Origin of the sequence: Paenibacillus sp. IHBB 3054 (genome assembly GCF_051594305.1) — a bacterium.
In the GTDB taxonomy this organism is placed as follows: Bacteria; Bacillota; Bacilli; order Paenibacillales; family Paenibacillaceae; genus Paenibacillus_AQ.
The window spans coordinates 230,687-342,565 of record NZ_JBOFBG010000001.1 but is presented as its reverse complement, the minus strand read 5'-3'; the positions used below and the strand labels follow the sequence as shown (position 1 = coordinate 342,565).

The 111,879-nt window shown below is 49.8% G+C and carries 137 protein-coding genes (2 of these 137 only partly in view); 127 read left to right on the top strand and 10 right to left on the bottom strand.

What is annotated here, in order from left to right; all coding sequences use genetic code 11:
• Positions 1 to 127, top strand: the final stretch of a protein-coding gene (locus ACQ76X_RS01825) for a metallophosphoesterase (RefSeq protein ID WP_438491109.1). The gene continues 728 nt to the left of window position 1, outside the view; the window shows 127 of its 855 coding nt (coding positions 729-855); its start codon lies beyond the left edge, outside the window; the stop codon is at positions 125 to 127.
• A gap of 132 nt (positions 128 to 259) precedes the next feature.
• On the opposite strand, the gene ACQ76X_RS01820 is transcribed toward ACQ76X_RS01825, so the two are convergent.
• Positions 260 to 1,225, bottom strand: coding sequence for a polysaccharide deacetylase family protein (locus tag ACQ76X_RS01820; protein WP_438491591.1), 966 nt, complete (start codon positions 1,223 to 1,225; stop codon positions 260 to 262).
• A 94-nt stretch (positions 1,226 to 1,319) separates the two neighbouring features.
• Here ACQ76X_RS01820 and ACQ76X_RS01815 point away from each other — a divergent pair, with 94 nt between their 5' ends.
• The 53 genes from ACQ76X_RS01815 (at position 1,320) to ACQ76X_RS01555 (ending at position 45,855) form a co-directional block, all read left to right on the top strand.
• On the top strand, positions 1,320 to 1,691 hold the full coding sequence (locus ACQ76X_RS01815) for a hypothetical protein (protein ID WP_342436244.1): 372 nt from the start codon (positions 1,320 to 1,322) through the stop codon (positions 1,689 to 1,691).
• Between the two features lie 221 nt (positions 1,692 to 1,912).
• A complete protein-coding gene (locus tag ACQ76X_RS01810; RefSeq protein ID WP_038594550.1) occupies positions 1,913 to 2,527 on the top strand; it encodes a genetic competence negative regulator in 615 nt (204 codons plus the stop codon).
• A gap of 99 nt (positions 2,528 to 2,626) precedes the next feature.
• Positions 2,627 to 3,322: a glutamic-type intramembrane protease PrsW gene (gene prsW, locus ACQ76X_RS01805; RefSeq protein ID WP_038594548.1), complete on the top strand. Its 696-nt coding sequence runs from the start codon at positions 2,627 to 2,629 to the stop codon at positions 3,320 to 3,322.
• A gap of 77 nt (positions 3,323 to 3,399) precedes the next feature.
• Positions 3,400 to 3,546 carry a hypothetical protein gene (locus tag ACQ76X_RS01800; RefSeq protein WP_179091702.1) on the top strand — a complete coding sequence of 49 codons (147 nt, stop codon included), beginning with the start codon at positions 3,400 to 3,402 and terminating at the stop codon, positions 3,544 to 3,546.
• Positions 3,547 to 3,657: 111 nt separating this feature from the next.
• Positions 3,658 to 5,016, top strand: coding sequence for a germination protein YpeB (gene ypeB, locus ACQ76X_RS01795; protein WP_438491108.1), 1,359 nt, complete (start codon positions 3,658 to 3,660; stop codon positions 5,014 to 5,016).
• Between the two features lie 161 nt (positions 5,017 to 5,177).
• The gene (locus ACQ76X_RS01790) at positions 5,178 to 5,831 is read left to right on the top strand and encodes a flagellar brake protein (RefSeq protein WP_438491107.1); all 654 of its coding nucleotides are present in this window, start codon (positions 5,178 to 5,180) and stop codon (positions 5,829 to 5,831) included.
• A gap of 213 nt (positions 5,832 to 6,044) precedes the next feature.
• The gene (gene cmk / locus ACQ76X_RS01785; protein ID WP_438491106.1) at positions 6,045 to 6,755 is read left to right on the top strand and encodes a (d)CMP kinase; all 711 of its coding nucleotides are present in this window, start codon (positions 6,045 to 6,047) and stop codon (positions 6,753 to 6,755) included.
• The gene (locus tag ACQ76X_RS01780) at positions 6,752 to 7,339 is read left to right on the top strand and encodes a lysophospholipid acyltransferase family protein (RefSeq protein ID WP_438491105.1); all 588 of its coding nucleotides are present in this window, start codon (positions 6,752 to 6,754) and stop codon (positions 7,337 to 7,339) included. The genes cmk and ACQ76X_RS01780 overlap by 4 nt, the downstream gene beginning before the upstream one ends.
• A 168-nt stretch (positions 7,340 to 7,507) precedes the next feature.
• A complete protein-coding gene (gene rpsA, locus ACQ76X_RS01775) occupies positions 7,508 to 8,812 on the top strand; it encodes a 30S ribosomal protein S1 (protein ID WP_076109867.1) in 1,305 nt (434 codons plus the stop codon).
• Positions 8,813 to 8,983: 171 nt separating this feature from the next.
• Positions 8,984 to 10,309: a ribosome biogenesis GTPase Der gene (der, locus tag ACQ76X_RS01770; RefSeq protein ID WP_438491104.1), complete on the top strand. Its 1,326-nt coding sequence runs from the start codon at positions 8,984 to 8,986 to the stop codon at positions 10,307 to 10,309.
• A gap of 12 nt (positions 10,310 to 10,321) precedes the next feature.
• Positions 10,322 to 10,939: a glycerol-3-phosphate 1-O-acyltransferase PlsY gene (gene plsY / locus ACQ76X_RS01765; protein ID WP_438491103.1), complete on the top strand. Its 618-nt coding sequence runs from the start codon at positions 10,322 to 10,324 to the stop codon at positions 10,937 to 10,939.
• Positions 10,932 to 11,972, top strand: coding sequence for an NAD(P)H-dependent glycerol-3-phosphate dehydrogenase (locus tag ACQ76X_RS01760; RefSeq protein WP_038594532.1), 1,041 nt, complete (start codon positions 10,932 to 10,934; stop codon positions 11,970 to 11,972). Before plsY ends, ACQ76X_RS01760 begins: the two co-directional genes overlap by 8 nt.
• 66 nt (positions 11,973 to 12,038) lie before the next feature.
• Entirely contained in the window at positions 12,039 to 12,314 is a 276-nt protein-coding gene (locus tag ACQ76X_RS01755; RefSeq protein WP_038594530.1) for a stage VI sporulation protein F, read from the top strand.
• 161 nt (positions 12,315 to 12,475) lie between these two features.
• On the top strand, positions 12,476 to 12,655 hold the full coding sequence (locus tag ACQ76X_RS01750; RefSeq protein ID WP_038594528.1) for a DUF2768 family protein: 180 nt from the start codon (positions 12,476 to 12,478) through the stop codon (positions 12,653 to 12,655).
• Between the two features lie 76 nt (positions 12,656 to 12,731).
• Complete coding sequence (locus ACQ76X_RS01745; RefSeq protein WP_438491102.1) at positions 12,732 to 13,352, top strand: hypothetical protein; 621 nt, start codon at positions 12,732 to 12,734, stop codon at positions 13,350 to 13,352.
• 27 nt (positions 13,353 to 13,379) lie between these two features.
• Complete coding sequence (locus ACQ76X_RS01740) at positions 13,380 to 13,748, top strand: 2Fe-2S iron-sulfur cluster-binding protein (RefSeq protein ID WP_438491101.1); 369 nt, start codon at positions 13,380 to 13,382, stop codon at positions 13,746 to 13,748.
• Positions 13,749 to 13,771: 23 nt separating this feature from the next.
• A complete protein-coding gene (locus ACQ76X_RS01735; RefSeq protein WP_438491100.1) occupies positions 13,772 to 14,551 on the top strand; it encodes a hypothetical protein in 780 nt (259 codons plus the stop codon).
• Between the two features lie 445 nt (positions 14,552 to 14,996).
• Entirely contained in the window at positions 14,997 to 16,475 is a 1,479-nt protein-coding gene (gene spoIVA / locus ACQ76X_RS01730; protein ID WP_038594524.1) for a stage IV sporulation protein A, read from the top strand.
• 376 nt (positions 16,476 to 16,851) lie between these two features.
• A complete protein-coding gene (locus ACQ76X_RS01725) occupies positions 16,852 to 17,124 on the top strand; it encodes an HU family DNA-binding protein (protein ID WP_019909963.1) in 273 nt (90 codons plus the stop codon).
• A 202-nt stretch (positions 17,125 to 17,326) separates the two neighbouring features.
• Positions 17,327 to 17,575, top strand: coding sequence for a trp RNA-binding attenuation protein MtrB (gene mtrB / locus ACQ76X_RS01720; protein WP_038594522.1), 249 nt, complete (start codon positions 17,327 to 17,329; stop codon positions 17,573 to 17,575).
• A gap of 107 nt (positions 17,576 to 17,682) precedes the next feature.
• A complete protein-coding gene (locus ACQ76X_RS01715; protein WP_438491099.1) occupies positions 17,683 to 18,222 on the top strand; it encodes a hypothetical protein in 540 nt (179 codons plus the stop codon).
• Positions 18,223 to 18,336: 114 nt separating this feature from the next.
• Positions 18,337 to 19,206: a heptaprenyl diphosphate synthase component 1 gene (locus ACQ76X_RS01710; protein WP_076109860.1), complete on the top strand. Its 870-nt coding sequence runs from the start codon at positions 18,337 to 18,339 to the stop codon at positions 19,204 to 19,206.
• A gap of 3 nt (positions 19,207 to 19,209) precedes the next feature.
• On the top strand, positions 19,210 to 19,962 hold the full coding sequence (locus tag ACQ76X_RS01705; RefSeq protein WP_438491098.1) for a demethylmenaquinone methyltransferase: 753 nt from the start codon (positions 19,210 to 19,212) through the stop codon (positions 19,960 to 19,962).
• On the top strand, positions 19,955 to 20,830 hold the full coding sequence (locus ACQ76X_RS01700) for a UbiA-like polyprenyltransferase (RefSeq protein ID WP_038594514.1): 876 nt from the start codon (positions 19,955 to 19,957) through the stop codon (positions 20,828 to 20,830). Before ACQ76X_RS01705 ends, ACQ76X_RS01700 begins: the two co-directional genes overlap by 8 nt.
• Positions 20,827 to 21,429: a UbiX family flavin prenyltransferase gene (locus ACQ76X_RS01695; protein ID WP_341094518.1), complete on the top strand. Its 603-nt coding sequence runs from the start codon at positions 20,827 to 20,829 to the stop codon at positions 21,427 to 21,429. Before ACQ76X_RS01700 ends, ACQ76X_RS01695 begins: the two co-directional genes overlap by 4 nt.
• A 3-nt stretch (positions 21,430 to 21,432) precedes the next feature.
• Positions 21,433 to 22,293: a menaquinone biosynthetic enzyme MqnA/MqnD family protein gene (locus tag ACQ76X_RS01690; protein ID WP_438491097.1), complete on the top strand. Its 861-nt coding sequence runs from the start codon at positions 21,433 to 21,435 to the stop codon at positions 22,291 to 22,293.
• The gene (locus ACQ76X_RS01685) at positions 22,290 to 23,258 is read left to right on the top strand and encodes a polyprenyl synthetase family protein (protein WP_076109859.1); all 969 of its coding nucleotides are present in this window, start codon (positions 22,290 to 22,292) and stop codon (positions 23,256 to 23,258) included. Before ACQ76X_RS01690 ends, ACQ76X_RS01685 begins: the two co-directional genes overlap by 4 nt.
• 123 nt (positions 23,259 to 23,381) lie before the next feature.
• Positions 23,382 to 23,825, top strand: a complete 444-nt coding sequence (gene ndk / locus ACQ76X_RS01680; RefSeq protein WP_438491096.1) for a nucleoside-diphosphate kinase — start codon at positions 23,382 to 23,384, stop codon at positions 23,823 to 23,825.
• 27 nt (positions 23,826 to 23,852) lie between these two features.
• Complete coding sequence (locus ACQ76X_RS01675) at positions 23,853 to 24,653, top strand: CheR family methyltransferase (RefSeq protein WP_438491095.1); 801 nt, start codon at positions 23,853 to 23,855, stop codon at positions 24,651 to 24,653.
• A gap of 98 nt (positions 24,654 to 24,751) precedes the next feature.
• Entirely contained in the window at positions 24,752 to 24,913 is a 162-nt protein-coding gene (locus tag ACQ76X_RS01670) for a hypothetical protein (RefSeq protein ID WP_179091700.1), read from the top strand.
• A gap of 199 nt (positions 24,914 to 25,112) precedes the next feature.
• On the top strand, positions 25,113 to 26,282 hold the full coding sequence (gene aroC, locus ACQ76X_RS01665; RefSeq protein WP_038594501.1) for a chorismate synthase: 1,170 nt from the start codon (positions 25,113 to 25,115) through the stop codon (positions 26,280 to 26,282).
• Between the two features lie 2 nt (positions 26,283 to 26,284).
• Complete coding sequence (gene aroB, locus ACQ76X_RS01660) at positions 26,285 to 27,388, top strand: 3-dehydroquinate synthase (protein WP_076109856.1); 1,104 nt, start codon at positions 26,285 to 26,287, stop codon at positions 27,386 to 27,388.
• Entirely contained in the window at positions 27,382 to 27,753 is a 372-nt protein-coding gene (gene aroH, locus ACQ76X_RS01655; protein ID WP_076109855.1) for a chorismate mutase, read from the top strand. The genes aroB and aroH overlap by 7 nt, the downstream gene beginning before the upstream one ends.
• 342 nt (positions 27,754 to 28,095) lie before the next feature.
• Positions 28,096 to 29,649, top strand: coding sequence for an anthranilate synthase component I (gene trpE, locus ACQ76X_RS01650; RefSeq protein ID WP_341379140.1), 1,554 nt, complete (start codon positions 28,096 to 28,098; stop codon positions 29,647 to 29,649).
• A 197-nt stretch (positions 29,650 to 29,846) separates the two neighbouring features.
• The gene (gene trpD, locus ACQ76X_RS01645) at positions 29,847 to 30,887 is read left to right on the top strand and encodes an anthranilate phosphoribosyltransferase (protein WP_379140481.1); all 1,041 of its coding nucleotides are present in this window, start codon (positions 29,847 to 29,849) and stop codon (positions 30,885 to 30,887) included.
• Positions 30,877 to 31,707: an indole-3-glycerol phosphate synthase TrpC gene (gene trpC / locus ACQ76X_RS01640; RefSeq protein WP_438491094.1), complete on the top strand. Its 831-nt coding sequence runs from the start codon at positions 30,877 to 30,879 to the stop codon at positions 31,705 to 31,707. The genes trpD and trpC overlap by 11 nt, the downstream gene beginning before the upstream one ends.
• Positions 31,700 to 32,377, top strand: a complete 678-nt coding sequence (locus ACQ76X_RS01635) for a phosphoribosylanthranilate isomerase (RefSeq protein ID WP_438491093.1) — start codon at positions 31,700 to 31,702, stop codon at positions 32,375 to 32,377. Before trpC ends, ACQ76X_RS01635 begins: the two co-directional genes overlap by 8 nt.
• Complete coding sequence (trpB, locus tag ACQ76X_RS01630) at positions 32,374 to 33,573, top strand: tryptophan synthase subunit beta (RefSeq protein ID WP_438491092.1); 1,200 nt, start codon at positions 32,374 to 32,376, stop codon at positions 33,571 to 33,573. Before ACQ76X_RS01635 ends, trpB begins: the two co-directional genes overlap by 4 nt.
• Entirely contained in the window at positions 33,570 to 34,391 is an 822-nt protein-coding gene (gene trpA / locus ACQ76X_RS01625; RefSeq protein ID WP_438491091.1) for a tryptophan synthase subunit alpha, read from the top strand. The genes trpB and trpA overlap by 4 nt, the downstream gene beginning before the upstream one ends.
• Before the next feature lie 57 nt (positions 34,392 to 34,448).
• Positions 34,449 to 35,546 carry a histidinol-phosphate transaminase gene (gene hisC, locus ACQ76X_RS01620; RefSeq protein ID WP_438491090.1) on the top strand — a complete coding sequence of 366 codons (1,098 nt, stop codon included), beginning with the start codon at positions 34,449 to 34,451 and terminating at the stop codon, positions 35,544 to 35,546.
• Between the two features lie 49 nt (positions 35,547 to 35,595).
• Positions 35,596 to 36,690, top strand: coding sequence for a prephenate dehydrogenase (locus ACQ76X_RS01615; RefSeq protein ID WP_438491089.1), 1,095 nt, complete (start codon positions 35,596 to 35,598; stop codon positions 36,688 to 36,690).
• A 729-nt stretch (positions 36,691 to 37,419) separates the two neighbouring features.
• On the top strand, positions 37,420 to 38,007 hold the full coding sequence (locus ACQ76X_RS01610; RefSeq protein ID WP_038594474.1) for an RNA polymerase sigma factor: 588 nt from the start codon (positions 37,420 to 37,422) through the stop codon (positions 38,005 to 38,007).
• 5 nt (positions 38,008 to 38,012) lie between these two features.
• Complete coding sequence (locus tag ACQ76X_RS01605) at positions 38,013 to 38,606, top strand: anti-sigma factor (RefSeq protein ID WP_038594472.1); 594 nt, start codon at positions 38,013 to 38,015, stop codon at positions 38,604 to 38,606.
• A gap of 157 nt (positions 38,607 to 38,763) precedes the next feature.
• A complete protein-coding gene (locus ACQ76X_RS01600; protein ID WP_438491589.1) occupies positions 38,764 to 39,351 on the top strand; it encodes a histidine phosphatase family protein in 588 nt (195 codons plus the stop codon).
• Between the two features lie 90 nt (positions 39,352 to 39,441).
• Entirely contained in the window at positions 39,442 to 40,530 is a 1,089-nt protein-coding gene (locus ACQ76X_RS01595) for a hypothetical protein (protein WP_340897440.1), read from the top strand.
• Positions 40,531 to 40,541: 11 nt separating this feature from the next.
• The gene (locus tag ACQ76X_RS01590) at positions 40,542 to 41,048 is read left to right on the top strand and encodes a gamma carbonic anhydrase family protein (RefSeq protein WP_038594465.1); all 507 of its coding nucleotides are present in this window, start codon (positions 40,542 to 40,544) and stop codon (positions 41,046 to 41,048) included.
• An 18-nt stretch (positions 41,049 to 41,066) separates the two neighbouring features.
• Positions 41,067 to 41,246, top strand: coding sequence for an IDEAL domain-containing protein (locus tag ACQ76X_RS01585; protein WP_038594463.1), 180 nt, complete (start codon positions 41,067 to 41,069; stop codon positions 41,244 to 41,246).
• A 130-nt stretch (positions 41,247 to 41,376) separates the two neighbouring features.
• Entirely contained in the window at positions 41,377 to 41,802 is a 426-nt protein-coding gene (locus ACQ76X_RS01580) for a DUF2487 family protein (protein ID WP_438491088.1), read from the top strand.
• Between the two features lie 221 nt (positions 41,803 to 42,023).
• Positions 42,024 to 42,578 carry a ubiquinol-cytochrome c reductase iron-sulfur subunit gene (locus tag ACQ76X_RS01575; protein ID WP_076109842.1) on the top strand — a complete coding sequence of 185 codons (555 nt, stop codon included), beginning with the start codon at positions 42,024 to 42,026 and terminating at the stop codon, positions 42,576 to 42,578.
• A 5-nt stretch (positions 42,579 to 42,583) separates the two neighbouring features.
• The gene (qcrB, locus tag ACQ76X_RS01570) at positions 42,584 to 43,255 is read left to right on the top strand and encodes a menaquinol-cytochrome c reductase cytochrome b subunit (RefSeq protein ID WP_038594453.1); all 672 of its coding nucleotides are present in this window, start codon (positions 42,584 to 42,586) and stop codon (positions 43,253 to 43,255) included.
• A 28-nt stretch (positions 43,256 to 43,283) separates the two neighbouring features.
• Entirely contained in the window at positions 43,284 to 44,165 is an 882-nt protein-coding gene (locus ACQ76X_RS01565; protein WP_438491087.1) for a c-type cytochrome, read from the top strand.
• 95 nt (positions 44,166 to 44,260) lie between these two features.
• Positions 44,261 to 44,899 carry a DUF1405 domain-containing protein gene (locus ACQ76X_RS01560; RefSeq protein ID WP_438491086.1) on the top strand — a complete coding sequence of 213 codons (639 nt, stop codon included), beginning with the start codon at positions 44,261 to 44,263 and terminating at the stop codon, positions 44,897 to 44,899.
• A 56-nt stretch (positions 44,900 to 44,955) separates the two neighbouring features.
• Positions 44,956 to 45,855 carry a sporulation protein YpjB gene (locus tag ACQ76X_RS01555; protein ID WP_438491085.1) on the top strand — a complete coding sequence of 300 codons (900 nt, stop codon included), beginning with the start codon at positions 44,956 to 44,958 and terminating at the stop codon, positions 45,853 to 45,855.
• 181 nt (positions 45,856 to 46,036) lie between these two features.
• Here the strand turns inward: ACQ76X_RS01555 and ACQ76X_RS01550 are convergent, their stop codons facing one another.
• Positions 46,037 to 46,906: a YitT family protein gene (locus ACQ76X_RS01550; protein WP_438491084.1), complete on the bottom strand. Its 870-nt coding sequence runs from the start codon at positions 46,904 to 46,906 to the stop codon at positions 46,037 to 46,039.
• Between the two features lie 159 nt (positions 46,907 to 47,065).
• On the opposite strand from ACQ76X_RS01550, the gene ACQ76X_RS01545 reads away from it, so the two are divergent.
• The 23 genes from ACQ76X_RS01545 (at position 47,066) to ACQ76X_RS01435 (ending at position 70,594) form a co-directional block, all read left to right on the top strand.
• Entirely contained in the window at positions 47,066 to 47,395 is a 330-nt protein-coding gene (locus ACQ76X_RS01545) for a nucleotide pyrophosphohydrolase (RefSeq protein WP_038594447.1), read from the top strand.
• A gap of 59 nt (positions 47,396 to 47,454) precedes the next feature.
• Positions 47,455 to 47,976 (top strand): tetratricopeptide repeat protein, encoded by a 522-nt coding sequence (locus ACQ76X_RS01540; protein WP_340897447.1) that lies wholly within the window; start codon positions 47,455 to 47,457, stop codon positions 47,974 to 47,976.
• Positions 47,977 to 48,010: 34 nt separating this feature from the next.
• Complete coding sequence (gene dapB, locus ACQ76X_RS01535) at positions 48,011 to 48,814, top strand: 4-hydroxy-tetrahydrodipicolinate reductase (protein ID WP_438491083.1); 804 nt, start codon at positions 48,011 to 48,013, stop codon at positions 48,812 to 48,814.
• Between the two features lie 17 nt (positions 48,815 to 48,831).
• Positions 48,832 to 49,254, top strand: coding sequence for a methylglyoxal synthase (gene mgsA, locus ACQ76X_RS01530; RefSeq protein WP_038594440.1), 423 nt, complete (start codon positions 48,832 to 48,834; stop codon positions 49,252 to 49,254).
• Positions 49,254 to 49,958: a bacillithiol biosynthesis deacetylase BshB1 gene (bshB1, locus tag ACQ76X_RS01525; protein WP_438491082.1), complete on the top strand. Its 705-nt coding sequence runs from the start codon at positions 49,254 to 49,256 to the stop codon at positions 49,956 to 49,958. Before mgsA ends, bshB1 begins: the two co-directional genes overlap by 1 nt.
• A gap of 92 nt (positions 49,959 to 50,050) precedes the next feature.
• Positions 50,051 to 51,208, top strand: a complete 1,158-nt coding sequence (gene bshA / locus ACQ76X_RS01520) for an N-acetyl-alpha-D-glucosaminyl L-malate synthase BshA (protein WP_438491081.1) — start codon at positions 50,051 to 50,053, stop codon at positions 51,206 to 51,208.
• Positions 51,144 to 52,658 carry a CCA tRNA nucleotidyltransferase gene (locus ACQ76X_RS01515; RefSeq protein ID WP_438491080.1) on the top strand — a complete coding sequence of 505 codons (1,515 nt, stop codon included), beginning with the start codon at positions 51,144 to 51,146 and terminating at the stop codon, positions 52,656 to 52,658. The genes bshA and ACQ76X_RS01515 overlap by 65 nt, the downstream gene beginning before the upstream one ends.
• The gene (locus ACQ76X_RS01510) at positions 52,645 to 53,448 is read left to right on the top strand and encodes a biotin--[acetyl-CoA-carboxylase] ligase (protein ID WP_438491079.1); all 804 of its coding nucleotides are present in this window, start codon (positions 52,645 to 52,647) and stop codon (positions 53,446 to 53,448) included. Before ACQ76X_RS01515 ends, ACQ76X_RS01510 begins: the two co-directional genes overlap by 14 nt.
• Positions 53,449 to 53,770: 322 nt before the next feature.
• On the top strand, positions 53,771 to 54,637 hold the full coding sequence (gene panB, locus ACQ76X_RS01505; protein WP_438491078.1) for a 3-methyl-2-oxobutanoate hydroxymethyltransferase: 867 nt from the start codon (positions 53,771 to 53,773) through the stop codon (positions 54,635 to 54,637).
• A gap of 1 nt (position 54,638) precedes the next feature.
• The gene (gene panC / locus ACQ76X_RS01500; RefSeq protein ID WP_438491077.1) at positions 54,639 to 55,529 is read left to right on the top strand and encodes a pantoate--beta-alanine ligase; all 891 of its coding nucleotides are present in this window, start codon (positions 54,639 to 54,641) and stop codon (positions 55,527 to 55,529) included.
• Positions 55,522 to 55,905, top strand: coding sequence for an aspartate 1-decarboxylase (panD, locus tag ACQ76X_RS01495; RefSeq protein WP_038594422.1), 384 nt, complete (start codon positions 55,522 to 55,524; stop codon positions 55,903 to 55,905). Before panC ends, panD begins: the two co-directional genes overlap by 8 nt.
• A gap of 113 nt (positions 55,906 to 56,018) precedes the next feature.
• Positions 56,019 to 56,660, top strand: a complete 642-nt coding sequence (locus tag ACQ76X_RS01490; protein WP_438491076.1) for a hypothetical protein — start codon at positions 56,019 to 56,021, stop codon at positions 56,658 to 56,660.
• Positions 56,661 to 56,777: 117 nt separating this feature from the next.
• Positions 56,778 to 59,639 carry an ATP-dependent DNA helicase DinG gene (gene dinG, locus ACQ76X_RS01485; RefSeq protein ID WP_438491075.1) on the top strand — a complete coding sequence of 954 codons (2,862 nt, stop codon included), beginning with the start codon at positions 56,778 to 56,780 and terminating at the stop codon, positions 59,637 to 59,639.
• A gap of 89 nt (positions 59,640 to 59,728) precedes the next feature.
• Positions 59,729 to 60,421: a redox-sensing transcriptional repressor Rex gene (locus ACQ76X_RS01480; protein WP_438491588.1), complete on the top strand. Its 693-nt coding sequence runs from the start codon at positions 59,729 to 59,731 to the stop codon at positions 60,419 to 60,421.
• Positions 60,408 to 61,709 (top strand): amidohydrolase, encoded by a 1,302-nt coding sequence (locus ACQ76X_RS01475; RefSeq protein ID WP_438491074.1) that lies wholly within the window; start codon positions 60,408 to 60,410, stop codon positions 61,707 to 61,709. The genes ACQ76X_RS01480 and ACQ76X_RS01475 overlap by 14 nt, the downstream gene beginning before the upstream one ends.
• A gap of 58 nt (positions 61,710 to 61,767) precedes the next feature.
• Positions 61,768 to 62,286 carry a cell wall elongation regulator TseB-like domain-containing protein gene (locus ACQ76X_RS01470; RefSeq protein ID WP_076109825.1) on the top strand — a complete coding sequence of 173 codons (519 nt, stop codon included), beginning with the start codon at positions 61,768 to 61,770 and terminating at the stop codon, positions 62,284 to 62,286.
• 422 nt (positions 62,287 to 62,708) lie between these two features.
• Positions 62,709 to 63,779 carry a hypothetical protein gene (locus ACQ76X_RS01465; protein ID WP_438491073.1) on the top strand — a complete coding sequence of 357 codons (1,071 nt, stop codon included), beginning with the start codon at positions 62,709 to 62,711 and terminating at the stop codon, positions 63,777 to 63,779.
• A gap of 464 nt (positions 63,780 to 64,243) precedes the next feature.
• Positions 64,244 to 64,786, top strand: coding sequence for a hypothetical protein (locus ACQ76X_RS01460; RefSeq protein ID WP_438491072.1), 543 nt, complete (start codon positions 64,244 to 64,246; stop codon positions 64,784 to 64,786).
• Positions 64,779 to 66,281: an AAA family ATPase gene (locus ACQ76X_RS01455; protein ID WP_438491071.1), complete on the top strand. Its 1,503-nt coding sequence runs from the start codon at positions 64,779 to 64,781 to the stop codon at positions 66,279 to 66,281. Before ACQ76X_RS01460 ends, ACQ76X_RS01455 begins: the two co-directional genes overlap by 8 nt.
• Before the next feature lie 132 nt (positions 66,282 to 66,413).
• Complete coding sequence (locus tag ACQ76X_RS01450) at positions 66,414 to 67,286, top strand: 3-hydroxyacyl-CoA dehydrogenase family protein (protein WP_438491070.1); 873 nt, start codon at positions 66,414 to 66,416, stop codon at positions 67,284 to 67,286.
• The gene (locus ACQ76X_RS01445; RefSeq protein WP_438491069.1) at positions 67,283 to 68,491 is read left to right on the top strand and encodes an acetate/propionate family kinase; all 1,209 of its coding nucleotides are present in this window, start codon (positions 67,283 to 67,285) and stop codon (positions 68,489 to 68,491) included. Before ACQ76X_RS01450 ends, ACQ76X_RS01445 begins: the two co-directional genes overlap by 4 nt.
• A gap of 21 nt (positions 68,492 to 68,512) precedes the next feature.
• Complete coding sequence (asnS, locus tag ACQ76X_RS01440; RefSeq protein WP_438491068.1) at positions 68,513 to 69,808, top strand: asparagine--tRNA ligase; 1,296 nt, start codon at positions 68,513 to 68,515, stop codon at positions 69,806 to 69,808.
• A gap of 21 nt (positions 69,809 to 69,829) precedes the next feature.
• Positions 69,830 to 70,594 carry a DnaD domain protein gene (locus tag ACQ76X_RS01435; RefSeq protein WP_438491067.1) on the top strand — a complete coding sequence of 255 codons (765 nt, stop codon included), beginning with the start codon at positions 69,830 to 69,832 and terminating at the stop codon, positions 70,592 to 70,594.
• Positions 70,595 to 70,769: 175 nt separating this feature from the next.
• Here ACQ76X_RS01435 and proC read toward each other — a convergent pair whose 3' ends face one another.
• The 7 genes from proC to ACQ76X_RS01400 all read right to left on the bottom strand — a co-directional run bounded on the left by proC (position 70,770) and on the right by ACQ76X_RS01400 (position 78,725).
• Positions 70,770 to 71,636, bottom strand: coding sequence for a pyrroline-5-carboxylate reductase (gene proC / locus ACQ76X_RS01430; RefSeq protein WP_038594385.1), 867 nt, complete (start codon positions 71,634 to 71,636; stop codon positions 70,770 to 70,772).
• A gap of 27 nt (positions 71,637 to 71,663) precedes the next feature.
• On the bottom strand, positions 71,664 to 72,911 hold the full coding sequence (locus tag ACQ76X_RS01425; protein ID WP_438491066.1) for a glutamate-5-semialdehyde dehydrogenase: 1,248 nt from the start codon (positions 72,909 to 72,911) through the stop codon (positions 71,664 to 71,666).
• 106 nt (positions 72,912 to 73,017) lie between these two features.
• Positions 73,018 to 74,121, bottom strand: coding sequence for a glutamate 5-kinase (gene proB, locus ACQ76X_RS01420; RefSeq protein ID WP_438491065.1), 1,104 nt, complete (start codon positions 74,119 to 74,121; stop codon positions 73,018 to 73,020).
• Between the two features lie 677 nt (positions 74,122 to 74,798).
• Complete coding sequence (locus ACQ76X_RS01415; protein WP_076109819.1) at positions 74,799 to 75,710, bottom strand: LysR family transcriptional regulator; 912 nt, start codon at positions 75,708 to 75,710, stop codon at positions 74,799 to 74,801.
• Between the two features lie 265 nt (positions 75,711 to 75,975).
• Positions 75,976 to 77,169 (bottom strand): site-specific integrase, encoded by a 1,194-nt coding sequence (locus tag ACQ76X_RS01410; RefSeq protein ID WP_438491064.1) that lies wholly within the window; start codon positions 77,167 to 77,169, stop codon positions 75,976 to 75,978.
• Between the two features lie 88 nt (positions 77,170 to 77,257).
• Positions 77,258 to 78,385: an ImmA/IrrE family metallo-endopeptidase gene (locus tag ACQ76X_RS01405; protein WP_438491063.1), complete on the bottom strand. Its 1,128-nt coding sequence runs from the start codon at positions 78,383 to 78,385 to the stop codon at positions 77,258 to 77,260.
• A complete protein-coding gene (locus tag ACQ76X_RS01400) occupies positions 78,363 to 78,725 on the bottom strand; it encodes a helix-turn-helix domain-containing protein (protein ID WP_438491062.1) in 363 nt (120 codons plus the stop codon). Before ACQ76X_RS01400 ends, ACQ76X_RS01405 begins: the two co-directional genes overlap by 23 nt.
• Positions 78,726 to 78,872: 147 nt before the next feature.
• Here ACQ76X_RS01400 and ACQ76X_RS01395 point away from each other — a divergent pair, with 147 nt between their 5' ends.
• From ACQ76X_RS01395 to ACQ76X_RS01165, 47 genes are all read left to right on the top strand, one after another.
• Positions 78,873 to 79,064, top strand: coding sequence for a helix-turn-helix transcriptional regulator (locus tag ACQ76X_RS01395; protein ID WP_438491061.1), 192 nt, complete (start codon positions 78,873 to 78,875; stop codon positions 79,062 to 79,064).
• A gap of 41 nt (positions 79,065 to 79,105) precedes the next feature.
• Complete coding sequence (locus ACQ76X_RS01390; RefSeq protein WP_438491060.1) at positions 79,106 to 79,336, top strand: helix-turn-helix domain-containing protein; 231 nt, start codon at positions 79,106 to 79,108, stop codon at positions 79,334 to 79,336.
• Between the two features lie 56 nt (positions 79,337 to 79,392).
• Complete coding sequence (locus ACQ76X_RS01385) at positions 79,393 to 79,548, top strand: hypothetical protein (RefSeq protein WP_438491059.1); 156 nt, start codon at positions 79,393 to 79,395, stop codon at positions 79,546 to 79,548.
• On the top strand, positions 79,529 to 79,810 hold the full coding sequence (locus ACQ76X_RS01380) for a helix-turn-helix domain-containing protein (RefSeq protein ID WP_438491058.1): 282 nt from the start codon (positions 79,529 to 79,531) through the stop codon (positions 79,808 to 79,810). Before ACQ76X_RS01385 ends, ACQ76X_RS01380 begins: the two co-directional genes overlap by 20 nt.
• Entirely contained in the window at positions 79,807 to 80,640 is an 834-nt protein-coding gene (locus ACQ76X_RS01375; RefSeq protein ID WP_438491057.1) for a hypothetical protein, read from the top strand. The genes ACQ76X_RS01380 and ACQ76X_RS01375 overlap by 4 nt, the downstream gene beginning before the upstream one ends.
• 96 nt (positions 80,641 to 80,736) lie before the next feature.
• Positions 80,737 to 81,291 (top strand): hypothetical protein, encoded by a 555-nt coding sequence (locus tag ACQ76X_RS01370; RefSeq protein ID WP_438491056.1) that lies wholly within the window; start codon positions 80,737 to 80,739, stop codon positions 81,289 to 81,291.
• Positions 81,288 to 81,581, top strand: a complete 294-nt coding sequence (locus tag ACQ76X_RS01365) for a hypothetical protein (protein ID WP_438491055.1) — start codon at positions 81,288 to 81,290, stop codon at positions 81,579 to 81,581. Before ACQ76X_RS01370 ends, ACQ76X_RS01365 begins: the two co-directional genes overlap by 4 nt.
• Entirely contained in the window at positions 81,568 to 81,810 is a 243-nt protein-coding gene (locus ACQ76X_RS01360; protein ID WP_438491054.1) for a hypothetical protein, read from the top strand. The genes ACQ76X_RS01365 and ACQ76X_RS01360 overlap by 14 nt, the downstream gene beginning before the upstream one ends.
• A 99-nt stretch (positions 81,811 to 81,909) precedes the next feature.
• Positions 81,910 to 82,209 carry a hypothetical protein gene (locus ACQ76X_RS01355; protein ID WP_438491053.1) on the top strand — a complete coding sequence of 100 codons (300 nt, stop codon included), beginning with the start codon at positions 81,910 to 81,912 and terminating at the stop codon, positions 82,207 to 82,209.
• Complete coding sequence (locus ACQ76X_RS01350) at positions 82,206 to 82,577, top strand: hypothetical protein (protein WP_438491052.1); 372 nt, start codon at positions 82,206 to 82,208, stop codon at positions 82,575 to 82,577. Before ACQ76X_RS01355 ends, ACQ76X_RS01350 begins: the two co-directional genes overlap by 4 nt.
• Positions 82,574 to 82,870, top strand: coding sequence for a hypothetical protein (locus ACQ76X_RS01345; RefSeq protein WP_438491051.1), 297 nt, complete (start codon positions 82,574 to 82,576; stop codon positions 82,868 to 82,870). Before ACQ76X_RS01350 ends, ACQ76X_RS01345 begins: the two co-directional genes overlap by 4 nt.
• 8 nt (positions 82,871 to 82,878) lie before the next feature.
• Positions 82,879 to 83,706 (top strand): hypothetical protein, encoded by an 828-nt coding sequence (locus ACQ76X_RS01340; protein ID WP_438491050.1) that lies wholly within the window; start codon positions 82,879 to 82,881, stop codon positions 83,704 to 83,706.
• Between the two features lie 5 nt (positions 83,707 to 83,711).
• A complete protein-coding gene (locus tag ACQ76X_RS01335) occupies positions 83,712 to 84,008 on the top strand; it encodes a hypothetical protein (RefSeq protein WP_438491049.1) in 297 nt (98 codons plus the stop codon).
• Positions 84,001 to 85,293 (top strand): replicative DNA helicase, encoded by a 1,293-nt coding sequence (locus ACQ76X_RS01330; RefSeq protein WP_438491048.1) that lies wholly within the window; start codon positions 84,001 to 84,003, stop codon positions 85,291 to 85,293. Before ACQ76X_RS01335 ends, ACQ76X_RS01330 begins: the two co-directional genes overlap by 8 nt.
• Positions 85,293 to 85,856: a hypothetical protein gene (locus tag ACQ76X_RS01325; RefSeq protein ID WP_438491047.1), complete on the top strand. Its 564-nt coding sequence runs from the start codon at positions 85,293 to 85,295 to the stop codon at positions 85,854 to 85,856. Before ACQ76X_RS01330 ends, ACQ76X_RS01325 begins: the two co-directional genes overlap by 1 nt.
• A 4-nt stretch (positions 85,857 to 85,860) precedes the next feature.
• Positions 85,861 to 86,322, top strand: coding sequence for a hypothetical protein (locus tag ACQ76X_RS01320; RefSeq protein ID WP_438491046.1), 462 nt, complete (start codon positions 85,861 to 85,863; stop codon positions 86,320 to 86,322).
• Positions 86,300 to 87,442, top strand: a complete 1,143-nt coding sequence (locus ACQ76X_RS01315) for a sigma-70 family RNA polymerase sigma factor (RefSeq protein ID WP_438491045.1) — start codon at positions 86,300 to 86,302, stop codon at positions 87,440 to 87,442. Before ACQ76X_RS01320 ends, ACQ76X_RS01315 begins: the two co-directional genes overlap by 23 nt.
• The gene (locus tag ACQ76X_RS01310) at positions 87,442 to 87,903 is read left to right on the top strand and encodes a hypothetical protein (protein ID WP_438491044.1); all 462 of its coding nucleotides are present in this window, start codon (positions 87,442 to 87,444) and stop codon (positions 87,901 to 87,903) included. Before ACQ76X_RS01315 ends, ACQ76X_RS01310 begins: the two co-directional genes overlap by 1 nt.
• A 381-nt stretch (positions 87,904 to 88,284) precedes the next feature.
• Positions 88,285 to 88,488, top strand: coding sequence for a hypothetical protein (locus tag ACQ76X_RS01305; RefSeq protein WP_438491043.1), 204 nt, complete (start codon positions 88,285 to 88,287; stop codon positions 88,486 to 88,488).
• Between the two features lie 99 nt (positions 88,489 to 88,587).
• On the top strand, positions 88,588 to 89,115 hold the full coding sequence (locus tag ACQ76X_RS01300; RefSeq protein ID WP_438491042.1) for a sigma factor-like helix-turn-helix DNA-binding protein: 528 nt from the start codon (positions 88,588 to 88,590) through the stop codon (positions 89,113 to 89,115).
• Between the two features lie 81 nt (positions 89,116 to 89,196).
• Entirely contained in the window at positions 89,197 to 90,552 is a 1,356-nt protein-coding gene (locus ACQ76X_RS01295) for a hypothetical protein (protein ID WP_438491041.1), read from the top strand.
• 644 nt (positions 90,553 to 91,196) lie between these two features.
• Entirely contained in the window at positions 91,197 to 91,382 is a 186-nt protein-coding gene (locus ACQ76X_RS01290) for a hypothetical protein (RefSeq protein WP_438491040.1), read from the top strand.
• A gap of 169 nt (positions 91,383 to 91,551) precedes the next feature.
• Positions 91,552 to 91,968 carry a hypothetical protein gene (locus ACQ76X_RS01285; protein WP_438491039.1) on the top strand — a complete coding sequence of 139 codons (417 nt, stop codon included), beginning with the start codon at positions 91,552 to 91,554 and terminating at the stop codon, positions 91,966 to 91,968.
• 395 nt (positions 91,969 to 92,363) lie between these two features.
• Positions 92,364 to 92,612 carry a hypothetical protein gene (locus ACQ76X_RS01280; protein ID WP_438491038.1) on the top strand — a complete coding sequence of 83 codons (249 nt, stop codon included), beginning with the start codon at positions 92,364 to 92,366 and terminating at the stop codon, positions 92,610 to 92,612.
• Between the two features lie 35 nt (positions 92,613 to 92,647).
• A complete protein-coding gene (locus ACQ76X_RS01275) occupies positions 92,648 to 93,247 on the top strand; it encodes a tyrosine-type recombinase/integrase (protein WP_438491037.1) in 600 nt (199 codons plus the stop codon).
• 510 nt (positions 93,248 to 93,757) lie between these two features.
• Positions 93,758 to 94,537: a phage terminase small subunit gene (gene terS / locus ACQ76X_RS01270; protein WP_438491036.1), complete on the top strand. Its 780-nt coding sequence runs from the start codon at positions 93,758 to 93,760 to the stop codon at positions 94,535 to 94,537.
• Positions 94,524 to 95,801, top strand: a complete 1,278-nt coding sequence (locus ACQ76X_RS01265; protein WP_438491035.1) for a PBSX family phage terminase large subunit — start codon at positions 94,524 to 94,526, stop codon at positions 95,799 to 95,801. The genes terS and ACQ76X_RS01265 overlap by 14 nt, the downstream gene beginning before the upstream one ends.
• A 19-nt stretch (positions 95,802 to 95,820) precedes the next feature.
• On the top strand, positions 95,821 to 97,266 hold the full coding sequence (locus tag ACQ76X_RS01260; RefSeq protein WP_438491034.1) for a phage portal protein: 1,446 nt from the start codon (positions 95,821 to 95,823) through the stop codon (positions 97,264 to 97,266).
• Positions 97,263 to 99,020 carry a minor capsid protein gene (locus ACQ76X_RS01255; RefSeq protein ID WP_438491033.1) on the top strand — a complete coding sequence of 586 codons (1,758 nt, stop codon included), beginning with the start codon at positions 97,263 to 97,265 and terminating at the stop codon, positions 99,018 to 99,020. Before ACQ76X_RS01260 ends, ACQ76X_RS01255 begins: the two co-directional genes overlap by 4 nt.
• Complete coding sequence (locus ACQ76X_RS01250; RefSeq protein WP_438491032.1) at positions 99,020 to 99,274, top strand: hypothetical protein; 255 nt, start codon at positions 99,020 to 99,022, stop codon at positions 99,272 to 99,274. The genes ACQ76X_RS01255 and ACQ76X_RS01250 overlap by 1 nt, the downstream gene beginning before the upstream one ends.
• Before the next feature lie 9 nt (positions 99,275 to 99,283).
• Positions 99,284 to 99,445: a hypothetical protein gene (locus ACQ76X_RS01245; protein ID WP_438491031.1), complete on the top strand. Its 162-nt coding sequence runs from the start codon at positions 99,284 to 99,286 to the stop codon at positions 99,443 to 99,445.
• Between the two features lie 124 nt (positions 99,446 to 99,569).
• Positions 99,570 to 100,187 carry a phage scaffolding protein gene (locus ACQ76X_RS01240; protein WP_438491030.1) on the top strand — a complete coding sequence of 206 codons (618 nt, stop codon included), beginning with the start codon at positions 99,570 to 99,572 and terminating at the stop codon, positions 100,185 to 100,187.
• 22 nt (positions 100,188 to 100,209) lie between these two features.
• Positions 100,210 to 100,542 carry a hypothetical protein gene (locus ACQ76X_RS01235; protein WP_438491029.1) on the top strand — a complete coding sequence of 111 codons (333 nt, stop codon included), beginning with the start codon at positions 100,210 to 100,212 and terminating at the stop codon, positions 100,540 to 100,542.
• A 21-nt stretch (positions 100,543 to 100,563) separates the two neighbouring features.
• The gene (locus ACQ76X_RS01230) at positions 100,564 to 101,583 is read left to right on the top strand and encodes a major capsid protein (protein WP_438491028.1); all 1,020 of its coding nucleotides are present in this window, start codon (positions 100,564 to 100,566) and stop codon (positions 101,581 to 101,583) included.
• 37 nt (positions 101,584 to 101,620) lie between these two features.
• Positions 101,621 to 101,902, top strand: a complete 282-nt coding sequence (locus ACQ76X_RS01225; protein WP_438491027.1) for a DUF7210 family protein — start codon at positions 101,621 to 101,623, stop codon at positions 101,900 to 101,902.
• A complete protein-coding gene (locus tag ACQ76X_RS01220; RefSeq protein ID WP_438491026.1) occupies positions 101,886 to 102,254 on the top strand; it encodes a hypothetical protein in 369 nt (122 codons plus the stop codon). Before ACQ76X_RS01225 ends, ACQ76X_RS01220 begins: the two co-directional genes overlap by 17 nt.
• Positions 102,255 to 102,256: 2 nt before the next feature.
• Positions 102,257 to 102,631: an ABC transporter ATP-binding protein gene (locus ACQ76X_RS01215; RefSeq protein ID WP_438491025.1), complete on the top strand. Its 375-nt coding sequence runs from the start codon at positions 102,257 to 102,259 to the stop codon at positions 102,629 to 102,631.
• On the top strand, positions 102,628 to 103,035 hold the full coding sequence (locus ACQ76X_RS01210; protein ID WP_438491024.1) for an HK97 gp10 family phage protein: 408 nt from the start codon (positions 102,628 to 102,630) through the stop codon (positions 103,033 to 103,035). Before ACQ76X_RS01215 ends, ACQ76X_RS01210 begins: the two co-directional genes overlap by 4 nt.
• A gap of 2 nt (positions 103,036 to 103,037) precedes the next feature.
• The gene (locus ACQ76X_RS01205) at positions 103,038 to 103,460 is read left to right on the top strand and encodes a phage tail terminator family protein (protein WP_438491023.1); all 423 of its coding nucleotides are present in this window, start codon (positions 103,038 to 103,040) and stop codon (positions 103,458 to 103,460) included.
• The gene (locus tag ACQ76X_RS01200; protein WP_438491022.1) at positions 103,457 to 103,675 is read left to right on the top strand and encodes a hypothetical protein; all 219 of its coding nucleotides are present in this window, start codon (positions 103,457 to 103,459) and stop codon (positions 103,673 to 103,675) included. The genes ACQ76X_RS01205 and ACQ76X_RS01200 overlap by 4 nt, the downstream gene beginning before the upstream one ends.
• Positions 103,676 to 104,992, top strand: a complete 1,317-nt coding sequence (locus ACQ76X_RS01195) for a phage tail sheath family protein (RefSeq protein WP_438491021.1) — start codon at positions 103,676 to 103,678, stop codon at positions 104,990 to 104,992. It begins immediately after the preceding gene.
• 1 nt (position 104,993) lies between these two features.
• Positions 104,994 to 105,455, top strand: coding sequence for a phage tail tube protein (locus tag ACQ76X_RS01190; RefSeq protein WP_438491020.1), 462 nt, complete (start codon positions 104,994 to 104,996; stop codon positions 105,453 to 105,455).
• A gap of 26 nt (positions 105,456 to 105,481) precedes the next feature.
• Positions 105,482 to 105,904, top strand: coding sequence for a phage tail assembly chaperone (locus ACQ76X_RS01185; protein ID WP_438491019.1), 423 nt, complete (start codon positions 105,482 to 105,484; stop codon positions 105,902 to 105,904).
• A gap of 232 nt (positions 105,905 to 106,136) precedes the next feature.
• Positions 106,137 to 106,532 (top strand): hypothetical protein, encoded by a 396-nt coding sequence (locus ACQ76X_RS01180; RefSeq protein ID WP_438491018.1) that lies wholly within the window; start codon positions 106,137 to 106,139, stop codon positions 106,530 to 106,532.
• Between the two features lie 60 nt (positions 106,533 to 106,592).
• A complete protein-coding gene (locus tag ACQ76X_RS01175; RefSeq protein WP_438491017.1) occupies positions 106,593 to 109,274 on the top strand; it encodes a hypothetical protein in 2,682 nt (893 codons plus the stop codon).
• A 15-nt stretch (positions 109,275 to 109,289) separates the two neighbouring features.
• Complete coding sequence (locus ACQ76X_RS01170; protein WP_438491016.1) at positions 109,290 to 109,454, top strand: hypothetical protein; 165 nt, start codon at positions 109,290 to 109,292, stop codon at positions 109,452 to 109,454.
• 15 nt (positions 109,455 to 109,469) lie between these two features.
• A complete protein-coding gene (locus tag ACQ76X_RS01165; protein WP_438491015.1) occupies positions 109,470 to 109,652 on the top strand; it encodes a hypothetical protein in 183 nt (60 codons plus the stop codon).
• Here the strand turns inward: ACQ76X_RS01165 and ACQ76X_RS01160 are convergent.
• On the bottom strand, positions 109,614 to 109,871 hold the full coding sequence (locus ACQ76X_RS01160; protein ID WP_438491014.1) for a YjcQ family protein: 258 nt from the start codon (positions 109,869 to 109,871) through the stop codon (positions 109,614 to 109,616). The genes ACQ76X_RS01165 and ACQ76X_RS01160 overlap by 39 nt on opposite strands.
• A 95-nt stretch (positions 109,872 to 109,966) precedes the next feature.
• Here ACQ76X_RS01160 and ACQ76X_RS01155 point away from each other — a divergent pair, with 95 nt between their 5' ends.
• The 3 genes in view from ACQ76X_RS01155 to ACQ76X_RS01145 are tightly spaced (at most 4 nt apart) and all read left to right on the top strand, a layout consistent with a single transcriptional unit that may run on beyond the window.
• A complete protein-coding gene (locus ACQ76X_RS01155) occupies positions 109,967 to 110,668 on the top strand; it encodes a LysM peptidoglycan-binding domain-containing protein (protein ID WP_438491013.1) in 702 nt (233 codons plus the stop codon).
• 4 nt (positions 110,669 to 110,672) lie between these two features.
• Complete coding sequence (locus tag ACQ76X_RS01150) at positions 110,673 to 111,638, top strand: XkdQ/YqbQ family protein (protein WP_438491012.1); 966 nt, start codon at positions 110,673 to 110,675, stop codon at positions 111,636 to 111,638.
• Positions 111,639 to 111,640: 2 nt separating this feature from the next.
• Positions 111,641 to 111,879 carry the 5' portion of a DUF2577 domain-containing protein gene (locus ACQ76X_RS01145; protein ID WP_438491011.1) on the top strand. It continues 55 nt past the right edge of the window, so 239 of the gene's 294 nt are visible here — the first part of the coding sequence; the start codon lies at positions 111,641 to 111,643; its stop codon lies beyond the right edge, outside the window.

Here is a 111,879-nt window from a genome sequence, read left to right as displayed (position 1 = left end):
ATTCGTCAAAATGCTAATCAGCCGCGGCTTCGGCACCGCTCATCTGCCGCTGCGCTGGGGCAGTCCGGCAGAAATGCATGTACTGACCCTGCGCAAAGGGCGGGAGCAGCTTGAGCAATCTGGCTAAGAGAGCGGATTAGCGGCGCTGGCCTGCACTGGATCGGGTTATGTATGCAGATAAACAAGAGGTATCCTCCGCAACATGCGCTGGATACCTCTTGTTTATTGTCTTCTATATAGAACAGGGCCGCAGCAATACTCAGCGCATCTTCAGCTCAATGCTGCGCGGATCTACGAAGCTGTAACCCTTGGCTTCCAGCTTCGTAAGCAGCGTATCCAATGCTTCCACGGTCCAGGGAAGCTCATGCATCAGGATGTTGCTTCCGGAATGAAGCTGGTCGGTAACATTCGTAATCAGCTTCTCCGTTTTATTGGCATCCTTTTCTTTCATTTCCCAGTCAAGTGATCCTACGGACCAGGTCATATAAAGCAGTCCGTTCTCTGCCGCCACCTTCTTGCCGACATCGCCGCCTGCTCCATGCGGGGGACGGAAGAAATGCGGGGTTTCGCCTACAACTTCCTTGACAATCTTCTGCACATCCTCAATCTGTTTCTTCACTTCGGTATAGGGTTCGTCCTTCAGCTTGATATGATCCCAGCTGTGATTACCGATAATACCGCCCCGGCTATGGATAAGCTCCAGCAGCTTGGGATGTTCTTTGACGCGGTAGCCGTTCACGAAGAAGATCGCTTTAGCCTTGTGTTTGTCCAAGGTATCCATCAGCAGATTGATCATTTCGGCTTCCTTCGGGCCATCATCGAAGGTCAGCAGGATGACTTTCTTGTTGGTGCCTTCTTCATTCGGAACAATGTCGTAATTTTTGTTCATATGGTACAGGAGCGGGATTTCTGCTGGATTTGTCTCTCCGCTTGGCTGAGCGGTACCTGCATCGCCGGAAGTCGTGGCCTGCCCATCCGTGGCTGTGCTTCCGCCCGCAGTCCCTCCGGTGTTTGAAGAGCCGGCTGGTGTCGCCTGAGGTGAGGCGCTTGCCTCCGCAGCATCATTCCCCTGAGCGGCTTGAGCCGTAGCTGATGGCGATGCTGTTTCAGTTGCCGCCGCTGTCGGCTGAGCATTGTTGTTCACTGTCTTGCCGCTGTTGTCGCCGTTGCTGCAGGATGCCAGCAAAATGGCGGTCAGCAGCAGTGCTGATGTCGCTTTAACCACTTTTTTCATCTCGCTTTCTTGTAACTTTGCTGTATGAGTAGGAATCTTTCCGCGAACACTAAGCTTGATTTTACCATACAAGGAGGTTAGAGATATGAATACTTCGTCATTTTTATGCGGAGTGGTGATGGGTGCAGCCGCCAGTATGATTATGTCCAAAAAACGCAGCGCCATGATGTCCTCGCTCGGGTCAAGCGGTTCGATGCAAGGAGCCGGTGAAAAAGCGAAGGACAAAATTCTGGGCATGGCCATGACCGGATTCGGAAACACCGCCGCCGGCGGCAGCTCCCAGGACAAGGGTTCGCATGAGCCGAAGAGCAGTGCCGATCACAAGGGGGAGTCCACGGTTAAATCCAAGGAAGCCAACCTCAATATGCTGAAGGATTTCATCCGCAGCAACCCTGATGTAAAGCATGAAGTAGAGCAGATTCTCAAAGAAACACATACAGCGATACCGGGTTTGTAACCGCAAAGCAAAGTGCTAGAATCATTTTGGGGAGGATTCCATCCGCAAAATGATTCTTTTTTTATCAATAAACCGGCACAATTGGGTGATTAAATATATTTATTTACGTGCATTTATGGCAGCAAAATGATAACATACATACATAGTAACCATTTTTGGCTCATTACTCGGGACTCATCATACATTAATATCAAATGAGCTTGCAAAAGGAGGATCCTGTCATGAGAATAGAGCGATTAAGTCAAGATAAGATACGGATTTTCCTCACTTTTGACGACCTGAGCGAGCGGGGCATCCAGAAGGAAGATATGTGGCAGGAAGTTCCCAAGGTGCATGACCTTTTTACGGAAATGATGGATCAAGCGTATAGTGAACTTGGTTTTGACGCTACCGGTCCGCTTGCCGTAGAAGTGTTCGCAATGCCCGCGCAAGGTATGGTCGTTATTGTGACCCGGGGGAAATATGATCACCATCAGTACGGTGCGCCCGGAGAAGAAGAATTGCCTGAAGAGATTTATGAAATGGAAGTTACTCTTGAACAAAGCGACTCCATTGTGTATGCATTCCGCGATTTTGAGGTTCTGGTTGAAGCGGCACATGTACTCATAGGCAATATTACTTCCCAGGGGAAACTGTATTCTTATAACAATAAATGGTATCTTTACTTCGATCCGAAGGAATTTGAGGAGCCGGCATTATCTGGACTTGTTGCCGTATTGGCAGAGTTCGGCGATTCTTCGCCGGTTACCGAGGCCGTACTGGATGAATACGGAAAGACGGTTATGGCCGAAAATGCGATCCAGTTGTTGTGCACTCACTTTAAGCGCCAGGAATAACAATTGAGGAACGGCAGGACAGCAGGTGCTTTCTGCCTTTCTTCGACCATTGGAAGATAATGCAGGAGAAATGGGTAGAGTTTCAGGGGAGGTTATTCGGTGCTTTGGTTATCGGTCATTTCGTCGGCAGTGGCACCGGGACTTGCCCTGCTGACTTTTTTCTATCTGAAAGACAAGTATGATCAGGAACCGCTGCATATGGTGGTCAAGGTGTTTTTGCTTGGACTGCTGATTGTTTTTCCGGTAATGATCATTCAGAGAGGTCTTACGCTTGGGCTGGACAGTGGACCTTATGTCGATTCTTTTCTGATTTCCTCCGGGGTGGAGGAAGGGTTGAAGTGGTTTGTGCTGTACCATATGATTTACAACCATACCGAATTTGACGAGCCATATGATGGAATACTATACGCCGTGGCGATTTCGCTCGGTTTTGCAACAATAGAAAATGTAATGTACGCCTGGTACAGTCAAGCTTCAATAGGTTCAATGATTATGAGGGCGCTGCTCCCGGTGTCGGGACATGCAATGTTCGGGGTCATTATGGGCTACCACATGGGCAGGGCCAAGTTCTCGAAACCGGGCAAAGGCAGAGGAATATTGCTGGTCTCTCTGCTGCTGCCATGGCTGTGGCACGGAATCTATGATTTTATCCTCAGCACGTCGCCCAATTACTGGATTTGGTATATCGTACCTTTGATGGCCGTACTGTGGTACGGAGGAATGGGCAAGGTGGCGCGGGCCAACAACCGTTCGCCGTTTCGTTTTCTGAAGCGGGAGGAAGAGGTTAACCTGTAATAGAGATGGACACACTTAAACTTGAAGGGTAGTTCCCGTAAGCAAGGAATTCCAGAGAGGAGCGAGGTGTCTTTTTTTTGCGCGTAAAAGTTCGGATTGTCTGTAAGCAGTGCGGCGAGAGCTACATATTAAGAGGAAACAAGGAAGAGGGAGTCATCCAGACCGGCTTCAAGCAATGTCTGTGCAACAGCAGCAGCGGATTTCAGATCGAGGAATGTGGCTGAAATGCTGTTTGGAAGTATTCTCTTGATATTATCGGCCTGCCGGGTGCATAAGACTTCTCAGTTATTGTCAAACTAACGGCAATAAGCTACCGAAAGGAGTCTTGCAGCCCTATGTACAAAAGATTAAGTGCCATAATGTTCCCGCTTACCGCGCTTTTGCTGATTGGCGCACTGGTGTGGGGGTATCAGGAGAACCAGGAGAAAAATTCGATTCTGATTAAAGCGGAGAACCAGTATCAACGGGCTTTTCACGATCTCTCCTATCATGTGGAGCGGCTTCATGGAGAGCTGGGAAACACACTTGCCGTCCATTCGGCCTCTAACGGTGTGCACCGCAAAGGACTAGTCAATGTATGGCGGCTTACCAGCGAGGCGCAGAATGAGATCAACCAACTGCCGCTTATGCTGCTGCCGTTTAGCCAAACGGAGGAGTTCCTCTCCAAGATCTCCAATTTCTCTTACAAAGCGGCTGTCCGGGATTTCACCAAGAAGCCGCTGACCGAAGCTGAGATGGGAAATTTAAAGGCGCTCTATAAGAATTCGGGTGAAATCTCCAAGGATCTGCAGGAGGTACAGAACAAGGTCATCAGCAATAAGCTGCGTTGGATGGATGTTGAGTCAGCCCTTGCTACAGAAGAAAAGGCGGAAGACAATACAATTATTGATGGCTTCAAGACGGTAGACAAGCGTGTGGCGGCCTATCCTGAGCTGGACTGGGGCCCCTCTGTTGCCAGTATTTATGACAAGCGTTCAGTCAAGAAACTCGGGGGTAAACCTGTCACGGCAGAGGATATCAAAGCCAAGGCTGTAAAGTTTGCCGATAGTGGTGCTAATACTAAGGTGGATGTTAGGGAAAATGGCAAAGGAACCGAATGGGCTTCCTATACAGCTACAGTGACACCACCAAATCACAAAGCTCCCATCAGTATGGACTTCACGGTGGAGGGCGGACTGCTGATTTCGTACAATGACAATCGCGAGGTCGGACCAGCCAAGGTATCCATGAAGCAGGCTGTCGCCAAAGCCGGGGAGTTTCTGAAGCAGAAGGGCTATGCCGGCATGACGGCAGTCAGCGCTGACAGATATGATAATTTGGGAAATTTAACTTTTGTAAGCAGCAAAGACGGTGTATTGATTTATCCTGAGAAAATGACGCTGCGCGTCGGGCTGGATACCGGAGAAACCGTTGGCTTTCAAGCCAGCGATTTTGTCCGCGAGCATCAGGAGAAACGTGAAATTCCAAAACCTGAGCTGTCCCTCGCCGAGGCCAGAGAGAAGCTGAATCCGGAATTCAAGGAGCTGTACAACCGGATGGCCTGGATCGAGAATGAGGATGCCGTGGAACTGCTGACCTATGAATTTGGCGGCAAAATCAACGGTTCGCAGTATCGGATTTACCTCAATGCGGCGGATGGAAATGAAGAAGCGGTCGAAGAGATTCGCACCTCTTCGGGGGCTCAGGATAAATAAATGAAGCCTGTCTGCACGGGATAGAGGAGGGAGGGGCGGTTCCTTTAGGGGATGCCGCCTCTTTTTTTCTTTCTGCTGTGCAATAATATTTCTAACCGGAGGGCAAACGGCCATGCTATAATCATGAAGAATTAATTACTAACTCTGTGGCGGTGACATGATTGTATCCCAAAATTAACGAATATCTATACATACAGATTGCTTCCAGCGATGCGGCTGAAGCAGAACTAGAATATAGATCCAGAATTGCAGATATGGAAGATGAGGCCTTGCTGATTGAAATTCCAATGCAGGCCAGCAACGGGCGGCTAAAAAAGCTGTTTATAGGGGACGAGCTCTCTGTATATTTTCTTACCGAAGGCGGAATCAAAAATTATTTCAACACGCATGTACTCGGCTTTAAAGAGGATGTTATCCGGATGGTCCGGGTGCGCAAACCGGAAACGGATGCCATCTTCAAAATACAGCGCCGCAGCTTCTTCCGTGTAAATGCCGAGCTTGAACTGGCGGTGAAGGATTCGCTGGGCAGCCGTTTTTTGGTGCGGACCGATGATATCGGAGGAGGAGGAGCTTCTTTTCTCAGTGATCCCAAAGTAAAGGTGGAGGTGGGAGGCAAGCTGTTCTGTTGGCTGATGGTCCCTTACCGAAATGGCAGCACCGAGCATGTGAACTTTGAAGGTGAGATTGTGCGGATAAAGCAGCTGGAAAGCGGGCGTAATCTAGTCATGTTAAAGTTTGCTGCCATTTCGGATTCCGAGCGTCAAAAAATAATCCGCTACTGCTTCGAACGCCAGTTTGATTTCCGCGACCGTTAATGTTAAGCCGCCTAAACGCCCGAAAAAGGCATCAAAATAGCCTTTTTTATGCTGAATTAATGCTATGCCATTTTGCACTGAGGTATAAACTGTGGTATAATTTTATAGGTCGCAGGCAATGCCTGCTTTTTTCTTGATAAGATCATCAAGTCCCTAGAGATACGTCGGTGGACGTATTTCTTAATGAAAGCGTGTTTGAGGAGGAATGCCCCGTTGGTTAGGCAGGGGACACATACTTACGACAGAATCAACGTCGCCATCGACGGACCTGCCGGGGCAGGTAAGAGCACTGTAGCCCGATTGGTAGCCCAGAAGTTGTCTTACATTTATGTTGATACGGGTGCAATGTACCGGGCCATTACCTGGGATATGCTCCGCAGAGGCATTCCGCCGGAAGATCATGAATCGGTGGATCAAAGTGTCCGCGATATGGTGATTGAGCTTATTCCGGAGCAGGACATCCAGAAGGTGCTGATCAATGGGGAGGACGTAACCCCGCATATCCGCAGTCTTCAGGTTAGCGGCCAGGTGTCGCAGTATTCGAAGATCGAGGGTGTTAGATCCAGACTCAGTCATTTGCAGCGTCAGATGGCGCTTCGCAAGGGGGTCGTAATGGATGGCCGCGATATCGGTACGACCGTACTGCCGGATGCCGAAGTGAAGATTTTCATGACGGCAAGTGTGGAGGAACGGGCTCTCCGCCGTTACAAAGAGCTGAAGGACACGGAAACAATAACTCTCCAGCAGCTTGAACACGATATTGCAGCCCGTGACCGTCTTGATGAAGGACGGGAGATTTCACCGCTGCGCCGTGCAGAAGATGCCATTCTTCTTGACACGACCTTTATGGATATCAGCCAAGCCGTGGAAGCCATTGTCTACCACTGCCGATCTCATGTTGACGGGGAGAGAAATCATTCATGATTTATGTCATTTGCCGTGGGTTGCTTCGCTTGATTTATGCCATCCTGTTCCCGCTGAAGATTGTCGGGAAAGAGAATGTGCCGAAGGAGGGCGGGGTGCTGCTCTGCGCCAACCACATCAGCCTGCTTGATCCAATGACGATCGGCATTAAGCTGAACCGCCAGGTAAAGTATATGGCCAAAGCAGAGCTGTTCAAGGTTCCTGTGCTAGGCTGGCTCATTAATAAGGTGGGCGCTTTTCCGGTGAAACGTGGCGGCGTAAGCAAAGAATCCATCAAAACGGCCCTTAATACGCTTCGCGGCGGACATGTTATGGGCATCTTTCCGGAAGGGACACGAAACTCTGATTCCGGTGTGGCTAAGAAGGGCGCAGCGAGTTTTGCGCTTCGCAGCGGTGCAGCAGTTGTTCCGGCCGCTATCGTCGGATCTTACAAGCCCTTTCGCCGAATGACTGTCATTTATGGGGCTCCCATTGACCTCAGTTCGTTCGATGGAAAGGGAAGCGAGTCTCTTGAAGAAGTCACTGATGTAATTATGGGACGGATTCATGAGATGGCCAAGACCGGCAGGCCCAGTGCAAGATAAACGTTGAATTATGCCGCTTTTTGCAGATGTTGAGGAATAACGGCATAACCGCTATTTTTTGGAACATACTAACTTGAAAATGTAAGTGATATTTAGGTAATGCTTGTTTTGAACTCTGCTCTACGCGGGTTTAAATAAATGGGGTTTTGAATCGAGGAGGGTAATCACATGTCTGAAGAAACTAGAAATCAGGAAGCTGCGGCTAATGTTGAGAACAACGAAGCCGTAGAAGCAACAGAAACAGTGGAATCCGCTGTAGGTAACGAAGAAGAAGTGACAAGCCAAGAAGGTTTGGAAATCATTTCGTTGAAAAAAGGCGATACCGTGAAAGGAACAATCGTCAAAATCGAAGATAACCAAGCTTATGTAAGCATTGGATATAAATACGACGGCGTTATTCCTATTCGCGAATTGTCTTCCGTACAACTGGACAACGCTGCAGCAGCAGTAGAAGTTGGACAAGAAGTGGAATGCAAAGTTGTCAGCATCAACGACAACAAGGAAAGCCTGGTTCTCTCCAAACGTGCAATTGACAGCGAGAAATCATGGGAAGATCTGGAGAAGTATTTTGCTTCCCAGGAAGCGTTCGATGTTACTGTGGCTGACGTTGTCAAAGGCGGCCTCGTAGCTGATGTCGGCGCGCGCGGATTTATTCCGGCTTCCATGGTTGAACGTCACTTTGTAGAAGATTTCAGCGACTACAAAGGTCGCACTCTACGCGTGAAAGTGAAAGAACTGGACCGTGAGAACAGCAAGGTTATTCTTTCCGCCAAAGAAGTGCTGGAAGAAGAATTCGAAGCCAACAAATTGAAGATTATGGCTGAGCTGTCCGAAGGACAAATCATCGAAGGTACTGTGCAACGTCTGACACAATTCGGCGCATTTGTTGATGTGGGCGGCGTTGACGGATTGGTTCACGTATCCGAAATCGCTTGGAACCATGTCGAAAAACCTTCCGATGTTGTTTCCGAAGGCGACAAGGTTCGCGTAAAAGTGCTTAAGGTTGATCCTGAAAAAGGCAAAATCAGCCTCAGCATCAAAGCTGCCGCTCCAGGTCCTTGGGATTCTGCAGCCGGTAAAATCAACATTGGCGATGTAGTTACAGGCGAAGTAAAACGCCTTGTAAACTTCGGCGCCTTTGTTGAACTGCTTCCAGGCGTGGAAGGCCTTGTGCATATCTCGCAAATCTCCCACAAGCACATCGGTACTCCGCATGAAGTGCTCAAAGAAGGACAAGAAGTACAAGTGAAAGTGCTTGACTTCAATCCATCCGAGAAACGCGTCAGCCTGAGCATCAAAGAAACCGAAGAAGCTCCGGCTCCTACAGCAAGACCGGAACGCAGCAACAGCAGAGACAGAGCTCCTAAAGAAGTGCTGAACAATCCTAACGTATCGCTCAGCAACGAAGGACTCAGCTTCACCCTTGCTGAACGCTTCGGCGACAAGCTGGACAAATTCAAGGGTAACAACTAATCCTTTAGATTGTCATACCGGGTAAAGTAATCGGCGAGCCCTCGATAAGAGGGTTCGCCGATTGTGTTTTTACAGGCATGTAAGTCCAAAAGGGGCAAGGTACAAGCTGGTTAGCCAATTTTATTGTTTTTTGCTATGATGAGTTACGTAAGGACGACAGGAGGAATGAATATGGCAAGACCCGTTGTGGCCATCGTAGGAAGGCCTAACGTCGGAAAATCGACGATATTTAACAGGCTGATTGGCGATAGACTGGCCATTGTAGAAGATAAACCGGGGATTACACGCGACCGGATTTATGGCGTTTCAGATTGGAACGGCAAATCCTTCAGTGTAATTGATACCGGAGGGATTGAAATTGACGGTGAAGACGCGATTCTGAAATCAATCCGTGTTCAGGCGGAGCTGGCGATTGAGGAAGCGGATGTCATCGTCTTTATGTGCGAGGCGAAAAGCGGACTGACCAATGCGGATGAAGAAGTGGCACAAATTCTTTTCCGTTCCGGCAAACCGGTCGTACTTGCAATCAATAAAGTGGACAACATGAAGCGCACGGATGATATTTATGAATTTTACACCCTGGGAATCGGCGATCCTATCGGCATCTCCGGCAGCCACGGTACCGGAATCGGCGATTTGCTGGATGCGGTAACCGAGAAGCTTCCAGAGCTAACTGAAGAGGAATACGACGAAGATGTGATTCGTGTGGCCCTGATCGGCCGGCCGAATGTAGGTAAATCTTCTTTGGTCAACGCCATTTTGGGTGAAGAACGTGTAATTGTCAGCGATGTCGCAGGGACTACACGCGATGCCATTGATACTCCTTTTGAACGGGACGGGCAGCGCTATGTTCTGATTGATACTGCGGGTATGCGCAAACGCGGCAAAGTATATGAAACCACGGAAAAATACAGCGTGATGCGCGCAATGCGGGCCATTGAGCGGGCTGATGTCGTTCTGGTGGTAATCAACGGCGAAGAAGGCATTATCGATCAGGATAAGCATATTGCCGGTTATGCTCATGATGCCGGGAAAGCTTCGATTTTTGTGGTCAACAAATGGGATGCCGTCGAGAAGGATGACAAGACGATGCAGAACTTTGAGACCAAAATCCGGGATCACTTCCTGTTCATGAGCTACGCACCTGTAGTGTTCTTGTCCGCATTAACGAAACAGCGTCTGCAGAAGCTGCTGCCGGTGGTGCAGCATGTCGCCCAGCAGCATGCTCTGCGGATTACGACGCATTTGGTCAACGATGTGGTGTCCGATGCTGTGGCCATTAATCCTCCGCCAACGGATAAAGGACGGCGCCTGCGCATCAATTATGTTACTCAGGTTGCTGTCAAGCCGCCGACGATTGTGGTATTCGTCAATGACCCGTCGCTGATGCACTTCTCCTATGAACGATACCTGGAGAACAAAATCCGCGCGGCGTTCAATTTTGAAGGAACACCAATCCGTCTGTTTACACGGCGCAAATCCGAAAACGAAGGTTAGGGGAGAAGAGTAGTGGCGTTTGAACTTCTGGTGATCGTTGTAAGCTATTTGCTTGGCTCTGTCAGCTTCAGTGTATTGCTCGCCCGGCTGCTTAAAGGTATTGATATCCGTCAATACGGAAGCGGCAATGCCGGAGCGACCAATACGCTGCGTGTGATGGGGAAAGGACCGGCAATACTGGTGCTGGTTCTGGACGTACTGAAGGGAATTGCCGCAGTTTGGCTCGGAACCTGGGCTGGCGGCTGGGGAACCTGGATCGCGGTGGCTTGCGGGATCGCAGCCATCATCGGGCATAATTGGCCGCTCTACTTTCACTTTCGCGGGGGGAAGGGCATTGCAACTACAATTGGCGTAATGGCCACGCTTTGTTTTTGGCCTGCGCTGATTGCAGGGATCATTGCCATCCTGGCCATCGTTATTACCCGATTTGTGTCGCTGGGCTCCCTGATTTTTGTCGCGCTTACCCCGGTATTCCTGCTGTTTACCGAATTTACAACACCTGAATTGTGGGGAAGTCTTATCATTGCAGTTTTCGCTTTCTGGCGGCACCGCAGCAATATTGTGAAGATCTCCCAGGGAAGAGAGAATAAAATCGGCGCTAAAGTCAAGGAGGGGAATCGCGTTGTCTGATAAAGTAACCGTGCTGGTCGCGGGCAGTTGGGGAACTGCGCTGGCTACTGTGCTGGCGGCTAACCACTCGGAGGTTTATCTATGGACACGCAGGTCCGAACAGGCTGCCGAGATTAATGAGGCTCACACGAATGAGCATTTCTTGCCCGGGATTTCATTGCCCGCTAATATCATCGCAACTACGGATATGGAGACAGCGGTCACCGGTTCCAAGGCGGTGGTTATTGTTGCCCCGTCCTCCGGAATGCGCCAGGTCGCCCGCAGCCTCAAACCTTTCTGGAAAGAAGATATGCTCTGTGTACATGCTACAAAGGGCTTCGAGACGGAATCTATGAAACGGATGTCCACCGTCATTTCCGAGGAGCTGGGCTGTGATGAAGGCCAGGTGGTTGTTTTGTCCGGACCTAGCCACGCCGAAGAGGTGGTGCGCCTGTGTCCTACAACGGTTGTGGTAGCATCACCGGACGACAGACGCGCTACAGAAGCACAAAGTTTATTTATCAACAATGATTTCCGTGTGTACACCAATCGAGATCAGGTAGGCGTTGAACTGGCCGGAGCACTGAAGAATATCATAGCGCTTGGGGCAGGTCTGTCTGACGGTCTGGGTTTTGGCGATAATGCCAAGGCGGCATTGCTCACCCGGGGTCTTGCCGAGATTTCCCGCGTCGGTGTCGAGCTAGGTGCAAATCCGCTGACCTTTGCCGGGCTGGCTGGACTCGGTGACCTTGTGGTAACAGCAACGAGCCAGCATAGCCGCAACTGGCGGGCAGGTTCTTTGCTTGGCCAAGGGAAACCCCTCTCTGAAGTGCTGGAGTCCATGGGCATGGTAGTTGAAGGGATACGCACCACGGAAGCCGCATACGCTATTTCGCTTAAGCTGGGCGTGCAGATGCCAATCACTGATCAGATCTATCATGTGCTGTTCAAAGGCAAAACGCCGCGCAGCGCCGTCGAGGCCCTGATGGGACGCGACCGCAAGACGGAGATGGAAACGATCTCGCAGGAAACTTGGGAGCAGTGGCATTCTTGATCACGTTCACCTTTTGACGGGGATCCTCATATGTTGTAATGGGGATTGACGGAGGAGGGATGAAAAGTGAGCAAAGATTTTTCCAAGGATGCATTGAACGCCATCAATAAAAAAGCGGGCAAAAACATCACACCAGGTGCCGTCCAAAAGCTGGCCAGTACGGTCAAACCGGGAACAATGCAGAATGAAGCCCAGCTCCGCCAGTTAATTAAGCAGGTGTCATCAATGGCGAAGGTACCGGTCAGCGAGGCTACGGTGCAGGATATCATCAACGCTGTCAAAAAAGGCGGCGCGAATTCGGGCACCATGGAGTCTTTAATGAAAATGATGCTGAAAAAATAGCATTACTCTTCGCGGAGCAAAGAGCAAATGATCCGGAATCAGTCCTGATTCTGTGATCTTTTGCTCTTTTTTTTGAACCCTTAGACTTAGTAGGTTTCATGCCGGAGTCTTCATGCTATAATAGTCGCAATCAAATATTGCCGGATGGAGGCGGTTTGTCCATGGATCCGATGACGAAAATGTGGTTGTCGCTAATAGCGATTCTGGTAATGGGATTGTCCGTATTTCTGATAACCTTTGCGCGCAGCAAGACAAAAGGCCTGCTGAGAGCTATATTATCAATAGTTGCTTTTGTCATTATGCTGATCGGGTTGTTGGGTGGAGCCGCTTCAATTATGTAAGCATTTACAATAAATTCAGGCAGAAGGTTCTTGGGAGAATCGCTGGACTTTTTTTGCAGGAATAGGACGTGAGTAGATGGCAGATTCGGGAATTCCCTACATATTGGAAGCAGCGCTAGCTTCTATATCCGAGGTGTTAAGCCTGAGCTGGCTGGAGAAGCCGCCTGTATGGCTGCTGGGAGGAAGCTGCGGGCTTCTGCTGCACGGAGTGCAGCTGAATGCCCCACCGCGCGACATCGACCTCTACGCCGATCTGGAGGATGCCGAAGTACTTCATTCGGCTCTAAGCAGATATTCGGTGGATGGAGGTCCGGAAGAAGATTATAGCGGAGGCTGCTATTCGCTGCGCAGCCGCTATCGTATCGGAGATGCAAGGGTGGAGCTGGTATGCGGTTTTCAGATCGGCTCCGGCAGGCGCCGGTATGCCGTGGATGTTCAGCAGCTTCTGCCGCATGCACTCATCCAGGATTTTAACGGTATCGGCTTAATGCGCCTGATGCCTGCGGCTCACGAGCTGGTGTTTAACCTGCTGCGGTGCAGGGGGGAGCGGTGCAGTGCTATTGCCAATTTTATGAAAGTCAATCTGGCTGGTCATTTACCACTGCTGCAGCAGCTAGTTCTGGAGAATGAACTGGATGAAGCCTTTGGGCTGCAGCTGGAGAAACTGCTGGGAGTGTCGACGTCGATACAGATTTAACAAGCAGCAAAGGAAGGAAGCTATGTCATGAAGCCACAAAAAGGATGGACTGTCACCTTCCAGCCCGAAGGACGAAAAACAGTAGTGCAGCACGGGGTAACCCTGCTGGAAGCTGCGCGCAAAGCGGGAGTGGTCCTGCCTACCCGCTGCGGCGGCAAAGCCGGTTGCCTGATGTGCAAGGTGACGGTCCCACAGGAAGAGGCTGCTGCCCTTCGGCCGCCGGGGGACGCCGAGCGGCGGAAGCTTGGCGGCTTGCTGGATTCAGGCGTCCGTCTGGCGTGCCAGGCAGCCGTCTGGAACGATTTGAGCGTCTTTGTCCCCGAGGACCCGCTCAAAGCCGCAGTGCGGCGCAGACTGGAAGCAGCGCGTCGTGGAGAAGAGGACGGGCTGTGGTAATCTTGTAAAGTAACTTTCGGAGAATGCTGGAGCAGAAAGGGGCGGACGGAGTGCTTTTCACAGATGGGCTGAAGACATCCGGAATCAGAATGGGCTTGCTGCTGGGAATAAGCTTGCTGCTCTTTGTTCTCACGGGCTGTATGTACCGGGGAGAACAGAACCAGCCTGCGGGCAATTTCCGCGAGAGTGTCAAGCGGGTTCAGGCGGCAGTGGATGATTATCAGCAGGAGGATGGTCTGCTGCCGATCCTAAATAGCGAGGAATCTACTCCACGCTATGAGAAATTCGTAATTGATTTGGAGAAGCTGCGCCAAAAAGGATATTTGGATGAAATTCCGGCTGCTGCCTTTGAGAAGGGTGGCAGCGCCTATTTTCTTATCTTGGATGAAGAAAGTGATCCTACCGTGAAGCTGATGGATCTCGTTACCGTGCAGAAGGTAAATGATGTCTCCCGCCAGGTTAACCGCTACAAATCAGTGCATGGAGGCGCACTCCCGGCAGGGGAGGAACGATATCCGGGCTTATTCAACATTGATTCCAAAAAGGCGGGAACGTCGTCTATAACGCTGAAGAGCGTCTATTCCGGACAGCCGCTGGAGTTTATCATGGACAAGAACGGTGACGTGTATGTCGACTACAGCTTTGATATTATGTCTGCCATTGACAAGGAAGGCGCAACACCTGCGGCCAATCAGGATCTGCGGATTGAGCTGGAGCAGGCTTCTTATTATGTACCGGTGAAGTCGTTGCCGTATTTGTGGATTGAGGGGCAGCCAGTTCCTCAGCCTCCGGACAGTCCATAGACCGTTTCCAACCACCAGCAGTTCCAGAAGTTATTCTGGGGCTGCTTTTTTGTATTTTCCGGTGTTTCTGCGGCAGCGGCCACTTGCAAGGAGAGAGGTAGTTCTACTTGCTACTCCGCGCTCATATGATTGATGAGAAGACTTCCGGGCGTCGTGACGCCCTGCGGGGGTGCAGAACCTCATTTCGCAAATTACTATACAAATTGCGCAGCTGCGGGTCATAAATCCGTTCCGGATACATATGATGATACTAGTCCAAATGCATGTCCGAGCATTCGGAGTTTAGCGCGGGGCAAAAGTGTTCCGCCCTTAAGCAGCAGCTAGGCTTCGGGCGGACATACGAAAGTCCGGTGGATGTCCTGCAAGGGTCAGATTGCCGGCGGAACGCGAAGTCGATGCTCTTCAGGCATTTTTTCTTCGGAGTAATATGAGGAGGGGATCTCTTTTGGAAAAAGTGGATATTTTCAAGGACATTGCCGAGCGTACCGGCGGAGACATTTATCTTGGCGTCGTCGGCGCGGTTCGCACGGGGAAATCGACATTCATCAAACGCTTCATGGAGACGATTGTCTTGCCGAACATCACCAGCGAGGCAGATCGGGTAAGGGCAGTGGATGAACTTCCGCAAAGTGCAGCGGGCAAAACCATTATGACAACTGAGCCGAAATTTGTACCGAACAACGCGGTGCAGATCAAGGTTGCGGAAGGGCTGGAAGTGAATGTCCGGCTGGTCGACTGTGTGGGATATGCTGTGGAGGGTGCAAAAGGGTATGAGGATGAGAATGGCCCTCGCATGATCTCCACTCCTTGGTTTGAGGAACCGATTCCTTTCCAGGAAGCGGCGGAAATTGGCACGCGTAAGGTGATTCAGGAGCATTCCACGCTGGGTGTAGTTGTGACTACAGACGGCACGATTGCTGAAATCCCGCGGAACTCTTATATTGATTCCGAAGAGCGGGTCATTGCGGAGCTGAAGGAAGTAGGCAAGCCGTTTGTGCTTGTGATCAACTCCACCCGGCCGCGCAGTGAAGAGGCACAGCAGCTGCGCAGTGAGCTGGCCCTTAAATATGATATTCCCGTTATGACACTTAGTGCTGCGAATATGACGGAAGACGATGTGACCGGTGTGCTGCGTGAAGTGCTGTATGAATTCCCGGTCCATGAGGTGAATGTGAACCTGCCTAGCTGGGTGATGGTGCTGGGCGAAAATCACTGGCTGCGCAGCAGTTATGAGAACTCCGTCCGCGATACCGTGAAAGACATCCGCCGCCTGCGTGATGTTGACCGGCTGGTCTCCCAGTTTACGGAATATGATTTCATCGATAAAGCAGGGCTTAGCGGAATGAACATGGGCCAAGGTGTGGCCGAGATTGACCTGTATGCGCCGGAAGAACTGTATGATCAGGTTCTGATGGAAGTGGTAGGGGTTGAAATCCGCGGAAAAGATCATCTGCTGCAGCTGATGCAGGACTTCTCCCATGCCAAACGCGAGTATGACCGCTTCTCCGAAGCACTGGAAATGGTCAAAACAACCGGCTACGGGATAGCCGCTCCTTCACTCGCGGAAATGGCTCTCGATGAGCCCGAGCTGATCCGTCAGGGCTCACGTTTCGGGGTTCGCCTGAAGGCGACAGCACCTTCGATTCATATGATCCGCGTGGATGTGGAATCGGAGTTCTCGCCGATCATCGGCACGGAGAAACAGAGCGAAGAGCTGGTGCGCTATCTGATGCAGGACTTTGAGAATGACCCGATCAAGATTTGGGAGTCGGACATTTTTGGCCGCTCGCTGCATTCGATTGTGCGCGAGGGAATTCAAGGCAAAATTGCCATGATGCCGGATAATGCCCGCTACAAGCTGCAGGAAACACTTGGACGGATCATCAACGAGGGTTCAGGCGGCCTGATCGCCATCATTTTGTAAGGCACATTTCATAACAAAAAGAGAGCAGGGATTTCCGGCTCTCTTTTTGTTGTGCCGGAGTGGGGGCATATGACATCCGATGAATTCCCCTCCGTACTCTTTTTACACGGAAATGCTTCTCTACTTTATGGTTAATAGGAATTTCTGCCATTAATAGTCTCTCATTTTCGGCCTTATTGAGGGTTTAGTAGATACTTTCTGCTCCTTTTTTGAGGAACGCCTTGAAATTATGGATGGGCTGTATTACTATAAGTTTGTTGCGCTTCTAGGAAGAAGGGCGCCAGTATCTAGCAATAAACGGGATTATCACGTATATTTTGCGTTGAAACGGAAACAGTGTATGATACCGGAAATTTACCCAGGGAGGTGAGAAGACATGAATAAATCAGATTTGATCAACGTAGTAACAGAAGCAACTGAACTTCCCAAGAAAGATGCTACTAAAGCGGTAGATGCCGTTTTCGAAGCGATCACAGGTGCTCTGCAAAGCGGCGATAAAGTACAACTGGTTGGATTCGGAAACTTTGAAGTGCGCGAACGTTCCGCACGTAAAGGCCGCAACCCGCAAACTGGTGAAGAAATCGAAATTCCTTCAAGCAAAGTACCGGCATTCAAACCCGGTAAGGCGCTTAAAGACGGAATCAAATAGAGATTTCTACATATCGATCCTATAGTCTTCCGAGTTACAACTATGCCGCCCTCCAAGGCGGCATTTGTTTTTGCAATCTTTATCCGTAATTGCTTAGAGAAAGCGTATACTCACACAAAATTAAGCGAAGCTTCCGAAGCCAGTTTTGTACGAAGAGATTTCAAGGAAGTAAATGCTCACAAAACTTTTAGGAGGATCAAAGATGACCGAGAAGAATAATGGCGTTAGCCCTGCACCGTCAGGCAGCGAGTACATCGTGGTGAAGGCCAAAGAGAACGGCGTTCAGGTAATCGGGCTTACCAGAGGACTGGATACGCGCTTTCACCACACGGAGAAGCTGGACAAAGGCGAGGTGCTGATCGCTCAATTCACCGATCATACCTCAGCAATGAAAATCCGCGGCAAGGCGGAAATATGGAGCAAACACGGACAACTGGAGAGCGAAAGCTGAAAAGCAGGCATAGCCTGCTTTTTTTCAAAATATAACTAAGTATAGGCAAGTCTGCAGGATCGTATAAACGCACGGCTAGGCGGAAATTATGGATAAGGGGGCAGGTCATGAACCGGGGCTGGCTAATCGGAACTGTATTGCTCGTGACCACGGCTTCTGCCGTAATTCTGCCGCAGCTGGCGGAGCTCGCACCTTCCTTGCAAAGGCAGCAGGGAGTAGTGGAAACCTTCAGCGGTGCGAATACGATTCTCGATAATGATAATCTTGTAGATATACTGAACGGGATCCCCTTTACCCTGTCCATCGATAGCGTAGACTTTGAACAGAGCGTCTTGTCACTGGATCTGAAGGTGACCGGCAATAACCACGAGCCCAAAGAACTGTATCAGAATATGGCTCAGGCGATCTCCTTTGCTTTCCAAGACACGGAGAATGTCGATCAGCTGCTCCTGCGCATCGTTGCCGAGGACAAATGGCTGGACACCCGCCGTCTTTTGCTTGCCGGGGATATCAGACGCATGGAGTGGTCGCTTCAACTGCAGCAGAAGCTGGAGGCGTCCGGGAATGATCCGCTGCCAGATGCGCTCAAGAAAGGCTTCCGTATTCGTGAAAGCGAGCTGTGGAAAAGGCAGTTCATTTATCCCTGATGTGGGTAAATGAAACTAGAACGCCCCAGAGTGCGTGACAAAAAAACATGTGATATAATAGACAAGATTGTGAACAAAGATATTGTCATAACGTCAATGGCTTCGGAGGCTGAAATGAAACCGTACCGCATACCACAACTTGCTAAACCCTACACCGACTACGATATGATTCAGCGGCATACGGAATTACCGCCGTTTTCCGATGGGCGTGGTCATTTGTTATATATTTTTCTGAATCACGGCACCCCGGACGGTGCGCAAAACGGTGAGCTGTATACTCTGGTAACAGCACTTGTGCAGCTAGGCCTTGATACGCATGAGAACATCGATATATCCCTTGAAGAACCAGGGGGAGACCAGATGCGTTCCCGTCAGCTCAAGGTGCTGGCCGGCGATTACTTCAGCAGCTGGTTTTACCATTTGCTTGCGAAACGTGAACAGATCGAGATGGTGGGTATCTTAAGTACGGCCATTGCCGACTTTAACGTGATGAAAGCCCATCTTTACGGCAAAATGAAGGGGATGCTGCTCTCCGCTGAACAATACCTGCGGCACACGGTACAGCTCAATATGCGGCTGTTCCTTTCTTTTACACCGATGATTGAGGAGTCGCTCACCCAGCTGTGGGAGAAGCTGCTGGCTGAATTCAGCCACTGCGAGACCTTATGTCTGGAACTGCGGCGGTCTGGTAATCCGGCAAGTGCCCGGGAAGGCTATTGTTACTGGAAGGTGATGGAATTAGCCACAGAAGAAGAGCGGCAGCTGCTGGATGAGCAGAATCTCGATCTGAAGGATTGGAAGAAGCTCAAGCTGAAATATAAATGCGATTCCCTGCTGACCGATAAGCTGCATGGGTCGCTCCAGTCCATACAGGGACTGCTGAAAGACATTAAGGACGAGCACCTGATCAGCGAGCTTAGCTCCGCGCTTGACCACTTTCTCCTGCAGACGAAAATTTCCGGACAAGCGGCCGTGGAGGGGTAGAGAATGACTATAGAGAAAACATCAGCTTTGGGTGACCAGGGCGTCAAACCGAAGGAACAATTTGTACACTCCGTATTTGAGAGCATTGCCGGAAAATATGACCTGATGAATGATATTCTAAGCTTCCGCCGCCATAAAGCGTGGCGAAAGTTCACGATGCGCAAGATGGGCATGAAGCGCGGCGATTCTGCTGTAGACTTGTGCTGCGGCACCTGTGACTGGAGTATTGCCTTGGCTGATGCCAGCCAGACCGGAAGTGTTATCGGGCTTGATTTCAGTGCAGGCATGCTGGAGGTAGGCCGCCGCAAGGTGGAAGAGCGCAAACTGCAGGACCGCATTTCACTGGTCCAGGGCAATGCGATGGACTTGCCTTTCGGTGACAACACCTTTGACTATGCGACGATAGGCTTCGGACTTCGCAATGTGCCTGATCTCGTTCAAGTGTTGAACGAAATGAAGCGTGTAGTGAAGCCGGGAGGAATGGTTGTCTGCCTCGAGCTTTCCAAGCCGATGAAACAGCCGTTCAAAGGCATTTATTATTTTTATTTTCAACGTGTACTTCCGCTCCTTGGGAAACTGTTTGCCAAAAGATACGAGCAATATAAATGGCTTCCCGAATCATTGGCCCTATTTCCGGACAGAGAGCAGCTTGCGGTGATTTTCCGTGAAACCGGTCTTGAGCAAGTGGAATCCTATCCCTTGACCGGCGGCATCGCAGCATTACATATTGGGCTCAAGGAGAACTGTAATGTTTAAAAAAGTCGGCGTTTTTCTGCAAATGATCAAGTTTGAACATACTGTTTTTGCATTACCCTTCGCATTTATGGGCGCATTGCTCGGTTCAGTTGTCATGTTCGGCACACTCCCTTCCTGGGCCCAGATCGGCTGGGTTGTTATCGCCATGTTTGGCGCCCGCAGCGCGGCCATGGGCCTGAACCGGCTGATTGACCGGATCAGCGACGCCAAGAATCCGCGGACCGCAGGAAGAGCGATTCCCGCAGGGCTGCTGAAGGTTGGAGAAGTAATAATCTTTATTGCGATCTCATTCTTTTTACTATTCTGGGCTGCTTTCAAGCTTAATCCCTTGTCGGCGAAACTACTGCCTATCGCTGTTTTTCTCCTTGTTTTTTATTCCTTCACGAAGCGATTCACCTGGGCCTGCCATCTGATACTCGGGCTAACCATCGCCTTGGCTCCGCTTGGGGGCTGGGTTGCCGTCACGGGCACTGTGGACTGGACAGCCATGATCTTTTATTTCACGATTGTGTTTTGGACTGCGGGTTTTGATATTATTTATTCCTGCCAGGATGTTGAATTTGATACGAAGGAAGGCCTTTACTCCATTCCAGTCCGCTTTGGTGTTCCGCGGGCGCTGGACATTGCGAAGGTATTTCACTTTCTAACGGGCATCGGATTCGTTTCACTCCTTTTTATCACCGATTTAAGCTGGTGGTATGTAGCAGGGATGCTGATTGCTTACATCATTCTTTTTTATGAGCATCACATTGTGTCTCCAAGTGATTTAAGCCGCTTGCAGACCGCGTTCTTTACCATGAACGGGGTGCTGAGCATCGTGGTGTTCTCGTTTACTTTGATTGACCTGGTGGTGCAGTTTTACAAATGACAGAGCAGAAGCCTAAAAATTTCGTTGTAGGAATTACCGGAGCGAGCGGAGGCATTTATGGCGTTCGTCTGACGGAAACCCTGCTTTCATTGGGGTATACGGTTCATCTCGTCGTGAGCAATGCGGGCTGGCGTGTTTTTAAAGAGGAGCTTGGCTTTGCCGCCTCCGACCGGGAAGGCTTTCTGAACGAAAAGTTCAGCGGCTATCCCGGTTCTCTGCTTTATCATAAAGTACAGGACATCGGGGCATCGATCGCCAGCGGCTCCTTCCGCACGGAAGGGATGATTATTATGCCTTGCTCCATGGGTACATTGTCTGCTGTGGCGCATGGCAGCTCCGATAATTTGATGACAAGGGCTGCCGATGTCATGCTGAAGGAAGGGCGCCCCTTGGTCCTCGTCCCCCGGGAGACACCGCTGCATGCCATCCACCTGGAAAATATGCTGAAGCTGTCCCGGCTGGGCGTCAAGCTGATCCCGGCAATGCCGGCCTTTTATTTTGGCCCGGGCAGCATGGATGATCTGATTAACTTTATGGTGGGCAAGGTGCTGGACAGCTTTAACATTGAGCACACTTTATTTCGCAGATGGGGGGAATGAGGGATGGTCAATTCGCAGCATACCGTTATCGGTAAAATCAGCTATACCAACTCATGGCCGGTATTTCACAATTTTCACCCCTCTTCGTTAAGTTATCCTGCAGAGATGGTGAGTGAAGTGCCTGCCATTCTTAATCAGGGCATGGCTGAGGGCACCATCCACGTAGGTGCATTGTCTTCCTTTGCCTATGCAGCAGCCAGTGACCGTCTGCTGCTGCTTCCGGATCTATCCGTCAGTGCGGAGGGACCGGTCAAATCGATTCTGCTGTTCTCTCGGATGCCTGTTCAGCAGCTTGGAAACGCCAGGGTTGCCGTAACTAATACCTCCGCAACATCGGTGAATCTGCTGAAGATTCTGATGGAGAAGGCCGTTCATGGCAAACCGGAATATATCAGTGCAGAGCCTGATCTGGATCACATGATGGATCAGGCGGACGCCTGTCTCTTAATCGGCGACAATGCGATCAAAGCCTCGTGGCAGAATCAGGGCTACATCGTTACTGATCTGGGTGAACTGTGGAATGAGTGGACTGGACTCAGCATGACCTTTGCCGTCTGGGCGGTAAACCGGGAGGCAGCGAACAGTAAGCCTAAAGCGATTGCCGAGATTGCCGAGGCCTTTGCGGAAAGTAAAAGACGCGGAATCCGCGGACTCGCGCCAATTATTCGGGAGGCGTGCATGGCTATCGGTGGAACGGCTGCCTACTGGGAAGGATATTTCCGTAATTTATGTTATGACTTTGGGGAAAGGCAGCAGGAAGGTCTGAACCTCTATTTCCGCTACGCCTATGAAATGGGCCTGCTGCCGCAGGAAGTGAAGATGGAGCTTTGGAGCCACAATCTGCTGACACGGGTGAAAGAATGAAACGAATGCAAATATTCGGTTTGCTGAACAAGGATATGGATCTGATCGAAAAAGAGCTGTACCGCAGCGTTCAAGGCGATGATGGTCTGCTGACAGAGACTTCCCTGCATCTGCTGAAGGCGGGCGGCAAACGTCTGCGTCCAGTATTTGTGCTGATGGGCGGCAAATTTGGTCAATATGATCTGGAGAAGCTGAAGCGTGTAGCTATCCCGCTTGAGCTCATACATAGTGCTTCGCTCGTTCACGATGATGTGATCGACGATGCAGAGCTGCGGCGTGGAGAGCTTACTGTCAAAGCGAAGTGGGGCGACAAGATCGCCATGTACACCGGGGACTATATTTATGCAAAAGCGCTCGTTATGACTTCGGAGCTGAAAAATCCCCGCATCCACCAAATCCTCTCCAAGGCGATGGTGGAAATGTCCATCGGAGAAATGGAGCAGATCCGTGATTTCTTTAACAGCGAGCAGAGTGTGCGCCACTATTTGCGGCGGATCCGCCGCAAGACAGCCTTGCTCATCGCGATCAGCTGTCAGCTGGGCGCGCTGGCAGCTGACGCGGAGCCGGAGACAGCCCGGCTGCTCTATAATTACGGATACAACGTCGGTATGGCGTTTCAGATCCGTGATGATCTGCTCGATCTTTCCGGAACGGAGAAGCAAATCGGCAAACCTCCGGGCAGTGATATGCGCCAGGGGAACATTACACTTCCCGTGATTTATAGCCTTGAGGACGCCCGGCTTCGCGATTCGCTGCTGGAGGAGCTGAAGCTTATCCGTGAAGGGCAGCGCAGTGTGGGCCGGGCCATTGATCTGATCCTGTCAGGAGAAGGTATTGCCCGCGCAGAAGAGCTGGCTTCACGCTATATAGCCAAAGCACTGGCGGCGCTGGATGAGCTTCCGAACAACAAAACAAAGCGCAATCTGCGGGATATTGCATTTTTTGTAACAGGCAGAGCCTATTAGACTTCGCTCCTCTTTGAAATATAAGCGTTCACAGATGACCGGGTTTCTGATAATATCAGAAAATATACCACTTGAATTTGCAGCGATGTACTAAACTATTCATAAAAAATGGAGAGTGACTCTATGGAAAAAACGTATCTGATGATCAAGCCGGACGGAGTACAACGCGGATTGATCGGGCGTATTGTCGCCCGCCTGGAAGACAAAGGATTTAAGCTGATTGCCGCGAAGCTGGTTACTGTCACAGAGGAACAGGCCAAGAAGCACTACGCAGAACACGAAGGTAAAGATTTCTTTCCTGAACTTGTGGGCTTTATCACCTCCGGTCCTGTGTTTGCCATGGTGTGGGAAGGCGATGATGTAGTGGCGCTGTCCCGTCTGCTGATAGGGAAGACCAAGGTAGGCGAAGCGTTGCCGGGTACAATCCGCGGCGATTTTGCCAGCCATACACCGCTTAACCTTATTCATGGATCGGATTCACCGGAAAGCGCTGAACGTGAAATTGCCAATTTCTTTGCTCCGAATGAACTGGCTCACTACAACAAAGACATCCAGGCATGGATGTAACAACAGGCGGGAGGCAGGAGAAGTCATATGGCAGAACGTGAAGAGATTGAAGCAGCAGATCCGGATTACACCGGGTTTATCCATAACGTCAAGCAAAGTACCGGAATCGATCTCGCCCAGTACAAGGAAGCACAGATGAAACGGCGTTTAACTACGTTGCGGATGAAGAACGGCTATCATTCATTTCAAGATTTTTATGCCGCAATGATGAAGGACAAGGCTTTATTTTATGAATTTCTGGACCGGATGACGATTAATGTCTCGGAGTTCTGGCGCAATCCGAACCGCTGGGAAGTACTGCGGGATGTCATTCTGCCTGATTTGCAGCGCTCGGGACGCCGGTTGAAGCTATGGAGTGCCGCCTGCTCCACCGGGGAAGAGCCATATACGCTGGCGATGATTTTATCCGACAAAAATCTTCTTTCCCAGACCGGTATTCTGGCTACTGACATTGATGATGGCGCTCTGGCCAAAGCAAAGCAGGGCCTCTACTTGGAACGATCCTTAAAGGACGTGCCAAAAGATGTAGCCGCCCGTTATTTCGCGCCGGAGGGACCGGTATTCAAGGTCAGCGATTCACTCAAAAAAAGTATTGATTTCCGCAAGCAGAACCTGCTGCTTGATAAGTTTGACGAAGGGTTTGACCTGATCATTTGCCGGAATGTGATGATCTATTTCACAGAAGAGGCTAAGAATAAGCTCTATCATAAGTTCTCGGCCAGTCTGCGCCCGGGCGGATATTTGTTCGTGGGCAGCACGGAGCAAATCTTTACACCTGCGCAGTATGGCTTTGAATCGACGGAAACGTTCTTCTACCGGAAGAAATAGTGCTGCACCGTCCGATCTGGTAAACGTATACTTTCGCTTCTTTTCAGTGATACTGAATAGTAGATACCCGTACGCTATGCGAAAGGTCGTAAATCCAGATGGACAAAAGCAAGGTCATTGCCGCGTACAGACGCGGCTTCCTTACCGTCCGCGAATGCGGGCAGATTCTCGGCATTGAGGAGCTGCAGCTGCAAAGCCTGCTGCAGCTTGAGGAGAGCAAGACGACATTGCCTCCGTCAAACCGGAGGATCGGGGGCTGATCAGAAGCTCTTGACCCCGGACGCTCAGCAGCGCCGCTTTTACTCGGAAGAGTATGGCGGCGCTGTTCTTTTATGGATGAGGGGCACCTGATTAGAGGCCATCCCTTTCTTGTCAAAGCGGATTCCCTATACTATAATGAGCAAAGACATTTAAGATTTTAGCGGTTTACAGTTTAAAAGTGTGAAGGGGGAACGCAGCATGAGTTTACGCTATTTAACAGCGGGGGAAACGCACGGCCCCCAGCTTACAGCAATTATTGAGGGACTGCCCAGCAATTTGACACTTAATTTTGAAGAGCTCAATTTTCAATTGCAGCGGCGCCAGAAGGGCTACGGCCGTGGCCGCCGGATGCAAATCGAGAAAGATACCGCACAGATTGTCGGCGGTGTACGCCATGGCTCTACGACAGGAGCTCCTGTAGCGCTGGTAGTAGAGAACAAGGACTGGACACACTGGAAGAACATTATGAATATCGAACCGATTCCCGGCAGCGACGAAGAGAAGCGGCGGGTGAACCGGCCGCGTCCAGGGCATGCGGATTTGAACGGCGGACTGAAATATAATCTTACCGATCTGCGGAATGTGCTGGAACGTTCCAGCGCCCGTGAAACGGCAGCAAGAGTAGCCGTAGGCGCTGTGGCCCGGCAGCTGTTGGCCGCTTTCGGAGTGAAGATTGCCGGACAGGTTATCCGGATCGGCGAGATTGAAGCGCCGGCCAACAATCTTCCGATTGATGAACTGATCGAGCTGACCGAAGCCTCCTCTGTGAGAGTTGTTGATAAAGAGACCGAACAGAAGATGGAGGCTTACATAGACAAGATCAAGGAGGAAGGCGACTCCATCGGTGGAATCGTGGAATGCGTCGTTGAAGGATTGCCTACCGGTCTTGGAAGCTATGTGCAATACGACCGTAAGCTGGATGCAGCTATCGCCGGAGCGGTAATGTCGATCAATGCCTTCAAGGGCGTTGAGATTGGTATTGGTTTCGAGGCAGGCGAACTGCGCGGCTCACAGGTCCATGATGAAATTATGTATGAAGCCTCACGAGGTTACTACCGGGCAAGCAACCGACTGGGCGGCTTTGAGGGTGGCATGACGAACGGAATGCCGGTTGTTGTCCGCGGAGTGATGAAGCCGATACCTACACTTTACAAACCGCTGCAAAGCGTTGATATTGATACCAAAGAGCCTTTCACCGCGCAGGTGGAGCGTTCGGATGCCTGCGCTGTTCCGGCAGCTTGTGTCGTGCTGGAGAATGTCGTGGCTTGGGAGATCGCGAAGGCATTCCTGGATAAATTCGGCGGCGATTCCCTGGAAGAAATCAGAGCCAACTATAATAATTACTTGTCCCAACTGGAGAGCTACTGATTATGCGCAGTATTACTGTAGAATTGGGAGAACGTTCTTATCCGATCCATATCGGCAGCGGCTTGCTTCAGGGTATCGGTGAACGCTGCCAGGAAGCCGGATTTCCACTGCGCAGTCCGCTGCTGGTTGTCAGTGACAGTGAAGTTGCCCCACATTTTCTGGCCACGGTGGAAAGCTCCTTGCAGGCTCAGGGGTATACGGTCGTAAGCCATATTATCCCTGCCGGGGAGGCTTCTAAATCTCTGGCCGTATATGAAGAGGTTATCACAACGGCCATTCAGGCTGGTCTGGACCGCAGCTCGGCGGTACTGGCACTCGGTGGCGGTGTGGTCGGTGATCTGGCGGGTTTTGTGGCCGCGTCTTATATGCGCGGTATCGGCTTCCTGCAGATTCCGACAACCATCCTTGCCCATGACAGCAGTGTCGGCGGGAAGGTGGCTGTTAATCATCCGCTAGCCAAAAATATGATCGGCGCCTTCTATCAGCCGTCTATGGTGCTGTATGATCTGGACACGCTCCGCACGCTTCCGCCGCGCCAGATTTCTTCAGGGCTGGCCGAGGTTGTAAAACACGGCCTGATTCTGGACAGGGATTTTGCCTACTGGTGCCGTGATCATGCGGCAGAGCTGCTTGAGTTGAACGTGGAAGCGCTTGGTTATGCGCTGGAGCGGGGCTGTGCGATCAAAGCCGCCGTAATCGGCAATGATGAGCGTGAGCATGGGCAGCGGGCCATACTGAACCTCGGGCATACCATTGGGCATGCGATCGAGGCAGTGGGGGGCTACGGTGTATTCCTGCATGGGGAAGCGATTGCCATCGGAATGGCGGGATCGGCGCTTTTAGCGGCCAAACTGGGCAAAGATAAGTCCATTTATGAAGACACGGTATCTATGCTGTCGGCGCTCGCCTTGCCGGTAAGACTGCCGGCGCAATATGGTGAGGATGAACTGATGGCGGCGATGATGCATGATAAGAAATTCAAAGAAGGAAAAATGACCTTTATCGTGCCAGATGCCATTGGTTCGGTCAGTATTGTCAATGATGTGCAGCAATCATCTGTTCGTGAGGTTATAGCACAGCTTAAGAAGGAGGAAAGCCCATGGTAAACCGGGGGATACGCGGTGCAACAACCGTAACGAAAAACGAGGAAAACGAGATCCTGCGTGAAACGGTTGTACTGTTGCGGGAAATCGTCGAACGCAATGACGTGATTGCAGAGGATATTTGCAGCGTATGGATTACGATGACTGCTGATCTGGATGCTACCTTCCCGGCAAGGGCGATCCGTGAGATTGAAGGCTGGGAGATGGTACCGCTCATGTGTTCCGTCGAGATCCCGGTCAAGGGCAGCCTGCCACAGTGCATCCGCCTCATGGTGCAGGTCAACACCGATAAATCGCAGCGGGATATCCGCCATGTGTATCTGAACGAAGCCCAGAAGCTTCGCCCGGATCTATCACAGAGCAAGTAATAATTTGCAGATGCGGGGTTGTCAATGACCTCCATCATCATGTATAGTGGAGTTAGCCGAGTGAAGCAGAGTTTAGTTTAGATGAGATGAGTATAGCTGAGTTGAGTGCAGGATTTAGTTCGTATAGGCAATCCATTTATTTGTGATTCCCTCCTGGGATTATTTTGGTGTAGAGTTTCACAGCGCTACCCGTCTATTCCCACATAGGAGATATCCGCATATATGGATCATAATGCCGGTCCTGAGCGCTTTTTCACATACTTACACTTATACAAACCTCTACTTCGGTAGAGGTTTTTCTGTATTTCGGACATAATATCAGATCCCAAGGAGGTATTTCATATGACGAACCCAAGAGTCGAAGAAGTAGTGGCGTTGTCCCGGGAGTATAACTTAATTCCGGTCGTAAAGCGGCTGCTTGCCGACATGGAGACGCCGATCCGGCTGTTCCAGCGTTTTGCCGAACAGGATCGTGCATTTTTGCTGGAAAGTGTAGAGGGCGGTATTCAATGGGCCCGTTATTCCTTTATCGGCAGTGATCCGTTCCTCATGATCTCCGGCAAAAAAGGCATCATTCACGTTGAAGTCGGCGGAGAGAAAAAACGGCTCTTGGGCAAGCCGGTCGAGGAGCTTAAAGCGCTGCTCCGCTCTTACCGCAGCCCGAAGCTGGAAGAAATGCCTCCCTTTACAGGCGGAGCCATCGGATTCTTTGGCTATGATCTGCTGCAGTATTACGAGAAGCTGTCGGCACATGCCGTTGATGATCTGAATATGGACGACATCCGCTTTATGTTCTGCGACCGGATCATTGTCTTTGATCATGTGAAGCAGCAAATCCTGCTTGTCGGCAATCTGCACATCAAGGACGGAGATACGGACTCGGACATCCGCGCAGGCTATGAAGAGCTTAGCCGCAAGCTGGAGGTTATGGCCGAAGAGCTGCAGAAGGAAGGACCGAAGGAAAATGTCAACCGGCGCAGCATACCGCAGGATATCGAGCTGGGTCAGATCCACTCTAACCTGACGAAGGAACAATATATCGGCAATGTGGAGCAGGCCAAGGAGTACATCCGGGCCGGGGATATTTTTCAGGTGGTGCTGTCACAGCGGCTGCACATTGAAACGGAAGTATCGCCACTCCATGTATACCGGATGCTGCGCACATTGAACCCTTCGCCATATATGTATTATCTGAAGATGGATGAAGAGATCATTGTCGGCACTTCTCCCGAAGCGCTGGTGAAGGTGGACGGTGACCGGGTCAAGACCCGCCCGATTGCCGGAACCCGTCCGAGAGGCGAAAACGAAGCACAGGATCGGGAGCTGGCTGAGGAACTGCTGCATGATGAGAAGGAACGGGCAGAACATCTGATGCTGGTCGATCTGGGGCGCAATGATTTGGGCCGGGTCTCAAAGTTCGGCACCGTCAAATGCGATTCCTTCATGGAAATTGAAAAATACTCCCATGTGATGCACATGGTTTCGAACGTATCTGGAACGCTTGACGAAAACAAGGATTTCTTCGACGCCTTCCTCTCCTGCCTTCCTGCCGGCACCGTTTCCGGAGCCCCGAAGCTGCGAGCTATGGAAATTATCTCGGAGCTGGAGCGCGAAGCAAGAGGCGCGTATGCCGGAGCCATCGGTTATCTCGGGTTTTCCGGAAATATGGATTCCTGCATTACGATCCGCACCATTATCTTCCGTAAGGGCCGGGCTTATGTGCAGGCCGGGGCAGGAATTGTCTGGGACTCTGTTCCGGAGAAGGAATATGAGGAGACCCTCAACAAGGCAAAAGGGATGCTGAAGGCGATCCGCATGGCGGAAGCGATGTTCCCGGCTGAAGTGAAAGAAAAACAGGTAATCAACCAGGATTACATGTACGAATATACCCCTTAACCAGGGAATAGCAGAGATGAGCTGAGCAGAGAATGCTCCATAAAACTTAGCGAATGCTTACGAAGTGAGTTTTATTACGAAGATGAGCAGAGCAGAGAATGCTCCATAAAACTTTTAGCGTATGCTTCCGGTGTCAGTTTTGTTCGATGCGGGTTCAGGTTGCATATGCTCACAAAACTTTTAGGAGGAAAAGAACTATGGAAGCAAGTCAATTGATGCAATCAGGAATTGCCGGACTGATCGAGGGCAGGGATTTAACCCGCACACAGGCTCGTGAGCTTATGGGAACAATAATGGAGGGATCGGCATCACCGGCGCAAATTGGCGCCTTGCTGACCGCATTGCGGATCAAGGGGGAGACTGTGGAGGAAATTACCGGTTTCGCCGAAGCCATGCGCGGTTTCGGTACTCCTGTGCTTACGGAGCGCACCCGGCTGCTGGATACCTGCGGAACCGGCGGTTCCGGAATCCATAAATTCAACATTTCTACGGCCTCGGCGATCATATCCGCAGCCGCTTCGGTCCGGGTCGCCAAGCACGGCAACCGTTCTGCTTCCGGCAGAGCGGGCAGCGCTGATGTGCTGGAAGCGCTGGGCGTCAACATTCATCTGAATGCGGAGCAGGCCCGCCAGTGTCTGGACAGCATCGGCATCTGCTTCCTGTTCGCACAAATCTATCATCCATCCATGAAGCATGCCGCCGCACCCCGGCGTGAGCTCGGCGTCCGGACCGTATTTAACATGCTTGGACCGCTGACCAATCCAGCGGGAGCCGACCGGCAGCTGATGGGCATTTATGACCGCAGCAAGACGGAAACAGTGGCGAATGTGCTGAAGGAGCTCGGCTCCAAGCGCGCGATGATTGTAAGCAGTCTGGATGGTCTCGATGAAATCAGCATTTCCGCACCTACACAGGTATCCGAGCTGAAAGACGGGGCTGTGTTTACCTATGAAGTGACTCCAGAGGAACTGGGTCTCAGCAGACATCCGCTGGAAGATGTGCTTGGCGGAGATGCAGCTGAAAATGCAGCGATTATCACCGCCGTGTTGGCCGGAGAAGTTAATCCTTACCGTGATATTGTATTGGCCAATGCAGGTGCTTGTATCTATGTCGCCGGATTGGCGGATACATTGAGAGATGGCGTAGAGAAAGCAAGGGAAGTAGTAGATTCAGGCGCGGCACTGCTCAAGCTGGAGCAGCTGAAAGTCATGACGAAGGAGCTTGATTATGTATCTTGAACGGATTGTTGCCACCAAAATCAAAGAGGTAGAGGCGCTGGCCGCGACTTTTTCGCTGGCTCAGGCTGAGCTTGAAATTTCCGGGCTGCCGTCTACAAAAGGATTCCGTGATGCGCTCACGAAGCGGCGGAACAGAGAGATGGGGCTGATTGCGGAAGTGAAGAAGGCTTCCCCGTCCAAAGGTCTGATCCGGGCGGATTTTGACCCGGTTTCCATAGCACAAGGCTATGAGGCGGGAGGTGCTGACTGCTTGTCCGTTCTTACGGACAGCGAGTATTTTCAGGGCAGCGGTTTATACCTGCAGCAGGTTAGAAAGGCGGTAAGTCTTCCACTGCTGCGCAAGGATTTTATTATCGACGAGAAACAGATTTATGAGGCGCGTCTGCTGGGAGCGGATGCCATCCTGCTGATCGCGGCTATTCTGGACCCGAACCGGCTTGCTAACTTCACAGAGTTGGCTTCCTCACTGGGAATGGACGTACTTATTGAGATTCATGACCGCAATGAACTGGAAATGCTACTGGAGACCGGCAAAGCGGCACATCCGAATGTGCTGCTGGGAATCAATAACCGCAACCTGCATACCTTTGAAACCTCGCTTGCGACTACGGCAGAGCTGGCCACGCTTGCACCTAAGGGAGTGCCAGTGATTAGTGAGAGTGGAATTGCCGGGCCCGGCGATATAGATTATCTGAGCACAACCGGCGCCCTTGGCGTGTTAGTGGGAGAATATTTAATGTGTCAGCAGAACGTGGAGCAGGCAGTGAATGAACTGCTGGGTCCGGTGCAGGCAGGGAAAGGCCGTGCCTTGCATGAGTGAGACAATGGTAAAAATCTGTGGACTTCAGGACGTTGAAGTGCTAAAATCTATGAAGCGATTACCACTGGATTATGTCGGTTTTGTCTTTGCTCCCAGCCGCCGCAGAATAACCTCGGAGCAGGCAGCAGTGCTTACCGCACAGCTTGCGGACTGGCAGGCAGATAAGGCTCCGGAAGCCGCAGGTGTGTTTGTGAATCCGGAACTGGCAGAGCTTCGGGAAATCATGACGGCAGTTCCACTGGGTGTGATACAGCTGCATGGGCAGGAAAGTGCGGAATTCTGCCGTGAGGTTAAGCTGGCGTTTCCGCAGGTACAGGTCTGGAAGGCTCTTTCTGTGGTCAGCCGTGACACGGAACAAGCTTTGGATAGCCATAGTAGCCTGGAAAGCTATGCCGGTGTGGTGGATGCATTGCTGCTGGATACTTATGATCCGCAGGGCGGCGGTTCGGGCCGGACATTTGATTGGGCACGTATTCCTCACTTCCAGCAGGCGGCAGCGGCGTATGGGCTGCCTTTATTTATCGCCGGGGGACTGGAGCCGGGCAATGTCAGTGAATTGCTGGCGGGCTACGCCCCGGATGGCGTGGATGTTTCCAGCGGAGTGGAGAGCGGCGGAATTAAGGATATCGTTAAAATGACAGCTTTTGTGGAAAGGGTGAAGCAATCATGATACAAGTACCGGACATCAATGGGCGTTTTGGTTCTTTTGGAGGCCGCTTCGTTCCTGAAACTTTAATGAATGCACTGATTGAGCTGGAGGAAGCCTACCGCAAGTATTCGGGGGAACCGGCTTTTCAGGAAGAAATAGATTATTTGCTGAAGCAGTATTCCGGACGGGAGACTCCGCTGTATTATGCGGAACGTTTCAGCAAGCATATCGGTGAGGCCAAGATCTATCTAAAGCGTGAAGACCTGAATCACACCGGAGCACATAAGATCAACAATGCGATCGGTCAGGGAATATTGGCCAAGATGATGGGCAAAACGAAGGTTATTGCCGAGACAGGTGCAGGCCAGCATGGCGTAGCTACGGCTACGGTGGCAGCGCTCCTTGGGATGGAATGCAAGGTGTTTATGGGGGAGGAGGATACACGCCGCCAAGCGCTTAACGTTTTCCGTATGAAGCTTCTGGGAGCAGAGGTTATACCGGTAACTTCCGGATCACGGACACTCAAGGATGCAGGGAATGAAGCGCTGCGCTACTGGGTCAGCAATGTTGAAGATACCTTTTATATCTTAGGCTCTGCGGTTGGACCGCATCCTTATCCGATGATGGTCCGCAACTTCCAGCGGATTATCGGCGATGAGACCCGCCGCCAGATTCTGGAGGCCGAAGGCAGGCTGCCGGATCTGCTGGTCGCTGCCATAGGCGGAGGAAGCAATGCGATCGGCATGTTCTATCCGTTCATGGAGGATGAGAATGTCGGCATGATCGGAGTAGAGGCTGCAGGCAAGGGGATCGATACCCCTTTTCATGCTGCGACAATGAGCAAGGGAACCCATGGAGTATTTCAAGGCTCCCTGAGCTATCTGCTGCAGGATGAACATGGACAGGTTACAGAGGCGCATTCCATCTCTGCCGGATTGGATTATCCGGGAGTTGGCCCTGAGCATTCCTACCTCAAAGACATAGAGCGTGCCCGATACGTGCCGATTACGGATGAGGAAGCGCTTGAGGCTTTGAAGCTGCTGTGTATGACTGAAGGCATTATTCCAGCTCTGGAGTCGGCCCACGCCTTGGCGCATGTTGCTAAGATCGGACCCACGCTCACCAAGGATGATATTGTAGTCATCTGTTTGTCCGGGCGCGGCGACAAAGACGTGGAATCTATAATGGCCTATACGGAAGGAGCGGGTAAGCAATGACAACGGACACGACAAACCGGATGGATTTGACCTTCGGGCAGCTAAAAGAGGCCGGACGGACGGCCTTGATTCCTTTTCTAACGGTAGGCGATCCCGATCTGGAGACCACGCTTGATATCATTGCCGAACTGGAGGCGGCGGGTGCAGATATTCTGGAGCTGGGCGTTCCTTACTCCGACCCGCTTGCGGATGGTCCGGTGATCCAGCGGGCATCTGCTAGAGCGCTGCGAGGCAGCATTAACCTTCGAACCTGTATGGAAACGGCACTGAAGGCCCGACAGGCGGGAAGTGAGCTTCCGTTCATTTTGTTCACCTATTATAATCCGGTTATGCAGATGGGCTTGGACACCTTTTTTGCAGAGCTTGAGACCCACGAAATCAGCGGCCTGATCATTCCCGATCTGCCTGTGGAGGAGTCCGGGGAGATGCGCCTGCGCAGCCGTGAGGCTGGTGTGAATCTGATACCGCTTGTTGCACCGACCTCCAGTGAGCGGATTGCCAAAATTGTCTCCGGTGCCAGCGGTTTTGTCTATTGTGTCTCCTCCCTTGGTGTGACGGGCGAAAGATCGTCGTTTCATACCGGAGTCGATGACTTTATTGAATCCGTACGCCGGGCAACAGACTTGCCGGTAGCTGTTGGATTTGGCATCTCGACGGGCGAGCAGGTGGCACGGTTTGCCCGCATTTGCGACGGTGTGGTCGTAGGCAGTGCCATTGTCCGCAAGGTGGAGGATGTGATTCCGCTGCTGGACAATCCGGATACCCGCAGCCAAGGACTGTTGCAAATTCGTGAATTTGTGGCACAATTAAGACCATAACGGTCTGCTGACAGACCTGAGAGCAGCTATCTTACCCATGGAGAGCGAGGAACATAAATGAATCCGAAACCAAATATTATCAACCTCCCTGTCTACAAGCCAGGCAAACCTATTGATGAGGTTAAGAAAGAACTGGGCTTAAGCGAGGTCATTAAACTGGCGTCCAATGAGAACCCCTATGGGCCTTCGCCGAGCGCAAAAGCTGCTATTATTGCCGATCTGGACAATCTTTTTCTGTATCCTGATGGCGCGGCCGCTGATTTGACAAGCGCACTGGCAAGCCACCTTGGCGTGGAGAACGACAATATCATATTCGGCTGCGGCTCCGATGAAATCATCGCCTTGATTACACGTGCCTTTTTCCTGCCGGGTGACGAGACAATTATGGCGGATCAGACCTTCTCCGTATACAAGAGCAATGCCGATATCGAAGGTGCTGTTTCGATAGAAGTGCCTCTGGCAAACGGTACACATGATCTTGACGCGATGCTGGCTGCAGTAACGGAACGGACAAAGGTGATCTGGATCTGCAATCCCAATAATCCAACCGGTACGATTGTGCCTGAAGAGGCGCTGGTCACTTTCCTGAACGCGGTTCCTGCGAATGTAATGGTGGTGCTCGATGAAGCATATTCCGAATACGTAACAGACCTTTCCTATTCGGACGGAATTGAGCTGCTCGCTAAGTATCCGAATCTGGTGGTGCTGCGCACCTTCTCCAAGATTTATGGGTTGGCTGCGCTCCGCATCGGCTATGGTGTTGCAAGCCCGCAGATTATCAAGCTGATTAATCAGGTTCGGGAACCTTTCAACACTTCCCGCCTAGCCCAGGCTGGCGCCTTGGCTGCACTGGCTGACCAGGAATATGTGCAGGAATGCCGCCGTCTCAACAGCGCGGGCATCATTCAGCTTCAGGGAGAATTCAAACGCCTGAGTCTGGACTTTTTCCCGGCACACGGTAATTTCATTATGGTAGATGTACGCAAGCCTGCAACCGAAGTATTCGACGCCTTGCTGCGCCAAGGCATTATTGTAAGAGCTGGTCACAGGCTTTACCCGACTTATATCCGTGTTACTGTCGGATCGACAGAGCAGAACAAGGCTTTTATCGCCGCTTTGGAGCGCGTGCTTAAAGATCAGAAGGTACAGGTGTAGCCTGTAACAGACAAGACGATACCTATAGAAGGCAGGTAGTACAAAGAACATGACGACAAAAATAGCCATTTTCGGTGTCGGTCTGATCGGAGGCTCACTGGCCCTTTGCTTCAAAGGCAAGGAGGGCCTGACCGTCGTAGGCCATGCCCACCGTCCTGAATCCGCAATTAAGTATGTCAGCAGAGGTGTTGTCGATCAGGCAACACTTTCTGTTGAAGAAGCGGCGCTGGACGCCGATTTTATTTTTCTATGCGTGCCTGTAGGCATGCTGGAGGATTATTTGCAGCAGTTAAGCAAGCTTCCGCTGAAACCCGGCTGCATCATTACGGATGTCGGCAGCACCAAGGCCAGCATTGCCGCCTGCGCGGTTTCACTGGACTTTCCTGATGTGCATTTCATAGGCGGGCACCCGATGGCCGGTTCCGAACGCTCCGGTGTGGAAGCAGCCTCCTCACTGCTGTTTGAGAATGCCTATTATGTGCTGACGCCTCCGCCGGGAGTGCCGGAAGATGCGTATCATGCACTTGAATCCTTGCTATTACATACCAAAGCGCAGATCGTCCGGCTCGATCCGGAACGCCACGATGAAATTGTCGGTGCGATCAGTCATCTGCCGCATATTATTGCTGTCGCGCTTGTGAATCAGATTCATGCCTATGATAATACGGATTCCCTGTACAGCACTTTGGCTGCAGGCGGCTTCCGCGACATCACACGGATTGCTTCCAGTGATCCGATCATCTGGCGCGATATTCTGCTTAACAACCGTACGGTGATGCTGCGCTTGCTGAAGGATTGGAATCAGGAGGTATCTTCATTTATCCAATTGCTGGAGACGGCGGACGGAGAAGGCATTGAGGAGGCTTTCAGCGAAGCTAACGGCTTCCGCAGCCAGCTGCCGGAGCGCCGCAAAGGAATGATTACGCCATTGTTCGATCTCCATATTGATGTTCCCGATCATCCGGGTATTATCGGGCGAATCGCTACGGAGCTGGGGGATCAGGGTATCAACCTTAGCAATGTGCAGATTATTGAGAGCCGTGAAGACGTTCCCGGCATTATGCGGCTGTCTTTCCGTCAGGAGAATGACATGGAGCGGGCTAAGATTCTCCTGCAGCACAATGATTATACGGTATATGTGTAGAAGCCGGGGCGAATGCCCCGGCTTTTTTAGTTGTTAAGATATATAAGTTATCGGACTCCCCGCAAAATACCTGAGAAAACTTCGAAGTCAAAGCCCTTTTTGGTTTGGGTTACAACGCGACTCAGCCTGAAAATGGACAAAAAAAGACCGCTTACAAAGTAAGCGGCTACAATTCACAATGAATTGGAATTGTGCAGTGTTTGGATAGGAGTGGAGAGAAACCATACTGTACTTTTATTATATGTATCCGTTTACATTTTGTCAACACTTTCTTTAAACTTTATTTTCCAAATCGCAGATCCGGCCATCCGGAATAGATAAGAAAGAGCGTTTCGACTGACTTTTTGGGTGCGCAGATGGCAGGTTTAGGAATGAAGCAGGATTCGACTTAATATGCGGAATGTAAAATAGTGTATTGTTGCCTCGAGTCTATTAATGTCATCCTGTTAGAATCTATGCTATACTGGGTTAAGTATGTTTATAGATTCCTTTCCGTAATCATCAAAAAAGAGCCGTGCGGGATGTAAGGAAACCTGTAAAGATGCGTATTTATTTCTGTATTTACATGTGGCATGCCTTATTTACCGGGTATTTGAATATACATAGGAAGTATTTCATAAAACGGTACAAATTTAGTGTAAAAGCGCAACTTTTTAAGCCCCGACCGGTATAAGTAGTTACAGACCGGCCGGGATTAAACGTGCAAGGGCGAGGAGGGCCGAACTCACCATGACGGATTCCCAGTTGATCCAGCTTATTAAGCAAGGAAACACAGAATTATACTCGGAACTGATGCGAAGATACCAACGAAAAATATTGGCTTTTGTCTATCATATGCTTAAGAATTCCCATATGGAGCTGATTGCCGAAGATCTCTGCTCGGAGACCTTTTATAAGGCGTTCCGCAGCTTGCATTCCTTCCGTGAAGTGGATGCTTCATTCTCGACATGGCTGTATACAATCGCCCGTAATACGGTGCTGAGTGAGCTTCGCAAGAATCGTGCAGGCAATGTATCTCTTGAAGAAAGCGGCTATACTCCTGTAGCTCCGCCAGAGGTAGCGCCGGAGCAAGCGGCACTTCGTAAAGAACGGATGATGCTGGTCCGTGAAGCGATCAATAATCTACCGGAGAAGCAGCGTTCTGCACTCATTCTGCGTGAATATGATCAAATGGATTATCAGGAAATCGCCATTATTTTGGATCAGAGTGTCAGCTCCGTGAAATCATTATTGTTCCGTGCCAGGAGCAGTGTGAAGCTCCAGCTCGAGTCCTATTTCTATGAGCCTGAACTTGAAGAGCAGGCTGAGAGGGTGTAAGGCCAATGAACTGCAGGGAAGCGCAAGATTTCATTCCGCTATTGTGGGACGCTCCCCCCACCGACCCCAAGCGGATTGAACTTGAGAGGCATATTGCAAGTTGCCCGTACTGCGCCTCCGAGTGGGCATTGTGGCAGGAGAGCAGCGAGCTTATGCTTGAGACGAAGGTAGAAGTCAGCGAAGAACGTGCGGAAGCTATAAACCTCAGGGTTATGGAGCGGATTTATCTCGAGAGTCCCTGGCTGATGCCCGGAGACGGGAAATCTGCCGGTAATTCTACAGTTTTCCGCCGCCGGATAAGCCTTTGGATTGCCTGCTTTCTGGCAGTGTTTCTATCGAGCTTCCTATATTTCACTATGTTTAAGACATCCCATAACACAACCACGGCGCAAAGCGGGATTGTGGATACGGGTGTGGCCGGCCTTTCACTAGGATGGTCGCCGGCTTATCCTGTTCTCGAATCAGAAGGCGGCATTATCGAGCCGCTTGTAGTAAGCATGGGGCCAACCCATCCACAATATTGGATGATGCTGTCCATGCTGGGGGTAGGCTTATCGATATTTTTGCTCATCCGGTTGAACCGTTACCGCAGACAATGAGGAGCTCCCTTTACTATCAAGTAAAGCGGGCTTTTTTTGTTGTGTTGTTTCCGTGCAGGAAGAGCGAAAAGGCATAATAATCTTTCAAAAAGAAGACATTTGTTTTCATTCATGATACATTATTAAGCAAACATAAAGGAAGGGAAGGGTGATGGCAATGCTTATCGGCTTAGTACGCCATGGGCTGACCGATTGGAATGCGGAAGGAAAGATACAGGGGCAAAGTGACATTCCTCTTAACGAAGAGGGCCGGAGGCAGGCTGAGATGCTGGGAGACAGGCTTCTGCAGGAACCCTACCGCTGGGACTACTGCATTACCAGCAGTCTTTCCCGTGCAGCGGAGACAGGGAAGATCGTAGCTGCCAAGCTGGACATTCCACTGCTTGAACCCGATCACCGGATCCGTGAGCGTGCCTATGGACAGGTGGAAGGCATGACTGCCATGCAGCGGGAGGAGAAGTGGGGCAAAGAGTGGAACCTGCTGTCGCTGGGTCAAGAAACAGATGAACAGCTGCAGGTACGCGGTCTGGCTTTCCTGGAGGATCTATCGTCCCGTTATCCGCAGAGCAATGTGCTGGTAATTTCCCACGGCGGCTTTCTGGCTCAGCTGTACACCGCGCTTTATAAGGACAAGTACACAGAACGTCTTGGCAATCTGTCGCTGACCATCCTGGAGAAGAAGGAACTGGAATGGAGTCCGCTGTTATACAATTGTACACGTCATATCTTGCAAAATCAGCGTTAACCCGAAGCCTCGGGTTATTTTTTTTGCGTAATAAGGAATAAAAAGGGCTGTATTTCCCATAATGGTAGTAAAACGGTGAGGCGATAAAAGATGAATCTGGCGGATATGCTCACTTACGCAGACATTGGTCAGCTTACCGCCATTGCGGGGCGCTACCAGTGCGATTGCAAACGAAATTCTAAACATGATTTGATTCAGAGTATACTGATCACGCTGGGAAGCCGCGATTTCATGGAGACACATATCCGGGATTGCACCCCGGAGGAACTGCGGTTTCTCAACACGCTGTTGTTCGACGAACGCAGCAAATTCAGTCTTGAAGATTTGCTGGCTGCCGCGAGGCAGGCCTGCTTTGATGCACCTGCCGGCAAAACCGGCGGTTACCGTGAGATGGTCAGCCGGTTCAAAAGCGGCGGATGGCTCTTCAGCGGCGCCTCACAGCAGAGCAGATACCTCTTTCAGGTGCCGGAGGATCTGAAGAACCGTTTCCGCGAGAGGATGGGACAGCATATCAAGGAACATGTGGTCCGGAGCAGCGAACCAGCGGTATACCGCGGGGAAGGTGATCTGCTGGCGGGCGATCTGCTGCTGTTCCTGCGTTATGTGATGGACAATGAGCTGGAGCTGAACCAGGAGGGTGCCCTCTATAAACGTTATCAGCAGGGCGTAATGAACGCGATCCAAGTTCCTGAGCCGCTGCTGGGCAAGGGGGGCTGGAGATTCGGTTACGGCAGAGCATGCGAGCATTATCCGCCAAGAATGGCGCTTCTGTATGATTATGCGAGGCACCGCCGCTATATTTCGGAAGAAGGTTACCGTTTGAAGCTGACCTCGGCAGGTGAGACGCTGCTTGCGGAAGGAAAATCAGAAAGACTGATGCAGTTATTCACCTTTTGGTTAAAACTCTATAAAGGTGCTGTTCCTAATCTTCCATCGCTCGTATACTGGATTAGCGTAAGTGCAGAAGAGTGGGTGAGCGTTTCTTCCTTGGTGGAGGGGTTGGGCTGGCTGATCAAACCGTTTTACTATGATGATGCCGCATCGATCCTGGAACAGCGTATTTTGCGGATGATGCTGCATCTTGGGATGATCCGGCTTGGGGAGACACCTGAAGGCCCGGTAGTCCAAATGACGCCATGGGGGACGGAAGCTGCCACTCCGAAGCGACTGCCGAAGTAAGGGGGAGGAAAATGCGGATTGCTTATGGGAATTACATACCGCAGCTCGATGAATCTGTTTACGTGGCAGAAGGGGCTAAGCTGGTAGGGAATGTGAGTGTAGGACAGCATTCAAGTATTTGGTTCAATGCGGTGCTTCGGGGCGATCTTGCTCCAGTCATTATTGGAAAAAGCTGCAACATTCAGGATGGGGTTGTAGGCCATGTGGCGGAGAATCTGCCGCTGATATTGGGGGATGACATATCGGTAGGGCACTCCGCAATCATTCATGGTTGCAGGATAGGCAGAGGCACATTAATCGGAATGGGTGCGATTGTGTTGAACGGAGCAGAGATTGGTGAATATGCTTTAATAGGAGCCGGATCTCTTGTAACCGAAAACAAAGTGATCCCGCCGTACACCCTTTCCTTGGGTACCCCCGCCAAAGTGGTCCGTGAATTGACCGAGCAGGACTTACTGAGAATGTCACGCACCAGCGAGAGTTATGTGAACAAGGCGAAGGAATATGGAAACTTCTAAACAGCGGAGGTGTATCGAATGGACAAAATGAAGGCTACCTATGAAGTGATGCTAGGGCTTGCGGCAGAAATGGTGTGGGATGAAGCGCTGCGAAAGCGTCGTACCGACATCTTGTACCGGGAGATTGACACAGCGCTGGCGGCCGGAGATAAAGCGGCTTTCCGGTATCTGACTGAAGAACTGAAAAGTTTGGCATAAGAGATGCGCTTGGCGCATTTCTTTTTTTGTTGTCCTGTAAAAGAGGGATTTAACGGTATCTTCGAGAAAGCAAGGAGAAATGTTTGTCAAAAAAATGTTTGAACAATTCAGGTGAGGGGAATGAACAGTAATGAAATTTAGTGATTTTGACAAAAGCAGCTGGGAGGCAAACTGCAAATACTTCGATACCTGCCTGATTCCGTTTACCGGCCTGATGGGTACGGAGAGTCCGCCGGAGGCGGCAGAGGCACTTGAACGGCTGCGTGATTTGCTGGACTGTATTGAACAACCCTTTCAAGGGCGCATTGTAACCTACCCGGCAATTCAGTACAGCTCAGGTGACAATATTCAATACCTAAATGAGATTTGCCGAAAAGTCAAATCCAGTCACTTCCAATACATCATTGTGGCTTCATCCGATTTGGAGCTGTTGTCCAACGAAATTGTTGAAAGCGATTTAGTCCTTTCCCTGACTGGATTTGTCGCGTCCCGGATAATGTCTTTTAAGAGTCAGATAGGGAGAGAAATCGAGCAGATGTGGCAAGGAGATAAATGAGTTAAATGTGACAAAAAATCAACAATTTATAGAAAAGCACCCCAATATGCCTGTCACAATTTAGACAATATTCTTGACGGGTTTTGGACCCTACGCTATGATTAGGTTGAACTTATATGTCGTGTGACTTATATCATTGTAAACGGATTATTTACAGGAAAAACCTCTGGATAACACTGCAGGTGCCTTCTCCAATTTCTGAATAGGGGGTTACACACAGTATGAGCAGCCATGAAGAAGAGCAGGAGCCGCATCCGCAAGGACCGCCCAGCCTAAAAGAGATGTCACGCAGACAGTTTCTAACCTATACCCTTGGCGGAGCTACCGCTTTTATGGGGGCCGGGGCAGTCCTGCCGATGATCCGTTTTGCCGTAGACCCGATATTACATAAAAAAGGCGAGGGTGAATTCATCAAAATTGCGGAAACCTCTAAAATTACCGATGAACCGCAGGAGTTTACGTTTGAGCTGAAACAGCAGGACGGATGGTATGCCAGTACAGCTACGCTGACGGCCTGGATCCGTAAAAATGAGAGCGGAGAAATTTATGCGCTTTCACCGATCTGCAAGCATCTGGGATGTACGGTCAGATGGAACAATAACAAGTCCTATCCGGATGAATACCATTGCCCATGTCATGGAGCGAGGTATACCAAAGTAGGCAAGAATCTAGAGGTCGCCCCGAAGCCGCTTGACCAGTACAAGACCAAGATTGATGGAGGCTGGGTCTATCTTGGCGATATCGTCCCCAACACCGAAGCTAAGAAGGAGGCGTAAATCTGATGTTTAAAAATGTCTACAACTGGATTGATGAACGTCTGGATATTACGCCGATTTGGAGAGATGTCGCCGATCATGAGGTACCTGAGCATGTCAATCCGGCACATCACTTTTCGGCATTTGTCTATTGCTTTGGCGGACTTACTTTCTTTATTACAGTCATTCAGATCTTATCGGGCATGTTCCTGACAATGTATTATGTTCCAGATATTATAAATGCCTATGCCAGTGTGGAATATTTGCAGACTAAGGTGGCCTTCGGGCAGATCGTCCGCGGTATGCATCACTGGGGCGCAAGTCTCGTGATCGTGATGATGTTCCTTCATACAATGCGCGTATTTTTCACCGGTTCCTACAAGGCACCGCGCGAAATGAACTGGATCGTCGGTATGCTTATCTTTTTCGTGATGCTAGGGCTTGGTCTGACCGGATATTTGCTGCCTTGGGACAACAAAGCTTATTTTGCAACCAAGGTTACGCTGGAAATTGCTAATTCTGTACCCGTTATGGGGCCTGTGCTGAAGGAACTGATGCAGGGCGGCACTATTGTCGGCGCAGAAACTTTAACCCGCTTTTTTGCACTACATGTATTTTTCCTCCCGGCGGTCCTGCTTATTCTGCTCGTCGGACACTTTATTATGATCCGCAGACAGGGTATCTCCGGTCCGCTGTAAGTCAATTGACAGAAAGGGGGAACTGCAGATGGCACACAAAGACAAGGACAACACCAAAGAAAAGGTCGTATTTGTCGGTGATTCCCGTGTCCGCAAGGGTAACGGTTTCATTACACCGCCGGACTATACGGCATATCCGGGCAAATCGGAAGCGTTTATTCCCAACTTTCTATTGAAAGAATGGATGGTCGGTGTTGTTGTGCTAGTGGGCATCCTGGTGTTGACCATTTCAGAGCCGGCGCCGCTAGGCTTCCCTGCGAATGCCAGTGCAACGGTAATTCCGATACCGGACTGGTATTTCCTGTTCCTGTATCAATATTTGAAGCTGCCTTATGCCTCCGGTGACTATATTGTGCTTGGCACACTCGGCGTTACAGGCGTAGCCTTTGGAGCGCTCTTGCTGGCTCCCTTTCTGGATACGGGCCGGGAACGGCGGTTCTACCGCCGGCCGATCGCTTCCTCTTTAATGTTCCTCTCCCTCGCAGCCATTATTTATTTGACGAATACAGCCTGGACGGAATATAAGCATGAAATGGCGTTAACGGATCAAATTCCTGAGGATGTGCAGCGTGAGGAAAAGGCGGCAGAGAACAGAGCCAAAGGTTTGCCGACCACAAGTGTTGTTAAAACGGAGGAAGTAGCCATCGTGGACAAGAGTGATCCGGCGATGGCGCTCTATAAGCAAGCTACCTGTGTCTCTTGTCATGCTGTCGATATGAAAGGCGGAGGTAGTGTGCCTGCGCTTCGTGGTGTTGGCGATACCCATGACAAAGATGCGATTCTCACGATCATTAAAGAGGGACAGGGGCAAATGCCTCCGATGTATGAAACGGCGGTGGCGGCGGGTCTGACAGAGCAGGATATTGACACTCTTGCCGGCTGGCTTGCCAAACAAAAAAGCGAACAGTAAAATAATGATAAGCGCAAACCTGATCGTGCATGCGGTCAGGTTTTTTGGTTGTGTAAATGCAGAGGCTGCCATGATCTAGGAGGTAATGTGTCGATATGCCGGTTCATTGGTTCGAGAAGTTGTTTAAACACCGGGGAGTCATATGGCTGCTCTTTATTGTGAATTTCTTCGGTACGGTTTACGGTTACATGTGGTACGGCAATCAATTGGAATATACAGCAGCCAATTATCCTGCCTGGCTGCTTCCGTTCGTTCCTGATAGTCCGACGGCGAGCCTGTTCTTTACTGCCGCTTTATTGCTCCTGTTGTATCCGCCGAAGAGTCTGAAAGGGACTCTGCTGCGTGAACTGATCGAAGCACTGGCGGTTCTCACCTCTGTGAAGTACGGTATCTGGGCGGTAAGCATTATTTTTGCCGGGGGATATCAGGGGGACGCTGTGGGCTGGAAGGACTGGATGCTGGTCGCATCGCATACCGGGATGGCGGTTGAAGCGCTGATCTATGCCCGCTTCTTCGCTTTCCGCAGAATGCTGCCATTGGCGCTGCTCTGGACGCTTACTAACGACATGGTGGATTATTCGGTTGGGATTTATCCGTGGCTGCCTTCTGTGCTGGAGGATGATGTAATGGGTGTGCAGTACTTCACTATTGGATTAACCTTGCTCAGCACCGCCGCGGCCTGGATTTTCAGCAGAAGAACCAGACCGCTGGAGAGCTTCAGCAACAGGCGCTGACAGGCTGTTCTATCTCTTGTCCTCCTGCCATACATTTAGGGTAGGAGGGATGTCTCATGCCGCGCAGGGGATATTATGTGCTAACAGGGTTAGTATTGTGCTGGCTGCTTGCCGGAGGGAATATTGGAAAGGTTATGGCAGATTCTAGCGCTGCCGCTGCAGGTTCCGGCCTTGAAAATTCGCTTAGTACCAGGAGCTCCGTAAGCGGAGAATCTCCGGCGCTTACCGGCAGGACTGGAGCACAGCGGCTGGAGCAGGCGGCAGAGGCTTTGTACAGCTATGTTCTGGAAGGGAATGTCACCAAGGCAAGGCAGGAGAGCGAGGAGATTTCACGGATTTTTGTATCCTCATCCTTTGAAGGCCTGACCTCGGTGGAGGGAATAAATGCACTGTCGACAGTGGTTATGGATCTAAAGGCTACAATGGCGGCTGCACAAATCAATCCCCAGAAGTGGGAAGCTGCCGCTGCCAAGCTCAGGCTCGCTGCCAACAGTCTGAATCATCCAAAGCAACCGATGTGGCTGCAGTACTACAAGCTGATCCGCGAGGATCTGAACGATATGGAGCAAAGTGCTGCTGCCAATAATCTTAAGGATTGGAAAACGGCAGTAACAAGACTGCAAAGCAGATATGACAATATCCGTCCTGCAGTGGTCATCTCCCGCCAGCCGGAGGTGGTGAACGCCTTTGATTCCTGGTTATCTTACGCGGCGGGTATTCCATCCTCCTCTCAGCCGATCGAACGCACACGCCTGCTGGAGATCGTTTCTTACGGACAGGACGCAGTGCGGGTGATGTTTGGCAAAGAGAGGGATGAGCCGGCTTTATCTCTGCCGCTGTCTCCGCCGGAGTATGGAGGGTGGGGGCTGCTTGCCGGGGCGTTCATTCTGGCAGCGCTGGCCTATACCGGATACCGGAAGTACCGCGGTGAGAATGAGGAGTGGAAGCCGGTATAGATCCGGCCATGAGGCAGGCGGCGGCAGATCCCGTATGGTTAATAGTTCTGCCACGATCCATTTTCTGCTGATTATTAGATGTAACTAAAATAAAAGGCTCCCCCCTCCATCGTGTGATGATGGCAGGGAAAGCCTTTTTTTGTCTACCCTCTATTAATGTGAATCACACTGATTCATGGATTTAGGTTTGCCGGAAGCCTTCCCCCTGCACATCATGTACATCGCTGATGATCACAAACGCCGTGGGGTCGATAGATTTCACCAGCTGGCTGAGACGGCGGATCTCCTGGCGGGAGACGACACAGTACACCATGTGCTTCGCCTGCTTGGAGTAAGCGCCGATAGCAGGGATAAGCGTTACGCCCCTGTCCATCTCTGCTGTGATAAGATCGGCAATTTGCGGGGCGTCATCGCTGATAATGGTGAAAGCTTTAGCGGCATACGCACCCTCCTGAATAAAATCAATGACCCGCGAAGAAATAAAGACGGCCACCAGGGTATACAATATTTTTTCCCGGGGAATGTAGAGCAGGGAGGCGCCAATGATGAGAATGTCAACAGCCAGAATAATCTGTCCCATGCTCCAGCCGAACCTGCGGGCAAGAATTCTGGCTACGATATCGACCCCGCCTGTGGTCCCGCCGTAACGGAATACGATCCCAAGTCCCGCGCCAAGCGTCACCCCTGCATATAATGAAGCAAGAATGAAATCATGCTCGGTGCTGAACGGGACAAGCCAGCCGCCAGCAATCAGCCGTTCAAATACCCAGAGGAAAAAGGTCAACAAACCGATTCCTATACCTGTATAAAAAATCTGGTTTGAGCCGAGCACTTTCCAGCCGAGCAGGAACAGCGGAAGGTTAAGCAGTAATGTAGTCAGGAATATGGGAAGGTCAAAGGCGTAATTCAGCAGGATGGTAATCCCGGTTACCCCGCCTTCCATTAGCTGGTTGGGCACTATAAAATAGAGGAGCCCAAATGCATAGATTGCGGCACCGAGCATAATGGGAGCTGCTGTTTTGCCGATCGCGAACAATTTGGATGATTTCATATAATCCCTCGCCTAAGCCTCTTAATGGGCAGTTTGTACTAACATTGCTTTCATGGGGTGAAGCTGTAAATTTAAAAAAGATTTGTCTTCAAAACGTCTTTACGATAACATAGGGGCAAACAGAAGGCAAGAACTCTCAGGGGGGCGAAGAAACAAATTATGGATAAAAGTCTTGGTGATTTGCAGCGTGAAGTCGACGCGTACATCTCACAATTTAAAGAAGGTTACTTCAGCCCGCTGTCTATGCTGGCCCGAATGTCCGAGGAAGTGGGTGAATTGGCCCGTGAAGTAAACCATCAGTTCGGTGAGAAGCCGAAAAAATCCGACGAAGCGGAAAATTCCATTGAATTGGAGCTGGGCGATATTCTGTTCATTACGATCTGCTTCGCCAATTCGCTGGGCATCGATCTGACCGAAGCCCACAATAAAGTCATGCATAAGTTCAATACCCGCGATGCCGGGCGATGGACACTGAAAAACACCGATTAGGCTTCTATAACATATGCTGTACCAAACGAACGGGATTTAGCCGTTAGGATGGTGAGAATATGAATCATAACGATTTTGTAAAAGCGGCCTACCGCTCTATTCTGCGCAGCGATTTCGCCGAAGCGATACACTTCTTTGAGGCAGCTATAGCGGCCAGTCCGGATGATGCCGAGGTGAGATACCGCTGTTCCATTACCTATGCCCGCAGCGGGATGCTGGAGAAGGCACTGGAGCATGCACTGGCAGCGCTCAAGCTTGATAACGGCAAGCCGGAATACCGGCTGCATCTTCAGCATCTGCAGGCGCTACAGCTTGTCCAGGAGGCCAAAAGGCTGCTTGAAGATGAAACAGCAGGGACGAATAATCCGTATCATCCGATCACGCTGCTGAAAGAAGCGATTACGCTGGATCCACTATACGGGGATGCATATGTATGGCTCGCCATTGCGCACAGCCGGATGAACGAGCACTTGCAGGCCATCGCCGCGATGAAAGAGGTCATTTCCCTGCATCCGGATGATTCCGGTCTGCGGCAGCTCATGAAGGACCTTCAGAAATCATTGCAAAAATATATCCAATAAACATGGAACCAGTGAAAGCGAGGAGGAAATAAGGGTGAGCGACAAGATCAGAGTAATTGTCTCCGGAGCAGGAGGCAGAATGGGCAAAGAGGTAATAAAGCTGGTGCTGCAGGATGATGAACTGGAATTGGCTGCGGCTGTAGATCGATCGGCAGGCAGTATCGATGCCGGTCGTCTCGCGGGACTGGAAGAATGCGGAGTTAATGTTACATCGGACTTTGAGGCCGCCCTTGCACATAGCAACGGGGATGTGTTAGTTGATTTTACGACTCCTCAATCAGCCTTTGCTAATACGACACTCGCAATCAAATATGGGGTACGTCCGGTGATTGGTACTACCGGATTTACTCCCGAACAAATTAAGGAACTGGACAAGCAATGCCAGGAACAGGGAATCGGCGGGCTGATCGCACCTAACTTCTCCATCGGGGCCATCCTGCTTATGAAGTTTGCCGCCCAAGCTGCCAAGTATTTCCCGCATCTCGAAATTATCGAGTATCATGGAGATCAGAAGCTGGATGCTCCATCGGGTACGGCAATCAAGACAGCGGAATTGATTTCTGAAGCGCGTGAGGAGCTGCGTCAAGGCAATCCTCAAGAAGAAGAAATTATTGAGGGCTCGCGCGGCGGCTACTACAACGGCTTCCGCATTCATAGCGTCCGCCTCCCCGGTGTGTTTGCCCAGGAGGAAGTAGTCTTCGGCGGTTTTGGGCAATCCCTTAAAATACGCCATGATTCCTACGAGCGGGCTGGATATATGCCTGGAGTCAAGCTGGGTATCCAGAAAGTGATGGAGTACACAGGAATGATCTATGGTTTTGAGCACTTTATAGAATAGACAGGAGAGAAGAACACATGTTGAAGATTGCATTTATCGCACATGACCGGAAAAAAGATGAGATGGTGAATTTTGTAACCGCTTATGAGCATGTATTTACTGGACTTGAGATGTACTCTACAGGAACGACCGGCCAGCGGATTATGGACGCAACCAACCTTCATATCCACCGCTACATGTCTGGTCCGCTGGGCGGAGACCAGCAGATCGGTTCGCTGGTGGCGCAGGATGAGCTGGATCTGATTATTTTCCTGCGTGATCCTTTGATGGCACAACCTCATGAGCCTGACATTACTGCCCTTCTGCGTTTATGTGACGTGTATGGCATTCCGGTAGCGACAAATATTGCTACTGCGGAAATTCTGGTCAAGGCGATTGACCGGGGCGATTTCGGCTGGCGGGAGCTGGTACATAAGTACAAGCCGGGTGTGGACGAATAATGAAGCTGGATATCCTAGTATTCGGCGCTCATGCCGATGATGCCGAGATCGGCATGGCTGGAACCATCGCCAAACATACTGCTGCCGGCCTGAAAGTGGGCTTATGCGATTTGACCGCAGCGGAAATGTCCTCGAACGGAACCGTGGAACGGCGCAAGCTGGAAGCTGAGCAGGCCGCTGATCTGCTCGGTGCCTCACTCCGCACGAATCTGGGGCTCCCTGACCGGGGACTCTATTTGACAGAGGAGCATCTCTCAGCGGTGACCTCGGAAATTCGCAAATTCGCACCGGACATCGTATTTGCACCTTATTGGGAAGACCGCCATCCTGACCATATTGCTTGCAGCAAGCTGGTGGAAGAGGCTGTGTTTAATGCCAAGCTGCGCAAATATATGCCGGACAAGCCTGCGGTAGCGGCACCGCTGCTTTATTTTTACTTCATTAACGATCTCGGACGGTGTGATCTTATCGTGGATGTGACTGCCCAATACAGCATTAAAGAGCAGGCGCTTTCCTGCTACCGTTCGCAATTCGAGAAAGCACCGGGTGAGGATGTAGTCTCGACACCGCTTAATGAAGGCTATATCGAACGCGTCCGTTCGCGGGATATGCTGCTTGGACAGCGGAGGCTTATTCCTTATGCGGAGGGCTTCGCCAGTAAAGTGCCGCATGCCGTTGAATTGTTCACCACCGGAGGCCGTTAAACACAAAGCTTTATTTTAGCCCGATGAACAACTATAATTAACTCATGTCATTACTAAAAGTACTAACATAAGTTTATCGAAGGGGCGGAGCTATGGACCGGCTAAAAATAGGCATCACTTGTTATCCGTCTCTTGGCGGCTCGGGTGTAGTGGCGACTGAACTGGGCAAGCTGTTGGCCGAGAAAGGCCATGAAGTCCATTTTATTACACACAGTATCCCGTTCCGGCTTGGTACGTTTCAGAAAAACATATTTTACCACGAGGTAGAGGTTAACGATTATTATGTCTTCCGTTATCCCCCCTACGATCTGGCGCTGGCTACTAAGATGGCTCAGGTCGCCAAGATGCAGGGGCTGGATTTATTACATGTCCATTATGCGGTACCGCATGCAGTCTGCGCTTTCCTTGCCAAGCAGATGTTAGGCAATGACATCAAAGTGGTAACGACACTGCATGGTACCGATATTACCGTGCTTGGCCAAGATGAATCGCTTAAGGATTTGATCCGTCTTGCCATCAATGAGAGTGACGCAGTGACGGCGGTGTCGCTGGATCTGATCAATGAGACACGGCGTGTGCTGGATATTACCCGCGATATTGACCTGACGTATAACTTTGTCGATAAACGTGTGTATTATCCGCGTGACGTGTCCGATCTGCGGGGGGATTTTGCTTCACCGGATGAGAAAATCCTGATGCATATCAGCAATTTCCGTCCAGTTAAACGTGTCGGTGATGTGGTTGACATCTTTGCGAAGGTGAGCCATGAGTTACCTGCCAAGCTGCTGCTGGTAGGTGAAGGGCCTGATCTGCCGAAGATTCAGGCGAAGATCAATGAGATGGGTCTGGAAGACAAGGTTCGCTTTCTCGGTAAGCAGGATGATATTGCCCAGGTCATTTCCTTGGCCGACCTCCTGCTGCTGCCTTCCGAGAAGGAAAGCTTTGGTCTTGTAGCCCTGGAAGCGATGGCTTGCGGTGTGCCGACAATCGGCTCGCAGGCCGGCGGTATTCCCGAATTAATTCAGCATGGTAAAACCGGGTTCCTGGCTCCGATTGGCGATACGGCCGCTATGGCTAAATATGCCGTTCAGCTGCTCTCGAATGAGGACATGATAGAGCAATTCAGAAGAGCTTGTCTTGAGCGGTCCTGCAACGATTTCAGCAGAGACATGATTACGAATCAATATGAGGATATTTATTACCGTGTGCTTGGGCGCAAGGTGCTCGGACTGGATAAAGTCCGGGGGTAAGGGGTGCTTCATGGAATGGAAAATGGCACCATCCGGCATGGCAGAGGCGGCATGCAAAGTGATTGCCACCCTGCTTGCAGACGGCCGTGAGGCTTATTTTGTCGGCGGCTGCATCCGTGATGAGCTGCTTGGCAGACCGGTGCATGATATGGATCTTACGACTTCGGCACTGCCGGAAGAAGTAATGGCCATGTTCACACGTTGTGTCCCGACCGGGCTTGCACACGGCACGGTTACTGTATTGCAGGATGGGTATAGCTTTGAAGTAACGACGTACCGGACGGAGAGCGGCTATGCCGATCACCGCCGCCCGGAGCACGTCTTTTTTGTAAGCGATGTGCAGGAGGACCTGCGGCGGCGCGATTTTACGATCAATGCCATCTGCTGCGGCCTGGATGGGCAGCTGGTCGATCCTTTTGGCGGAGCTTCTGATCTGGAGCATCGCCTGATCCGCTGTGTGGGCACGGCGGAGGAACGTTTTGACGAGGACGCGCTGCGCATGCTGCGCTGCGTGCGGTTCGCGTCTGTGCTGGACTTCGCCATCGCCAAGAATACGTGGCGGGGGCTGCTGTGCCAGCGTGACAAGCTGGCGCATATTGCCGTGGAGCGTCTCCGCGCGGAGCTGGAGCGCATGATAGAGGGGCCGCATCCCGCGCGCGGCCTCGGCCTTCTCGCGCGCAGCGGCCTGCTGCCGCGCGGCAAAGCCCCGTTCCCCTGGACCGGCAGTGACATGGCGGCAGCCTCCGCCCTGCTAGCCGGGATCGGGGAACTGCCCGGCGCCCTCCTGCGGTGGGCGCTCCTGCTTCATGCCCTGAAGACGCCGGCCGCTGAGGCCGACGACCTGATGCGGGCATGGACGTTCCCGGGGGCGACGCGCAGCGCCGTCACCTCGGTGCTGCGCGTCCGCGAAGCCTGGACCGCAGCGCTGGCAGAGGTGCCGCCGGAATCTCCGGGCGGCACCGAGGCGCTTCGGCGGCGCTGGATCGCCGCCGTGCTGGCCTTGGGCACGTCAGCCGCCGAAGGGTGGCTGACGCTGCTGGAGGCGGTGCCGGAGGCCGCCTCCTATCAGCAGCGTGCTGGCCTGGCCGAATCCGGGCCCGGAGCAGCTGTGCAGCTGGATGTACCCATGCCAGGGTTAGGCAACCGCTTGGTTGGGCAGGTTGATCAATCGGAGCCTAAGACGGATAACGCCGCCGCGCAGCCATCTGGAGCGCCGGCGCTCTCCACGGGTCTCCTGCGGTCCTGGAGCGCATCAATGCCGCTGCAGACGTTGGCAGAACTTGCGGTGACAGGCAATGAGCTGGCCGAAGCTTTGCAGAAACGTCCCGGCCCGTGGCTGGGAGAGCTGCTGCATGCGCTGCTGCAGGCTGTAGCGGCTGGAGATATTGCCAACGATAAACAATCATTGCTTCAGGAAGCAAAAAGGATGGATAACGATGAAAAGCGATGAAACGCCGGGGTTTTCCGGGCTGAACAGAGATACTTTTGTTTCGGGCTGGAACCGAAGTATACAGCGACTGGAAACAGTGGTGTCTACGCAGGAGGAAGCCAAGAGGCTCGCCGAAAATGGCGCTCCGGAAGGAACGGCTATTATCGCCGAGGAACAGACCGGCGGGCGCGGGCGGATGGGCAGAAAGTGGCATTCGCCGCGCGGCAAAGGCATTTGGATGAGTGTGGTGCTGCGCCCCAATCTTCCGCTGTCACTGACGCCGCAGCTGACGCTGCTGGCTGGCGTAGCCGTCTGCCGCGCCATTCGCGAGATCAGCGGCGTGCAGGCCGGCATCAAATGGCCGAATGACCTGTTGGCTGGCGGACGCAAAATTTGCGGAATCCTGCTGGAATCATCGCTCCGGGAAGGCGGGCTTCATTATTGCATCGCCGGAATCGGCATTGCGGTGAACTTGACGGAGGACGACTATCCGGAAGATCTGCAAGGAGTCGGCACTTCGCTGCTGATCGAAGGGGGAGGCATTCCCGTTGACCGCCAGCAACTCACGGAAGCGGTGCTGGCCGAGCTGGAGTTTTTGTACACCCTTTACATAGAACGGGGCTTTAAGCCTGTTCGTGAGCTTTGGGAATCCATGTCGGTCACATTGGGGCGCCAGGTGTACTTTAATACACCCGAGGGACGCAGCGAAGGCACTGCGGTCGGCTTGGATGACGGCGGCGGGCTGCTGCTAAGGGATGCTGCCGGGAATATTACCTGCATATTGTCAGGCGAAATAGAAATGATCCAGTGACAAGGGTTCCATGCCTTGTCACATTTTTTTGGTGTAATTAACTGCGGATTTTGTTATAATATGCTCAGAGACGGTATCGCAGGGTCGAGCTGTACTCATTCAAGCAAGCTGTACAACAGCAATTTGCTTTTCGGATTCACCTTCATAACTGTATTTCCACGGTTACGTTGGATTCTGCTCTGAGCCGTAAGGACCGAGACAGAAGGGACGATCGCGAGTGACTCTTTTTTGCCCTTCGGACCTTTTTAGCGGACCATGCTAAAAGGTTTTTTTGTTTGCGCGTTTACGCGTATTTTAACTACGAAAAGGGGAATGGGAGCAAATGGCAGACAAACATGCACTGAATATTGTGAAAATGAAAAAAATGAAAACGGACGGTGTGCCGCTGAGCATGCTGACCGCTTATGATTATCCTTCGGCCCTACTGGCCGAAGAAGCGGGGATCGATCTGATTCTGGTCGGTGATTCGCTCGGGAATGTTGTACTGGGTTATGATACAACCCTTCCGGTAACGATTGACGATATGGTCTATCACACACGTTCCGTGGCGCGCGGTGCGCAGAATACGTTCATTGTGGCGGATATGCCGTTTATGACGTATCACGGCAGCATTGACGAGACGCTGCGCGGTGTGCGCAGACTGATGCAGGAAGGCCGGGCACAAGCCGTTAAAATGGAAGGCGGGCTGGAAATTTGCGAGGCTGTGTCTGCTGTGGTTGCTGCCGGTGTGCCGGTGCTCGGCCACATCGGTCTTACCCCGCAGTCCGTAAACATGATCGGTGGATACCGGATTCAAGGCAAGGATCCTAAGGATGCGCAGCGGCTGATTGATGAAGCCAAGGGACTTGAAGCGGCCGGGGCTTTCGGCATAGTGCTGGAGCTGGTCACGGAAGAAGTAGCGGAGGCGATTTCCAAAGCGGTCAGCATTCCAACCATCGGGATCGGCGCAGGCCGGTACTGTGACGGACAAGTTTTGGTCTTCCACGATCTGCTGCAATATGCTTCACCTTACCGGGAGAAGCGCTTCGTTAAGACCTACGCTGATGTGGGCAGCCTGATCCGTGAGGGAATCGGCAGCTACGTACAGGAAGTGAAGAACCGTTCCTTCCCGGCGGAGAATCATGTATTTAATGCGGATGAAACTGTATTGGAATCTTTATACGGCGCTGCCGGAAAAGGAGCGAAATAAGATGAGAGTCGTTAGAACGATTGAACAGCTGCGTGAAGCGCTTGAATATATGCGTCAGGGCGGGCATACTCCCATCGGCTTTGTGCCGACCATGGGATACCTGCATGAGGGACATGCAAGCCTGCTGCGCCGGGCTGGGGAAATGAGCAGTACGGTAGTGATGAGCATTTTTGTTAATCCGCTGCAATTTGGGCCAAATGAGGACTTTTCCTCTTATCCGCGTGACGAGCAGCGTGATTTGGAGCTTGCGGAGCGTGAAGGAGCCGACATCGTATTTATTCCCGGTGTGGAAGAGATGTACCCGCAGCCGATCCGCACCCAGGTATCGGTCTCTTCGCTGACCACACAGCTGTGCGGAGCATCCCGCCCGGGGCATTTTGATGGAGTCACCACAGTCGTAAGCAAGCTGTTCAATATGGTACAGCCCGATTACGCCTTTTTCGGACTCAAGGATGCCCAGCAAGTGGCGGTTCTGCGCCGGATGGTAGCTGACCTGAATATGAATGTTGAAATCGTGGCCTGCCCGATCATCCGTGAAGGCGACGGACTCGCGCTTAGCTCACGCAATGTGTATTTAAGTGCAGAGGAACGCAGCCAGGCTCTGGTATTGTCCCGTTCGCTGCGTGAAGTTCGCCAAGCCATGGAAGAAGGTAAGGTCCGTACGGTTGAAGATGCCCGGAAACTGCTGGTGTCAGTCATTTCAGCTTCTCCGCTTGCCCTCATTGATTATGCGGAAATATTGACCTTCCCGGGCCTGGAAACGCTGGATGATGCTTCATTGCTGAGTGATGCTGACGGTGAAATCATTATTGCACTTGCCGTGAAGTTTGGCAGAACCCGTCTGATTGACAATAATGTATTTAATCCCAAGGAGGTTGCGACCCTTGTTTAGACATATGATGAAATCCAAAATACACCGGGCAACGGTTACCGAAGCCAATTTGAATTATGTGGGCAGTATTACCATCGACGAGAACCTGATGGAAGCAGCGGATTTGCTTGAGAACGAAAAGGTACAGATTGTCGACAACAATAACGGCTCCCGGCTGGAAACCTACGTCATTCCGGGACCGCGCGGCAGCGGCGTAATTTGTTTGAACGGAGCAGCGGCCCGTCTTGTTCAGCCGGGGGATACTGTCATCATCATCTCCTACGCGATGCTTTCGGCCGAAGAACTGGCAGGGCATAAACCAACTGTAGTTTTTGTGGATGGCGAGAACAAGCCGGTGAAACTGGCCGATCATGAGATTCATGCTACGATTGCTTAATCACCGGACCTAAGCCATGTAATCAATGGCAGGGATGAAGAGCCCCCCACTTGCGAAAAATGAAGGCAGGCAAGCTTAGGCTGATTTCATTTTCAGTAAGGGGGGGATGTCCCATGTTTCAACAATTATTTGCTGAGATGAATAAGATGCTTCAGGAGATCGCCACGGATTACCCTACTTCGGAGGGTGCCCGCCGGGATGATCTTTTATGCAAGTACAACATGCTTCACCGGCTTAGCGATGAGGTTATGGACGAGTGGCTCGCCTTTGCCGAGAAGCTGAGTCATTTCCGGGAACACGCGGAATTTCCGCCACAACCGGACGAAGAGATACCGCAGCAGGAAGCGCCAGAGCTCGCCATGGATTCTTTTGTCAGAGGGCAGGGCTACTATAAGCTGTTGATGTACCGGAAGTGTATTGATCAATTTAAGGAAGTTATTGCGCAGCACCCCGACAGTCTGGCGGCCCGCCTGTATTTGGCTATGGCCTATCTGCAGGAGGGCGACGGGGAGACCGCATGGGGGCATCTGGATCATATGCTTGCGCTGATTCGCGAGAACAAGCTGAAGGCGATGATCTACAATGCGCTGGGGTGCATCAGAGCTTCCCAGGAACGCTTCAATGAGGCAAGGGAGCTGTTCAGCCTTTCTTTGTTTCATGACCCGGCACTCCCGGAACCGAATGTCAATCTGGAGGTCTGCCGCAGGCGGGGAGGAAAGCTGCAATTCGGAAATCAGCTTGTTTCGCTTTTGTAATCATAGCCCACTCATTTAAGCGATGCATCCACTTCAACCAAGCGGTGTGCATCGCCTTTTTTCGTAACTTCTGTTATGCTGATAAAGAGTCTCAAGTGAAAGGGAATAGAACTTATAATGAAATTTGCCGTGCTTGATTTTGAAACTACGGGAACCCAATCTGTGGGTGAGATCATCCAGGTTGGCCTTGCCATTATAGAAGAAGACCGGTCCATCTCCCGGGTGTATGGTTCTTACGTCAAGCCCGGAACACCGATTCCTCCTTTTATTACGGGCTTGACCGGCATCACCGATGAAGATGTGAAGGATGCGCCAGAGCTGGATGAGATGATGATGGAGCTCGTCCCGCTGCTTGACGATGTAGTGCTTGTTGGACATAATGTTGCTTTTGATTTCCATTTTTTGCAGAATGCTTTAGACCGCTGCGGCTATTTGCCATTTCAGGGACGGATTCTGGATACGATTGATTTCCTTAAAATATGCTTTCCGTCACTAACGACCTATCAGCTAGGTGCAGTAAGTAACCATTTTGGCATCACACATGACCGTCCGCACCAGGCGGACAGTGACGCAGAAGCTACAGCGATTGTGTTGCTTAAATGTCTGGAAGAGCTGTATAGTTTGCCTCTGCTGACCATTCAGCGGCTTAACGAGCTGTTTGCCGATGAAGACAGTGACTTGGCCTGGTATTTTGACGGCCTGCTGCGGGAGCGCGAGATGGAAACCTTCCAGCCGGAAGGAGAGCTGAATTTTTACCGTCAGCTCGCAATGGCTGTAGGCGACTGGACTGAGCTGGCGCCTCCAAGAGAAGAAGGTGTTGGCAATCCTGTGGAGAATGTATCCTTTGAGGATTATATGGCCGAGGTAACCAAACGGCTTAAGGATACGCTTCCACAATATGAAAGCCGGGAAGCCCAGGAGATCATGATTGGCGAAGTGAATACAGCCCTTCGGGAGGACAAGCACCTGCTGATCGAGGCAGGCACCGGCACCGGCAAATCGCTCGGTTATCTGCTGCCGGCTATTTATCAGAGCGTACGTACCGGGCAGAAGGTTATGGTCAGCACCCATACCATCAATCTTCAGGATCAGCTGCGCGAACGCGATATCCCGCTTCTGACCAGTGTTGTGCCTTTCCCGTTTAAGGCTGCGATATTCAAGGGGAGAGGGCACTATTTGTGTCTGCGCAAGTTTGAACATAAAATAAATAAAAAGGACTTCGTAAGTCCCCGGGAAGAAGCGCTTACGGCAGCGCAGATGATCGTATGGCTTACCCAGACGGAATCGGGTGACGATGAGGAGCTGAATTTGAGCGGTCGCGGCGGGGATTTCTGGGAGACAGTAGCCAGTGATACCGATTCATGTCTGGGCCGTTCCTGTCCGTGGTTCCGCAAATGCTACTACCACCGGGCCAAACATGAAGCAGGGATTGCCGATGTGGTCATTACCAATCACTCCAAGCTGTTCGCAGACGTCAAGGCCGGGCACCAGCTGCTTCCGGCTTATGAGCATCTTGTCATTGACGAGGCCCATCATTTGGAGGATGTAGCCGGCAAGCATCTGGGCATGCAAATGAAGTATTTCACTGTAGCTCATACGCTTACAAGGCTGTATAAAGACAGCCGCAGCGGCCAGCTGCCGGCACTGCGCCAGACTCTGCAGTCCTCGGGCAGTGAGCAGGCTTCGGAGTGGAGCGGCGTAATCGATAAAATCTATCCCGACCTGCTTACCGTAAAGGAAACTTGGGATACACTGAGCGACAAGCTGTTCGGTCTATTGCCCGAACGAAGCGATGCAGCGGCAGGTGAAGCCGGCCAGCTGGTCACACGCCTGCTTCCCGGCAGCAAGCCCAAAGATTGGGAAGAGCTGGCGGCGCTGGAGAATACGCTCCACTTAGCCTTGAGCGACATCATCCGCAGAGGTGACAAAATGCTCAGTGAGATGCGCGATACGGAGAGTCAGTCGTCTTCGGACAGCCTGGTGACCGATATCGGAGGCTTGTTCAAGGATTTGGCATCCATCCGGGAACAAATCCGCTTCTTTATGGGTCTCAGTGACGATAATATCGTGTACTGGATGGAAGGGAGCGGCAACTACCGGGGCAAGTCGCTTCAGCTCTACGCTGTGCCTGTCGATGTAAGCAGCCAGCTCAAGGATCTGTTCTTCGACAAGAAGAAGAGCATAGTGTTGACCTCGGCCACGTTATCGGTCGACAAGTCCTTTCAGTTCATGATTGACAACCTTGGTCTTTCTGAAGCCTCAGAGCAAGGGCGTCTCATGACAGCGCTGCTGCCTTCACCGTTCAAGTACCGTGAACAGGCGCTGCTTGTCATCCCGCGCGATTTCCCCAGTGTTAAGGGCAGCGTAGGCGATGCGCGTTTTGTAGACAAGCTGGTGCATTCGCTGGCTGAAGCGGCGGCGGCGACCAAGGGGCGGATGCTGGTGCTGTTCACCTCCTACAAAATGCTGCGCCAGGTTTATGATCCGCTGAAAGAGGCCTTGGCTTCCCAGGACATTACGGTTCTGGGCCAGGGTGTGGAAGGAGGCAGCCGCAGCAAGCTGATCCGGCGTTTTCAGGACAGCTCTGCATCGGTATTGCTTGGAACAAGCAGTTTCTGGGAAGGAGTCGACATCCCTGGCGAGGCGCTGACCTGTCTTGCGATTGTAAGGCTGCCGTTTCAGCCGCCGAATCATCCGCTGGCCGAGGCAAAAGCGGAGCTTCTGCAGGCCCAGAAGAAGAATCCTTTTATGAAAATGTCTGTTCCACAAGCAGTGATCCGCTTCAAACAGGGTTTTGGACGATTGGTTCGCACAGCGCAGGACCGGGGAATTGTTATTGTATATGATACCAGGGTCATCGAAGCTTATTACGGGAAGTACTTCCTGTATTCACTCCCTGGTCCGAAGATGGAGCACATGCTTACCGATCAGATGGTTCCGCGGATTGCGGAATGGCTTGAAGAGGGCGGCGTTTCCTAATCTGTCATTGTTTATAAATTTTCCCCATCTCTTTGTACCATAGGCTGTGTCCCGTTCGCGGAGCGGGCACTGCACGTGGTTGTCATACGATATCGCGTCAGTGCAATTCTAAATTAGGAGGAGAAAATATGAAATCGGATAAAATATCGGAGGCCGTCGTTCGCAGACTCCCAGTGTACCTGCGTTTCCTGAACGATCTCCAAAAGCGTGAAATCTCAACCGTTTCTTCTCAGGAACTCGGGCAGAAGCTGGACCTTAATCCGGCGCAGATTCGTAAGGATCTGGCCTATTTTGGTGATTTCGGCAGAAAAGGCATTGGATATGACGTGTCTTATCTCATCGAAAAGATCCGTCACATTCTGAAGCTGGATCAACAAATCAATGTGGCCCTGGTAGGTGCCGGTAACCTCGGTCATGCCTTGTCCAATTACAATGCTTATCTGAAGGATACCATGAAAATCACTGCTGTATTTGATTCTTACGCTCCCAAGATTGGACAAAATATCAACTCTCTTACGGTACAGCCGATGGAGGAGCTGGGTCAGACCATCCGCGATCAGGGAATCCGGATCGGGATCATTACTGTACCGGACAGCGAAGCACAGAATGTGGCTGATATTCTGGTAGAATCGGGCATCGAGGCGATCCTGAATTTTGCACCGGTCATTCTGAAGACACCTGCAACCATCCGGATTCATGCTGCCGACTTTACGACTGACCTGCAAAGTCTGGCGTATTATTTACATGATGGAAAGGAAGGAATTACAGATGAGCAGCAATAAGATGGTAATTGCAAACGGACGTTTTCTGGTTCCCGGAAGCGAGAAGCCTGTCTTGAGCGGTTATATGACTATAGAAAATGATTTGATCACATACATAGGGGAAGAGAAGCCCGTTATTGAAGAAGGCACAGTGACGCTCGACGGCAGCCGGCTGCTGTTCATGCCGGGTCTGGTCAACACCCATGGTCATGCTGCGATGTCGCTGCTGCGCGGCTACGGGGATGATATGGTCCTTCAAGCCTGGCTGCAGGAGAAAATGTGGCCAATGGAGGAGAAGTTTACCGGAGATGATGTCTACTGGGGCACTTCCTTATCCGTTCTGGAGATGCTGAAAGGCGGCACAACCACCTTTTTGGATATGTATGATCATATGGACCGGGTGGCCGAAGTGGTCGAACACTCCGGCATCCGTGCGGTGCTGATGCGCGGTGTTATTGGTCTGTGTCCTGAAGAGGTGCAGAACCAGAAGCTTGCGGAAGCTGTTGCGTTCGCCCGCAACTGGCACGGCAAGGCTGACGGCAGAATTACAACCATGATTTCACCGCATGCCCCGTATACTTGTCCTCCGGACTTTTTCATGCGGTTTGTGCAGGCTGCACATGACCTGGACCTGCCGATGCATACGCATATGTCGGAAACGCTGCGTGAAGTGGAGCAGAATGCCGCTGATTACGGCCTGCGTCCTGTAGCGCACCTGGAGAAGCTGGGGATGTTCACCCGCCCGTCCTTAATCGCCCATGGTGTCCACCTGAACGATGAGGAGATCGAAATCCTCGCCCGCCACAAGGTGGGTGTGTCCCATAACCCGGGCAGCAACCTGAAGCTGGCCAGCGGTGTTGCACGGGTGCCTGAGCTGCTGAGAGCCGGAGTCAAAGTTTCACTGGGTACGGACGGGGCGGCAAGCAACAATAATCTCGATATGTTCGAGGAAATGCGGCTTGCAGCACTGATCCATAAGGGAGTCAGCGGCGATCCTACCGCAGTTCCGGCACCGGAAGCGCTGCTGATGGCCACGCAATACGGGGCGGAATCAATCTTCCTGAACCAGGTGGGCCGCCTTTCAGCAGGGATGAAGGCTGATTTTATTGCAATTGATATCGACCAGCCTCATCTACTGCCGCATAGCGACTTGCTCTCCCACGCCGTGTATTCGGCCAGCGCCAAGGATGTCGAGCATGTCTGGGTGAACGGCAAGCAGGTTGTGAAGCATGGTCAGTGCCTGACACTGGACGAGGAAGAAATCCGCCGCAAGGCGCAAGAAACTTTTGAAGGGCTGCTGAAGCGTTAATTCGACTGCCGCAGTTGACTTTATGACGTTTCATATATTAAGGAAAGGAAGCTGCATTTTGAGGAAAAGGAAAAAATGGCTTCTGCTGGGGATCGCTCTGTTTCTGCTCATTCTGTTCGGTCTAAGCCAATTTTATGCCTATATCATGAAGGACCAATGGAATGAACGCAGCGCGGCCAAAGAAGTTGCCAAGACCCGGGCGGGACTTACTGAGATATCCAAGGCGCAGAAATCGGTATGGGACGAAAATTCGGTGTACTGGGTGCTGACCGGGAAAAATAAAGCCGGTACGGATCTAATGGTGTGGGTACGGTTCACCGTGGACGGCAAGCCGGCCGGGGGCGATAACGGAGTTTATGCGGAAGAGCTGGCCAAAGGAACCTCGGAGAAGCAAATCCGCTCCATTATAGCCTCCCAGCTGCCCGGCATCGATATTAAACGGCTGCTTCCGGGTGTATATAATGGAGAATACGCCTGGCAGCTTTTTTACAAGCAGGAAGGACGTTATTATTACAAGTTCTTCCGTTTTGCGGATGGTACAGCAATCGGTGATGGATATACTTTGCCGAGCAAGTAGAGGCAGGGTGCAATAACAAAAAAAGCGGACAAGGCGGACAGCGCTTGTCCGCTTTTTTTGCATAATATGCTAATAAGTTGAACTAAAGAACTACCTAGAGGCAAAAGCAGCGGAGGGGAAGTTTGGAACTGTAGGAGCGATAGCGACCGCCTTTGTCTACGGATTTCAACCGCAAATAGCGGTATAAATCAAGAAATCTGTAGACAACAGCGGCCGGAAGTCCAAACATTCACCGCAGTTGCGTTCTATGCCGGATCGGTAAATCTTATGAAAATTCTGAAACTGGATCAAGAAAGTTGAGTTTAAGGCGGTTTTTTATAAAGGATAACTCTGACATTTTGTGAAATTTATATTATCATTGGAATGAAACAGTGATTCTGAGGATTAAATTACATGTTCCTTGAACAGGTGGAGAGATACGTTTGAAAACGATGATGAGGCTTTACCAGGAGGGCAGAACGGACTACCATTCTACCTTTTTTGATTTGATAAACGGGGATACGGAGACCAAACAAACGAAAGGGCTTGCCTACCTTTTTTCAAGGTATCCCAAGTTGATCCGGTTGCTGCTAAAAGAGTTAAACCGCCGGAACCCCGGAGACACTCCGGCTTTCAAAGAGGATTATGATTTTGTTCAGGTGGATGCAGAAATGCTTGCGGCAGGAGCAAATAAAATAAGGCGCGATATTACGTTGTCCTTGTTCCAGGGAAACCGCAAAAAACTGGTTATTGTGATCGAAGCAAAGAGCGCAGGGCTGTATGCAAAAGCTCAGGAAGTGTGCAGCCAGCTTGCCGCCTATTTGGATCCGAACAATTTTCCCCATGATGCGGATGTGCCAGTCTATGGCGTCACCTTAACTAAATACAAGCTGATTCATGATACTGGTTATCAATTTTTAAGTCTGCAATGGACAGATATCGTCGAACTGATCAATGAGATGATTAGAAGTGAGAAAAAATCGGGCGAAGATACCATCATTGCCAAGCAATATATTGATTTTATTCATGGGGTGGCGAAGGGCATGAAGTATTATGAGGTAGAGGTATTATCCGTTTCGGCTGGTAAAACGCATGAGCTGACTTATAAACATTGTATTCACGCTTGTCCGAACAGTGCAAAAGGGTATATTTACAAAACACCATTGTTTATCACTTTTCGTTCCGGCGGGGGCGGAGAAATGCATTGCCTGTACAAAATTGATGATATCGTGGTTCTTGATCCATTCACTCCATCGCTGGATGCGGTTCTTGAGGGGATTCAGCATGAGCTGGCTGCCAGAATCAAGACTTACATAACGGAGAGAATTCAGGGGGGCTATGGATTTAATCATCCAGGCGAAATGTACCGATTCTATGATCTTAGCCGGACTGACCTTATTCTGCTGCAGCATCGTCCCAAATCGGAGAAGAACGCCATGGGTGCAAGATATTACACACTGGCTGAACTCTTGCAAGGCGAAAAAATTGTAAAAAATGTAACAAGCAGTAGATAATAATTAGTTGATGATGGGGGAAGGGCATGGATTCTTTAACGTTAACGGTGTATGTGGTTTCTCTAGCAGTTGGCTTGGCAGCTGTCCTTTCATTTGCCGCCGGATTTATGGATGCTGTGGGTGTTTATTGATGAAAAGGAGTACATAAAGAAGTATATACAAATAGCAATATCGATGTCAGGAGAAATTAATACATCAGTAGAATAGAAAAGGGCCTGAATGGATTAATCATTCAGGCCCTTTTTGCCGATAAAGGAGCAAGAATAGAAGGGAATGCCCAGAAATTAGTATCAAAAATTTTAAATATATTCACACTTTCGTGCGAAATCGTATATACACCTGTGATATACTTCTATTTGTATTAAGACATGCTTAAGAGCATGTCAGTCTCGGATGAGCGCTAGACACGCTATTTATTGCAATTCATATATTTAGGTTTGGTCAACTTGAGAGGAGGACGTTTCTTGAAATTGCGTCTTGTGCCTGTACTGCTAACGTCTCTGTTGTCTGCTGCACTGCTCTTTGGCAGCTTTTATGCTTATCGTCAATTTGCGGTCCATGAGCCGCTTGATAAGATAGTATCGGCTTATGAAGGTGTTAATCATTCACATATTACTATTAACCGCAATGAGGTAACCTTGAAACTGGATTTGAAACCTGGTACGAAATTGCGCGAGCTGGTGCAATATGTGAACACTGAAGGCAAGTCCGCTATTAATGGACGGGCGCTTAAGCTGGATGTTGATCAGCACTCCAGTGAACTGCTGGACGAATATTGGGATAAAGCGATGTTCTCAGTCGCAGAAGCAATGGAAAGCAAAAAGTATACACTAATACCTGCTAAACTAGATGGATTGAAAGAGCAATTCAAGGAATACAAGAATGTAACAGCAACAACTGAAATTGATGACAACAACGTCTATGTAAGCCTGAGCAACGGTGAAGAGAGCAAGTTCATCATTTTACCGCGTGCAGCGGCAACGATGGGAGTGTGGAACAATGCCTAAGTGGTGGAAAGAGATTATAGCCGGATTTGTTCCGGTCCTGCTGATATTTATGGCTTTTGTGGGCATTAACATTATTCCTGTAATCATAGCAGCTGGTATGGTTTGTGCACTCCTGGTGATCGCCCATTTGCGCGGCGGGTTGACAGTGAATGCGGGCGGGGACAAGAAACGCAAGAAGAATGGCCCTTCCAAACTTACGTTTGAAGAAATCGGCGGTCAGGATAACGCGAAGCAGGAGTTGCGGGAAGCGCTTGATTTCCTGATCCGGCATGAAGAAATCAGCAAGTTCGGGATTCGTCCGCTTAAAGGGATCTTGCTTACAGGCCCTCCGGGAACCGGTAAAACGCTGATGGCCAAGGCTGCGGCCCATTATACCAATTCCGTTTTCGTTGCCGCTTCAGGCAGTGAATTCGTCGAAATGTACGTCGGTGTCGGTGCCGGACGTGTCCGTGACTTGTTCAAGGATGCCCGGACCCGTGCAGAGAAAGAGAATAAGCAAAGCGCCATTATCTTTATTGATGAAATTGATGTTATCGGCGGCAAACGCGAAGGCGGCCAGCAGCGTGAATACGATCAGACGCTTAATCAGCTTCTGACCGAGATGGACGGGATCTATAACAATGATACGCCGCGCATTCTACTTGTTGCAGCAACAAACCGCAAGGAAATGCTGGATTCAGCGCTGCTGCGTCCCGGCCGCTTTGACCGTCATATCCAGGTGGATATGCCTGACAAGAAGGGCCGCAAATCAATCCTCGATTTGCATGCCAAGAATAAGCCTCTGCATGCTGAGGTGAATTTAGACAAGATCGCCGAGGAAGCCTACGGTTTCTCCGGTGCGCAGCTGGAGAGCGTCATGAACGAAGCGGCGATTTATATGATGCGCGAGAATCTGACCGAAGTCGAGCAGCGCCATCTGGCGATGGCGATCGACAAGGTGATGATGGGCGAGAAGACTGACCGCGAAACCAATCATGAAGAGAAACAGCGGGTGGCCATCCATGAGCTTGGACATGCTATTATGGCGGAGCTGCTGCGTCCGGGCAGCGTCAGCCAAGTTACCTTGACTCCGCGTGGACAAGCACTTGGTTATGTGCGTCACAACCCGCAAATCGAGCAGTATTTGTATACCAAGGATTATCTGGAGAATCAGATTATGATCGCGCTTGGCGGAGCAGCTTCCGAGGAGATGTATTATGGGGGCCGCAGCACAGGTTCACGCGGCGATTTCGATCAGGCGCTGAATATTGTCGAGACCATGATGAAGTCGGGACTCACGTCACTTGGGATCGCCAACCTGGAAATGGTAACTACAGAAGAGCTGATGAAGGAAAATAGCAAGATTCTGGATGAGCTCATGGTTCGTACCCGGGACCTGCTCCAGAAGCAAAGAAATGTATTTGATTACTCTCTTGACATTTTAATGAAGGAAGAAGTCCTCTCCGGAGAGCAATTTCGTTGTCAATTTCGTGACAGTGTCCTTTTACCGGCATAATTCTTTATGCCGGTTATTTTTTTTTACTTTTCAGACATGCTAAGATATTATTATATGTCGGGCTACATATTTTTTACGACAGAAAAGGTACAATACAAAAGTATAGATACCTGAAAGGATGGAGACTTTTTCATGAATTTTAAAAAAATAGGTGTCATCGGCGGTGGCACAATGGGACAAGGGATTGCTGAAATGCTGGCAGCCAAGGGTCTTGATGTTATGCTGGTGGAGAAAAACACGGAAAGACTGGAATACTCCTACGAAATGATCGAGACAAGTCTTGATAAGCAATTGGAGAAATGGGCGATTACCCAAGCAGAAAAGAAGCTGATTCTTAGCCGCATCCAAAAAGTGACACATTTCGCCGAGCTCAGCTCGTGTGATATGGTCATCGAAACAATTACGGAAGACCTGGAAGCCAAGCAAAAAGTATTTAATCAGCTTGACCAAGTGTGTCCGAGCCACATTATTCTTGCCAGCAACACGTCAACGCTCAGCTTGACGGAGCTTGCAAGCTCTACAATGTACCCGGAACGCGTAATCGGCATGCATTTCATACATCCGGTAGGTAAGGTGGATCTTGTGGAGATTGTACGTGGACTGAAGACATCCGATAGTACCTTTGAAGATACCAAAGCTTTTGTTGACGAAGTCGTTGAGAAAAAAGGCGTAATGATTTATGAATCCCCAGGATTTGTTACTTCGCGCCTCATTTGCTTGTTCATTAACGAAGCTATGCATGTTCTGCAGGAAGGTGTCGCTTCCCCAGAGGATATTGACGACGCAATGCGCATCGGTTATCAGTTCCAGCATGGACCGCTTGAAATGGCTGACCGTTTCGGTCTGGATTCGATTCTTGCCGCACTGGAGAACATGTTCCGCGAGTATGGGGAACTGAAATACCGACCATCGACTATTCTTAAGAAGATGGTGCGTGCGGGACAACTGGGCATGAAATCGGGCGAAGGCTTCTTCAAGTATGACAAGGATGGTGACCGTGTATGAACGTATTAGTAATTAACTCAGGAAGTTCTTCTTTGAAATATCAGCTGTATAATATGACAGATGAATCTGTATTGGCCAAAGGGCTGGTAGAACGCATCGGGATGGATTCTTCCATTCTGAACCATAAGCCAACAGGCAAACCGGAAGTCACTGAAGTCAGTGAAATTCTGGAACACAATACCGCCATCCGCAAGGTTCTGGCTTGCCTGACAGACAGCGAGCATGGCGTAATCAGTTCGATCGAAGAAATTAATGCCGTAGGCCACCGTGTAGTTCACGGGGGAGAATTCTTCAAGGAATCCTCATTGGTTGATGGCGATGCCAAGTCGAAGATCCGTCAATTGTTCGACCTTGCTCCACTGCACAATCCGGCTGCTGTGATGGGGATTACGGCTACAGAGAAGAATATGCCCGGCGTTCCGCAGGTTGTTGTGTTTGATACAGCTTTCCACCAAACAATGCCTGAGAAGGCTTATATGTACGCTATCCCAAGAGTGCTTTACAACAAATACAAAGTCCGCCGCTACGGAGCACACGGCACCTCGCATGATTTTGTCAGCAAAGCTGCAGCGGAATATCTCGACCGTCCGCTCGAGGATCTGAAGATTATTACTTGTCACATCGGTAATGGTGCCAGTGTTACTGCGGTTAAAGGCGGAGTCTCTATTGATACTTCCATGGGGATGACACCACTGGAAGGTCTGATGATGGGAACACGCAGTGGGGATCTTGACCCGGCAATCGTTCCTTATGTTATGAACAAGGAAGAGCTGTCCGTAGGCGAAGTGAATTCCATGCTCAACAAACATAGTGGATTGCTGGCTATTTCTGGCATCAGCAGTGACATGCGTGATATTATTGATGGTGCAGAAAAAGGCGAGCCTAACTCTACGCTTGCTTTTGAAATGTATGAATACCGTCTGCGCAAATACATCGGTTCTTACGCAGCAGCCATGAACGGTGTGGATGTTATCGTATTCACTGCCGGCGTGGGTGAGAATGCATCCCTGTTGCGCGAAAAAGTGCTGAATCAGCTTACGTTCCTCGGAATCGAACTGGATACAGAAGCCAATAAGGTTCGTTCCGGTGATCCGCGCCGCATCTCTACAGTTGATTCCAAGGTGCAGGTGCTTATAGTACCGACGAACGAAGAGCTTGTTATTGCACGCGATACCTATCGTATTGTGCAAGAGGTTAACGGCTAAACTAGAGGAGAGATCGTAGGCATGGCAAACAAGAGTGTAATTAAACGCGTTAATGAACATGTCGGAGAGAGTGTTGTTATCGGCTGTTGGGTAAACAACAAGCGCTCCAGCGGTAAAATTCAATTCCTGCAGCTCCGGGATGGTACAGGGTATATCCAGGGTGTTGTAGTAAAATCCGAAGTGCCTGAGCAGGTCTGGGATGATGCCAAAAGCCTTACCCAGGAAAGTTCCTTGTATGTGACTGGCATTATCCGCGAAGAGCCGCGCTCTCAATCGGGATATGAGATGACCGTAACGGGCATCGAGGTTCTGCATCTTACCGAGAACTACCCGATCACACCGAAGGAGCATGGCATCGATTTCCTGATGGATCATCGTCATCTCTGGCTCCGCTCCGCAAAGCAGCGGGCCGTACTGGTGATCCGTGCAGAGATTATCCGTGCTATTCAGCAGTTCTTCAATCAGAACGGGTTCACAAAGGTGGATCCGCCGATTCTGACACCGACATCGGCTGAGGGCACCACCAACCTGTTCCACACGAAATACTTTGATGAGGATGCCTATTTGACGCAGAGTGGCCAGCTCTACATGGAAGCTGCAGCAATGGCGCTGGGCCGCGTGTATTCCTTCGGTCCTACCTTCCGTGCTGAGAAATCAAAGACCCGCCGCCACTTGATCGAGTTCTGGATGATCGAGCCGGAGATGGCTTTCACGGATCACGAAGAAAGTCTGAAAGTTCAGGAAGAATTCATCAGCTTTATCGTACAATCGGTACTGACCAACTGCCGTGCTGAGCTGGAAGCGGTAGGACGCGATGTCTCCAAGCTGGAGAATATCAAAGCGCCGTTCCCGCGTATTACTTATGATGATGCGATTAAGTTCCTGAACGATAATGGTCATGAAATTGCCTGGGGCGACGATTTTGGTGCACCGCATGAAACAGCAATTGCTGAAGCCAATGACAAACCTGTCTTCATTACGCATTATCCGGCTTCGTTCAAGGCTTTCTACATGAAGCCGCATCCTGAGCGTCCTGAAGTTGTACTCTGTGCGGATATGATTGCTCCGGAAGGTTACGGGGAAATTATCGGCGGATCGCAGCGGATCGACGATCCGGCACTGCTGGAGGAACGTTTTAAAGAACATAATCTTTCGATGGATAGCTATAAATGGTACATGGATCTGCGCACCTACGGTTCAGTGCCGCACTCCGGCTTCGGTCTTGGACTCGAACGCACAGTGGCCTGGATTTGTGGTCTAGATCATGTGCGAGAAACGATACCGTTCCCTCGTACGCTGTACCGTCTCTACCCGTAAGGGCACAAAGGGGGCTGGTGCATGGACGGCAAAGGATGGAGTACATGGGGCGAAGGAATGGCTGCTGGTCTTCAGAACGGAATGGCCATCATTCCTTATGCACTCTTGAAGCATTACCGGAAGCTGAATCTCAGCGGCAGTGAGGCGATGCTGCTGATTCACCTTCTGTCGTTCCGGCAGGTGGAGGGCATTGACTTCCCTTCGCTGGAGGAACTGCAGGCTGTAACAGGCCGAAGTATCGCTGTCATAGCGGGAGAACTGCAGAAGCTCATGAAGGAAGGGTTTATCAGCATCGACGAAGATAATGATGAGCTGAGAGATATCCATTATGAGCGCTACAACTTCTCTGGAATGTATAACAAGCTGGGTGCTTATCTGGCTGAGGCTGCGAAAGAGGCTTCAGAGGATAAGCACGCTGGCACGGCTCCTTCACGGGAGGCAGCCCGCTTTACTACCGGTTTCCCCGTTCTGGACGGGGGATACGGCAGAACGGCTGTCGCTGTACCCGGCAAGGCCGCTGAGGAGAGCCGCAGTCTGTTCAGTATCTTCGAAAAGGAATTCGGCCGTCCACTCTCTCCGATGGAATGTGAAACAATCTCCGGCTGGGTGGATCAGGACCGGTACCCGGAAGAGCTGATTCTGCTTGCATTAAAGGAATCGGTATTCGCCGGGAAGGTTCATTTCCGCTATATTGACCGCATCTTGCTGGAATGGGCCCGCAACCGGGTGAAAAACGCCGAGGATGTTAAGAACTATACACAGAAGTTCCGCAGTGGTGGAAGATAGCGGCACAAACGGAAGAACCCTGTTGCTGGGAATAAAGCAGCAGGGTTCTTTTTGTTGTTTGCAACAATCGAAGCGTGGATAAGTTTCGAAGAAGCTGAATAATAAGAAGCCCGCGCCAATTCCGTGAGGAAGTAGCGCGGGCTTCTGTGCGATCCTGACTTGAAGAGATAGGAGTTTAGGACAGTTCCTTCTCCAGCGCAACACCCATCTCGCGTGAGCGTTCTGCGCAGCGGTTAACTGCGGCTATGACCGATTCGAAGAAATCGGCCTTTTCGAGCACCTCAATGGCTGCTTGCGTTGAGCCGTTTGGCGAAGTGACCTTCTTACGCAGTGCTGCCGGTTCCTCACCCGTCTGCTGCACCATGCGCGCAGCGCCGAGGACAGTCTGCACGGTCAGCTCAGTGCTTTGCTGCGGTGGAAGTCCGCCGCGGATGCCGGCAGCGATCATCGCTTCCATCATGTAATAGATATAAGCCGGACCGCTGCCGGAAATTCCGGTTAAGGTTTCCATCCGTTCTTCCTCAATCACAGCCGTAATACCAACGGATTCAAAGATGTTGAGCGCCGTACGGCGTCCTTCTTCATTAACTTCTTTGGAATACACAATTCCCGTCGCCCCAAGGCCAATGGAACTGGAAGTGTTGGGCATCGTACGCACAACAGGCTGAGGGGTGCCCAACAGGCCATGAATCGTGCGGACGGTCAGACCGGCAATTACGGAGATCACCAGCTGATCCGGTGAGAGCACAGGTCCTAATACGCGCAGCGCTTCGGCAGCGTCCTTGGGCTTCATCGCCAGGACAATGACTGGAGCCGTCCGCAGATGTTCCATTTTTTGTTCCGGATCATTGCAGCCAAGTACGCCATAACGGCTGCGCAGCTCAGCCAAACGCTCGTTGCTGCTGCGGTTCAGCATAACGATATTGTTGGAATCAATGACATTGCGGGCAATCATGCCCCGTACAATTGCTTCTGACATTGAGCCTGCGCCATAAAAAACAATTTTATGATTGATTAATGGAATTGCGGGTTGCTGACACATGGCTAAAAGTCCCCCTTGTTCTTTGTACTAACTCCGGATTTGGCCGGAGCCATATATTTTATATTTGCATGAAGTGAGCGCGGGCAGACCCATCGGGCCGCGGGCGTGCAGCTTCTGGGTGCTAATTCCGATTTCGGCGCCAAATCCAAATTCAAAGCCGTCTGTGAAACGGGTCGAAGCATTATGGTATACAGCTGCTGCATCCACTTCCTGCAGGAAGCGGGCTGCATGTTCAGTATCTTCGGTTACAATACACTCGGAATGTTTGGTGCTGAACTCGGCAATATGCCGCAGCGCTTCATCCAGTCCGTTGACTATCCGGACGTTAAGAATATAATCATTGTATTCTGTCGCATAATCCTCCGCAGTAACCGGCAGTGCCCAAGGTACAAGGGCAACCGTTTCCGCACAACCGCGTAATTCTACAGAAGCTGTGCGGAAGGATTCCGCAAGGGAAGGTAAATATTGTACGGCATAGTCGCGATGAACGAGCAGCGTCTCCATGGAATTGCATACGGACGGGCGCTGGGCTTTGGCGTTCAGGCTGATTTGCTCTGCCATATCAGGACGGGTGCTTGCGTCGAGATAAGTATGGCATATACCCGCACCTGTTTCAATTACCGGAACAGTAGCGTTGAGCACAACATTCTGGATCAAGGAACTTCCGCCGCGCGGGATAATGACATCCAGCAGCCCGTTAAGTTTGAGTATCTCATCGACGGAGGAACGGTTTGGGTCCTCAATCAGCTGCAGTGCACCAGGCGGCACCGCGGTTTGGGCCAAGGCGGCATGCAGCACTTCAACAATTTTGCGGTTCGAGGACAGGGCAGAAGAGCCGCCCCGCAGAACTACGGCATTGCCTGTCTTAAGGCAGAGACCGGCCGCATCCACGGTAACATTGGGACGTGCTTCGTATATAATCCCTATCACGCCGAGAGGTACGCGGATTTTCTCAATGGAGAGACCGTTCGGACGGTTGATGGTTTCCAGCGTGTCGCCGATAGGATCGGGCAGCACGGCGATTTGCTGCAGACCTTCTGCGATGCTGTTGATCCGTCCGACATCAAGGGCCAGCCGGTCAAGCATGGACTCTGGAGTGCCGGCCAGCCGGCCGCGTTCCAGATCTTCGCCGTTAGCGGCAATTATGGCTTGAGCTTCGCGGCGGAGGGCCTCCGCCATTACAAGCAGCGCTTCATTTTTTTGACCGGTAGTCAGGCTTGCCAGTACACCGGTAGTTTCTTTGGCCAATGAGGCTTTATTCACGACTTCACTCATATCCGTTCCTCCTAAAGTTTTATTAGCTAAGCGTTCAGAAACGTCTTTTATTAAGTCTGAATCAACATATTGTTGACTTGCTTAGGATCAATCATCAACCCGGACGTTACCGTAAAGTAATCCATTCATCACGGTGGATGACTTCAAGCCGGTGCACTTCGCCCAGCTTCGGCACAATCTCACGGCTGGGGAGCCCTTGAATGCTGCGGAGCTGGGCGTCATCATAATTCACAATGCCCCGTCCCAGCAGCATGGCGTCTGGACCGAGTACTTCTACAACGTCGCCGGAGTGGAAGCTTCCTTCGATCCGCTTGACCCCTACAGGAAGCAGACTGTGGCCCCCGTGGAGCAGTGCTTCAACGGCTCCGTCGTCCACATAGAGGGAACCGAGCGGAGTGGACATGAAGCCGAGCCACTGTTTTTTGACGGGCAGAGAAGAGAGCGTGGTGGCAAAATACGTACCTTTGCCGTCGCCTGTTGCTGCCAGCTCCAGATCGCCGGGTTCGGTGGCTCTGCCGATAAATACCGGCACTCCGCCGCGGGTTGCAATCTTGGCGGCATCAATCTTCGAGCGCATTCCGCCTGTCCCTACACTTGAACCTGCACCGCCGGCGATAGCATAAATCTCCGGCGTAATTTCCTCCACTTGCCGGTAACGAACGGCATCGGGATGCTTGCGCGGGTCTCCACTGTATAATCCATCCATATCCGTGAGGACCAGCAGACGTGTTGCCTTCAGGAGGTTGGCAACCAGAGCGGAGAGAGTGTCGTTGTCGCCGAATTTCAGCTCGTCGACAGATACGGTATCGTTCTCGTTAAATACCGGTACCGCACCCTGGCGGAGCAGCTCTTCCACCGTCATTACGGCGTTGTTCATCGCCCGCCTGCTGCAGAAATCGGTGCGGGTCAGCAGGATCTGTGCAGTTGGTATTTCATGCTGCGCGAAGGCTTCCTGGTACGCCTGCATCAGCAGGACCTGTCCAACCGCCGCCGCTGCCTGCTTCTCATGCAGAAGCTTCGGACGGGACGGGTAGCCGATGCCGCGGAATCCGGCCGCCACAGCGCCGGAGGTTACTAGCAGGACCTCGCAGCCACCCTGCCGGAGTGCGGCAATCTCGGCAGCGAAGAAGGCCACGGCGGAGCGGTTCAACCCGCCCTCCGGACCGGTAAGTGAGCTGCTGCCGATTTTGACTACGATTCGTGTCGTCATTGTTCTTCACTTCCTTCGCAAAATAATAAAGATAACTCAGAAAACGACAAAAAGCCCCCATCCTAAGACTTAGCAAAGGACGAAAGCATTGATTACTTCCGCGGTACCACCTTCATTGATGAGGGTTCATCCGACTTCATTCTCATAACGGGAGTTTCCGTCCTGCAGGGGCAGGCCGCTCGGGGGTAGGATTCAGAAATGACAACCGCGGTAAATTCTCTCAGCCTGCCGGAATTTACTCTCTGCTCGCGGATAGAGACATTTTCTTACTGGTCCCGTCTGCACGTTTCACTATTTGACATTTAGAATACCACGGTAAAGTGCGGTTTGCAAAGGGAGAACGAACTAATATTTTTCGGGAATAGCGGGAGTTCCAAATATTATGTTTATCCTCCGGGAGAATTTCAGAATCAGGCCATTCGGGAATTTGTAGAGGAAAAAGCCGGTGATTCCAGAACAAAGAGACCGGTCAATGAGAGCACAGCCCGTATGACGGATGATCAGAACCGTTTGATAACCCAATATAATTTGCGAAAATAGCGGGTGGCTCGTATTGAGCTGACTTGAAGATAGGATCTTATTCATACTTGAATACAAAAAATGCCCTTTCGTTTCCTTTGCCGGAGCCGAAAGCGCATTTCTAATTACAAGGGGCACAAAAATCATTTCGTTCTGTACTACTCATCCGCCAGACCGGCAACGGTTGCTTTGAAAGTGCCAATGAAGGCTTCCGCGGCTTTGGACAAATAGCGGCCCCTGCGGTACGCGATCACCAGGGTGCGGCTTGGCACAGGTTCGGCCAGCGGCAGATAGACGGGCACAAATTCGCTGCGCGGGGCACGGGCGATAAAGTGTGGCACGAGTGTAACGCCCATTCCGGTAGCTACGAGGGATTGAACCGTCTCCATATTGTTGCTTTCAAACACAATGCGCGGCTCAAATCCGGCTTCGCGGCATAGCTCCACCGTCATTTTGCGGAACCCCTGGCCTTCTTTAAGCACGATGAACGGCTCATCCTTTAATTCTTCGAGAGAGGTGCGTGTACCCTTTGTGCTTCGGGAAGCCAAAGGATGCTCCGGCGGCACGGCGAGATCAATCCGTTCTTCACCAAGCACCTCGTAAGCAAGAGTGGGGATTTCCAGCGGGAGGGAAAGCAGGCTGAGATCAGTCTGGCCGCTTGCAGTCAGTTTCTCAAGATTCATTGAAGAATCCTCAAGCAGTGTAATTTCCACATCGGCATATTTCCGCTTGAACACAGGGAGTACATGGGGCAGCAGATGTGCTCCGGTGATCGGCATACTGCCTACCACTACACTTCCCGTACGAAGCTGGGAAATATCAGACATTTCCTGGCGCAGCAGCTCCACGGCGTCGATAATCGCTCCTGCCTGCTCCACAAACTTATGCCCGGCATGGGTAAGCTCTACCGAGCTTGTATTGCGCTGAAACAGCATGACCCCAAGCTCTTTCTCCAGCTTGGACAGCTGCTGGCTGAGCGAGGGCTGGGCGATATGCAGTTTATCCGCAGCACGGGAGAAGTTCCGTTCCGCCGCGATTTGCAGTGCATACTGTAATTGTCTTAGTTCCATTAGTAAGCTCCTTGAATGAACATGATTGCTTATAAGTATAACCTATAGTAAGTCAGCTTAATATAGGTTGGGTGACCTGGCCAGAAGAAGGTGTATTCTACAATACTCCGCGAAAGTACATGATGTGCTATTTCCTTGTCCGGTCAAATCATTAGCTTATAGGCCTAACCTATCAGTTCTATAGAAACTATGTAAGTCAAACCCCTTTTGCATCAAGGGTTTGGAGTTGTCGAATTTATGAATGGGGACGGTTTGGGGACGGATATTATTTGCTCTCTTCTTTGTTCAGAATTGTATCGAAAATTTCTGCAGCTGCATGCTCAGCTTCTTCAAATACATGGGCGTAGGTGTTCATTGTAATACTGATATCAGAGTGTCCCAGCCGTTCAGAGACAATTTTAGAATGTACGCCGCTGTTGATTAGAAGAGAGGCGCTTGTATGTCTTAATTCGTGAAACTTAATGTAACGCAGCCCGCTTTCCTTAACGAACTCAATCCATCGGTTAGTGATGTAAGTTGATCGGTAGGGGGAACCAGTCGAAGTAGTAAAAACATGTAACCGATCATCACCTTTCCACTCGCTACCCAATCTATCGCGCTCACGAATGCTATGTTTACGTAATTCTTTCAGTAAGTCCACAACAAGCTGTGGAATGGAAACTGTACGACTGGCATCATCTGTTTTTGGGTCTGTTATGGTATGGCCAGTTTTTTTGGTGTAAACCATCTGCTGCTCAATTGTAATGGTTCTTTTGTCCAAATTTACATGTCGCCATTCAAGCCCCGCAATTTCTCCTCTGCGCAATCCAGTAGTTATGGCCAAAATAATAATCACTTTAAAAGCAAATGCCTCTTTATCGAGCAGAGTAGTCAATTGCTGCGCTTCCCTTTTGTTGTAACAATTTGCCTTGGTTTTCTTTGGCTTCGGGTACTTGAGTCCATTCATAGGGGAAACGGGAATTGCTTTCCATGTGACTGCCACACTAAAAATATTCTTAAGTAATCGATGTAGGGAAATTAATGTTGATTGGGCAAGTTGCTCCTTCTTTTTACTCTTCCTGAACTCCGGTTTAGGAATCTCACTGAAATAACTTACAAGGCGCATTGTGGTAAAATCACATAACTTTATGTGCCCGATGAAGGGAAGGATTAAATTATCCAGAAGAAAATCATTAAGTTCTTCTGTCTTCGGAGCATATTTGCCCTTGGCGAATTTTGTTTTCCACTCTTCGACGAAAGCTGAGAAGATCATTTTGTCGGGGGCAATATAAGCGCCGGCTTCAATCTCAGCCTTGAACTTGTACCACTCAGCATCCAGCCACTCTTTTTGCTTCTTCGCTGTAAGTCCTTCGGGTACCTTAACAGTCTTGCGTTCCCGGCCTCTAACCTGATTAATGTCAGCTTCTGTTTCTACAGTGAGACGGTAAGAGCTTTTTCCTCGGTGCTCATAAGATGGCATGGTGTGTTCCTCCTCTCAAATTGATCCTATTGTTTATTTTTCCCTTACACCACCTCCTTAATGTATAAAAATTATTTTATTCCACCCGTTAGAATGGCAAATCCTCTTCCGAAATTTGACCATAATTAGAGTTAACCGCTTTTGTCTCGCGATTTGGTACAATTACCAATCTGGATGTACTTGTGTGATTGGGCAGCGAGTGACTTCCCTTTTCGTCCCAGGCAGGTAGAATCCCGCTCTCATAATAAGTTGTTGAACAACCACAAATGTGGCAGCATCTCGCATAGCCAGGAACAATTGTGCCGCATGGAACAGATTCATCTTCATAACTCGAGTCAATAAATTTATAACCAGTGCAACGATTAACGAGCATTAAGCCGCATACAGGACAATACTCTCCTTTGGAATGAATATCTTCGTTATTACATCTAGGGCAGATAAGTGCTTTTCCTTGTTCATCAAGTGGATATCCTTCATATTTCACGACTTTTTTCCCCCTTTTAAATATTCTTTTAGATCCACATACAGGACAATAAATAGGATTAGTCAGGACAAAGGAATTTGAGCATTTCATACAAAAATGTTCATTGTTTTTATTATGTATTGCTTCTTTGAAGAGCAGATAAACTTTGTCTAAAGGGTTGAATTTAACTCCTTGTTCGATTCCTTTCCTGAAGAACCTAAGAGTATTAGCAGCTGCTTCAGTAGACAGACCAAACCAATAACTCAAGTCAAAAGCATTAAAAGTCCTCATAGCAAATAAAATACTTGGTGGAGCAAGTAAAGAACGCGCAAAGCAATTTGCTTCTTTCTCAAGAACGTCATATTCACTTTTAGATAAAGAGCTTCTTCCTAAAGTTGTACGATCACTAATTTCATTGTGCTTTAATACATAATGGCCAAGTTCATGGGCTAGTGTCCAACGGACTCTACCAGGCGTTTGCACTAAATCATTGTATAGTATCAAATAATCCTTTTTTGCTTCGTTATAGTAACAACAACCTTCTTCGCTTTCCGCAAACTCACAAACTTCTTGTATAGACATGCTTTGCTTTTTGGCAAACCAAGAATAGGACCTGATACGTAGATTGGTAAACTTTTTTGCAATTTGTTTTACCTTAATTGGAAACTCTTTCGTTTTGCTGCCGAGTAGTATTGCATTAGCGGCTAGCTCTGCTTTTTTGTAATTAGGTTTAAAGATCATCATCATCATCATTTTCAGAAAATGCATCTTCAAATGCTGCGTCCAGAATTTTGACAGCTTTTTCGAGATCATGTTCAGAAAATCTTTTAGCAAAGCGTTGAAGCTTGTGGTAGTTGGATCCTTCAGTCACTCCAGATTCTAACTCTTTTTTACGTTCATCACTTCTACCTAATAGAAAATCTGCATCGACATCGAAGTAATCAGCAATCTTTTCTAATGTTTGTAAATCAGGTTCTCTGTTTCCTTGCTCATAACTGGCATAAGTGGTTCGGGCAATACCTAATTTTTTTGATATTTCATTCTGGGTAAGATGGGAGTTCTTTCTTAACTCGAATAACCTGGATGAAAACAATTTATATCCTCCATTCATCTGGGAAACTACACTGTAAGTGTAGTATACAATATTACACGATATGTGTAAAGTTTTTCTTGACTGTACACAAAACGTATAGTAATCTTTGGATACACGAAACGCGTCATTTGATTTGGAGGTGATATCTTGAAGCGTGAATGGTTGTTGCAAAAGCGGGTTTCGTTGGGGAAAACGCAGGAATCAGTTGCTGAGGGTGCCTCAATTGCTAGAACCACTTATGCCAGCTATGAGCAGGGTGAAAGAACACCATCGGTACCTGCTGCGAAGAGGATAGGTGAGATTCTGAAATTTGATTGGACTATTTTTTTTGAACATTAAGTACGCGAAACGTGTAATTTAATAGTGAGGAGGTTACTTTAGTGCTAAGCCTTGCCGAAGTTCTCAATCAGAAACGCCTTTCTGTAACAGAAGCAGCTCATTACACCGGAATGTCCGTGGATACAATTCGAACACTCTGCCAGCAGGGTCAGATCCCCTTTTACCGAAGTGGGAAAGCCGGTTCCAAAAACGGTAAGATTCTTTTCCGGATTGAGACGCTGGATCGGTGGATGGAGCAACAGGAGAAAGTGAATTGTCCAGGCTGGAAATAAACCTGTTAGCCATCATAACCACATATTCACAGTTTATACACAGGAAAGGAGAATCCATGAACAGCATCCAAGAACAGAGCCAGCAGATTGAACGAATGTTATACCGGGGCAAGATTCTGATTAACGAAGCCCGGCGCGTGCTGGGGAAGCCTCCGCTGTATGATCTGGCTGCGGAACGGATGGAGGCGGCCTATGGACCATTCATTCGGTGAGTATCTTCGCATGTTGCGAAGATCAAAGGGGATGAACTCAAAAGAAGTTGCTGAAAGAGCTGGAGTTGTTGCCTCTTACATTACGATGGTTGAAACCGGAAAGCGAGGGGTGCCTAATCCTGATATGCTCCGAAAACTATCTGCAATTTTCAACTGTTCCTATCTTGGCATGATGATCAAGGCAGGACACATTTCGGAAGAGGAAGTGCTGGGATACAGAGAGCAAGAACAACGGGCGAGACAGAAGGGAGCAACACAATGAATAGTGATGTGCTAATCGAAAGTGTGAGTTTACGAGATTCATACGCTGGCCGTGTGGATGCACTGAACAAGGTAAAGGCACTTAAACTGCTGCCTGACAATGAGTGCGTGTCTGTAGAAATGGCGGCAAAATTTTACGAGGTTTCAAGAAAAACCATTGACAGCCTGATTTTTGATAATCGTCAAGAATTGGAGTCTGATGGTTTGAAAGTCCTGAGCGGCGATGAACTGATCTTCTTTAAGGAGAAGGCAATAATTGGAAAAATGGTTCGTTCCTTCACTGTAATCCCGCGCCGCGCAATCCTGAGGGTTGGCATGCTTTTGCGGGATAGTATGGTGGCTCGATCCTTGCGGGATCATTTGTTGGATACAGAGGCAGAGGCTACGCGGCGTGCGCGCACAGTTGACCCGGACTTAATTCATTTTAAGAAAGAGGCCTACATGTTGGAAATTGCAGCTGATATGCTCCGCCTGCCTGACAGTGGCCGGCTAAAGCTGCTAGGAGATTTTAACAAGCAGCATGGCCTGAATGTTCCAATTCCAGCGTATGCGGACGAACCGTTAACACGATCGGCGACTTCACTACTTCAAGTGAACGGCGCGGGAATATCTACTGAAAGATTCAACAATCTCATGATACACCATGGGTTGCTTGAGATTTTAGAACGACCATCCAAAAAATCCGGCATAAAAGAGTTTAAGTCGTTGACGGACGCAGGACTTGAATACGGCAAAAACATCGTTAGCCCAAACAGCCCACGTGAAACGGCTCCTCATTATTTCCCGGACCGATTTCCAGACTTGCTAAAAAAGGTCGGGTTGCTGATATGACCCTTGAGCACTTGGCCCGTATTTGGTTCCACAAGCCCCAGCAACATGCAATCATCGTTCGTAATCTTAAAAGACAATCCAAGGGAGTGAATTAATATGTCAGTTACTCAAATGCAGGAGTCTACAGCAGGAGAAGTCATTCACTTATTCAACACGATTCGTAAATTTGGGGCAACATGCTCTGTTGAAATGAAGTTGTATGAAACGTCTGATTCGATCATGGCTAGTTCAAATCAGTACGTATTTGCAGAATATCTCGAAGCTAACTCTGGTGAGGTTGACGGCGACAGCATTATCGTTCGCCTGGGAGAAGCGGAATTTTGTTTTGAACTGGGAAAAGTAAGTTTTTCTAAGGATATTACGAATCATCAGATCGACGTATTGATTGCAAGCGATAGTTATGCAATTTGGTTTTGCAGTTCCGGCCTGTCTATTATGGGTGCAGCAGAAGCGCGTAATTACAGAACAGAGCCTGAAGATCCCCTTCCTCAGATAAAGACTGACGGAGATATGTATTATGCAACACTGTCAATTTGCGCCGGCTTGAAAGCGGGGGAATATGACCACATGGAAGCCACTACCCGGATCTTCGCTGCTTTCGCCGATTATATGCTGAAGATCATGCAGGAAGGGCAGGGGAACTTGCAATGAATAATACCACACAACCTGTAGCCGAAGAGGAGACGGGAAAGTCATTGGGTTCGAGAGACTTCAATCACTTCACTTTCGTTGCAAGCATTAAATCAAAACTGGTTGATCTTCTATATTCACTCGAAAACGACGGTAGTTTTCGTTTGGAAGAAGCAGGAGAGAAAACCGGGGAACTTCTTGCGGAAGTAATTGATTTTGAAGATTATTTTACGCAAATATTCTTGGATAACCGGGATAAGAAAAGACAAAATGCCTTGATGAAGGAGATTGAAGCAAATGCGGCGCGTTGATTACGGGGATTTATTCCACATCGCTGGGATTAAAGCAGACATTGGTCTGGCTTTACACTATCTAAATGATAATCGACAGATATCAAATGATGAGATGAGAGAAGTCCTTGGTGATGTTCTAATAAAGATCGATGATTTTGAAAATGATCTTGTGGGAGCAGCTTTAAATGAATTGAAGCAAGAAAAGCAAAATCGCCTCAACGCGGCAACTTTGGCGAGTACGCGTTAAGACGACTGAAATTCAATCATATAGGAGCTACTTGGCGTAATTATACAGTCATACATTTGTTTGCGTCAAGTAGCTCCCAATAATTAGGAGCGTGTATTCATGATATCATTCATTCGCAAATTATTTTACCGTCTTCCCTCCAATGAAAAGCGCCGGCAGCAGCGCCGCGTCAAAGCATATGAAATCTTTCTAGAACAGCAGATCCGTGACCTGGGTTCTGAGCTGGCTGCGGCAGAATCAAAGCTCCAAGACCTTCAGGGCAATAAGAACGATATGTTTGCCCATTTGTGCCATGTATCGTCCTTGCAGGGCCGATTCATTGAAGCCTGCCAGCTTGAACACCAGTATGCCGAATTTGCGGCCGCAACCAGAGCAGAGAAAGAAGGTGCTGCTGTATGAGCACAGCCACACGTATACACAACCAGCCTGTAACACCTGCCAATTGGTTGAAACAAGCCTTCCGTGATGTACTGCGTTTGGGCGGCGTAAGCGCCTTGCTGGCTTCTCTTGAAGAAGATGTGAACCACCGCAACCCTGAAGACCGGGAACGCGTGTGGGAGCTTCTGTTGCCTGTAGCGCGGGCAGTGGTGTGGGAAGAATACGTGCGCTACGGGGAGACGCTGGAAGTCGGCTTTAATTTCACGATAGGCACTCATAAACCGTTTATTTGGGCGAGTGTAACGACTGAGGGCGGCGCCTGGGCAGATTGGCACATCAATCCGGAGCACAATACCTCTTACGGCTGGGATCGGGAGGTGCGGGGATGAGTCAGCAAACTGTTGAAATCAGTCCAATAATTTGCAAGATTTGGGGGGATCGCCGACCAGATTCAGATTATGAGGGGTATTGCCACCATTTGGGCTTTGATTGGTCAAATTTTGAAACTGACTTAGATACCTTTATCGAAAAGCTCAGAGGATTATACCCAATCATCGGACCCGTTGTTGTTAAAGATATTGCTGTGCAATTAACCTGGCGCGTTCTTGAGGGGAAAGAAGCGGAAGCATCCTTTCTGCAGGCTGTATTTGGGGAAGTGGGAGTTAACAGACAAAAAGAGTAGGTGGGAGTATGGCAGGGAAAGGATGGATAAAGCTGCATCGTAAAATATTGGATAATCCGATTTTTAACGATATGCAGCTTTATCGTCTATGGTCAATCTGTTTGCTGGAGGCCAGCTACAAGGAGCGAGAACAAACTATCGGTCGGCAGACTGTTTTGCTCCAACCCGGCCAGTTTGTAACTGGGAGATTTGACATTTTGGAGCTGTACAATAGGGGCTTAAAAGAGAGGGATAAAGTCAAGGGAGAGAAAACCGTTTTTAGATGGCTTGAACACTTGGAAAGTAGGGGGTTCCTGACCATCAATAAGACCAACAAATATAGCATTGTAACCGTTGATAATTGGGAGTTTTATCAGTCTGATGATGAATCTAATGACCAAGAAATGACCATCAAAAGACCATCAAATGACCAACAAATGACCACAAACAAGAAAGTAAAGAAAGAGAAGAATGTAGAGAAAGAAGAGAAGAAAGATTTATCCGCCGAAATCGAAAATTTCCGCTCCCGGTATCCTTCGGAACTTTTGAAAATCATAGATCAATACCTGGACTTCATTCGGGAGACCCGGAGCAGCAAAAAGATAGCAGATAGCATCATCCTCAAAATCCTCACTTACTTTTCCAAGTACAGTCCGGTGCAAGCCGAATACGCCATGCTTCAGCATATGAGCATGGAGGATAAACGGAGCGCTCCAGAAGTGTACACCTTTGGCATTATTCGCAAGAGCACAGAGGCTGAGGCAGCAAGGAAGCTCCAGCAGCTCAAAGGGGGCCGCGTGGGAGGAAAACAAGCTTGGGACTCTGATGCCTATCTTGATTCCCTGAAAGAGGAGTGAGCAATGTGGCAGGCAACATGAAAATGACAGAAAAAGAAGCTGGGATGCTGATCGTGATCATTCGGGATTTCGTCCCTTCCTACCAGCCTTCAAAAACAACCGCAGCAAACTGGCAGCGAATCCTTGGCAAGAAAATGACTTTCCAAGAGGCAGAGAAATATCTGCTTCAACATTTCGAGGAAAGTCGCTTCATTCCGCTTCCGGCCGATCTGATCAGCCGCTGGCAGGCCGATTTCAACCCAGATGATATTGTTCCGGTAAAACCTCCGGCAGATTTACGAGGGGGAGAACAACGTGAATGACTTCGAAACGGAGCAGAACGTGCTTGCTGGGATGCTGGCAGGAGAAAAGATGCTGTATGAGGGTTTGTCAGTGGCTACGGTGGATCACTTCGACGATGAAGAGCATCAAATCATATTTGCGGAGATCGCAGGTCGAGCTGATCACGCACTGCCATCTTGGAACATGATTTATAGACAGCTTCGCGACAAAATCAATCCAGATAAACTCATAGCGCTGAAAAATGCTGAAGCTTCTGAGAGTGGATTCAGTTATTGGCTCGACAAGCTGCACGACTTGTTTGTAAGACGAACCTATCAGGTCGCCGCTCAGGAAATATACAAGATTGCGGAAAGTGGTCGTCCATTGAAGGAAATTACTGAAATCGTCGAACAGAGAATCATGAAGGTGAATGCGGTTGAGGGAATAGAGCGGATTGTCACGCCGGAAGAAGCAGGGAATAATGCGCTGGAGGAATTCGAACGGCGCGTGAATAGTGGACAAAGCATCCACGGCATTCGACTTTCCAGAGAGGTTCCTACTGGGGGAATGCCAGCAATCGACGGTTTTCCGGGGATGGATGAATTGTTCCGTGGGTTACGCGGTGGGGATCTGATTATCGTATCTGCCCGTACTGGGGACGGAAAAACGGCGCTGGCTCAGAATATTGCCCGTCACGCCAGTGTTCACCAAAATTACCGAACGTTTTACCAGAACACCGAAATGAGTGAAAACGAAATGGTATTCCGCTTCGCCTCTCAATTATCAGAGAAAAACTTCGAGGATATTGACGGCGGAACGTTGGATAGTTGGGATCGAGCAGCGGTCCGGCGGGCATTTGAACGATACTCACAATCCCGGATATACATTTCCCACCTTCCGACACTAACGCCTGAGCGGAGCCGCGGTCTTGCCCGACAGTTCAAAACGCAGTTCGGCAATCCAGACTTAATTATCATTGACTATATTGGCCGGATGGAGTTGGCAAAGAGCAATAAGAATCGCAGGGATGATCAAATCCTTGTAGACGTTGCCAAGGAGTGCAAAAGGCTGGCTGCTGAAGTGGACGCATGCGTGATCCTGCTGGCCCAGCTCAACGAGGATGGTACCCTACAAGGTGCCAAGGCTATGGCAAACGAGGCAGACGGGTTCATGAAGCTGGAACCACTTGACAAGGAAACCCGCGAACGTGCACCGAGAGGCGCGACCCACATTATCAACACAGCAAAGGCGCGGCGCGGTCAAAAGGGCAAAGAGTTGTTCGTGAGTTTTAACAAGAAGCTCATGTACATGACTGAGGTGCGGTGATGCGGAGCCCAGAGGAGCGGGTGCGGCGGGAGAGGGAGTACCGGCAGCAGTATAAGACGCTGATTCTGGAAGCAACACGAATCGCTGTAAAGGGCGGGGTTTTCTCAGAAGCTTATGAGGACTTTGTCATTGATCATTTAGACGGCGTCATTGATCCGCTCAGTAATAACGATTTTGATTACCTGGTAAAGAGCGAACGGCTTCCGGTGCGAGAAATCCGCACAGAAGAAGACTTTACCGCTGCTCTGGAGATGTTGAGAGCGGCACAACAGCTTCAGGAAGAGACGAGCCTAACAGATATGGACCGGAGTAACTTGAAGGGCTACACGGAGGCGCTGGAAGCTCTGCTGAGGGATAGTGAATCAAACAGCACAACTTTGCACACTTTGCCAAAAGATGCGACGTCGCACCTAAGCGAAATTGACCAGCTCAGTGCTCGTATACTCAAAGCAGCGGACGTTCTAGATGATATGGCCCCGGATGATACCCGGCTACCTGAATACAAACGACTCTATCAAACCCTATGGGACAAATATAACGAGCTTCAAAAACAAGGAGGCTAACCGCATGTTGAAATTATTCCATCCAGTAAGTCAGGGAGTTATGCTGCAACGGGCTCCCGCTCGAGATCCCCGCAAGCAGGCAGACAACGAAATCAATAATCTGAAGCACATCAGCGAAGCAGCTGCAGAGCTGGACCAATATATGCGCATGGGCAATGATCAGCGCCGGCTTCATTGCTTGGCGGTTATCCAGGAGCGGCGCTATCTGATCCGGCAGCAGCCAGACAACCAATGGGACGTGTATGAACTATGCAAAGCGGTCTATGAGCTGGCTGAACTTGATCGGGTAAACTTCAATGCCGCAGGGCTGCCGGAAAAGATGCTGCTTATCCTGGAGCTGATCCCCTTTGCAGAAAACAAGGTCGTTTGTGTAGGCGTGCTGGAATATCATGACTCCCGCTTGCAGCAAGGATGGGAGATGGCGTACCTGCAGGAGCCGGCCCATGAGCAAGCCGATAGACTATAACCCACACTTAGGGTACAAGGACGATGTAATCCGGGAGAATATGGGGCTGGTTCATCATATCGCCAACAAATTTAGAGTCAGGGTTAATCAAGGCGTGGGATATGATGATTTAGCTTCTGAAGGCTCAATCGGGTTGCTTAAGGCCTTTGAATACTTCGACCCCACAAAGGTAGAGGGAGGCATTAAATTTGCCACTTACGCCGCCCGAATGATTCAGGGCTATATACAGAATTATCTTAATTCAAAAGGTTCCAGTGTGAAGACGCCCGCGTCCATTTTGAAAGTGATGAGAGTCATTCATAAGGAAAATCTATTTTGTGCATCGGCTTCAGAAATTGTCGAAAAAACAGGGCTGACTCTTGCCGAGGCTAACTCGGGCCTATTGTTTCTTGAAAACCAACAAGTGGCGTCACTGGATGTTCAACTCAGCGAGGATATGGAATCCTCTTCGCTATTGAGTATGATTCCAAGCACGGACGACTCCACACACATGTTTGTCTCAGAATTCATTGAAAGTCTGAAAGACCGAGAACAGCTTCTGATTAAAATGCTTATGGCTGGCACGAAACAACATGTCATAGCGGAAGAGCTGGGCATTTCGCAATCTTATATCTCTAAACTCACACTTCGAATCGGAAAGAAATATAAAAAATATCTGGGGATACCTGAAAGAGAGGGAATCAAAATGAGCAATGAAGTAAAAAACCGCAAAATCAATGTTGAAGAGGCTAAACGCCTTGGCGTAAAGACGGTCCTGGATGAAATCGAATGGTATGTCGGAGAAGCATCCTCCGGCGTTGCCAGCATCAGCCTGAACTCCCTGGGAATGCACATCAGTCGCCTGGCAGCGGAGACACTGGAACTGAAGGTAGGGGACTTTATCCAAGTGGGATTCAATGCTGGCTTGATGCGATTGGTTATACGTAAAGGCGATGTGGGGACCAAACTGAACAAATCCACCGGGACCCAAGGTTCGGTGGCAACCAACAATAAGGCAATTGGTCGCTGGATTCTTGGTAAGAATATTGTCCGTAGACGGTATGCGCTGCAATTCGATGAAACGTCTCAGGTACATTTCATCCAGCTGGAGGCTGCAGGAAGGGAAGTAGGTACCGCCTGATGGAGATTACAGCGAAAGAAGCCAACCAGCGAATTACAGATACGATTGCCGCGGCATTCAGCACATTTGAGCAGGCAGAGGCAGAAGTCCAATACCGGGATGATGAATGCGACGACTTAAAACACCTCATGGAATTTTTGCCCGACGATCATCCGCAGCGGGTTGGTCTGTCTGAACGAATTACTGAGAACCGCCGTAAGCGCCGTGTCGCCAAGGAAACTATAGAACAGTATGAACAATTCATTGATGTCCTTCGGCGGCATAAGAACTTTACGAAGGAATTAGCGCAGGCATTACAAACCATCAATGTCACGCTGGGAAAGCAGGCCAAACGTTATTACCGCATGCGGGTGCTGAAAGAGTATGGCGAATCATTGAATTACCGGGTATCCAATAACACCGCTTCGGCAGCTCCTGCCGTCCGGCGGGAACGGCGGGTACGTTGCGGTATTAGCCTGTGACCGAACCTATCGTAATGATTATTGTAATGATGGTTATCGCAATCGCAGCTGAGTGGGGAGAGGAAGAGGACGCATGACACAATTTGCTCTGGAACACCCGTATTTAACAACTCTCATCCTAATTGTATTGATTTGTGCAACAGGTGACACACTCATTGCATTTGCTAAACGTAGAGGGGGCGGCAAGGATGAATAAATGGGATGCACTGGTTATATGTGCAGTGCTAGCTTTCCTCTTCTTTCTGATAATCGCCCTGCTGCTGGCGGGATTATAGGTGCAGCAAAATCAACAGGAATTATCCCAATTATTATTCCTAAGAATCTGAATTGTCATTTTTGACTCAAATTATTCCTAAAATTATTCCGGAGAGGATGAACAGTATGGATTTCGATAAAGTGGGAGCACTCATGTTTTATGATTCTGAGAACCGTTTGGTTGGATCAGTAGGAATGGAGCAGAAGGATTACACCGGCGAGCAGATTCAAAGTATCGCACATGGCGCAATGATGGATGTGTTTTCAGTGGAGGAAGCGGAGGAAATCGCATACTTCAAGGTTGAGACTCATTATTTGGTGCTTCAATAGACATAACGAAACCCCTGCAATCCTTGGCTGGGTCCGCAGGGGCTTAATACGAAACAAACGTTCCTCTCACTATTTTACCACAAAGGAGCTGCCGAGAGGATGAATAAGGTTCAGATCAAGCCTGAATGGTCGGTGTTAGACTTAGGCGAGGCCACAGTGTTAAATTACGAACGTTCCCGCCTGGGCGCTGAGAGGGCATACAGAAGGGCTGACGCAGACGATAAGAAGGTTATCTCCGGTATGGTATCCGATTGTGAGTTTGTTATAGAGTGGCTATCCACCGGACGGCGCCCAGGTAACAAGCGCGGAATCGAACGGCGAGCAGCTTATCAGAACGAGAGGCTCATGGATCCGGTACGTATGCAGGCGTTTGTGCAGCACAGCACGGCCGGCAGTCCGAGCAATCTCAGCGATTGGGAAATGTTCCAACTCGAAGACGCGCTGTCCACGCTGAGCCCACGAGAGAGGGAATGTTATACACTCGCCCACGGAGAATGCTTCTCTTACGCCGAAATCAGCATGATGTTATTTATAAGCAAAGCTAGTGTTCAGGATTATGTTGAGCGAGCGCAGAAGAAAATTACAGAAGCATTAAAAAGTAGCTTATTCCTAATCCAATGTGATTAGGTTTTTTTCTGTCATAAATCTACAATATATAGTATATTCAAACAGATAAAATACAAAATAAACCAGCGCGGGGTGTTTCTTTTGAGAAATCTAATTTCAAAAAAAGAAAGAAATCTTATTATGAATAGTTATATTATTGATGATCATACTTGGCTGAAGGACTTACTTGAAACAAGACCATCTCTTAGAATAAGTGAAGTGCCAGAAGAACATAGAGTAGATTTTGAATATGTAGTTCCGTATATCCTGAAGCAGTGTGGCGATGAATGGAAAGGTGATGAATCTGTGTTACACCCGGTGGAAGATTTGGGTGATGAAAGACGTCCTTGTGGTCTTTGTGGCAGAGAGAACAGATACATCTATTATATTCAAAATAGACTTAACGGGAAAAAAATGAATGTCGGAGGAGACTGTGTAGAGGATTATGTTGATATTGATTTTCTTCGTGAAGGCAACTCAAGGGGGAAATTGCTTAGAAGAGCCAAAGAAATAAGAAAAAGAAGTATTCTAAATCAACGTTTCCCTGGGATTCAGAATAGAATAGATACTTGGTTGAATAGATCTGGAAAGAGTAATGTAGTGCTCCCATTATCTATAGAGGAACCTTATTTGAATATTGGTAATAAACTTCAGGATTTACACAACGCCTTTTTAAGAGGTGAAGATAACGAGATGATTCTTAATGAGATGGAAGATATCCTGAATGAAGAAGCAGGATATATAACGAGATTTGATGAATATATTCAGCTCAATAAAGATCACAAATTTATTGCGACAAAAAGTATTATGACATGGTTAGAGAATCGCCGTGATAGAAAGACAATGGAAAGCCTAAAGCAATATGGATTTGTAACAAAAGAAACTATTTCATTCATTTGGGAGAAAGGGTTTATCGAAAGAAATATAGATTCATTTAACCAGTTATTCGAGTCAACTATATTTAAAATAATAGAGGTTGATTTTGACAACGAAGGTTTTGTTATTCAGAGTGACCATTCAAGAGTGATCATGATAATTAGGTTTGATAAATTCATGTCAAACTTCGGTGAACGAGTATTGGGAGAGTCAACAAAAGCAGCATTTTCTGATAACAATATTGTTAAACTTAGTTCAATATACGGAAGCAATTCTCCATATATATTTAGAGATGAACTTAAGAAAAAGCTAAAAACATGGAGTGTGGGAATTAGCATGACGGATGAGGATGCAGAACTTAACCAAGTGTATTTGTATGATAGAAGGAAGAAAGATTATGTTCAAGTTAAATTAAGCGAGTTAATTGCGGAGGCTAAAGGGATTGTCTTTGGTTTGAGTAATCCTGACAGAAAGAAGTTTGAAAAATACGTTCATGAAAAAGAGGGAAAGAGGTATACGCATAATGAACTGCGAGACATTCGTAGCATAAGTAGTCAAATGGCAAACACTCCTATTAGGTAATTTTGCCCTACGATTGCCACTTATAGGTGTAGACTATAAATGATTGATTATTTATAGGATGTGGAACTAGTGAACAGATCCCGCATGCATCTCTCATTGAAGTGTAACAGGGCGGGACAATAAGGTGACTGGCGCACAAAAGGGGGCTACCGGCAGAAGGGCGGCAATCGGATTGCTGCAGCTGACGGGCCTCCTGAGCTCTTCACATACAGGCGGTCGCCCCTCCATGGTTTAGCTGGGCTGACATTTCAGCCAAGTGAGTCCGCCAGTAATAAGCCGTATCGCTCCCGGCTACAGGAGCTTATATCCGATGTGCTCACGGATAATTGAGCAAAAGAAGGGGTATGCTGGCAACGTCCCGGAGGCGTTAGGCGGCATACCGCTTTCTTCTTCTATTCGCTATGGTATATTATGTAAGAGAGCAGCCGTTAGTGGTTATGCTTTTCGGCTCTATGCCGGCTCAGTAAAGAGCGTAAATCACCGTATGCGTCTCACGGTTTATATGAGCGCTATTTAGTAGCAACTGATGGCCTTCATGAAGGCATGCGCAAAGGGAAGCTCTGAAACATGAGCTTGTAGATATGCGCCATCGGTTGCTTTTTCATATTCCTAAGCGTTTGGGAATTGGCGAAAGGATGAATGCCTTGCAGAACAGAGTTTCCAAAATCGCATCCATTCAAGCGGTTAATTGCTGGACGCTGGCAGAAGCCGGGCAGGAACGCTGTAAGAAAAGCCATAAGGCACTTATCAAGAGAAGACGCCGCGCACTTGAGAAGAGACAGAGCGGGCAGGAGATACGTGACGCCGCGCACTTTACATTTTCAGTGTAAAGCAAAACACGGATTTGACCTAGAAAGTGTAAAGTGATATTCCTGTATATGGGATATTGGTTGCAGAATTAACATGATTCTAGTGAGATAGTTGCAATGACCATACGTCAAGCAGGGAACGCTCCTAAATTGTCGAATTGAGTCCTATGACACTTAGGAGGGGTTTAATATGAAATTTCAGCGTGAGAGAGTTTCAATCGCAGAAGTGCAGGCAGCAGATCCAGCAACAATCTATAAAATGATGGAATTTTATGAGTCTTCTGTAGGAGATCATTTTTTCTTCATTGACCGTCCTGATAAAGTGTGGGTTGTTGAGGCGGAATTTGCAGATAATCCTTCAATATACACATATGATGGGGGAAAGGAATTTGACAATTCAACAGATGAGTACCGGTTGCTGCCTTCTGTAGTAGGTATGATTGATGTCCTAGCTTATTATGGTGCGTTCGAATTGAGAGCGCATCGTGATAGATGGATTGCTATACTTGAAAATCATGTTTTTTTTGAATCTGTAGATGGCGAGGATTTGGTTGCTTTTCTGTGGAGGGTATGGAAGGCAGCAGTTACGGAAGTCAAATACGATTAAGGAAAATTTTCCTTAGCAGAGGGTCGCTGAAAAGCGGCTCTTTTTGTTTGCTGATAATCGGGAAAGGGTGAAGGCATGGACTGGGTATCGTTGATGTGCAGTGTGGTTGGTAGTGTGCTTATAGGCTACTTGGTCTGGAAATCGACGAAGGCGGCTAACAGGAGAGAGTGGAACGAGGCATATTACTGTTTGGCACTTGCTGTTATGACATTGCTGATTATCAAATGAAAGGGTGACAGATATGGACACCCCGGAACATATAGCCGTGGAGATAATGAAAGAGTGGGATGATCAATTCTGCCCGAGGTGCGAATGGAATCTTAAGGGTGTAAAGCCCAATCGCTTCTGTACTCATTGTGATTATGTTGAAGAACTGAATAGAAAGGGTGAAGAGAATGGAACTTAACATGCTCAATCTTCCGGTGTTCAAGGCGGCGGTTGATGTCTTTGCTCAATCCCTTGAAGACGAACGAATCCCGCCAGAAGTCAGAGAAGAGTATCGTGGCCGTTACATCAGTGCCGTTGACCTAGCCAAAGAAACAAATGACTTCGATAAGGAATTCAGTGAGGTCAGTGACCGGATCAAGGGGCAACGCGAACGTATGGACTGCAAACCGCGCCGGCTTATTGGTCACGATAGGTAACAAAGAGCGAAATACTCACATTATGAGGTGGTGGTATGAATGAGGTTCAACCGATCCGGGACATGACCGTCATAATTCAGATTAAGAATTATCTGAAGGTGACCAGCTTCCGGAATTACATCTTCTTCTGCATGGGGATTCATTCCGGCCTGCGGGTGTCAGACTTGCTACAGCTCAAAGTGGGGGCTGTCAGAGACCAGGCACACATCAACTTCGTTGCTGAGAAAACCAAGAACCGTAAAAAGAAGAAACGGAAGCGCAAAAAGTTCATTATTCATCCTGACATTTACCGGGACTTAATGCTCTACATCGAAGAAATGGAGGACAAGGATTATTTGTTCCCCAGCAGACAGCGTAAGAAGACCACAGGTGCCGTGAAACAGCCAATCCATAGGATAACTGCCTATAAGATGATCAGTGGTGTGGCTGCCCGCTTCGGGCTTACAGATATCGGTGTCCATTCACTCCGCAAGACCTGGGGTTATCACCTTTATAAGGACAATCCTATGAACCTAGCGTTACTAATGGACATGTTCGGTCATGAGGATATTACCACTACATTGAGGTATATTGGCATCACTCAGGACAGCATGGACGAAGCAATTAGGCGCTTGAGTTATACACAATATGGCTAATGTTGCACTCAAAAACAGAGTTTGGAAAAAGGTTGATTTAACAATATTTCTTATTTCTTATGAGTGCAACAGAATTAGAGTTATGTTTCTCTCTAGTTACATTTATTAGGAGAAAACGGGCCTTGGAATCGGTGATTTTTGGTGATCAGGAAAGAGAAAGAGATTAGATGAATGCCTAATTTAGAATCATTCTAAGAAAACCAACTCAATTATTTATGCAAAGTGGCTGAATACACTGCATAAACGCTGCATAAATGCTGCTTCGAGGCAATAATTCCGGGAAATAATCAAAAGTGGCAATTTCCCAAAAAGCCCGTAGTGACGCGGTTCTTCGGGGTAATGTATAAATGATGTATAAGTGAATGTTCCGGTAGATAAGCGAAAAGGCCGTCGTATCAAGGTTTTCCGCGTGGTTACAGAAAAGTACATCTGCACAAAATGCCGGATTTTATACATATGTCCGTGCATAACCAGTGTATAAATACTATCGGGGGTGAGGGTGATGATTTAATGGCAAGAGAAAGAAGCCCGGACCGCAAAAAGGCGCTGGCCTTGTGGTTTGAAAGTGACAAGGCAATGAAGCCCGCTGAGATAGCGGCTAAGCTTGGAATTAGCGCTGCAATGGTTCGCAAGTGGAAGAGTATAGACCGATGGGACGAGCAGCCGGAGCCGCGTCCAGGCGCTCCCAAGGGAAACCGCAATGCAGTAGGTAATAAAGGCGGTCCCGGTGGTCCTGTGGGGAATGATAAGGCCGTCACGCATGGTTTATTCCGTAAGTTCCTGCCGGATGATGAAGAGACGCGAGAAATTTACGATTCGACAGCCGAGCTTTCTACGTTGGATATGCTATGGGTAGGTATTCGCATTCAGTTTACCAATATCATTCGCTCTCTAAAGGTCCAGCATGTCACCGGCAAGGATGAAATGATCAAAGAACTGAAAAAGCAGAAGTTTGAGGTTCACAGCAAGGGTCGTGGCGAGAAGAAGGAACTGATCCCTGTTCTGGTTGAGGAGGAATTCGAATTCCAGTTTGCTTGGGACCGCTCCGCTACTGCTCTGAAATCCTGGGCGGCAGCATGGACATCCTTGGCCCGCTCCATTAAGGAATACGAAGACACTCTACGTTTAACTCCTCCGGAAGAGGTTAGTGAAGAACAACGGTTACGGATGACTGAGTTGAAGGATAAGGTCGCTCTCCTGCAACAGCAAGTGCTTGATAAGCAGAATGGCATAAAGGAAACAGTACAGATTGTGGATGATATTGGGGATGGCTCAGATGCAGCAGATTAAGTTATCGGAGATTGTCACGCCACAGTTCAGGTCCTTCTGGCAGGCGTCCAATTCGCACCGCTATCTTAGGCATGTCTTAAAGGGTGGTCGCGGATCTGCCAAGTCAACGCATATCGGGCTGAAGGTTATCAAAGATATGATGAAGTACCCGGTGACAGCCCTAGTGTTACGCAAGGTCGCCCGCACACTGGAGGAGTCGGTATTTGAGCAGCTCAAGGAGGCCATCGAGATCCTGGGCGTGTCGGCTTATTGGCGGGTGCTCAAGTCTCCGCTTCAGCTGATCTACTTGCCCCGTGGGAATAAGATCATTTTTAGAGGAGCTGACGACCCGCTCAAGCTGAAGTCCATCAAGATCAGCAAGTACCCGATTGCGATTATGTGGATCGAGGAGCTGGCTGAGTTTAAAACTGAAGAGGAAGTCACGACCATTGAAAACTCTGTGCTACGTGCGGAGCTGCCGAATGGTCTTTTTTACGCCTTTTATTACAGTTACAACCCGCCGAAGAGAAAGCAGAACTGGGCCAACAAGAAATACGAGACCCAGTTTATCCAGGCGAACACCTACGTGCATCATTCTACTTATCTGGATAATCCGCATTTGTCTAAGGCTTTCCTGGAGGAGGCTGAGGAGGCCAAGACCAAGGGGAAGATCGACAAAGACGGCCTGTCGCTCCGCTACAAGTGGGAATACCTTGGCGAGGCCATCGGCAGCGGGGTTGTGCCGTTTGATAACTTAGTCTTCCGCGAAATTACGGACGATGAGATCAAGAGCTTCGACAACATCCGGCAGGGTACGGACTGGGGCTATGGTGTGGACCCGGTATCCTTTGGACGCTGGCATTACGATAAGACGCGCCGCCGGCTCTACGCTCTGGATGAGCGGTACGGGGTTAAGATTAGCAACCGGGAGCTGGCCGAGTGGATCAAGGCCCGTCAGTATCATGACGTTATGACGACAGCCGATAACGCTGAGCCGAAGTCGATTGACGAAATGAAGACCTACGGCATCCGTATTCGCGGGGCCAAGAAGGGTCCCGGCAGCGTGGAGTATGGCGAGAAGTGGCTGGATGATCTGGAGGAAATCGTGATCGATCCGAAGCGGACGCCGCACACAGCCAAAGAGTTCGAGGATATTGATTACCAGACCGATGCTGACGGCAACCCACGCGCCAAGCTGGAGGAGAAGGACAATCACAGTATTGACCAATGCCGCTATGCGCTTGAGGACGATATGAGCCGCTCCGGCGTATCATTCAGAAGGTAACAGGAGGGAGGGGTGACCAATGGAGACCCTACAGGAGATACTAGAGAATTTAGATGCTAATGCCCCGATGACACTGGAGGAAATCATTCAGGCCGAAGTCAGTGACTGGGAGCGGTCCGATGAACGTAAGCAGATGCTAAACGGCAAACGGTACTACCGGATTAAGAATGACATTCTAGACCAGCGCCGGAAGACGATTGATGGTGATGGCCGATTGGTGGCTGCTGAAAATCTGGCCGATAACCGGATTCCTCATGGCTTTGTGCGCAAACTGGTGGATCAGAAGGCCGGATACTTGCTGTCCAAGCCATTTCTGCCGAAGACGGCGCTGCCGGCCTATCAGGATGAGTTGGAATTGTTCTTTGATGATGATTTTAAGCTTCTGTTTAAGAATTTGGGCAAGGATGCAGTAAACTGCGGGAAAGCCTGGCTGCATCCGTATTACACCGTAGACGGCGAGCTGGCCTTTATGCGGATGAATCCGGAGGAATGTCTACCGATCTGGAAGGACGCCGCACATACTGAACTGGCCGCTTTTATTCGCGTCTATGAAATTGAGGGGTATGTGGCCAAACGGAAGCAGACCGTCAAACGGATCGAATGGTGGGATCTTGACGGCGTCCGGATATACGAGGAAGAGGCTGGCAAGCTGAAGCTATTGGAGCAGCAGAATCATCTTGCTGTGGTTGAGGGAACAGCTGAACGGCCTCTTAATTGGGAGCGTGTACCGTTTGTTTGCTTCAAGTACAATTCTGAGGAGCAGCCACTAATTGAGCTGATCAAGAAGCAGGTCGATGATTACGACAAGCAGAAATCGGCCAACAGCAACAACCTGGAGGATCTACCGAATAGCATTTATGTTGTTAAGAACTACAGCGGGCAGGAGGCTGGGGATTTTAGAAAGAACATTGCCCAATTCCGAGTAGCCTTTGTGGACCACACTGGTGGGGTCGAAACCATCAGCTTGGACCTGGACACCGAAGCTTACAGCAATCATATGGAAATGACCCGAAAAGACATTTTCGAGTTTGGGCGAGGGGTTGATACTCAGTCCGACAAGTTTGCCAGCGCTCCTTCTGGTGTGGCCCTCCGCTCCCTGTATCAGGATTTGGATCTGGATTGCAACGATATCGAAAGTGAGTTCCAGGCAGGGCTGAAGCAGCTGCTCTGGTTCATCGACACGCACTTGGCAGCCGCCACGGGAAAGGATTACACCGAAGAACCGGTGACCTTCATCTTTAACCGGGACGTGCTGATCAATGAGTCTGAGGCCATCACCGACGCCAGTAACAGTACCGGGGTAATCTCCAGAGAGACGATTGTGGCCAATCACCCATGGGTGACGGACACCAAGGAAGAACTGAAGCGGATCGAGGCCGAAGAGCAGGCGGCTCTGGAGAAGATGGAGGATTACGGCCTGCCTCCTAATCAGTCAAATCCGCCAGAAGAAGTTGAACCCAAGTGAAGTCAGCAGCTTATTGGTCCGGACGGATGGAGCAGCTCAATGAATCCCTGCTGAACAAGGGCGTACCCTTTACCAAGGCAATGCAAAAGGAATACCGCAAGGCTATGATATCTATCCAGACCGATGTAAACAATTTCTATCAGCGGTTTGCCGAAAATAACGGTATTGTCAGCCTGTCCTCTGCCAAGCAGGTACTCAGAGCAGGCGAGCTCAAGGAATTCAAGTGGACCGTAGAGGATTACATTGCCCGAGGGAAAGAGAATGCCATTGATCAGCGATGGATGAAGGAACTGGAAAATGCCAGCATCAGAGTGCGGGTGACGCGGCTGGAGTCAATCCAGCTTCAGATGAAGCAGCACATCGAGGAACTGTCAGCGAAGCGCCTAGCAGGCACCACGGAGCTGCTGGGTGGTGTCTATAAAGATGGCTATTACCGTAGCATATTTGAGCTGGAAAAGGGCATCGGTATCGGGGCTTCATTCGCTAAGATCGATAAGCGGCAGCTTGAAGCCATTCTAGCTGCGCCTTGGGCTCCGGATGGTAGTAATTTCAGCAGCCGTATATGGACAGACCGGGTGAGGCTTAATGGTGAGCTGAGGAACATATTTACTCAGGGGCTTATCCGCGGCGATACATCGAAACAAATGATTCAGCAGCTACAGGATCGGTTAGGGGTATCTGCTAGGAATGCTGAAAGACTGATACTAACTGAGTCGGCCTACTTCGCCGGTCAGGCCAGTCTTGCCGGGTTCAAGGAACTGGGAGTTGAACAATACCGCTATACTGCCACACTGGATAAACGGACATCCATCACCTGCCGGGACCTTGACGGCAAAGTTTTTGATGTCTCAGATGCTCAACCGGGCGTTAACTTTCCACCGATGCATGTATACTGCCGGTCTACAACTATCCCGCACTATGATGACAATATCAAGGAGCGGGTGGCCCGGGACGATGACGGCAAGACATACAAGGTGCCGGAGGACATAACCTATCCGGAGTGGGAGAAGAAGTATGCTCCTGAAGCAGCTGAACCGGTTACCGTAGAGACTCCGGCCAAGAAGGCGCCGGAAACACCGTTGCCTACTATCGACATGCCGGGAGCGCCGACAAAGGATGTTCCAATTCCTGAGAAATCTGTATATACCCCGGAGCCGGAGAAATGGTATGATGAAACCGGAAAGACCGCGCCGCCGCTGATTAATCTCAGCAAGATGGATCTGCCGAAGCTTGAACCGGATATACCCCGGAAGCTCGGCAATATCGATTTGTCCAAGCCAGAGCTTGTTCAGAAATATGTGGAAGATGCCGAGAAGGCGATTCGCACCGCGCCGGTGGAGCATGCTGTCACGCTGACCAAACAAGGCGAGGTCATCCATATCAAAGGTGACGTCGCCGCGGTTGACATCAACAAGATCAAACCAGAGCAGCTCAAGGGCAGCGTCATTACTCACAATCACCCTTCAAATGGCGACGATCCTGGAGGGTCGTTCAGTCGAGAAGATGTTCACATGTTCTTTTCTAAAGAACTGAAACAACTACGTGCGGTTGATCAGGCGAACCTATTTATTTTGAGTAAATCCCAGGATATCGAACTAAGCCAGGATGAAATAAATCTACTGCTGGATAAAGCAGAGGATATCTATCTCAGCAGGCTTACGATTGAAGACGCGATGAACGGTTACGATGACAAGCATTTGACCATGGAGCAGCTGGTATTGCTGATTGAGGGTCTACAATACAGAAGGGAGTGATGATCTTGCGAACGGAAGAAGAGAATAGAGCGGCTATCGCTGAACTTTTTGACCCGCAGCGTGAAAAGTTAGGTGACCGCTTTGATTCTTTGGTGGACGAGATCAGCGCTGTTAGATTTGAGTATCTTCAAAAGCGGGACCAACTACCGAAGTATCCGATAGGCGTCCTGGATGCTAATTCGGTTGAACAGCGGCGACTAAGCCGTGAAGAAGGACTCAAATGGATTCTCATCAAACAGAAATATGGATTGTGAGGTGAGTCCGTGGATAAAGAGAAAATTAGGGTCTTTTGTGAGCAGTTAATTGAAAGCTACGAAGTTGCCGAGAATCAAGTTAACCATGATCGCGGCACTTCTGAGGATTTTGAGAGAACAGCTAGGGAAGTTGAAGCATTGCGACAAGAACTTAATGAATTGTTAAAGTAGGCACTCACGCTAATAGCGAGGGTGCCTTTTATATTGCCGTCTTTTTGGTATTGCAGACGTTAAAGAACAAGACATCACCGGACGCGACCGGGTAAAAAGCGAAGATGAAACGGAGGAATCCTAAATGAATAAAGAGCAGTTTATTGCCATTGGATTGACGGAGGATCAGGCGACAAAGGCGGCGGCCGCTTCAGCGGATGAACTGAAGGGCTTTGTTCCCAAGGCTCGATTCGATGAGGTGAACGAGGCAAAGAAGCAGGCCGAACAGGACCGCGACAAGGTCTCCGGCCAGCTCGAAGAGGTGAAGAAGTCTGCCGGTGATAACCAAGCGCTGAAGGACCAGATCACGAAGCTACAGGACGAGAACAAGACAACCAAAACGGAGTATGAAACTAAGGTGAAGGATCTGCAGCTGACCACGGCGCTCAAGCTGGCGCTGGCTGGGGAGGCACATGATCCGGATATCGTCGCCGGACTCTTGGACAAATCGAAGATCGAACTGGATGACAGCGGCGCTGTGAAGGGCGGACTGGACGACCAGGTGAAGGCCCTGCGAGAGAGCAAGGGCTTTTTGTTTGCGGAAAAACAGGAAGCAAAGGGGCCGACTTTCAAAGGCTTCAAGTCACCGGACAGCAAGGATCCGTCCAAAGGTGGCGGTGAGTCCAGTGTGGCGGCGGACTTCGCCAAGGCTGCCAACGAGGCTGGAAAAGCGCCGGAGGCTGCAAATAACCCATGGGGTTAAATCAGAGAGGAGATTAACGAATATGCCATATATCAAGGATTACGGAAAGGCTGAAGATATCAACTTTTTGGCCAGTGCGAAATATGTCAGCTACACCTACCAGATCAGTGATGCGGGGGTAACCGCTAACGCGCAAGGGCGCAAGATCGTTAAAGCCGGTACACCTTACCCAGCCAACGATGACACAGCTATCGGAATTGTATTTATCGATACAGACGTCACAGAGGGGCCGCAGCCAGGGGCTATACTGGTGGATGCCTGGATTCTGGAGGCTCGCTTGCCGGTGGCACTTGCAGCTGCTGCTAAGACTTCGCTTGCAGCAAAGTCGAATATCAAATTTAAACTAAGCGTGTAATCGCGGAAGGAGATTAATAATATGCCAAACGTGTTAGAGTTGTTCAGCCAACCCGAGATTTTGAACTATCTCGGAAACCGCCAATACCCGGCTTTGCTGGGCGAAACCCTGTTTCCGGAGGTCAAACGGGAGTCGCTGGAATTTGACCAGATTAAAGGCGCAAGACGCATCCCTGTTGTTGCGTCCGTTCATTCATTTGATTCCGAGGCTGAGATTGGAAGCCGCGAATCTTCCAAACAAGCCCTGGAGCTTGCTTTGATTAAGCGTAAAATCCAGATGAAGGAAAAGGATATCATTGCGCTGGAGAATCCCCGTACACCTGCAGAGCAACAGTATCTGATGCGTCAGGTATACAACGATGTGGACGTCCTGACCGCAGGCGTAAGGGCTCGTGTTGAGGTTATGCGTATGGAGGCAGCGGCCAATGGTACGGTGACTCTGAATGAAAATGGATTGAATGTCACGCTGGATTATAAGGTGCCGGCCAATCACAAGCAAATCCTGTCTGGTACGGACCTGTGGAGTGACCCTGCCAGCGACCCGATCACACAGATGCAGGATTGGTATACTACACTGGCTACTAAGCCGCGCCGTGTGCTGACCTCTGCCGCTGCTTTGTCGGCCCTGCTTCGCCATCCGAAAGTCATTGGTGCTTTATTTGGTAGCAATGCGGCGAGAGTGGCAACACGACTTGACCTGAACGCCTTCTTGACTCAGCTGGAGCTGCCAACAATTGCGATTTATGAGGAGGTCTACCGGAAGCAGAAGGCAGACGGCACATATGAGCAACTGCGCTACTTCCCGCAAAACAAGTTCGTTATGCTGCCTGACGGTCCTCTGGGGGAAACGATCTACGGTCCGACGGCCGAAGAGATCCGCCTGGCCCGTGATCCACAGATCGACATTTCGAAGGTCGGCAATGTGCTGGCCATGGTCTACGAAGATGGCAAGGATCCGGTGAGCACTTGGACCAAAGCGGTCGCTACGGCTTTGCCATCGTTCCCAGCTGCCGATGAAGTGTTCCAAGCTACAGTACTTTAATCAATGGGCGGTTCGCCGCCCTTAAGGAGGAAGCTGCGTGAAAGTTGAAGTCATTGATATTCCGATCCGGCATAATGGTCAGCTGTTCCAGAAAGGCGAGTCCTTCAGTGTAACTGAGAAGGAGCTTGCCCGCCTTGAGAAGCATGTAACGGTTTTGGAAGCTGACGAAATTGTGCCGGTGCCTGTTCCAGAGATGAAATTGCCTGAGCTCAAAGATTATGCGAAAAAGCACGGCATCGACCTGGGTGAAGCGACCAAGAGGGAGGAGGTACTTGCTGTGATCCTGAAGGCAGGTGGATCCGATGGAGGAGCATCTTAAATATTTTGTGAAGCTGAAGCAGTTGCTGGGCATTCCAGTTGAGGAGACAAAAAAGGATTTCCAGCTGACGTTTGCCCTGGAATCAATCGTCCAGGGAATAAAGACGTTCTGCAACATCACTGCTATTCCTCGTGAGTTGGATACGGTGGTGCTGCAAATTGCAGAGGATTACTACCGGGCCAAATATCCAACAGAGTTCGAGCAGACGGCCCCGGCAGTCACCAGCATTAAGCGCGGGGACGTAACGACGACGTTCGGATCAGCTAAAGCGGTTGTAACCGTGGGATCCGGCGTGGCGTTTGTCCGGAATTATGAGGCGCAGCTAGTCGCGTTCCGCAGGATGAGGTGGTAATTATGCCAAGCTTCGGTAATATACCAGCTGAGCGAGCAGCTATCGAGAGCACCTACGAGGGTCTGTGTACCGTCTCTGAAATGAAGGATGTCAAAGACCCGGTAACAGGTAAGACACGGCAGCAGCCGGTTCCCGTGCTGGTTGACGAGCCATGCGCTCTATCTCAGACTTCTCTACCGGCAGCCACGCAGACAGTGACGGTGAACCAAGTAAATTATGACGCCAAGCTGTTTATCTCTCCGGATGTGTTCATCAAGCCCGGCAGCCGGATCAAGGTCCTGCAGAACGGCATGGCATTCGAGGGAGAACAAGCCGGCAAGGCGTTTCGGTATGCTACACATCAAGAGATCAAGCTGAAAGAGATTCTTAACGCATGAGCGGGCTGGGGAAATTTGATTTCTCTGATTTTAAGAAGCTGCAGAAGAACCTACAGCGGATGCAGAAAGAGTTTCCGGCATTCATGGAGGACTGCATCCGGGAGTTGGCCGGGCGACTGTTGGCAAAGACCATAGCGCGGACTCCTGTTATCACCAATAAACTCCGTGAGGGATGGCAGATCGGCCATGTGGTGAAGCTGCCAGGTGGCGGTGTTCATGTTGAAATCACGAATAACGTAGAGTACGCGCTATATGTGGAATTCGGCCATGTCACCCGGCTCCGTACAGGTTGGGTCAATGGCAAGTTTATGCTGACCTTATCCGAGCAGGAGCTGGAGCGGGAGCTGCCGGGCATTATGGAGCGCAAGCTGAAAAAATACATGGAGAAGCACATGGGGCGGTGAGCATGCAGGATATCAAGAACGCACTCATAAAGAAGCTTTCGTTATTTACTCCGGAGCTACCGGTATATGACGAAGCCGTGGAGCAGGGCATGCAGCAGCCGTGCTTTTTTGTGCTGCTCATAGAGTCCAGCCAGAACCGGGAGATTAACCGGCGGTACCGGAGGTTCAATCCTTTCGATGTTCATTACTTCCCGCACAAAGACGCTGCTGCTCCCCGGGAGGAATGTGAGCTCATGGCTGAGCGGCTTTACTCAGAAATTGAGTATGTGAGGGGAAGCGAGGGCGGTTATCGGGGAACTGGTATGCGTCACGAAATCGTGGACGGAGTTCTGCATTTCTTCGTTCAGTACAACTATCATGTAATCCGGACAAAGGATCCGGATATCAAAATGCAGAGTATGACACAAGGAGGCGGTATCAAGTGAGTGAAAAACCAATTAAGCCAGCAACAAGCACAGAGAGCCAACCCGCGGTAGAGGGCTCTACAGCCTCGTTTACCAAAGAGCAATTCTTGTCCTCAGCTAAATACTCCTACCAGGACAAGGACATGCTGGCGGCGCTGCTGGAGACGGATAAGCTGTACACGGCAGCAGAGGCTCAACAAGTGATTGATGACTTTAAAAAGAAGGAGGCGAAGTAAATGGCTGGAGGCACATGGACTCTACAGAACAAAGTTAGACCAGGCGTTTACATTAACGTGGAATCATCCGGTGGAACGCTGGGTGCTGCGGGAAGCAGGGGCATTACCAGTTTGGCGCTTTCACTACCATGGGGCGCGGCCAAGGTCATCACGCCAATTGTAGCTGGCGAGGATACTCTGACTCGGCTTGGATATGATTTGACAGCCCCGGAGCTACTGTTGGTACGGGAAGCGCTGAAACGGGCACAGAAGGTGCTGCTGTACAAACTTAATGAGGGCACAAAGGCAGCGGTCACTGCCGGTGATCTGGTTGCTACAGCGAAATACGGCGGCCTGCGGGGTAATTCCCTAAAGGTGGTTGTCCAGACTAACATTGACGACAACAGCAAATTTGATGTAAAGACCCTACTGGATAATGCGGTAGTGGATACGCAAGTTGTCTCTGACATTGCCGGGCTTACAGCGAACGACTGGATTTTATGGAGCGGTACAGGAGCGCTTACGGCTTCAGCTGGTGCACCATTGATTGGTGGTGCAGACGGCTCGGTAACAAATGCCGACCACACCGCTTTCCTGGGCGCGCTGGAGCTGTATGACTTCCAGACAGTGGCTTTACCTTCTACGGACAATGCCCTCAAGGCGGTATACGCAGCCTTCATCCGCCGGCTGCGAGATAATGAGGGTAAGAAGGTACAAGCCGTTCTGGAAAACTACCCTACGGCGGACAATGAAGGTGTAATCAGCGTTAAGAATGGTGTAGTGCTATCAGATGGTACAACACTAACAGCAGTCCAGGCAACGGCGTGGGTTGCGGGAGCGACGGCTGGAGCAGAAATGAATGAGTCTCTGACCTATGCGGCTTATGACGATGCGGTGGATGTGGCTCCGCGTTATACCAACGCCCAGATCGAAGCGGCCCTAACTGCCGGTGAATTTCTCTTCACGCCGTCAAATAACCGGGCTGTGGTAGAACAGGATATTAATACATTTTTGAGCTATACGCCTAAGAAAAATAAATTCTTCCACAAGAACCGGGTTATCCGGGTCCTAGATGGATTTGCTAACGATACGAAGCGGATTTTTGAGACCTCTTACATTGGCAAGGTCAGCAATAACGTAGACGGTCGAGCGCTATTCCGAAAAGAGCTCGTAGTATATGCGGATAATTTGCAGAGTATCGGTGCAATCCAGAACTTTGATGCTCAGACAGATATCACGGTGCTGCCTGGCGTCGATTCGGACGCAATATATGTCGAGGCCAACATTCAGCCGGTGGACTCCATCGAAAAAGTCTATATGAAAGTGCAGGTGAAATAAGATGGAATTTTTGAAAGCCGGAGATACAATCAGCGGTCAAGAGGGCCGGGCATATGCTACGATTAACGGTCAAGTTGAAGAGATGTTCTATATCAAAACAATAGAAGCAAAAGCTGAAAAAAATAAGGCTGAAGTGAAAACTCTCGGTCGTCGCGGCACACAGCATAAAACTACGGGATGGTCTGGCACTGGTAATATGACAATTTACTATGTGACAAGCCTTTTTCGAAAGCTGATGATCGATTATATCAAAACCGGTAGGGATACCAACTTCGATATTACGGTAGTTAATGAAGATCCGGGGTCATCAATCGGTTCACAAACAGTAACTCTACTGGGCGTCAACCTAGACAGCGTGGTCATGGCTTCCCTAGATACAGAATCGGAAGCCCTGGAAGAAGATGTGGATTTCACGTATGAAGACATCGACATTGGTCAAATGTTTAACGCACCAGCTAACTAAACTAAATTTCAGGAGGATAACATACAATGAGTGAATTTTCAGCATTTTTTGCACAGGCAGCAGCGGTAGCTGCTACAGAGGAATTCGTAGTTTCCAAGCGTTTTAAGGACAAGGAAGGAAACCCAATCCCTTGGAAATTGTCGAGCATTACAGAAGAAGAGAATCAGGAACTGCGGAAGGCTGCTACTAAAAAGGTGAAAGGTCGTAATGGCGTCTACAACCCTGAGTTCGATTCTAATGACTATCTGGCTAAAATGGTAGGGGCTTCTGTTGTCTATCCGAACCTAAAAGATGCCGAGTTACAGAAATCCTACGGTGTTCGTGGGGCGGAATCTCTCCTCCGAAAGATGCTCCTACCTGGTGAGTTTACGGTGCTGCTGGAAAAAGTTCAGGCGCTTAACGGCTATGATCAGGATATTAACGAACTGGTGGAAGAAGTAAAAAACTAATCAAGGAGGGTGACGGGGAAGCGAATTATGCTTACTACGCCCTCCATGAGCTGCACATACTGCCTCATGAATTGATGGAAATGACTCCCCGTGAACGCGCAGGGGTTTATGCCATGATATCAGTCCGGATCGACAAGGAGAAGAAGGGGCAGGCTAAAGCTGGCAAATAATAATAGACCCGTCAGCCCCCCTTTGGTATATTTATTTGTAAATATTACCTATGGGGGTTGACATGAAAAAGTTTTGGAGTGGTCTATTTATTGTTTGTCTGGTGCTAGTCTTTGCCGGTTGTTCATCGTCCAAAGAAGAAGATAATCTCACAATGGATAAATTTATTGAAGCCTTTAATAACTCTGGTGAGGATATTAGTAGCGGGACATCTTCGGATGATAAAAAAATCGTGGATGAAGAGAATAAGCCAATAGTTGAGATGATTGAAGCGAATGACGGTGTTATATTTTACCTTGAAGGAAACCCTGTTAAAATATATGAATACGAATCCATAGATAAACTAAAAAAAGCTAAAAAAAAGTATTCCCTGCCTGCAGAAGGCGATATCATCAGGGAGAGGTTCCTACTTGAAACAAATAGCGAGAAGGCAAAAGAAATATTCAACAGCGTAAAATAATACGAGCAAAGAGGCATCCCATACCGGGGTGCTTTTTTCATGCCTAGAAAGGAGGAACCGATGTCAACCCTTGAAGCCAGCATTAAACTGTATGAGGATTTTACCCAGCGACTCGCCGTTGTGGACAAGGCAATGAACGCGACGATTGCAATCATGGAGCGGCTCCGCACTCAAATGCAAATGGCTGTAATGCTACAGATCGGCGTAGGCAATGCCGTGACAGAGTTGGAGCGGATCAAGGAGCTGATTGCGGCGCTCGGCGCAGGTAATTCCATTCAATTATCTGTCAATTCAGAGCAAGTGCTTCAGCAACTCCGAACCGTCCGGCAACAAATCGGTTCGGAGTTTGGCTCTTCTGTGCTGGAGGTCCGATTGGCGTCCTCTGACTTTGCGGCGCAGATGGCGACCGTACAATCCTCTTTACCAGCTGTTCAACTTTCTGTTGTTTTAGATACAGCTGAGGCTGTTCGATCGGCTTCCACCGCCAGAGAAGAGATCAAGCGGGGGCTGGGTACTATAGAAGCCGCATTGAGGATCGAAATTCCCGATATGTCCACTCAACTGGTAGCGCTTCGGGCAGCTGTCCCACCTATTCAAATTGAAGTCACTATGAACGCCGGAGAGGCTCTACGTGCAGCGTCTTTGCTTGGAGTTCAACTCAAGACCCGGATCGGAACGATCACGGCTGAAGTGAAAGTGGAACTGCCAGAGGCTGCTGCCGTAAGGGGACAATTGCAATCCCTGATCCACAGCATGGGCAGCCATACTGCAGGGATTCGCGTTAGTGTCACTCTGGACACGGCGCATGCACTGCATCAGGCCACGCTGTTACGTTCGCAGATTGAAGCGCGTATCGGGACCATTACGGCAAGACTTAACTTGACGTTGCCGGCTACACTGGATTCCTTGTTGCGGACCCTGATTACAACAGTGGACCGGCTGCGGCAATTGGTAAACCGCATGTTGGGTAGTCGGGGCGGCGGAAGCGGAGGCGGCGGTCGCGGTGCCTCCGGAGGTCGAGGTGGAGGCGGAGGAGGTCTTGGCCTGGGAGGAATGATTGCAGGGTATGGCGGTGCCATGGGGATTAAAGCTCTCGGAGAGGCGACGATTGGCGGGGCTATGGAGCAGCAAAAGATGGTGGATATGTTTGTTGCACGAACCGGAGACGCTGAGATCGGTACGGCTATGTTTGAGAAGTTTAAGGCGGATGCCTTGAAAGCGGGGCAGGATGTCAATAAGTCACTGCAAAGCACACTTTCATTCTTCTCTACAACCCAGAATACCGATCAACTGGAAAAGCTGAATAATTTTGCACTCCGGATGAATGCATTTGACTCGGCCGGAAACGGAATTGAGGGTGCGGCCTTCGCGTTAAAAGAAGCCATGAGCGGCGATATCGTATCCTTGGCCGAACGGTTTAACATGTCGAAATCAGATATTCGTGGTTTTAAGATTGACGAGTTGGGTAAGGCCGGCGATATGGATGGCTTTATCAAGGCTTTCGACAAGCTGCTCGAAAAGCAGAAAATGGGTCAAGCAGCCTTTGACAAAATGATGGCCAGCCCTGCGAAGCAGATGGAGACGCTGGGCAACAATGCTCGTTCCATGTTCGCGGATGCAGGCGGAGCAGCAATGCAATCCTTAACACCGCTGATTACTCAGCTCAACGCCGCATTTCAGGCAGGTAAGTTCCAGCCGTTCTTCGATGCTCTGAGTTTGGGTCTGGACAATGTGGTGCAAGGCGTCATGAAATTACTAGACTGGATTACCCAGGTCTATTCCTATTTTTCGGAGAACTGGTCCTGGATTGAACCGATTATTTCCGGCGTGGGTGCGGCGGTCTTGGCACTGTATGCGGCCTTAAAGCTGGTGGCCATCGGACAAGCGATTGTCAATGCGGTGATGAATGCCAACCCGTTTGTGCTCGTCGCTACAGTGATTATTGGCCTCATTGTATACTTCTATCGCCTGTGGCAAACGAATGACCAGTTTGCGGCCGCCATGATGCGGGCATGGAATACGATTCTCAACTTTTTTGATAAAATACCTCTATATTTTATGCGGGTTGGCTACGGGATAGCTGATGCGTTCAGTTATGCCAAGGTCGCCTCCCTTAAGATACTGGAGGACTTAGCAAACGGAGCTGTTGATCGCATCAATGATTTAATTGAAAAATTAAACCAAATTAAAGGAGTGGAAATACACTCGGTTGCTCATCTTGAGTTCGCTGCAGGTGAAGCGGCTAAGGAAGAAGCTGCCCGTCAAGGCAGAGATGCTTCACTAGCTGCCAAAGAATCGGCCCTAGCCTCTAAAGCTGCTGATCGAGAAGCAGATGTACAGAAGTTCCTGCAGGACCGGAACGATAAACGCGCCGCCGCAGAGAAGAAGGCGAAGGAAGAAGAGGCTGCTGCCAAGGGTGGAGCCGGTAAGTCCTACAACTTTGACGAGTGGAACAAACGAGCAGATGCAGAACGAAAGGCATCAGCGCCTGCCGACAAGTTGAAAAAGGTCGATAAGGTTGGCAAGGTGGAAAAGCCGATTGATATCAGCAAAGATGACATTAAAATTATGCGTGACGTAGCAGAGATGAAGAGCATTCAGAACTATGTCACTTTGACGCCAGTGGCTCAGGTAAAAGTAGGGACCATTAATAATCAGGCAAATCTCGACTCTATTGTAACGAAGCTGACCAAGAAGCTGAATGAGGAAATATCATCTACGGCTAAGGGAGTACTTAATTAAAGGGGAGGGAATCAAGTGAAAATAGATGTATATCAAGCAGAGCAGATTGCCGAAGAAGTCTATTCTGTGCTGGTAAGACACAATCTCACCGTAAGTGAAGCCAAGATTGTGCTAAATCTTACTAAAACTAGCTTCAAGCACGCTCGGCTAAATGATAAAGAAAAACCTATGTTTGATTAAAAGGGAGGGATTGCTATGTTAAAAGAAGGAGCCAACCTGAACAAAGTTTCCGACGAAATCGTCTTCCTTTTGATCAGGCATGGCGTCATGTACTCTGAAGTCGAACAAGTCCTCAATGATGCGAAGGAGAAGACCTTTAACTCTGTCGTTCTCAAAGAATCATTCGATGCTGCTTTCGAGGAAGGAAAGGCCTTCTAAAGTGATTTTAGCATCGGCTGCAATTTTGAATTGCGTACCTGTTTTACCTACCATTCTCAAAGGAATTAGACCTTTAACGAAGCCTTTTTCATAAGCCTCAGAGAGGACTTGCTGGAAATCATCTTCATTAAGGCCGGCCTTTTCCCGCGGGATGCCTTCTCGAAAATTAATGAGCACTCTTGTCAGAGCGTCAAGAAGATCGTCTGTAGATTTAAACATGAAATTTACCTCCTTTCCGAATATTTGGTATGTCCGAACAACTACCAGTATTCGACAGAAAAGGGGTTATCCCTCTATAGAACGGAGGTGAGCCTGTGGCCGATGGCTACAGCATAGAACTTAGCTTTAACAACCGTGCTATTTGGTTTGAGATCCCTGTCCTTCCGGAAGAGATTGAAATCTCAGGCGAGGGAGACGGTGAAACCTATTCAATTACAGATTTGGGCCAGATCAATGTGATTAAGGCCCCAGGACTTAAAACGATTAACTTTGAAAGCTTTTTCCCTGCGATCCAGCCAGGCGGAACGGTGCCCAGTTATGTTACCTCCACCAATTGGGGGGAGCCTGCCGACTACATCCAACTCATTGAAGACTGGATGAACAAGCGGAAGCCGATCCGGTTTATTTTTACCAGCCAGGGACTGAAGATCAATCTAGCGGTGAGTATTGAGATTTTTAACTACAAAGAGGTAGCGGGCAGGCCGGGTGATTTTGAATATGAGCTGGAGCTGAAGGAGTATGTTTTCTACGCCGCTAAAAAAGTGACGCTGAAGACGAAACCAACGGCCAGTGGTACCGGCGCCAAAACCACCACAAAGAAAGAGCCGGCCAAGCGGCCAGACGAACGGGCAAAGTCGAAAACGGTCGCCGTGAAGTCAGGCGATACGCTCATGAAGATTGCCAAGCGAGAGCTGGGCGACGGCGGACGGTGGAAAGAGATTCAAAAACTGAACGGGCTGACGGACGTGCAGCTGAAGACGCTGAGAATTGGCTCTGTCCTGAAGCTCCCGGGGTGATCGAATGGAATTATTGATCGACAATAAGGACGGTAATCTATGGGACCTCTCGGAGATTGTGTCAGAGATAACCTGGAGCACCTACCGGATCGGCAAGCCGGCATCCTTGGAATTTACGATTATTGACCGCGGCATCTACCAGGATAAAGGATTCAAGCTCAATAATGGCGATGTTGTTCGATACACAGATGAGGGACATAAGGTCTTCTATGGCTATATTTTCAAAATAAGCGAAGGCCGCGAGGAAGAAATTGAGATCCTAGCCTATGATCAGATTCGATATCTCATGAATTCCGGAACATACGTATTTTCGAAGCTGACGGCCACGCAGGTTGTTCAAAAGATTGCCAAGGACATGCAGCTTAAAACCGGCACGCTTGAAAACAGCGCTTATGTCATTCCTTCGCAGATCCGGGACAACAAAACCTATATTGATATGATCTGTATGGCGCTGGATGAGACATTGATTAATAACGGGACCAATTTCGTTTTTTATGATGACTTTGGCAGCCTGACCTTGCGAAACATCGCCGGGATGCGTTTCCCTTTGGTCATTGGTGACGACAGCCTGATGACGGACTACTCTTACAGCCGGAGCATCGATGACGAAACCTATAACCAGATCGTCCTTTACCGGGACAATAAGGAGACTGGTAAGCGCGAAACCTATGTCACCAAGGACAGCGCGACAATTAGAAAGTGGGGGCTGCTGCAGCTGCATGAGAGTGTGGACGAGAACCTGAATCAGGCTCAAATCAATGAGCAGCTGGCACAGTTACTTTTTACAAAGAACCGCGAGTCCCGGTCTTTAAGCGTGGAAGCCCTGGGGGATTATCGCCTGAGGGCCGGATGCTATGTGAATTTATATATCAAAAAAATGAACATCAATAAATTTTTCTTGGTCGATACATGCACTCATAAAAAAGCTGATGGCGTGCATACCATGGACCTGGAATTGAGGCTGGTGTAAATATGCTGGAAGCCATTAAGCGGGCGGCAAAGGATGCGGTGGATGCAGCCGGGCCTGTGGTCGTGCACCTGGGAGTCGTAACAAAGATGAATCCTCTTGAAGTGTTAGTCGATAACCGGCTATCTCTTCCAGAGGATTTTTTAATTGTGCCAGAATCATTGACGGAGCTGAAGGTCATTATAGGCAATCAGGAAATTGTAATCCGGAAACCACTTGCTGCAGGCGATAAGCTGCTGCTGAT

Coding starts and splice junctions, on each gene's coding strand:
- ACQ76X_RS01605 (WP_038594472.1), top strand. CDS start 38,013: ATGAACTGCAGGGAAGCGCAAGATTTCATTCCGCTATTGTGGGACGCT.
- ACQ76X_RS01365 (WP_438491055.1), top strand. CDS start 81,288: ATGAATAATACCACACAACCTGTAGCCGAAGAGGAGACGGGAAAGTCA.
- ndk (WP_438491096.1), top strand. CDS start 23,382: ATGGAAAAAACGTATCTGATGATCAAGCCGGACGGAGTACAACGCGGA.
- ACQ76X_RS01635 (WP_438491093.1), top strand. CDS start 31,700: ATGAGTGAGACAATGGTAAAAATCTGTGGACTTCAGGACGTTGAAGTG.
- panB (WP_438491078.1), top strand. CDS start 53,771: ATGGCAGACAAACATGCACTGAATATTGTGAAAATGAAAAAAATGAAA.
- bshB1 (WP_438491082.1), top strand. CDS start 49,254: ATGAAGCTGGATATCCTAGTATTCGGCGCTCATGCCGATGATGCCGAG.
- ACQ76X_RS01320 (WP_438491046.1), top strand. CDS start 85,861: ATGTTGAAATTATTCCATCCAGTAAGTCAGGGAGTTATGCTGCAACGG.
- ACQ76X_RS01210 (WP_438491024.1), top strand. CDS start 102,628: ATGAGCGGGCTGGGGAAATTTGATTTCTCTGATTTTAAGAAGCTGCAG.
- ACQ76X_RS01685 (WP_076109859.1), top strand. CDS start 22,290: ATGAAACGAATGCAAATATTCGGTTTGCTGAACAAGGATATGGATCTG.
- ACQ76X_RS01185 (WP_438491019.1), top strand. CDS start 105,482: ATGAGTGAATTTTCAGCATTTTTTGCACAGGCAGCAGCGGTAGCTGCT.
- panC (WP_438491077.1), top strand. CDS start 54,639: ATGAGAGTCGTTAGAACGATTGAACAGCTGCGTGAAGCGCTTGAATAT.
- ACQ76X_RS01150 (WP_438491012.1), top strand. CDS start 110,673: ATGGAATTATTGATCGACAATAAGGACGGTAATCTATGGGACCTCTCG.
- ACQ76X_RS01580 (WP_438491088.1), top strand. CDS start 41,377: ATGAAATTTAGTGATTTTGACAAAAGCAGCTGGGAGGCAAACTGCAAA.
- ACQ76X_RS01195 (WP_438491021.1), top strand. CDS start 103,676: ATGGCTGGAGGCACATGGACTCTACAGAACAAAGTTAGACCAGGCGTT.
- ACQ76X_RS01190 (WP_438491020.1), top strand. CDS start 104,994: ATGGAATTTTTGAAAGCCGGAGATACAATCAGCGGTCAAGAGGGCCGG.
- ACQ76X_RS01565 (WP_438491087.1), top strand. CDS start 43,284: ATGGCACACAAAGACAAGGACAACACCAAAGAAAAGGTCGTATTTGTC.
- der (WP_438491104.1), top strand. CDS start 8,984: ATGGCAAGACCCGTTGTGGCCATCGTAGGAAGGCCTAACGTCGGAAAA.
- ACQ76X_RS01590 (WP_038594465.1), top strand. CDS start 40,542: ATGCGGATTGCTTATGGGAATTACATACCGCAGCTCGATGAATCTGTT.
- ACQ76X_RS01670 (WP_179091700.1), top strand. CDS start 24,752: ATGGACAAAAGCAAGGTCATTGCCGCGTACAGACGCGGCTTCCTTACC.
- ACQ76X_RS01445 (WP_438491069.1), top strand. CDS start 67,283: ATGAACGTATTAGTAATTAACTCAGGAAGTTCTTCTTTGAAATATCAG.
- ACQ76X_RS01595 (WP_340897440.1), top strand. CDS start 39,442: ATGAATCTGGCGGATATGCTCACTTACGCAGACATTGGTCAGCTTACC.
- terS (WP_438491036.1), top strand. CDS start 93,758: ATGGCAAGAGAAAGAAGCCCGGACCGCAAAAAGGCGCTGGCCTTGTGG.
- dinG (WP_438491075.1), top strand. CDS start 56,778: ATGAAATTTGCCGTGCTTGATTTTGAAACTACGGGAACCCAATCTGTG.
- ACQ76X_RS01175 (WP_438491017.1), top strand. CDS start 106,593: ATGTCAACCCTTGAAGCCAGCATTAAACTGTATGAGGATTTTACCCAG.
- ACQ76X_RS01160 (WP_438491014.1), bottom strand. CDS start 109,871: ATGTTTAAATCTACAGACGATCTTCTTGACGCTCTGACAAGAGTGCTC.
- ACQ76X_RS01700 (WP_038594514.1), top strand. CDS start 19,955: ATGTTTAAAAAAGTCGGCGTTTTTCTGCAAATGATCAAGTTTGAACAT.
- ACQ76X_RS01310 (WP_438491044.1), top strand. CDS start 87,442: ATGGAGATTACAGCGAAAGAAGCCAACCAGCGAATTACAGATACGATT.
- trpA (WP_438491091.1), top strand. CDS start 33,570: ATGACAACGGACACGACAAACCGGATGGATTTGACCTTCGGGCAGCTA.
- ACQ76X_RS01230 (WP_438491028.1), top strand. CDS start 100,564: ATGCCAAACGTGTTAGAGTTGTTCAGCCAACCCGAGATTTTGAACTAT.
- ACQ76X_RS01715 (WP_438491099.1), top strand. CDS start 17,683: ATGAACCGGGGCTGGCTAATCGGAACTGTATTGCTCGTGACCACGGCT.
- ACQ76X_RS01325 (WP_438491047.1), top strand. CDS start 85,293: ATGCGGAGCCCAGAGGAGCGGGTGCGGCGGGAGAGGGAGTACCGGCAG.
- ACQ76X_RS01220 (WP_438491026.1), top strand. CDS start 101,886: ATGGAGGAGCATCTTAAATATTTTGTGAAGCTGAAGCAGTTGCTGGGC.
- ACQ76X_RS01780 (WP_438491105.1), top strand. CDS start 6,752: ATGATTTATGTCATTTGCCGTGGGTTGCTTCGCTTGATTTATGCCATC.
- ACQ76X_RS01340 (WP_438491050.1), top strand. CDS start 82,879: ATGGCAGGGAAAGGATGGATAAAGCTGCATCGTAAAATATTGGATAAT.
- ACQ76X_RS01260 (WP_438491034.1), top strand. CDS start 95,821: ATGGAGACCCTACAGGAGATACTAGAGAATTTAGATGCTAATGCCCCG.
- ACQ76X_RS01300 (WP_438491042.1), top strand. CDS start 88,588: ATGAATAAGGTTCAGATCAAGCCTGAATGGTCGGTGTTAGACTTAGGC.
- ACQ76X_RS01575 (WP_076109842.1), top strand. CDS start 42,024: ATGAGCAGCCATGAAGAAGAGCAGGAGCCGCATCCGCAAGGACCGCCC.
- ACQ76X_RS01515 (WP_438491080.1), top strand. CDS start 51,144: ATGAGGATATTTATTACCGTGTGCTTGGGCGCAAGGTGCTCGGACTGG.
- ACQ76X_RS01735 (WP_438491100.1), top strand. CDS start 13,772: ATGCTGGAGCAGAAAGGGGCGGACGGAGTGCTTTTCACAGATGGGCTG.
- ACQ76X_RS01435 (WP_438491067.1), top strand. CDS start 69,830: ATGGACGGCAAAGGATGGAGTACATGGGGCGAAGGAATGGCTGCTGGT.
- ACQ76X_RS01410 (WP_438491064.1), bottom strand. CDS start 77,169: ATGCCATCTTATGAGCACCGAGGAAAAAGCTCTTACCGTCTCACTGTA.
- ACQ76X_RS01425 (WP_438491066.1), bottom strand. CDS start 72,911: ATGAGTGAAGTCGTGAATAAAGCCTCATTGGCCAAAGAAACTACCGGT.
- ypeB (WP_438491108.1), top strand. CDS start 3,658: ATGTACAAAAGATTAAGTGCCATAATGTTCCCGCTTACCGCGCTTTTG.
- ACQ76X_RS01285 (WP_438491039.1), top strand. CDS start 91,552: ATGAAATTTCAGCGTGAGAGAGTTTCAATCGCAGAAGTGCAGGCAGCA.
- ACQ76X_RS01455 (WP_438491071.1), top strand. CDS start 64,779: ATGCCTAAGTGGTGGAAAGAGATTATAGCCGGATTTGTTCCGGTCCTG.
- ACQ76X_RS01375 (WP_438491057.1), top strand. CDS start 79,807: ATGAATAGTGATGTGCTAATCGAAAGTGTGAGTTTACGAGATTCATAC.
- ACQ76X_RS01615 (WP_438491089.1), top strand. CDS start 35,596: ATGACGACAAAAATAGCCATTTTCGGTGTCGGTCTGATCGGAGGCTCA.
- ACQ76X_RS01345 (WP_438491051.1), top strand. CDS start 82,574: ATGAGTCAGCAAACTGTTGAAATCAGTCCAATAATTTGCAAGATTTGG.
- mgsA (WP_038594440.1), top strand. CDS start 48,832: ATGTTGAAGATTGCATTTATCGCACATGACCGGAAAAAAGATGAGATG.
- ACQ76X_RS01740 (WP_438491101.1), top strand. CDS start 13,380: ATGAAGCCACAAAAAGGATGGACTGTCACCTTCCAGCCCGAAGGACGA.
- ACQ76X_RS01370 (WP_438491056.1), top strand. CDS start 80,737: ATGTCAGTTACTCAAATGCAGGAGTCTACAGCAGGAGAAGTCATTCAC.
- ACQ76X_RS01750 (WP_038594528.1), top strand. CDS start 12,476: ATGGATCCGATGACGAAAATGTGGTTGTCGCTAATAGCGATTCTGGTA.
- rpsA (WP_076109867.1), top strand. CDS start 7,508: ATGTCTGAAGAAACTAGAAATCAGGAAGCTGCGGCTAATGTTGAGAAC.
- ACQ76X_RS01585 (WP_038594463.1), top strand. CDS start 41,067: ATGGACAAAATGAAGGCTACCTATGAAGTGATGCTAGGGCTTGCGGCA.
- aroC (WP_038594501.1), top strand. CDS start 25,113: ATGAGTTTACGCTATTTAACAGCGGGGGAAACGCACGGCCCCCAGCTT.
- asnS (WP_438491068.1), top strand. CDS start 68,513: ATGGCAAACAAGAGTGTAATTAAACGCGTTAATGAACATGTCGGAGAG.
- ACQ76X_RS01545 (WP_038594447.1), top strand. CDS start 47,066: ATGGATAAAAGTCTTGGTGATTTGCAGCGTGAAGTCGACGCGTACATC.
- ACQ76X_RS01490 (WP_438491076.1), top strand. CDS start 56,019: ATGTTTCAACAATTATTTGCTGAGATGAATAAGATGCTTCAGGAGATC.
- ACQ76X_RS01705 (WP_438491098.1), top strand. CDS start 19,210: ATGACTATAGAGAAAACATCAGCTTTGGGTGACCAGGGCGTCAAACCG.
- ACQ76X_RS01385 (WP_438491059.1), top strand. CDS start 79,393: ATGAACAGCATCCAAGAACAGAGCCAGCAGATTGAACGAATGTTATAC.
- hisC (WP_438491090.1), top strand. CDS start 34,449: ATGAATCCGAAACCAAATATTATCAACCTCCCTGTCTACAAGCCAGGC.
- ACQ76X_RS01450 (WP_438491070.1), top strand. CDS start 66,414: ATGAATTTTAAAAAAATAGGTGTCATCGGCGGTGGCACAATGGGACAA.
- ACQ76X_RS01405 (WP_438491063.1), bottom strand. CDS start 78,385: ATGATGATGATGATGATCTTTAAACCTAATTACAAAAAAGCAGAGCTA.
- ACQ76X_RS01695 (WP_341094518.1), top strand. CDS start 20,827: ATGACAGAGCAGAAGCCTAAAAATTTCGTTGTAGGAATTACCGGAGCG.
- ACQ76X_RS01725 (WP_019909963.1), top strand. CDS start 16,852: ATGAATAAATCAGATTTGATCAACGTAGTAACAGAAGCAACTGAACTT.
- ACQ76X_RS01610 (WP_038594474.1), top strand. CDS start 37,420: ATGACGGATTCCCAGTTGATCCAGCTTATTAAGCAAGGAAACACAGAA.
- aroB (WP_076109856.1), top strand. CDS start 26,285: ATGCGCAGTATTACTGTAGAATTGGGAGAACGTTCTTATCCGATCCAT.
- ACQ76X_RS01180 (WP_438491018.1), top strand. CDS start 106,137: ATGAAAAAGTTTTGGAGTGGTCTATTTATTGTTTGTCTGGTGCTAGTC.
- ACQ76X_RS01815 (WP_342436244.1), top strand. CDS start 1,320: ATGAATACTTCGTCATTTTTATGCGGAGTGGTGATGGGTGCAGCCGCC.
- ACQ76X_RS01745 (WP_438491102.1), top strand. CDS start 12,732: ATGGCAGATTCGGGAATTCCCTACATATTGGAAGCAGCGCTAGCTTCT.
- ACQ76X_RS01355 (WP_438491053.1), top strand. CDS start 81,910: ATGATATCATTCATTCGCAAATTATTTTACCGTCTTCCCTCCAATGAA.
- ACQ76X_RS01510 (WP_438491079.1), top strand. CDS start 52,645: ATGAAAAGCGATGAAACGCCGGGGTTTTCCGGGCTGAACAGAGATACT.
- qcrB (WP_038594453.1), top strand. CDS start 42,584: ATGTTTAAAAATGTCTACAACTGGATTGATGAACGTCTGGATATTACG.
- ACQ76X_RS01240 (WP_438491030.1), top strand. CDS start 99,570: ATGAATAAAGAGCAGTTTATTGCCATTGGATTGACGGAGGATCAGGCG.
- ACQ76X_RS01235 (WP_438491029.1), top strand. CDS start 100,210: ATGCCATATATCAAGGATTACGGAAAGGCTGAAGATATCAACTTTTTG.
- ACQ76X_RS01360 (WP_438491054.1), top strand. CDS start 81,568: ATGCGGCGCGTTGATTACGGGGATTTATTCCACATCGCTGGGATTAAA.
- ACQ76X_RS01475 (WP_438491074.1), top strand. CDS start 60,408: ATGAGCAGCAATAAGATGGTAATTGCAAACGGACGTTTTCTGGTTCCC.
- ACQ76X_RS01315 (WP_438491045.1), top strand. CDS start 86,300: ATGAGCAAGCCGATAGACTATAACCCACACTTAGGGTACAAGGACGAT.
- trpB (WP_438491092.1), top strand. CDS start 32,374: ATGATACAAGTACCGGACATCAATGGGCGTTTTGGTTCTTTTGGAGGC.
- ACQ76X_RS01305 (WP_438491043.1), top strand. CDS start 88,285: ATGGATTTCGATAAAGTGGGAGCACTCATGTTTTATGATTCTGAGAAC.
- ACQ76X_RS01690 (WP_438491097.1), top strand. CDS start 21,433: ATGGTCAATTCGCAGCATACCGTTATCGGTAAAATCAGCTATACCAAC.
- ACQ76X_RS01710 (WP_076109860.1), top strand. CDS start 18,337: ATGAAACCGTACCGCATACCACAACTTGCTAAACCCTACACCGACTAC.
- ACQ76X_RS01540 (WP_340897447.1), top strand. CDS start 47,455: ATGAATCATAACGATTTTGTAAAAGCGGCCTACCGCTCTATTCTGCGC.
- ACQ76X_RS01280 (WP_438491038.1), top strand. CDS start 92,364: ATGGAACTTAACATGCTCAATCTTCCGGTGTTCAAGGCGGCGGTTGAT.
- aroH (WP_076109855.1), top strand. CDS start 27,382: ATGGTAAACCGGGGGATACGCGGTGCAACAACCGTAACGAAAAACGAG.
- ACQ76X_RS01810 (WP_038594550.1), top strand. CDS start 1,913: ATGAGAATAGAGCGATTAAGTCAAGATAAGATACGGATTTTCCTCACT.
- mtrB (WP_038594522.1), top strand. CDS start 17,327: ATGACCGAGAAGAATAATGGCGTTAGCCCTGCACCGTCAGGCAGCGAG.
- ACQ76X_RS01205 (WP_438491023.1), top strand. CDS start 103,038: ATGCAGGATATCAAGAACGCACTCATAAAGAAGCTTTCGTTATTTACT.
- trpD (WP_379140481.1), top strand. CDS start 29,847: ATGGAAGCAAGTCAATTGATGCAATCAGGAATTGCCGGACTGATCGAG.
- ACQ76X_RS01415 (WP_076109819.1), bottom strand. CDS start 75,710: ATGGAACTAAGACAATTACAGTATGCACTGCAAATCGCGGCGGAACGG.
- trpC (WP_438491094.1), top strand. CDS start 30,877: ATGTATCTTGAACGGATTGTTGCCACCAAAATCAAAGAGGTAGAGGCG.
- ACQ76X_RS01555 (WP_438491085.1), top strand. CDS start 44,956: ATGCCGCGCAGGGGATATTATGTGCTAACAGGGTTAGTATTGTGCTGG.
- ACQ76X_RS01380 (WP_438491058.1), top strand. CDS start 79,529: ATGGACCATTCATTCGGTGAGTATCTTCGCATGTTGCGAAGATCAAAG.
- bshA (WP_438491081.1), top strand. CDS start 50,051: ATGGACCGGCTAAAAATAGGCATCACTTGTTATCCGTCTCTTGGCGGC.
- ACQ76X_RS01560 (WP_438491086.1), top strand. CDS start 44,261: ATGCCGGTTCATTGGTTCGAGAAGTTGTTTAAACACCGGGGAGTCATA.
- ACQ76X_RS01275 (WP_438491037.1), top strand. CDS start 92,648: ATGAATGAGGTTCAACCGATCCGGGACATGACCGTCATAATTCAGATT.
- ACQ76X_RS01250 (WP_438491032.1), top strand. CDS start 99,020: ATGATCTTGCGAACGGAAGAAGAGAATAGAGCGGCTATCGCTGAACTT.
- ACQ76X_RS01675 (WP_438491095.1), top strand. CDS start 23,853: ATGGCAGAACGTGAAGAGATTGAAGCAGCAGATCCGGATTACACCGGG.
- ACQ76X_RS01215 (WP_438491025.1), top strand. CDS start 102,257: ATGCCAAGCTTCGGTAATATACCAGCTGAGCGAGCAGCTATCGAGAGC.
- trpE (WP_341379140.1), top strand. CDS start 28,096: ATGACGAACCCAAGAGTCGAAGAAGTAGTGGCGTTGTCCCGGGAGTAT.
- ACQ76X_RS01550 (WP_438491084.1), bottom strand. CDS start 46,906: ATGAAATCATCCAAATTGTTCGCGATCGGCAAAACAGCAGCTCCCATT.
- ACQ76X_RS01265 (WP_438491035.1), top strand. CDS start 94,524: ATGCAGCAGATTAAGTTATCGGAGATTGTCACGCCACAGTTCAGGTCC.
- proC (WP_038594385.1), bottom strand. CDS start 71,636: ATGTGTCAGCAACCCGCAATTCCATTAATCAATCATAAAATTGTTTTT.
- ACQ76X_RS01600 (WP_438491589.1), top strand. CDS start 38,764: ATGCTTATCGGCTTAGTACGCCATGGGCTGACCGATTGGAATGCGGAA.
- ACQ76X_RS01350 (WP_438491052.1), top strand. CDS start 82,206: ATGAGCACAGCCACACGTATACACAACCAGCCTGTAACACCTGCCAAT.
- ACQ76X_RS01165 (WP_438491015.1), top strand. CDS start 109,470: ATGTTAAAAGAAGGAGCCAACCTGAACAAAGTTTCCGACGAAATCGTC.
- proB (WP_438491065.1), bottom strand. CDS start 74,121: ATGACGACACGAATCGTAGTCAAAATCGGCAGCAGCTCACTTACCGGT.